Source organism: Lentibacillus halodurans, from assembly GCF_900112045.1.
Classification (GTDB): domain Bacteria; phylum Bacillota; class Bacilli; order Bacillales; family Amphibacillaceae; genus Lentibacillus; species Lentibacillus halodurans.
In genome coordinates, this window is the sequence record NZ_FOJW01000004.1 from 173,015 (window position 1) to 275,740 (window position 102,726).

At 42.9% G+C, this 102,726-nt stretch carries 93 protein-coding genes, 3 pseudogenes and 1 riboswitch (1 of these 97 running past the window's edge); of the genes and pseudogenes, 60 read left to right on the plus strand and 36 right to left on the minus strand.

Going from position 1 to position 102,726, the window contains the following annotated elements:
- The 3 genes in view from BM195_RS06540 to BM195_RS06550 are tightly spaced (each overlapping or abutting the next) and all read left to right on the plus strand, a layout consistent with a single transcriptional unit that may run on beyond the window.
- A protein-coding gene (locus BM195_RS06540; RefSeq protein ID WP_090235445.1) for a ribonucleoside-diphosphate reductase subunit alpha crosses the window boundary here: on the plus strand, positions 1-482 show its final stretch. Its footprint begins 1,729 nt before the window's first position; only the last 482 of its 2,211 coding nucleotides appear in the window; its start codon lies off the left edge, out of view; the stop codon is at positions 480-482.
- Positions 467-913, plus strand: a complete 447-nt coding sequence (locus BM195_RS06545) for a flavodoxin (RefSeq protein ID WP_090235446.1) — start codon at positions 467-469, stop codon at positions 911-913. Before BM195_RS06540 ends, BM195_RS06545 begins: the two co-directional genes overlap by 16 nt.
- Positions 894-1,937 carry a ribonucleotide-diphosphate reductase subunit beta gene (locus BM195_RS06550; RefSeq protein WP_090235448.1) on the plus strand — a complete coding sequence of 348 codons (1,044 nt, stop codon included), beginning with the start codon at positions 894-896 and terminating at the stop codon, positions 1,935-1,937. The genes BM195_RS06545 and BM195_RS06550 overlap by 20 nt, the downstream gene beginning before the upstream one ends.
- Positions 1,938-2,086: 149 nt before the next feature.
- Here BM195_RS06550 and BM195_RS06555 read toward each other — a convergent pair whose 3' ends face one another.
- The gene (locus BM195_RS06555) at positions 2,087-3,358 is read right to left on the minus strand and encodes a hypothetical protein (protein WP_090235449.1); all 1,272 of its coding nucleotides are present in this window, start codon (positions 3,356-3,358) and stop codon (positions 2,087-2,089) included.
- Positions 3,359-3,700: 342 nt separating this feature from the next.
- Here BM195_RS06555 and BM195_RS06560 point away from each other — a divergent pair, with 342 nt between their 5' ends.
- Both BM195_RS06560 and BM195_RS06565 read left to right on the plus strand, forming a co-directional pair.
- Positions 3,701-4,735, plus strand: coding sequence for a MerR family transcriptional regulator (locus BM195_RS06560; protein ID WP_090235451.1), 1,035 nt, complete (start codon positions 3,701-3,703; stop codon positions 4,733-4,735).
- A 13-nt stretch (positions 4,736-4,748) separates the two neighbouring features.
- Positions 4,749-5,234, plus strand: a complete 486-nt coding sequence (locus tag BM195_RS06565; protein ID WP_090235452.1) for a GNAT family N-acetyltransferase — start codon at positions 4,749-4,751, stop codon at positions 5,232-5,234.
- A gap of 260 nt (positions 5,235-5,494) precedes the next feature.
- On the opposite strand, the gene BM195_RS06570 is transcribed toward BM195_RS06565, so the two are convergent.
- Complete coding sequence (locus BM195_RS06570; RefSeq protein WP_090235453.1) at positions 5,495-6,385, minus strand: N-acetylmuramoyl-L-alanine amidase family protein; 891 nt, start codon at positions 6,383-6,385, stop codon at positions 5,495-5,497.
- A 162-nt stretch (positions 6,386-6,547) separates the two neighbouring features.
- On the opposite strand from BM195_RS06570, the gene BM195_RS06575 reads away from it, so the two are divergent.
- Together BM195_RS06575 and BM195_RS06585 are read left to right on the plus strand one after the other, a co-directional pair.
- A complete protein-coding gene (locus BM195_RS06575) occupies positions 6,548-6,979 on the plus strand; it encodes a VOC family protein (protein ID WP_090235454.1) in 432 nt (143 codons plus the stop codon).
- Positions 6,980-7,702: 723 nt separating this feature from the next.
- Positions 7,703-7,936, plus strand: coding sequence for a hypothetical protein (locus tag BM195_RS06585; RefSeq protein ID WP_139223979.1), 234 nt, complete (start codon positions 7,703-7,705; stop codon positions 7,934-7,936).
- A 244-nt stretch (positions 7,937-8,180) separates the two neighbouring features.
- Here BM195_RS06585 and BM195_RS06590 read toward each other — a convergent pair.
- A pseudogene (locus BM195_RS06590) lies at positions 8,181-9,183 on the minus strand (DUF3231 family protein).
- 188 nt (positions 9,184-9,371) lie between these two features.
- On the opposite strand from BM195_RS06590, the gene BM195_RS06595 reads away from it, so the two are divergent.
- Complete coding sequence (locus tag BM195_RS06595) at positions 9,372-9,842, plus strand: hypothetical protein (protein WP_090235459.1); 471 nt, start codon at positions 9,372-9,374, stop codon at positions 9,840-9,842.
- A 2-nt stretch (positions 9,843-9,844) separates the two neighbouring features.
- Here BM195_RS06595 and BM195_RS06600 read toward each other — a convergent pair whose 3' ends face one another.
- From BM195_RS06600 to BM195_RS19110, 4 genes and pseudogenes are all read right to left on the minus strand, one after another.
- Positions 9,845-10,180: a YqzG/YhdC family protein gene (locus BM195_RS06600; protein ID WP_090235460.1), complete on the minus strand. Its 336-nt coding sequence runs from the start codon at positions 10,178-10,180 to the stop codon at positions 9,845-9,847.
- Positions 10,181-10,804: 624 nt separating this feature from the next.
- A pseudogene (locus BM195_RS18500) lies at positions 10,805-11,395 on the minus strand (DUF3231 family protein).
- On the minus strand, positions 11,388-11,609 hold the full coding sequence (locus BM195_RS19105; RefSeq protein ID WP_090235468.1) for a DUF3231 family protein: 222 nt from the start codon (positions 11,607-11,609) through the stop codon (positions 11,388-11,390). The pseudogene BM195_RS18500 and the gene BM195_RS19105 overlap by 8 nt, the downstream one beginning before the upstream one ends.
- Positions 11,504-11,833, minus strand: a complete 330-nt coding sequence (locus BM195_RS19110) for a DUF3231 family protein (RefSeq protein ID WP_090235473.1) — start codon at positions 11,831-11,833, stop codon at positions 11,504-11,506. Before BM195_RS19110 ends, BM195_RS19105 begins: the two co-directional genes overlap by 106 nt.
- 208 nt (positions 11,834-12,041) lie before the next feature.
- Between BM195_RS19110 and BM195_RS06625 the strand changes: the two are divergent.
- Positions 12,042-12,623, plus strand: a pseudogene (locus tag BM195_RS06625) (IS3 family transposase); the annotation flags it as partial.
- Between the two features lie 779 nt (positions 12,624-13,402).
- Here BM195_RS06625 and BM195_RS06630 read toward each other — a convergent pair.
- The 7 genes from BM195_RS06630 to BM195_RS06660 form a co-directional block, all read right to left on the minus strand.
- A complete protein-coding gene (locus BM195_RS06630; RefSeq protein WP_090235479.1) occupies positions 13,403-14,653 on the minus strand; it encodes an ABC transporter permease in 1,251 nt (416 codons plus the stop codon).
- Complete coding sequence (locus tag BM195_RS06635) at positions 14,646-15,572, minus strand: ABC transporter ATP-binding protein (protein WP_090235485.1); 927 nt, start codon at positions 15,570-15,572, stop codon at positions 14,646-14,648. Before BM195_RS06635 ends, BM195_RS06630 begins: the two co-directional genes overlap by 8 nt.
- Positions 15,573-15,586: 14 nt before the next feature.
- On the minus strand, positions 15,587-16,492 hold the full coding sequence (locus tag BM195_RS06640; protein WP_090235487.1) for a M23 family metallopeptidase: 906 nt from the start codon (positions 16,490-16,492) through the stop codon (positions 15,587-15,589).
- The gene (locus BM195_RS06645; protein WP_139223980.1) at positions 16,489-16,812 is read right to left on the minus strand and encodes a hypothetical protein; all 324 of its coding nucleotides are present in this window, start codon (positions 16,810-16,812) and stop codon (positions 16,489-16,491) included. The genes BM195_RS06640 and BM195_RS06645 overlap by 4 nt, the downstream gene beginning before the upstream one ends.
- Positions 16,812-17,030 (minus strand): ATP-binding cassette domain-containing protein, encoded by a 219-nt coding sequence (locus BM195_RS19115; RefSeq protein ID WP_139223982.1) that lies wholly within the window; start codon positions 17,028-17,030, stop codon positions 16,812-16,814. Before BM195_RS19115 ends, BM195_RS06645 begins: the two co-directional genes overlap by 1 nt.
- On the minus strand, positions 17,003-17,281 hold the full coding sequence (locus BM195_RS18810; protein ID WP_090235493.1) for an ATP-binding cassette domain-containing protein: 279 nt from the start codon (positions 17,279-17,281) through the stop codon (positions 17,003-17,005). The genes BM195_RS19115 and BM195_RS18810 overlap by 28 nt, the downstream gene beginning before the upstream one ends.
- 496 nt (positions 17,282-17,777) lie before the next feature.
- The gene (locus BM195_RS06660; RefSeq protein WP_090235497.1) at positions 17,778-18,155 is read right to left on the minus strand and encodes a PH domain-containing protein; all 378 of its coding nucleotides are present in this window, start codon (positions 18,153-18,155) and stop codon (positions 17,778-17,780) included.
- Positions 18,156-18,279: 124 nt separating this feature from the next.
- On the opposite strand from BM195_RS06660, the gene BM195_RS06665 reads away from it, so the two are divergent.
- Complete coding sequence (locus BM195_RS06665; protein WP_090235500.1) at positions 18,280-18,873, plus strand: superoxide dismutase family protein; 594 nt, start codon at positions 18,280-18,282, stop codon at positions 18,871-18,873.
- 235 nt (positions 18,874-19,108) lie between these two features.
- Positions 19,109-20,302: an MFS transporter gene (locus BM195_RS06670; protein ID WP_090235502.1), complete on the plus strand. Its 1,194-nt coding sequence runs from the start codon at positions 19,109-19,111 to the stop codon at positions 20,300-20,302.
- A 77-nt stretch (positions 20,303-20,379) separates the two neighbouring features.
- On the opposite strand, the gene BM195_RS06675 is transcribed toward BM195_RS06670, so the two are convergent.
- The 3 genes from BM195_RS06675 to BM195_RS06680 are packed head-to-tail and all read right to left on the minus strand — an operon-like array spanning position 20,380 to position 23,206.
- Complete coding sequence (locus BM195_RS06675; RefSeq protein ID WP_090235504.1) at positions 20,380-22,221, minus strand: ABC transporter permease; 1,842 nt, start codon at positions 22,219-22,221, stop codon at positions 20,380-20,382.
- A 31-nt stretch (positions 22,222-22,252) separates the two neighbouring features.
- Positions 22,253-22,423 (minus strand): hypothetical protein, encoded by a 171-nt coding sequence (locus BM195_RS18270; protein WP_170848173.1) that lies wholly within the window; start codon positions 22,421-22,423, stop codon positions 22,253-22,255.
- A gap of 15 nt (positions 22,424-22,438) precedes the next feature.
- Entirely contained in the window at positions 22,439-23,206 is a 768-nt protein-coding gene (locus BM195_RS06680; protein ID WP_090235507.1) for an ABC transporter ATP-binding protein, read from the minus strand.
- A 235-nt stretch (positions 23,207-23,441) separates the two neighbouring features.
- Here BM195_RS06680 and BM195_RS06685 point away from each other — a divergent pair, with 235 nt between their 5' ends.
- The 3 genes from BM195_RS06685 to BM195_RS06695 all read left to right on the plus strand — a co-directional run bounded on the left by BM195_RS06685 (position 23,442) and on the right by BM195_RS06695 (position 27,381).
- Positions 23,442-23,666: a DUF1659 domain-containing protein gene (locus BM195_RS06685; protein WP_139223981.1), complete on the plus strand. Its 225-nt coding sequence runs from the start codon at positions 23,442-23,444 to the stop codon at positions 23,664-23,666.
- A 167-nt stretch (positions 23,667-23,833) separates the two neighbouring features.
- Entirely contained in the window at positions 23,834-23,968 is a 135-nt protein-coding gene (locus BM195_RS06690) for a YvrJ family protein (RefSeq protein WP_090235512.1), read from the plus strand.
- Between the two features lie 245 nt (positions 23,969-24,213).
- On the plus strand, positions 24,214-27,381 hold the full coding sequence (locus BM195_RS06695) for a DEAD/DEAH box helicase (RefSeq protein ID WP_090235515.1): 3,168 nt from the start codon (positions 24,214-24,216) through the stop codon (positions 27,379-27,381).
- Positions 27,382-27,650: 269 nt separating this feature from the next.
- Here the strand turns inward: BM195_RS06695 and BM195_RS06700 are convergent, their stop codons facing one another.
- Positions 27,651-28,943 (minus strand): hypothetical protein, encoded by a 1,293-nt coding sequence (locus BM195_RS06700; protein WP_244535686.1) that lies wholly within the window; start codon positions 28,941-28,943, stop codon positions 27,651-27,653.
- A 260-nt stretch (positions 28,944-29,203) separates the two neighbouring features.
- Between BM195_RS06700 and BM195_RS06705 the strand changes: the two genes are divergently transcribed.
- The 4 genes from BM195_RS06705 (at position 29,204) to BM195_RS06720 (ending at position 34,206) form a co-directional block, all read left to right on the plus strand.
- Entirely contained in the window at positions 29,204-30,244 is a 1,041-nt protein-coding gene (locus tag BM195_RS06705; RefSeq protein WP_090235520.1) for a TAXI family TRAP transporter solute-binding subunit, read from the plus strand.
- A gap of 95 nt (positions 30,245-30,339) precedes the next feature.
- Positions 30,340-30,780 carry a DUF1850 domain-containing protein gene (locus tag BM195_RS06710; RefSeq protein ID WP_170848174.1) on the plus strand — a complete coding sequence of 147 codons (441 nt, stop codon included), beginning with the start codon at positions 30,340-30,342 and terminating at the stop codon, positions 30,778-30,780.
- 35 nt (positions 30,781-30,815) lie between these two features.
- Positions 30,816-32,993: a TRAP transporter permease gene (locus BM195_RS06715; protein WP_170848175.1), complete on the plus strand. Its 2,178-nt coding sequence runs from the start codon at positions 30,816-30,818 to the stop codon at positions 32,991-32,993.
- A 163-nt stretch (positions 32,994-33,156) separates the two neighbouring features.
- Positions 33,157-34,206 carry an NAD(P)H-dependent flavin oxidoreductase gene (locus BM195_RS06720; protein WP_090235528.1) on the plus strand — a complete coding sequence of 350 codons (1,050 nt, stop codon included), beginning with the start codon at positions 33,157-33,159 and terminating at the stop codon, positions 34,204-34,206.
- 172 nt (positions 34,207-34,378) lie between these two features.
- On the opposite strand, the gene BM195_RS06725 is transcribed toward BM195_RS06720, so the two are convergent.
- Positions 34,379-35,998 (minus strand): long-chain fatty acid--CoA ligase, encoded by a 1,620-nt coding sequence (locus BM195_RS06725; RefSeq protein ID WP_090235531.1) that lies wholly within the window; start codon positions 35,996-35,998, stop codon positions 34,379-34,381.
- A 190-nt stretch (positions 35,999-36,188) separates the two neighbouring features.
- Here BM195_RS06725 and BM195_RS06730 point away from each other — a divergent pair, with 190 nt between their 5' ends.
- Genes BM195_RS06730 through BM195_RS06745 form a run of 5 tightly spaced genes read left to right on the plus strand, consistent with a single transcriptional unit; the run spans position 36,189 to position 39,945 of the window.
- Positions 36,189-37,532 carry an MATE family efflux transporter gene (locus BM195_RS06730; protein WP_090235533.1) on the plus strand — a complete coding sequence of 448 codons (1,344 nt, stop codon included), beginning with the start codon at positions 36,189-36,191 and terminating at the stop codon, positions 37,530-37,532.
- 12 nt (positions 37,533-37,544) lie between these two features.
- Positions 37,545-37,685 carry a hypothetical protein gene (locus BM195_RS18275; protein WP_170848176.1) on the plus strand — a complete coding sequence of 47 codons (141 nt, stop codon included), beginning with the start codon at positions 37,545-37,547 and terminating at the stop codon, positions 37,683-37,685.
- A gap of 24 nt (positions 37,686-37,709) precedes the next feature.
- On the plus strand, positions 37,710-38,333 hold the full coding sequence (locus BM195_RS06735; protein WP_090235536.1) for a lysozyme family protein: 624 nt from the start codon (positions 37,710-37,712) through the stop codon (positions 38,331-38,333).
- Positions 38,334-38,381: 48 nt separating this feature from the next.
- The gene (locus tag BM195_RS06740) at positions 38,382-38,759 is read left to right on the plus strand and encodes a RidA family protein (RefSeq protein ID WP_090235538.1); all 378 of its coding nucleotides are present in this window, start codon (positions 38,382-38,384) and stop codon (positions 38,757-38,759) included.
- A gap of 16 nt (positions 38,760-38,775) precedes the next feature.
- Positions 38,776-39,945, plus strand: coding sequence for an iron-containing alcohol dehydrogenase (locus BM195_RS06745; protein WP_090235732.1), 1,170 nt, complete (start codon positions 38,776-38,778; stop codon positions 39,943-39,945).
- A 222-nt stretch (positions 39,946-40,167) separates the two neighbouring features.
- Here the strand turns inward: BM195_RS06745 and BM195_RS06750 are convergent, their stop codons facing one another.
- Together BM195_RS06750 and BM195_RS06755 are read right to left on the minus strand one after the other, a co-directional pair.
- A complete protein-coding gene (locus BM195_RS06750) occupies positions 40,168-40,413 on the minus strand; it encodes a YuzB family protein (RefSeq protein ID WP_090235541.1) in 246 nt (81 codons plus the stop codon).
- A 264-nt stretch (positions 40,414-40,677) separates the two neighbouring features.
- Complete coding sequence (locus BM195_RS06755; protein ID WP_090235544.1) at positions 40,678-41,883, minus strand: MFS transporter; 1,206 nt, start codon at positions 41,881-41,883, stop codon at positions 40,678-40,680.
- 260 nt (positions 41,884-42,143) lie between these two features.
- Between BM195_RS06755 and BM195_RS06760 the strand changes: the two genes are divergently transcribed.
- From BM195_RS06760 to BM195_RS06815, 12 genes are all read left to right on the plus strand, one after another.
- Positions 42,144-43,043 carry a DUF1002 domain-containing protein gene (locus tag BM195_RS06760; RefSeq protein WP_090235547.1) on the plus strand — a complete coding sequence of 300 codons (900 nt, stop codon included), beginning with the start codon at positions 42,144-42,146 and terminating at the stop codon, positions 43,041-43,043.
- A 270-nt stretch (positions 43,044-43,313) separates the two neighbouring features.
- Positions 43,314-44,993 carry a peptide ABC transporter substrate-binding protein gene (locus BM195_RS06765; RefSeq protein ID WP_090235550.1) on the plus strand — a complete coding sequence of 560 codons (1,680 nt, stop codon included), beginning with the start codon at positions 43,314-43,316 and terminating at the stop codon, positions 44,991-44,993.
- Positions 44,994-45,341: 348 nt separating this feature from the next.
- The gene (locus BM195_RS06770) at positions 45,342-46,277 is read left to right on the plus strand and encodes an ABC transporter permease (protein WP_090235557.1); all 936 of its coding nucleotides are present in this window, start codon (positions 45,342-45,344) and stop codon (positions 46,275-46,277) included.
- Complete coding sequence (locus tag BM195_RS06775) at positions 46,277-47,197, plus strand: ABC transporter permease (RefSeq protein WP_090235562.1); 921 nt, start codon at positions 46,277-46,279, stop codon at positions 47,195-47,197. Before BM195_RS06770 ends, BM195_RS06775 begins: the two co-directional genes overlap by 1 nt.
- 18 nt (positions 47,198-47,215) lie before the next feature.
- Positions 47,216-48,244 (plus strand): ABC transporter ATP-binding protein, encoded by a 1,029-nt coding sequence (locus BM195_RS06780; RefSeq protein ID WP_090235566.1) that lies wholly within the window; start codon positions 47,216-47,218, stop codon positions 48,242-48,244.
- Entirely contained in the window at positions 48,237-49,253 is a 1,017-nt protein-coding gene (locus tag BM195_RS06785) for an ABC transporter ATP-binding protein (protein ID WP_090235569.1), read from the plus strand. Before BM195_RS06780 ends, BM195_RS06785 begins: the two co-directional genes overlap by 8 nt.
- 294 nt (positions 49,254-49,547) lie before the next feature.
- Positions 49,548-50,582: an ABC transporter ATP-binding protein gene (locus tag BM195_RS06790; protein ID WP_090235574.1), complete on the plus strand. Its 1,035-nt coding sequence runs from the start codon at positions 49,548-49,550 to the stop codon at positions 50,580-50,582.
- Positions 50,579-51,598: an ABC transporter ATP-binding protein gene (locus BM195_RS06795; protein ID WP_090235580.1), complete on the plus strand. Its 1,020-nt coding sequence runs from the start codon at positions 50,579-50,581 to the stop codon at positions 51,596-51,598. The genes BM195_RS06790 and BM195_RS06795 overlap by 4 nt, the downstream gene beginning before the upstream one ends.
- A gap of 18 nt (positions 51,599-51,616) precedes the next feature.
- Positions 51,617-53,359 carry an oligopeptide ABC transporter substrate-binding protein gene (opp4A, locus tag BM195_RS06800; RefSeq protein WP_244535687.1) on the plus strand — a complete coding sequence of 581 codons (1,743 nt, stop codon included), beginning with the start codon at positions 51,617-51,619 and terminating at the stop codon, positions 53,357-53,359.
- A 56-nt stretch (positions 53,360-53,415) separates the two neighbouring features.
- Positions 53,416-54,378, plus strand: coding sequence for an oligopeptide ABC transporter permease (opp4B, locus tag BM195_RS06805; RefSeq protein ID WP_090235582.1), 963 nt, complete (start codon positions 53,416-53,418; stop codon positions 54,376-54,378).
- A 12-nt stretch (positions 54,379-54,390) separates the two neighbouring features.
- A complete protein-coding gene (gene opp4C / locus BM195_RS06810) occupies positions 54,391-55,305 on the plus strand; it encodes an oligopeptide ABC transporter permease (RefSeq protein WP_090235585.1) in 915 nt (304 codons plus the stop codon).
- 379 nt (positions 55,306-55,684) lie between these two features.
- Positions 55,685-56,464 carry a 3D domain-containing protein gene (locus BM195_RS06815; protein ID WP_090235589.1) on the plus strand — a complete coding sequence of 260 codons (780 nt, stop codon included), beginning with the start codon at positions 55,685-55,687 and terminating at the stop codon, positions 56,462-56,464.
- Between the two features lie 47 nt (positions 56,465-56,511).
- Here BM195_RS06815 and BM195_RS18815 read toward each other — a convergent pair whose 3' ends face one another.
- A complete protein-coding gene (locus tag BM195_RS18815; protein WP_280141243.1) occupies positions 56,512-56,643 on the minus strand; it encodes a hypothetical protein in 132 nt (43 codons plus the stop codon).
- Between the two features lie 244 nt (positions 56,644-56,887).
- Here BM195_RS18815 and BM195_RS06820 point away from each other — a divergent pair, with 244 nt between their 5' ends.
- Positions 56,888-58,078, plus strand: a complete 1,191-nt coding sequence (locus BM195_RS06820; protein ID WP_090235592.1) for a glycine C-acetyltransferase — start codon at positions 56,888-56,890, stop codon at positions 58,076-58,078.
- Positions 58,079-58,218: 140 nt separating this feature from the next.
- Positions 58,219-59,151, plus strand: a complete 933-nt coding sequence (locus tag BM195_RS06825; protein ID WP_090235595.1) for an L-threonine 3-dehydrogenase — start codon at positions 58,219-58,221, stop codon at positions 59,149-59,151.
- 215 nt (positions 59,152-59,366) lie between these two features.
- Here the strand turns inward: BM195_RS06825 and BM195_RS06830 are convergent, their stop codons facing one another.
- The gene (locus BM195_RS06830) at positions 59,367-60,989 is read right to left on the minus strand and encodes an ABC-F family ATP-binding cassette domain-containing protein (RefSeq protein WP_090235599.1); all 1,623 of its coding nucleotides are present in this window, start codon (positions 60,987-60,989) and stop codon (positions 59,367-59,369) included.
- Between the two features lie 189 nt (positions 60,990-61,178).
- On the opposite strand from BM195_RS06830, the gene BM195_RS06835 reads away from it, so the two are divergent.
- Both BM195_RS06835 and BM195_RS06840 read left to right on the plus strand, forming a co-directional pair.
- Positions 61,179-61,793 carry a hypothetical protein gene (locus BM195_RS06835; RefSeq protein WP_090235603.1) on the plus strand — a complete coding sequence of 205 codons (615 nt, stop codon included), beginning with the start codon at positions 61,179-61,181 and terminating at the stop codon, positions 61,791-61,793.
- Positions 61,794-61,848: 55 nt separating this feature from the next.
- The gene (locus BM195_RS06840; RefSeq protein ID WP_090235606.1) at positions 61,849-62,832 is read left to right on the plus strand and encodes a helix-turn-helix transcriptional regulator; all 984 of its coding nucleotides are present in this window, start codon (positions 61,849-61,851) and stop codon (positions 62,830-62,832) included.
- 52 nt (positions 62,833-62,884) lie between these two features.
- Here BM195_RS06840 and BM195_RS06845 read toward each other — a convergent pair whose 3' ends face one another.
- The 4 genes from BM195_RS06845 to rarD form a co-directional block, all read right to left on the minus strand.
- Positions 62,885-63,508, minus strand: a complete 624-nt coding sequence (locus tag BM195_RS06845) for a YpmS family protein (RefSeq protein WP_090235609.1) — start codon at positions 63,506-63,508, stop codon at positions 62,885-62,887.
- Between the two features lie 12 nt (positions 63,509-63,520).
- Entirely contained in the window at positions 63,521-64,423 is a 903-nt protein-coding gene (locus tag BM195_RS06850) for an SGNH/GDSL hydrolase family protein (protein ID WP_090235612.1), read from the minus strand.
- A gap of 298 nt (positions 64,424-64,721) precedes the next feature.
- Positions 64,722-66,491: a PLP-dependent aspartate aminotransferase family protein gene (locus BM195_RS06855; protein ID WP_090235614.1), complete on the minus strand. Its 1,770-nt coding sequence runs from the start codon at positions 66,489-66,491 to the stop codon at positions 64,722-64,724.
- A gap of 264 nt (positions 66,492-66,755) precedes the next feature.
- Positions 66,756-66,874: riboswitch (SAM riboswitch) on the minus strand.
- Between the two features lie 64 nt (positions 66,875-66,938).
- The gene (gene rarD / locus BM195_RS06860) at positions 66,939-67,841 is read right to left on the minus strand and encodes an EamA family transporter RarD (protein ID WP_090235616.1); all 903 of its coding nucleotides are present in this window, start codon (positions 67,839-67,841) and stop codon (positions 66,939-66,941) included.
- A 389-nt stretch (positions 67,842-68,230) separates the two neighbouring features.
- On the opposite strand from rarD, the gene megL reads away from it, so the two are divergent.
- The 3 genes from megL to BM195_RS06880 all read left to right on the plus strand — a co-directional run bounded on the left by megL (position 68,231) and on the right by BM195_RS06880 (position 71,886).
- Positions 68,231-69,415, plus strand: a complete 1,185-nt coding sequence (gene megL / locus BM195_RS06870; protein ID WP_090235622.1) for a methionine gamma-lyase — start codon at positions 68,231-68,233, stop codon at positions 69,413-69,415.
- A gap of 440 nt (positions 69,416-69,855) precedes the next feature.
- On the plus strand, positions 69,856-71,298 hold the full coding sequence (gene cls, locus BM195_RS06875) for a cardiolipin synthase (protein ID WP_090235626.1): 1,443 nt from the start codon (positions 69,856-69,858) through the stop codon (positions 71,296-71,298).
- A 60-nt stretch (positions 71,299-71,358) separates the two neighbouring features.
- Positions 71,359-71,886 (plus strand): acyl-CoA thioesterase, encoded by a 528-nt coding sequence (locus BM195_RS06880; RefSeq protein ID WP_090235630.1) that lies wholly within the window; start codon positions 71,359-71,361, stop codon positions 71,884-71,886.
- Between the two features lie 368 nt (positions 71,887-72,254).
- Here the strand turns inward: BM195_RS06880 and BM195_RS06890 are convergent, their stop codons facing one another.
- Positions 72,255-72,587 (minus strand): winged helix-turn-helix transcriptional regulator, encoded by a 333-nt coding sequence (locus BM195_RS06890; RefSeq protein WP_090235639.1) that lies wholly within the window; start codon positions 72,585-72,587, stop codon positions 72,255-72,257.
- A gap of 179 nt (positions 72,588-72,766) precedes the next feature.
- Between BM195_RS06890 and BM195_RS06895 the strand changes: the two genes are divergently transcribed.
- A complete protein-coding gene (locus tag BM195_RS06895) occupies positions 72,767-74,017 on the plus strand; it encodes an aminopeptidase (RefSeq protein WP_090235643.1) in 1,251 nt (416 codons plus the stop codon).
- Between the two features lie 443 nt (positions 74,018-74,460).
- Here BM195_RS06895 and recQ read toward each other — a convergent pair whose 3' ends face one another.
- Both recQ and brnQ read right to left on the minus strand, forming a co-directional pair.
- The gene (gene recQ, locus BM195_RS06900) at positions 74,461-76,608 is read right to left on the minus strand and encodes a DNA helicase RecQ (protein ID WP_090235646.1); all 2,148 of its coding nucleotides are present in this window, start codon (positions 76,606-76,608) and stop codon (positions 74,461-74,463) included.
- Positions 76,609-76,785: 177 nt separating this feature from the next.
- Positions 76,786-78,081, minus strand: coding sequence for a branched-chain amino acid transport system II carrier protein (gene brnQ / locus BM195_RS06905; RefSeq protein WP_090235652.1), 1,296 nt, complete (start codon positions 78,079-78,081; stop codon positions 76,786-76,788).
- A gap of 547 nt (positions 78,082-78,628) precedes the next feature.
- Between brnQ and BM195_RS06910 the strand changes: the two genes are divergently transcribed.
- Positions 78,629-80,497 carry a cation:proton antiporter gene (locus BM195_RS06910; RefSeq protein ID WP_090235657.1) on the plus strand — a complete coding sequence of 623 codons (1,869 nt, stop codon included), beginning with the start codon at positions 78,629-78,631 and terminating at the stop codon, positions 80,495-80,497.
- 294 nt (positions 80,498-80,791) lie between these two features.
- Here BM195_RS06910 and BM195_RS06915 read toward each other — a convergent pair whose 3' ends face one another.
- Complete coding sequence (locus BM195_RS06915) at positions 80,792-80,971, minus strand: SE1832 family protein (RefSeq protein ID WP_090235659.1); 180 nt, start codon at positions 80,969-80,971, stop codon at positions 80,792-80,794.
- A gap of 93 nt (positions 80,972-81,064) precedes the next feature.
- On the opposite strand from BM195_RS06915, the gene BM195_RS06920 reads away from it, so the two are divergent.
- Positions 81,065-81,925 (plus strand): GNAT family N-acetyltransferase, encoded by an 861-nt coding sequence (locus BM195_RS06920; protein WP_170848177.1) that lies wholly within the window; start codon positions 81,065-81,067, stop codon positions 81,923-81,925.
- 47 nt (positions 81,926-81,972) lie between these two features.
- On the opposite strand, the gene BM195_RS06925 is transcribed toward BM195_RS06920, so the two are convergent.
- Positions 81,973-83,052, minus strand: a complete 1,080-nt coding sequence (locus tag BM195_RS06925) for an AI-2E family transporter (protein ID WP_342028019.1) — start codon at positions 83,050-83,052, stop codon at positions 81,973-81,975.
- A 185-nt stretch (positions 83,053-83,237) separates the two neighbouring features.
- On the opposite strand from BM195_RS06925, the gene BM195_RS06930 reads away from it, so the two are divergent.
- From BM195_RS06930 to BM195_RS06955, 6 genes are all read left to right on the plus strand, one after another.
- Positions 83,238-84,965, plus strand: a complete 1,728-nt coding sequence (locus tag BM195_RS06930; protein WP_090235665.1) for a phospho-sugar mutase — start codon at positions 83,238-83,240, stop codon at positions 84,963-84,965.
- A 358-nt stretch (positions 84,966-85,323) separates the two neighbouring features.
- Positions 85,324-86,100 carry a TerC family protein gene (locus tag BM195_RS06935; RefSeq protein WP_425283897.1) on the plus strand — a complete coding sequence of 259 codons (777 nt, stop codon included), beginning with the start codon at positions 85,324-85,326 and terminating at the stop codon, positions 86,098-86,100.
- 50 nt (positions 86,101-86,150) lie between these two features.
- The gene (locus BM195_RS06940; protein ID WP_090235667.1) at positions 86,151-86,510 is read left to right on the plus strand and encodes a DUF488 domain-containing protein; all 360 of its coding nucleotides are present in this window, start codon (positions 86,151-86,153) and stop codon (positions 86,508-86,510) included.
- Positions 86,511-86,879: 369 nt separating this feature from the next.
- A complete protein-coding gene (locus tag BM195_RS06945) occupies positions 86,880-87,320 on the plus strand; it encodes an OsmC family protein (RefSeq protein ID WP_090235669.1) in 441 nt (146 codons plus the stop codon).
- 282 nt (positions 87,321-87,602) lie between these two features.
- Positions 87,603-88,841 (plus strand): MFS transporter, encoded by a 1,239-nt coding sequence (locus BM195_RS06950; RefSeq protein WP_244535688.1) that lies wholly within the window; start codon positions 87,603-87,605, stop codon positions 88,839-88,841.
- Positions 88,842-89,227: 386 nt separating this feature from the next.
- Positions 89,228-89,731 carry a hypothetical protein gene (locus BM195_RS06955; RefSeq protein WP_090235671.1) on the plus strand — a complete coding sequence of 168 codons (504 nt, stop codon included), beginning with the start codon at positions 89,228-89,230 and terminating at the stop codon, positions 89,729-89,731.
- 276 nt (positions 89,732-90,007) lie between these two features.
- Here BM195_RS06955 and BM195_RS06960 read toward each other — a convergent pair whose 3' ends face one another.
- The gene (locus BM195_RS06960) at positions 90,008-90,571 is read right to left on the minus strand and encodes a winged helix-turn-helix domain-containing protein (protein WP_090235674.1); all 564 of its coding nucleotides are present in this window, start codon (positions 90,569-90,571) and stop codon (positions 90,008-90,010) included.
- 260 nt (positions 90,572-90,831) lie between these two features.
- Between BM195_RS06960 and BM195_RS06965 the strand changes: the two genes are divergently transcribed.
- The gene (locus tag BM195_RS06965; RefSeq protein WP_090235678.1) at positions 90,832-92,226 is read left to right on the plus strand and encodes an L-cystine transporter; all 1,395 of its coding nucleotides are present in this window, start codon (positions 90,832-90,834) and stop codon (positions 92,224-92,226) included.
- A 155-nt stretch (positions 92,227-92,381) separates the two neighbouring features.
- On the opposite strand, the gene BM195_RS06970 is transcribed toward BM195_RS06965, so the two are convergent.
- Positions 92,382-94,184 (minus strand): DNA ligase D, encoded by a 1,803-nt coding sequence (locus BM195_RS06970; RefSeq protein ID WP_090235684.1) that lies wholly within the window; start codon positions 94,182-94,184, stop codon positions 92,382-92,384.
- A gap of 102 nt (positions 94,185-94,286) precedes the next feature.
- Here BM195_RS06970 and ku point away from each other — a divergent pair, with 102 nt between their 5' ends.
- The 3 genes from ku to BM195_RS06985 all read left to right on the plus strand — a co-directional run bounded on the left by ku (position 94,287) and on the right by BM195_RS06985 (position 97,566).
- Positions 94,287-95,138 carry a non-homologous end joining protein Ku gene (gene ku / locus BM195_RS06975; RefSeq protein WP_090235687.1) on the plus strand — a complete coding sequence of 284 codons (852 nt, stop codon included), beginning with the start codon at positions 94,287-94,289 and terminating at the stop codon, positions 95,136-95,138.
- Positions 95,139-95,327: 189 nt separating this feature from the next.
- Positions 95,328-96,347 carry an acyltransferase family protein gene (locus tag BM195_RS06980; protein ID WP_090235690.1) on the plus strand — a complete coding sequence of 340 codons (1,020 nt, stop codon included), beginning with the start codon at positions 95,328-95,330 and terminating at the stop codon, positions 96,345-96,347.
- A 352-nt stretch (positions 96,348-96,699) separates the two neighbouring features.
- Positions 96,700-97,566 (plus strand): sugar nucleotide-binding protein, encoded by an 867-nt coding sequence (locus BM195_RS06985; RefSeq protein WP_244535689.1) that lies wholly within the window; start codon positions 96,700-96,702, stop codon positions 97,564-97,566.
- 183 nt (positions 97,567-97,749) lie between these two features.
- Here the strand turns inward: BM195_RS06985 and BM195_RS06990 are convergent, their stop codons facing one another.
- The gene (locus tag BM195_RS06990; RefSeq protein ID WP_090235693.1) at positions 97,750-99,099 is read right to left on the minus strand and encodes a YjiH family protein; all 1,350 of its coding nucleotides are present in this window, start codon (positions 99,097-99,099) and stop codon (positions 97,750-97,752) included.
- A gap of 187 nt (positions 99,100-99,286) precedes the next feature.
- Here BM195_RS06990 and BM195_RS06995 point away from each other — a divergent pair, with 187 nt between their 5' ends.
- The 5 genes from BM195_RS06995 (at position 99,287) to BM195_RS07010 (ending at position 102,386) form a co-directional block, all read left to right on the plus strand.
- A complete protein-coding gene (locus tag BM195_RS06995) occupies positions 99,287-100,915 on the plus strand; it encodes an ABC1 kinase family protein (RefSeq protein ID WP_425283898.1) in 1,629 nt (542 codons plus the stop codon).
- A 15-nt stretch (positions 100,916-100,930) separates the two neighbouring features.
- Entirely contained in the window at positions 100,931-101,245 is a 315-nt protein-coding gene (locus BM195_RS07000) for a phasin family protein (RefSeq protein WP_090235699.1), read from the plus strand.
- A 136-nt stretch (positions 101,246-101,381) separates the two neighbouring features.
- Positions 101,382-101,525: a hypothetical protein gene (locus BM195_RS18280; RefSeq protein ID WP_170848178.1), complete on the plus strand. Its 144-nt coding sequence runs from the start codon at positions 101,382-101,384 to the stop codon at positions 101,523-101,525.
- A 162-nt stretch (positions 101,526-101,687) separates the two neighbouring features.
- A complete protein-coding gene (locus BM195_RS07005) occupies positions 101,688-101,984 on the plus strand; it encodes a DUF5327 family protein (RefSeq protein ID WP_090235702.1) in 297 nt (98 codons plus the stop codon).
- A 30-nt stretch (positions 101,985-102,014) separates the two neighbouring features.
- Complete coding sequence (locus tag BM195_RS07010; protein WP_090235707.1) at positions 102,015-102,386, plus strand: DUF423 domain-containing protein; 372 nt, start codon at positions 102,015-102,017, stop codon at positions 102,384-102,386.
- Between the two features lie 2 nt (positions 102,387-102,388).
- Here the strand turns inward: BM195_RS07010 and BM195_RS07015 are convergent, their stop codons facing one another.
- The gene (locus BM195_RS07015) at positions 102,389-102,640 is read right to left on the minus strand and encodes a hypothetical protein (protein ID WP_090235709.1); all 252 of its coding nucleotides are present in this window, start codon (positions 102,638-102,640) and stop codon (positions 102,389-102,391) included.
- Positions 102,641-102,726 lie beyond the last annotated feature (86 nt).

The following is a 102,726-nucleotide window of genomic DNA, read 5'->3' on the forward strand; positions in this document are numbered from 1 at the left end:
GGCAGTCAGGCCATTATTTTACGAACAAAGGTTATTCAGGTGAAAAATGGAACGAATTAAAGCGGGATGTAGCAGCAAATGGCATTCGCAACGGTTATCTGATGGCCGTGGCACCTAATTCGTCGACATCGATGATTGCGGGTTCATCTGCCAGTATCGACCCGGTGTTCCAGCCGTTTTACTTTGAGGAAAAGAAGGATTTCAAAATTGCTGTAACTGCACCAGAACTGGATCATAACACATATGATATATACCGCAGATCGGCGTATATTCTGGATCAGCGCTGGTCGGTCAGACAGAATGCAGCGCGGCAAAAGCATATTGATCAGAGTATTTCTTTCAATTTTTACGTGCCGAATACGATCAAAGCATCGGTTCTGCTTGATTTGCATCTGCAGGCGTGGAAGGAAGGATTGAAAACGACGTATTATGTCCGATCAACGTCCAATGATGTCGAAGAATGTGAGTGGTGTCAAAGTTGAGAAGTCTTATCGCCTATTTATCATACAGTGGCAATACAAAGGAAACGGCGGAAATGATTGCCGATTACCTTGAAGCCGACCGGATGACAGCCGATCTGCACCGGATAGGTATTGACCCGCCGATTGATGCATCTGCATACGATTTGATTTTCCTCGGCACATTCACCTGGGAGATGGGCGCGACCCCTGATGAGGTGAAAGATTTCGTGCTGGAAATCGGCTATAAACCGAACAATGTAGCTTTATTTGGCACAGGTGATACGCAATTCGGTGGTGATGATCTGTTTTGCCTGGCGGTGGATAAGCTGGCAGCATTTTATGAAAGCAGGTGGCCCGGCTTGAAAATTGAGCAGTCACCGCGCGGCTCACAGGAACTTATCGTGGAAAAATGGCTGGAAGGAGTGCTTCATCATGTCAAAAGTCTTGCTTGAGAGAGCCAAAACATTGCAACCTATGAATCCGAACAAATCAACAGCCTTGTTTGGCGGGAAGTCAAGCGGCATTCTGAATTGGAACGATATCGCTTATCCGCACTGGTATAAAATGTACAAGCGGCTGATCGGAAATTATTGGCAGGCGGATGAAATCAATATGTCTGATGATTTGCGTCAGTTTGCTTCGCTCACCGATGAGGAGCGTGATGCCTATCTGAAAATCATCGGCCTGCTGTCAACGCTGGATGCCCCGCAGACACGGACGGCGCTCCTTTTGTCGCTGTATGCAACTGACCCGTCTGTTCAGTCGATTATGGCAGTCATCGCCCAGCAGGAGGCTGTCCATAATGAAAGCTATTCCTATGTTTTGTCGTCGGTTGTGTCACTGGATGAACAGAACGAAGCCTTTCAGCTCGGGCGCACAGATCCTGTTTTGCTCAAACGGAACGAAACACTTATGCAGCAATACAATGCATTTGTTGAGGAGCCATCCATTGAAAATATTTTAAAGACAATGGTATACACTGCACTTTTGGAAGGAATGTTTTTCTACTCCGGATTCGCGTTCTTTTATCATTTGGCACGGCAAAACAAAATGGTCGGTACATCAACCATGATCAGTTACATTAACCGGGATGAGCTTGAGCATGGACGCTTCATAGCGGAATTATTCCGGGCGGCACTCGAAGAGAACCCGGATCTGAATACGGCGGCGTTTGCGGATTGGGTTTACAGCAGGTTCAGCGAGTCGGTTGAGCTCGAAATCGAATGGTCCACATACGTGCTCGCCGATATCGATGGCATTGATCTTGACGAAATGACAGGATACATCAAGTATCGAGCCAACAAAATGCTGCGGATGATGGGTCTGAGCGAGATTTATCCAGACCATACGGAAAACCCGATGAAATGGATCCGGGCATATGCCGATAACTTTGACGGCACGAAGACAGACTTTTTTGAGCAAAAGTCCCGGCAGTATACGAAAACAAGTGATCTGAACGGGTTCGATGATTTATGAGGGGATGTTGGCAGCGGCGTTCACAATTAAGCCTTCCAACATCGGTATCTTGGGCAGAAATCCCGATACTCACGATGATTTTCCCGAAGTTCACAAATTCAACAGCTGAAGCGTTCCAAAAATAGCCGGTGTACCTAAAAACCCACCGGCTATTTTAAATCATTCAGCACGACAACCTCGCCTGTCACTGCATTTACACCATAGGCACAGTCAATCTTGCCGCACATAATATAGCGGCCACGGCTGTCGTCATAGATATAAACCGGATCAACCTCAAGGTGCTCACCTAATTTATCAAATGCTTCTTCCAGTGACAGAAGCGGCTCATCAGCTTTTGCAAAATGTTTAAATCTCTCAAACAGCACGTCCTGATCAAAATAGTTCACAGCAGTTAGTGTGTCCCGCTCAATGAGCAGCTTTATTTTAATATCGAGCACATTTCGAGCGTCTTGAATAGGCTTGATCTCTGCCACAATATAATCGTCCTTCAGATAAAATCCGGTGAGCCTTCGCTTGCCGGTATCATTCGGATAAACCAGGCGCATAAAGCGCAATACTTCACGCTCACATACTGCAACCTCATTATCAGTCAACGGCTTCGTATCCGGATGCGAGGCATTGGCCAGTACGGTCTCAAGCGTCACTTCAGGCGACAAGTCAATATCTTTCCGCTCAAATTCGCCTTCAAGCGGCTCGTCCCACCGCAAAACTTCATCCCTCCCGACAAACGAACTCCGATCAACACCAAATGTAAACGGGATCGTCCGCCCGGCATCATTTGTCAAAAACACTTCCTCAATCCCATAAACCGGCACCCATTTTTCTTTGTCCTCATCTGGGAGTTCCAGCAACTGGCATTGCGCGCTTGCTATGGGTTCATACTTGTCTGGTATCAGCGCAAACGGCTCCCATTCGATCTGCTCTTCATCCGGAAAATCCCCGTCAATATAAAACACCGTCAGTACGCTGTCCTCATTGAATTCGGCCCTAATAATGCCACCTGGTGACACGGGAATATTGTCAACCGCCGCTTCGAATTGCAGTAATTGCTCATCGTCCCGTGCAATCAAAAACTGCCTGCCAAACGTCAGCCCGGTCATCTCCTCAATCCACTCAATGACACCTTCCTTCGCTTCTGATGTCGGATACATACTGCTGTCCGCACTGTTGACACTCCCAACGAAAATAATCCGGCGTACTGCTTTCGTATAAAAATTCACATCGACGGCAACTGTCCCCGCAGGATTTAAGTCATCACCTGAAGTCTCTGCATCATCCGGGAACCACTCCATATTTAAAATATACGCTGTTTCATTAAAATGATTTTTTTCCCGGTAAAAGTGATACCGATTTAGGTAATGGTTGTTTAATCCTAAAGATGCACGTGTATCCTCGATTACTTCCTGCAGTTGTTCATTCATCATAAAACCTCGCTTTTTCAAATCTGTAATCAGTATAACACCTTCTTTCCAGTACAGCCGAATGCCAACATTTTATATAAAGTAAAAGCGCTATAGTTCGGGTTAAAATCGCTGTAGTTTGCAACGGGCCGCTATAGATTAAGCAGTATTCGCTGTAGTTTGCCCGAAGTTCGCTATCGTTCAGGCCGAAATCGCTATAGATTACTGGAAATTCGCTATAGTTAACCCAACCGGCTGCTCGACGTTCCCGCAGAAATTTACTACTGCAATGAAATTTTAAAAAACCACTTTACATTCACTTAACGTCAACGTGTATAGTATATATGAAAGGAGATAAAACACATGCACATCAATCAAGCCGCCAAACAGTTAAACACCACACCGCGGACTATCCGCTTTTATGAAGAAAAAGAATTGGTCAGTCCGCAAAAAGACGCAAAAAATGATTATCGCACATTCACGGATCATGACCTGCTCCGCCTCAGCACCATTCTTGCACTGCGTGAAATTGGCATGCAAATTGACACGATCAAAGGGGTTTTGGACAACCCGGATATGAGCATGAATGATTATTTGAACGTCCAGCGCTCAGCCCTGTTCGAAAAATGGATTGAAATGAAGGATATGATCCATACGATTGATCAGATGATTGAAAAAACAACCGAAGATGACAGTCCAACTGATACGATTGTCGCCTTGGCCAAGCATCTGAAAAATATGAAAAACCTTCGCAAAAGCTGGGAGGACAAGTGGCATTTTGATGATCAGGCAGCCGGTTATGATCAAAACATCAAAATGGCCGGTTACAGGTTCAATGTCCATCAAGATTACGACAAAGCGTTGTCCAAAGCCGCCGAAACAACCAATTTGCAGCCGAATGATGTTTGCGTGGATATTGGTGTCGGGACAGGCAATCTTGGGGCAAAATTTTTTGATAAAGGTGCCAGGATCATTGGTATTGATCAGTCCGAGGAAATGCTTAAAGTGTGTGCCGAAAAATATCCGGCCATTGAAACACGGAAAGGGCATTTTCTCGCACTGCCATTATTGGATAACCAGGCTGACGCCATCGTATCAAGCTATGCTTTGCACCACATTCCGGATGATGAAAAATTGCTCGCACTGGACGAAATGAACCGTGTTTTGAAAACGAATGGACAGGTTTGCGTTGTCGATCTAATGTTTAATGACACGCAGCATCGTACCGACATAATGAGGTATTTTGGGGAGAATGGCAACTTGGAAGCAATCGACGCCATAGAAGATGAATTTTATGCTGACCGATCCAAATTGACAGAATGGCTCGCGACAAACGGCTATCATGTTGAAACATACCAATTTAATACTACTTTGAGTATGATTTATGCCAGGAGATAGGGGGAAATGCAGTATGACTTTAACAAGGAACGATAACATCACGTTGCAATGCTATCATCCGAGATTTCATTCACAGCTGGAAAACTATTATTTAAAAGGGGATCATCACTACTATACCGCGCATCCCATTGATGCCATAAAAGATCGCGGTCATGACCGTCATCCAATCGTTTTGGTAAAAAATCAAACGGTTATTGGTTTTTTTGTGCTGCATGGCTGGAACGGTGTGAGGAAATACACCGGGAATAGACAAGCTATGTTGCTGAGGGCGTATTCGATTGACAGCCGACAACAGGGAAAGGGTTACGCAAAACAATCACTGCAATTGCTCACACCTTTCTTTAAAAATCATTTTCCTGAAAAAAAAGAAATAATCCTCGCTGTCAATCTCAAAAATACAGCAGCACAACACGTTTATAAAAAAGCTGGATTCGTTGATAAAGGAAAGCGTGTAATGGGAAAAAAAGGAGAGCAGCTGATTTTGCATAGAGGGCTTTAAGGTTTAAAGAACGATAGCTTTTTCTCAATTGCTGAGGAGCTTTAGATAACCTCCTGCATATTTTTGTCAGGTTCAGAGAATGTGACAACATGCAGGCCAGTAAGCGACATCGCACTAGTCGAAAAAATGCACAAAAAAAGCGTTCCACAAATACTAGTACTACAACAACATCAAGAAAAAGTTGAATTGTTTACCGACCAAAATCCGAATGACCTGAACAACTAAAAAAGCTGCCCTTCAAAAAAGGCAGCTTGCTCACATTAATCATTAAAATATGCCGCAATCCCTTCTGTAATCCCTTGCGCAACATGATCCTGGTGCTCTGCCGTTTCGATGATGGACATATCATATGGATTTGTGATGAATCCGAGCTCCACCAATACAGATGCATCACGGTTTTCACGCAGTACATGATATTCTTTTTGCATGAGGCCACGGCTGTTCAATGCCATATGCTGTTCGAGACCAGATTGAATGTCATCCGCAAGTGCCCGGTCATCATATGCGTCATAAAAAGTGCTGAAACCATTCACTCCGTCAAGCGGGAATGCATTATAGTGCAGGCTGATAAAAGCATCTGTCTCATTGGCCTTACTAATTTGGACACGATCCTCAAGTGAGATAAATGTGTCATCTGAACGTGTCTGGATAACATTCGCGCCAGCCTCACGCAATTGTTGGGCAACTCTGTCGGATGCGTTTATCGTAAGTTTTTTTTCAAGAACACCGCCAATCCCAATAGCGCCGGGATCCTTTCCGCCATGCCCAGGGTCAAGGACAATGTTCAAGCCGCTGAGTGCAGTTGAATGATCACTGGCCGTATCGGTTTCCACCAAGCTCTCATCACTGGAAACTTTACTGCGGACTGCTATGTCATGTTCGACTGGAAATAGATATTGCGATGCCACCCATACAGCCTGTCCGTCAAAGTAGGTTTGTACCCATCCATATTTTTCCTGAAACACAACAACGTGATCACCATTTCCAAGATAACCAACAACATCCGCACTCTGCGACGGAGCGGATCTGACATTCAGCACATCGGTCCCAACTTCATATGTTTGTTGGTCCTCAGCTTGAACGAATGGAATAAACATTAAAAAAAACAGTAAAAAGCCAGCTGCAGCAATCAGTAAACGTATTCTCCCCATATGGAACTCTCCTTTCACTTGTAGTAATTCATATTTTCCATTTTAAACAGAGGTTAAACACAGCTATGCAAAAATCATTCAAAAGTTTTAGAAAAATAAAAGGATTTTGGAAGGTTTTCGAGAAATCTTCATTTAAATCATAATGGAGAGGAAGATATTACCGTGAATCGAATTAATCTCATAACGCTGGGTGTACAGGATATTCATTTATCGCTTACATTTTACAGAGATGGGCTGGGATTTCAAACATCGGTCAAAGAAGATAATCCGGAAATTGTGTTCTTTCAGAATGATGGAACAAAACTGGCATTATATCCGCTGGAAGAACTGGCCAAAGATGCAAATGAGCAGGAACCGCAAGCAAGACGTGGATTTTCGGGAATTACCCTTGCCTACAACGCCAAATCGGCTGAAGAAGTTGATGGCGTTATGGAAACAGCCGCAAAAGCAGGTGGGACAATCGTAAAGGAATCTAAGCGTGTTTTCTGGGGAGGCTACAGCGGATATTTTGCAGACCCGGATGGGTACATGTGGGAAGTCGCTTATGGTGAAGACTGGACATTTGATGAAAATGACATGCTGATTATCGAGTGAGTGTGAACAAGTATGGATTCGAACGGTTTTCTTTATACTGCCGATATGACGAACAGGCTCGCAGCAGAAACGCCTAGGATAAGTGGGATACCAGATTAATAGACGAAGGGACACTGCGTAAACTTTTCAGTCATATGATTTGTATGAGGGATGTATACCGGGATGGCCTAAGTACTGGCGTCATCCAATTTCCCGGCAATCTTTCTGCTGGGAGTGCGACCTCATGAAAGAACTGAACAGAAGCAGGGATGATCTTGCGCATCAATTAACGACAACAACTGTGAAGGACATCAAAATGGGTAGTGAAAATTTATCGTTTATGAGGTATTAGCTGCTGCTATTCAACATGAAAGTATTTATCAAGGCCAATATTTTGTAGCACTAAAGCAAGCTAAAATGAAGCTGCCTGAAATATGGATTCGTTCGGGGTGAAATAAGCAGAATGGCAGTCCATAAATACCAAAGCAACCGAAAGACCGGGGCTGGCTCACAGAATGACTTTTTTCGTACCGGAACGTATCATTCTGCCGTTTTTAAATGGCTGTTTAAGAGTAATCTTCTTTGCTCAGGAATTGGTCATAATGTCCGTTGCATAGAATAAAGTGATGGAGAAAGGAGTTGAAAGCGACCTTATTATAGTTGGCAACATCATTCATAGCCGGCTGGTACTGTTTCTGGAAAAATATATTGATCCGGTTTGACCGGGATGAGGAGGAAACGCTGATGCGTCATTTGATGAAGGATTTGTTTCAGAAATGGGAAATTGTTCATTCAACGCAGGATATTAGTGACTATTATAAAGCAAAGGCCAGACTGAGCGATAACAATATAGTCTTTAAAATAAGTACCATGACATCTAATACAGAAAAGAACAGAAAAAATGGCTCCATTACGACCTATCATATTAAGGTGAAGGAGGAGGATGTCCGCAGAAGCAATGATGCGATTCATCAATGAAACAATTTAACTGGAGCAGCAGTGGCATTTTCGCAGGTTAGTACTGGCAAACCAATTCACCTATGGCTTGAGACAGGAAGTGATTCATGGGTGAAATGGCTGACTTTTGTTGGGGGGACTTATTTTGTTGATACCAATTGGTTCTGTCGTTTTGCATGTATTCATCATCATTTTTTATGGATTTGCTCCGTAACAGTTTGGACATCGGCAAACGTTTCTGACGCTAAGTCAGGCTGCGCAGGGGTTATCTGTCCTTTGCGATATTTTTTCGGTCAGGGGTAAGTGGCGGCTGTTTAAACCATTTATGTTTAGTCATAAGATTAAACCATTCCTTGTTTATCATTAAGTTTTTCAGTATGATTTTTTCATAGGCTGTTACAAGATCTGTCCGCAAAGCAGATGTAAGTCCTGCACCGTGATATGCCTGTGCAGTTTAAAATAGAAACCCAATGTAATACAGCATTAATTTATCTGAACAGGGTGCTTCCTGGTAGGTTGTTACCTCAGTCTCCCAGGACATTGGAACAGGCAGGTGATCACCATGTAAAATACTACCAAGTGATTGAATCTGCTGATCAGAAGTTGTTGTGTTTTTTCAAAAATTTCCTGATCTCTTTTGATTGCGCCACCTGACTAAAGCCGATAGACAATGTTTTGGCCATGATCTTTTTCTTGATATTAAAGGAGAGATCAATGATTTCCACTGCACTTAACGGGCGTTTTTTCCCGAAAAACTTGCTGAGAAATTGCTGGTCGGACACAAATTCAAGGCTTCCTTCCGGGTAAAAGTACGGATCTCGTTGAAAGTGTCCTTTTTCGAGTAATAAATCAGTTGTTTTTTGATATATGGCTTTCCCTTCGTTATCGCATTTATCGTAAAACGCCCGCAAATCTTCTCGGGTTGTAGTGGTTAGCGCGCCAATGTGTCCTAATAGACCGTGTGTAGTACAATGTGCAAATAATGTAAACAAAATATGTCTGAAAATAATCGTTTGGCGCCATTGATCAGATCGGAATCAGTAAAGCCTATTGGTATCGGGAACCCTTCATTTTGGATAAAAGTTTGGAGTTAACATTTTTGTTCCTCGAATGTTTGAATCGCTTCTTCAAACAACGCTTTTATCTTGTCATCTTCTATGATGGATAACATATATTTGTTGACGATATTCATGGCTGTTCCATTCATATACTCGCCCCATAAGGTCCCGATTTTCAGCAGAAGTCAGTTTCAGATTACTTTTGTCCATGTGATCACCTCTGTTAAAGTTTTCCCCTAACTGGCCAGTTTTATGAAAGAGCTGTTCTAGTAAATTGATGATAAAGATTTGAAAAGTTCCGTAAGCCATTGCCACAGAAGGTTACACAAGGATAAACCCGATTGAACCGCTGAATAACGACCATCCCCGGTCGAAGCATAGGAAGGAAGTGATCCATTTTGGACCGAAAAAAAGGAATTACCGCACTTGTCGGTTTAGTCCTGTTAGCAGTTACTGTCATGCTGGTCGTTGATCCGGAAAATACGGCATCACAAAATAAAGATATCACCGAACACGATAATACATTTACGGGTGAGAGTGAGCACTGGACTGTGGAATTTCATGTTGATGGTAAGGAAATTTTATATAAAGAAGATGGTGTATGGAAGCGTGACCGCGAAGCACAGTCAGAATTCAGGCTGACGTATAAAGGACCGTTGGAGGAGCTTGCCGCTGCGAAAGAAATGAGCTATGAATATAAAACACCAAACAGCGGCACTAAAGCCGAGATGAACTTTCATGACGTGCCGCCGAAGGATAAAGTATTTATTAATCACGGCCATAAACTGGTACGGGAGGATGAGATAATTGAGGTCAGGGTTCAATGGGGCGGTCATACAGAAGAATTTACACTGCAGTCTGCGGAATAATGTCAGCCGGATGTTTCCTCGAAAGAAATATCGATGACTTCCTCTGTTTCGCTGTCAAACTCAATATTTATAAATACGCCGAATTCCCTGCTGTCCTCCCGCAGCCATAACTTGAATTTTTCCACAGCTGTCGTATCCTTCTCTTCGCGCCCCTGGTGCAGGTAATCCACAATGTCCGCATTAGGATACCTAGATTGCGTTTCCTTCATGGCGAGCCGTCCCCATTTGGCATAGGATGGAATGTCATTGTCTGCTTCAGCAATTGGTGTAACATAACCCGATGTGAAGACGCTGGTCACAAGTAATACGACACTTATCGTGATGATTAATTTTTGCATCAGAACATCTCCTTGACCTTGGACGCAGCATATTTACTTAATATGTTTTGCCTCCCAAGACTGATCTTTAAATGCTACTCTGCCGGAATTACCATGGTATAAGCGAATCTGCCATCAGTAAGTCTTCAGTTAAAATCCCCTAGTAAACGCCCTGCTACTTACTGGTCAGTTCATCATGCCCAATCGTCCCTGTTGGCCCTTCCATCCAGCTGGCAATCAGTAAATTGCCGTCATCCTTTGTATATTTTATAAGGCGAGGGACATGGCAGTAAGGTCAAGCCTGAACGTGGCGGATACACTTGTTCCGTAATAGGCGAAACCGGGTAAATTCATGGCAGTTACATGAAATGCCATTCTTTTATCTGAAGAGGGCTGGATGGTGGAGCGGTTGCCGGATCATCCTAGAGCATTGTAGCAGATAGGAACCGGTCGTTCATCATCTAAAAACAGACGTGAGTTTTGGAATATGGGATTCCGAGATTTTTAGGTTATCTGAAGGAAAGGACGAATATTGGGATTCTCAGCCATTTGCAAAAAATATTTCTTGGTGTAAATGGCCAGGCTGTCCTGCATATAAGCTATGCAACTGAGAAAGTTCTGCGGCTCGTTTATCCTGTCAGCACTTTATTTTTTCGTTTTATGATTAATCAATTTATCCCGATTCGCAGCACTTGGCTGCTCCTCAAGCCATTTATGCTTAATCATAATTTCAGCACCTTTATCTCCATATTTCCCGAGTTCTGCTGTCAGCCGGGTGAACTGGGGTATTAAGTCGTGCCGCAAGACATTGGGGATAGCCCCGCCATAAGTTGCAATGCCTCCTGTACTTAATGCGCGTGTATGAAACATCATCAGCTTATCTGAGAATGGAGGAGTGGTTGACTTGGTCACTTCCGCGTCCCAGGTTTGAGGTGTTTATAAATCGTCTTCTTTCAATATACTCCTGAACACGTCGACATGTTTATCCGCAATTTTTTTACCATCCTGCAGGTAATTTCGTACTTCCTTGTATTGTGCGACCTGGGCATATCCTGTAAACAATACTTTAGAAAAAATGTTGGTCAGCTGGCCCAGAAACAGAACCGTAACTTCCATTCCACTTAGAGGCCGCCGTTTGGTGAAATAGCCATGCATATAGCCTTGTTCTTCAATAAATTGGACCTTTTCCAGAGTCGAGATATAGGGTGACCTTGTATAAACCCCTTTCTTAAGCATGGTTGTGGTCAGTTTCTCGGTAAGCCGGGATTGAGGAATCCAAACATTTCTGGTAAAAGTTAAGCGTATCTTTTTGTGCCATAAGCGGCAGGGCAAAACTATACGCGACTAACCCGAGTCTGGCCATGTTTTGCAGGTAAATGAGAGCGAACGTATCCGAAAACAAACGAGGGGCATCAAGATCAACATCATTTTCGGTGAACCCTTCAGGAATCGGATGTGTGCTTCACGCTGAAATATTTCCGAGACTTCGTTTATATGTTTTTGGGACAGGTCGAGTGCGTATTTTAAAATGGGGATGACATCTTTATCCTGCGCATTTGCCAAAAAATGTTTGATTACACAAATCGCCATACTGTCGTTCATGTATGATGTCCATAGGTTGGCGAGCTCTGCTGAGGTCAGCCGCGGATTTGGCTGAGACTTATTTTTCATCATATTTACTCTCGTTTATGTATATTGACGCTAAAGAGTAGAACGTTTGTAGTATGTCATTGTTTGGATGATGATATGCATATGGATAGGTTACACTTAATTAGACAGATACACTAAGGTCATATAAACTTGATTCAAATAAAACGGAGGAGAATCAACAAATGGCCAAACGAGAGAGAAGAACATTCTCAAAAGAGTTTAAGGAACAAATCAAGGTCTTGTCTCAAAATACACTGTTGCTCAATTCAAGCCGACGAAAACCACGTGTAACGAATCGGCCGTAGGGAATACATTAAATCGAGCCTTTGATCAAGACCAGGAACTCAAGGTGATTGTGAGTGATTTAACCTACGTACGAGTGCAACAGAAATGGCATTATATCTGTGTGTTAGTAGATTTATATAATCGAGAAATCGTTGGCTACAGTGCTGGCCCTCATAAGAGTGCAAAGTTGGTTCAACGTGCCTTCGCAACGGTTAAATACAACTTAAATTACCTTGAATAATTCCATACAGATCGGGGTAGTGAGTTTAAGAACAAGCTTATAGACCAAGCATTAGAGACGTTTGATATCGAGAGATCATTGAGCGAAAAAGGAACACCGTATGACAATGCCGTAGCTGAAGCAACGTTTAAAACAATTAAAACAGAATTCGTTCATGGCAAAGTTTTTTCTTGCCAACAAGAACTTGATTTTGAACTTTTCGATTATGTGAATTGGTTCAACAATATTCAAATACATGGATCACTAGACTATCTAACACCGAATGAATACAAGTTAGTGCACCTTTAAAAATTTGTTCAGTTTAGTGTTGACACACCAATACACGTTTGTTCATAGTTGGCTCTCCTCTATTTTTGTAGGCAGCGGCTGTATATTTTGTACTGCAACAGGAATTCCCATGCCTTATTTGAAATCGTTTTCAAAAAATCTCTCAATCTGATCGAAAGGGGGAAAAGATAAATGCGAAAAACATTGGCTACCTTTGTTTTGCTGGCAATTATAATCATTGTGTTTTTTGTTATCCTTGAGTATACGTGAAATAATTCTGATGTTACCGATAAAGGTGTTGGAAAAAAGGCAGCAGTGCAAGACTACACACTATCGTTCCACCCGTATGGGAAGTGAATGAGCTTTCCGCTGATGACGAACGAAATACTGGAACAGCTATTGTAAAAGATGTCAGAACTAAGGTGAGTGAAGATTTTAATTTTCCGCATGTAATCGCTATGATAACTTGTTTGATAATAGACAGACGATCAATGATTATGATTACCACGGAGAGAATCAACAGAAGAGCGTGAAAATCTGCAGAAGAAAGAAAGAATCAACAGAAGAGAGCGAAAATCAACAGAAGAGCATGAGAATTAGCAGGTCAGCTGAGTCGTCAGCACATGCGGAGCCAACCCAAAATAAAGTGAAACGTCATTCAGCGGAGCTATTATGACGCACAGTGTACTGGCGAATTTAGTCTGCCGAGCAGTATTCTTTCTGGAGTAGTGGTCTTGATGCCCGTTATATGCAGGAAAAAGGGAGCAGCCATAGAATGCTGCTCCACCTTCCATGCTCCATCATGCTCTGATCCATTTCCAAATCTCAGCCGGTGTGGCATTTTTCCCGTACATGAGGATGCCGGTCTTGAATATTTTTCCGGCAAGCTTCATCAAAATCCAGATGCTTACAACCAGAATGCCCAGTGAAATGATGATTTCAGTCCATGGCCATTCCTCCATCACTGTCAGCCGCAACAGCAATACACCCGGTGTTGTAAATGGTATATAGGTGCCGATCTGCGCGATCACTCCGCTTGGCTCGTTGAAGACCGGACTGAAAAATATAAACGGTAAAAACGGCAGCATCATGACCATGCCCTGGAAGTTTCCGGCTGATGACATATCTGCCATCGTTGCGCCGACACCAACAAACAGTGCGGCAAACAGGAAGTACCCAAGGATGGCGATGACAACCAGCAGAATAGATTCAGGTACAAACAAGTATTCTAAAATCGGTTCATCCAATTTCCAGACGGCAATGGGTATGGCAAAAGCAAGAAATACACCAGCCTGAATCATGCCAAGTCCAAAATACCCGATAATTTTCCCCTGCATCAATTCGCCGGGTGTTACTGATGATAAGATGATTTCGGCAATTTTATCCTTTTTTTCATTAGAAGCACTCTGGAAAATATACATCCCGGAAACGACGATGGACAGCAGGACAATACCGGCAAAAGCCGCGGGAATTAGTCGTTGGACTGGATCTTCGCCGAATAATCCACCGCTTTCAGAGGTTTCCGCTGATTCATCAGCCGCAGCCAATTCCTCAGATGTGGTTTCCTCGAACTGAATGGTCATGGAAACAGCTGCAAGTTCTTCATCCGATAATCCAAGCTGCTGCATTTGCAACGTTTTTACGGGATTGGACAATGTCTGCACTTGATTCATGAAGCCAGGCCCGACTTCCTCACTTGTGTATACCGGAATGACTCCATCATTCAAGGCACGTTTATCCAGGAATATATAAGCGGTATTATCACTGGATTCCAGCTCATTTTCCACATTTTCTTCACTCACGTCTGTCGTCTGCATTTCCCAGTCCAACTCAGACGCTTCCACGGTATCTTCTAGACTGTCAAAAATCCCGAGCTGATCCTGGACAAAAACCTGTGTTGTTCCACCGCCATTGTCAGAATCACCAAAAAGACTTCCGAAAAAAATGAATCCTAAAAACAGAACAGGCGTTAAAAACAGTCCGATTAAAAACGATTTATTTTTCATATTGCTTTTGATTTCCCATTTGGCAACTTTTAAGGCATTACGCATAGGCGGCACCTTCTTTCTGTGCTAAATTTTGATCCGTTGCGATATCGATAAAAATTTCGTGCAATGATATGCGGTCAATCGATAATTCCTGAACAGACAGGCTCTCTGGCAAATGTTTCAACCAGCTGACTGGATGCACATCTCTGGCCAAATAAAGGACAGATGTATCCTCATCTTGCTTGATCCGTTCAACATCCGGCAGATTTTCAAGCACATGCGGATCATTTTTACCACGTATCGTGCATTTAAAATTGGCATATTTCTCTTTGACATCATCCATATCACCATAAATAACGCGTTTGCCGTTGTGCATCATGAACAGCCGATCACACATTTCCTCCACCAGGTTCATCTGATGCGAGGATAACAGAATGGCTGTGCCGTTTTCTGCCAGGCTGCGTATTTCCGTTTTGAACAATTCCTGACTGACCGGGTCCAGGCCGGAAAAAGGCTCATCCAGAATCAGCAGTTCCGGTTCATGAATGATGGATGAAATGAACTGCACTTTTTGACCCATCCCTTTGGACAGCTCCTCAACTGAGCTGTTTTCCTGTCCTTCAAGGTCAAATTTTTTCAAATAACTGAGTGCACGCTCTCTGGCTTTTTTCAGCGGATAATCCTTGAGCTCGGCTAAGTAAAGCAGGATATCCATTACTTTCACGTTTTTATACAACCCGCGTTCTTCCGGCAAATAGCCGATTTTATGGCGTGGTATCTCGTTGTGTCCCCGGAAGGCGATTGATCCCTTGTCTGGGTACATGATCCCCATAATGTTGCGTATCGTCGTTGATTTCCCCGCACCATTCGGGCCCAGTATCGCCATAATTTCACCTTTCCGGACGTCAAATGAAATATCACGAATGGCTTGCTTATCTTTAAATGACTTTTCTAATGTTTCGACTGTAAGCATCGTTTCCATATGTGTTCACCTCTCTAATTGGAACGAATCAAATCATTCCGTGTTAAAAACGCTTCATCAAATTCAATTGGTATACCAACACCATCTTTTTCTGCATGGATGTGCAGATGTGGCTCTGATGTGTTGCCGGAATTCCCGACAGCACCAATCTGTTTCCCTTCCTGAATCGCGTCGCCTTCATCAGCAGTGACACTGTCTTGCTGCATATGTGCGATGTAGACAACTGCTTCTGTCCCTTCACAGTTGAGTCCGACATAGTTTCCGAATGCGTGATCAGCGTCCATCTCAGGTGGTGTCAAGTCCGGCAGCCCATCCTGCATTTCCACGACTTCCCCTGAGCACGGTGCGTAAAGGGTGTCCCCGTGAATCGCATATTGATCAAGGTCTTTCGGGTACAGCCCATTCGCCCGAAAGCCAAACGAATTTAAAGCAAGGATGTCAATGGCATATTGCTGCGGCTCATAGGCGTTATGATAATTGAGCTGTGTGGAACTGCCACCATGTCCGACATAATAGGTGCCGTTCTGTAAAGGAAAAGCAAGATCCACTGCGTCATCATTCGTTGTATAGCCGCTGAAAACATTGAGATTGTACATTCCGAAGATCATGAACAAGACAATATAGAAGCCCCGTGAAATCTTTTGACGAGTATTCATTGGTGTTCGAAACGGCAGGTCTTTTGTCTTTTTCCAGGAAAAATAGATGGCTGGAATTAGTAATACGGGCCATAGGTATTTGAAATAATACCCCGTCCAGTCCCATCTGCCGGAAAGAAACATCCAAATGATAAATGTGATGGTAAATAATAGCATGATCATCCAGTCAAGCTTGTTTTTTGATTTAGCCCTCCACAGTTCAAAGATAAAAAGGGCGGGTAAAACAAACTGGACGACCATCACCTGAAGAATAAGTACAATCAAACAACCTCCCCTTCCATGATGGCTGCTTCAGCAGGTATGACAGAATTTCTTTCAGATCCAAAACCGCTTGGTGGGCGATGGAACAAATGGCTTTCACTGAAAAAAGCTTCTGTCTCATTAAGGTGATCAGATATGGTGGACTGGTATGCCCTTGCTATTTCGCCCGGTACCGCATCTTCAGGAAGGTCGGATGACATCCAATATTTCCGGTACCGCTGCAGCAGCTTCTCTTTTTCAAATGTCCCGATTTGTTTCCCGTTATGTAATACGCATAAGTAGTCGGCAAGTTTCATAATATCTGCAACTTGATGGCTTGTCATTACAATCGTGCGATCACCCTGATACCCTGATTCATCCAATCAGTTAAAAGATCCATGAGCACTCGCATGGATGGGACATCCATGAATGAGGTCGGTTTGTTCAGAATCAGAAGCGGCGCATTTCGCAGTATGGTCAAGGCCAGACTGATCTTTTGCTGCATACCGTTTGATAGTTTACCATACTTCTCGTTTAAGGGAAGATAGAACTTGCTGGTGATTTCCGCAAATTGTGCGCCGTCCCAGTCCGTACATCGGAACGATTTATTTTTCGCAGATCCTCACCCGCATATGAATTATACCCGATTGATGATTGGGGCCCAATAGGCAACCTTGTTTTTCCAAGATTCGTCGTATGAATTAGCTGGCGTATCAAAAATGTCGATGATCCGTTGTCCAGGGCCGCCAAATGCATCATCAGTTTTAACAGCGTACTTTTCCCCGAACCATTCGTACCGATAAGTGCTGTTATCGTCGCCGGTCAACATGATGACGGGCGGGAGAACGCACATATTTACGTTTGTTTTATTAATCTGAAAATCTTGTGGTTTGAATCAGGCGGCATGAAAAACGAATACAAGGGCCGGTGCGACATAACGATTGTCGAGAAACTCATTAAACGACATACCCATAGCTAAACTAAAGATTAAAATTGATATTGGAATATTTCATATGAATGCTTTCATTTCAAAGGTTGCCAGCCGGGGAGATAACCCGGCTGTACAAGGCTGGTGGGCTGCCTTTCTTGTAGTAGTTGCACCGCCGAATACGGGTTTGGTCAATATCATCGTCATTTGTTGCGGCACAAACGTAAAGACCGTGAGCTGTGTCCGCTTAAATACAAAAAGCTGACCTTTCGATTCATTTTGGGAGATCAGCTTTGTTCGTGTATCAGCGAATTATCGAAATTTATCGGCTTAAAAGATTCATCTCAATTGTTTAATATGACACTTGCCTTTTCAATAATTCTATCTCGAAACATAATCAGCCAGCACACGCTGTACTTTATAAATATTCAATTGCTTGTTGAATGTCTTCTGTATGGGTTCTACACTTCCGGATATCCAAATTTTCAACTCAGCTTCTAAATCAAATGTGCCTGCAGTCTCAACGGAAAAATGGGTGATGCCTTTATACGGAATCGAATGATATGATATCTTTTTTCCAGTAACGCCCTGCTTATCGACGAAAATCAGCCGTCTGTTTGTAAATACCATCAAATCACGGATAAGCTTGTAGGCATGTTCCACATTTTCAGATGGTGATAATAGTTCACTGAGTTCTTTTTCCACTTCTTGTGCACTGGCTTCTGACGCATTCCCCATCATGCCATCAAAAATACCCACGTCATCACTCTCCAATAATTATTTTCTTTATGGTATCAAACGCGTCAATGAATGTATAAGTTTTCCAATACTGCACAGACTAAAACAAGAAAATATATCCATCAATCGAAAGGAGAATGCCCGAATGAGAAAGTGGATACTATTCTCCGGGCTGGTATTGTCCATGTTATTGAGTGCCTGTACAGATACAGAAGATGACATGGAAGAAACCCGGGACCATGGTTCCGAGAGTGGTATCGAAACCATGAGCAATTTGAGTGAAGACACGGACAAACTGGAGATAACGATGTATAATAAGGATAAGGAAAAGGTCGGTACAGCTACGTTCAGATCGGTTTACACCGGCTTGAATGTTACACTGGATGCCTCTAATCTTCCGCCTGGTACACACGGGTTCCATATTCATGAAAATGGAATCTGTGAGGCGCCGGACTTTGAATCAGCAGGCAGTCATTATAATTCGACCGATGCAAAACATGGTTTTGATCATTCGGAAGGTCCGCATGCTGGGGACTTACCCAATATTGAAGTTGACCAGGACGGAAACGTTGTTGCCGATGTAACAGCTGACATGGTGACACTGAAGAAGGGTCAAGAAAACTCATTGCTGAAACAAGGCGGAACAGCACTGGTGATTCATTCAGAAGCGGATGACTATAAATCACAGCCGTCAGGGGATGCTGGTAATCGGATTGCATGTGGCGTTATCAGTGAATAGATTGGTTGGGGCTGCAAAAGACCCGGGTGACTGCCCGGGCTTTACGTTTTGCTGAAAAATGCCATTCTTAAGGCATTTTTTGTTACCTTCGTTTCAACCTTCATTGAAGCACCAGTCCAAAATTCCTCACTTGTTCCCATTCCATATTCTGCTTAACTCATGTATACTATATTTCGAGAGTCTAAGTAACGTTTAGTATCATACTTCTTTGTTGGAAAAAGGGGGCAGAAATACAATGACGACCGGACTGCAAACACAAACACTACCTGCCCGCGATAAAATCTGGACAAAGGATTTTATATTTATCTGCATGGCTAATTTCTTTATTTTTCTTGGCTTTCAAATGACACTGCCGACATTGCCGCTGTTCGTGGAAAAGCTCGGCGGGAGTGATCAGCAAATTGGCCTCATCGTTGGCATATTTACATTTTCAGCGTTGCTGTTTAGACCGTATGCGGGACATGCCCTGGAATCTAAAGGTCGCGCCTTTGTTTATATGACTGGTTTGGCGATTTTTGTGCTGTCAGTCGGTTCATACGCATTCGTTTCTGCTATCGCTTTACTATTTATGATGCGAGTAGTACAGGGAATTGGCTGGGGCTTATCAACAACAGCTACAGGTACAATCGCAACAGATCTCATTCCGCCCAAACGCCGTGGTGAGGGGATGGGCTACTTTGGTCTGTCCGGAAATCTGGCACTCGCATTCGGCCCTTCACTGGGGCTGACACTGGCTGGACGTATTTCATTTGCATCCTTGTTCCTGATATGTGCCGTACTGGGGCTGACAGCTTTTATCTTGTCTTCACGCATTCGCTATAAAAAAGTGGAGAAACTGGAACATCAATCAACGACTGTTAAATTTGATATATTTGAAAAAAACGCTATACAGCCGTCTATTTTATTGTTTTTTGTCACCGTCACGTTCGGGGGGATCGCTTCTTTCCTGCCGCTTTACGCCGAAGAAAGCAACATAGCCGGTATTGAGTTTTACTTTCTTGTTTATGCTGTGTTTCTGATGATTTCCCGGACGTTTTCCGGCAAAATTTATGACCGGAAAGGACATCTGTATGTTTTTCCGCCGGGCACTGCCCTGATTTTTTGTGCCATGCTGCTGCTATCATGGCTGCCAAGTACGGTAGTTATGCTGATTGCAGCTGCACTATACGGACTCGGTTTCGGCTCTGTCCAGCCGGCGCTTCAGGCCTGGGCCGTTAACAATGCACCCGAAAATCGGAAAGGGATGGCCAATGCCACATTTTTCTCCTGCTTCGATATGGGAGTTGGCATCGGAGCCATGTCATTCGGGGCGATTGCTTCAATGATGGGCTATCACATGATTTATTTGACAGCGGCAGGATCGGTGTTGTTTTCCATTATTCTGTATCTTTATTTATATGTGAAAGCAAGAGCCCAAGCAGCTGGTTGATGCTGCTTGGGCATGACATTGGGGTGGTTCTGGTACGGATATCCGGATTCTTTCATAATAAGGATAACGAAGGATTGCTAAGCCTCTTTCGGCAATACAATCCGTTTATACATCTTTACTGTAATCCAAAAATACAGACCATAGATAACAAGGAAAATGCTGATTGGCATCCATATTTTTGTATACGGTTCGATGATAATGAACGAAAACATTTGCATCCCGATCAGGACATGGACAAGACCGACGAGTGCTGGAAACAGGAACAGCAGAAATAATTCTCGATAAATGGATTTAACGAGCAGCGATTTTCGGACGCCGATTTTGCGAAGCATGCTGTAGCGATGGGTGTCGGTCGTTGCTGTTGACAGCAGTTTGAACATTAGGACACTTGCCATCATCATAAGAAATGCAACACCAAGGAAGATTCCCATGAAAATGGTGCCGCTGGATATGGCCTTGAACCCAACGTAATTACCGTATTTACCCGGAATGGTCTCAGCACCCTCTCCACGATAGTTTTCCGCCAATTCCTGCTGATTCTCACTGATTGTTTCAAACTGTGAAAGATGCGCCGTAAAGTTATCAACCTGCAACAATTCAACGGATGTCTCGTCTGCGGATATGTCATGATAGTTTCCTTTGTCAACAACATAAATACTTTTTCCGCCAAACATCGACGAGCTGGCATTCATCTCCATGGATAATGCGGTGGACCAGGCATCAGGCAACTCTTCAAATTTGTATTTCGCTTCAGGGAGTGATTCTGAAATGCGTGTCCCCTCCGGAATCTCCATCGATGTTGGATCCACTTGTTTAATCATCGGTGGATTTTCCAGCAAGTCTTCCTTTAGAAAATAAACCCCCTGATCATTCACTTTATAATGGTAGGTGTTTTGTTCCGTGATATTCATGTTCGCAAGTGCGGTTTCGTCCTCTTCCGTTGGTTGGTGAATAGCTGCGTCATTGGCATAAAAGGCTGATGCCTGAAGTTCAACATTATGGTAAAATGAAATACCGGCTGTCATCGCCCCAAGTCCCATTGCAATCAACATGGCAACTGTTCCAAGCACTTTCGTCAGATTCAGCATTCGGAATCGCAGCTGGCCAAGTGTGAACGAATTAAGTCCTTTTTCATTCAGGGAGCGATTGCCTTTCAATTTTTTCACGAACCAAGGCAGGAATGATATAAACATTAAATAGGTTCCAGGTACAATGGTGATCGCTGCTAATATCAGCCCATAGTGTTCCAGCTGCCCCATGTTGATCATGGCGTAATACCCGACACCTATTAAAATGACCGCCAATACCACACCGATGAAAGTCTTTTTTCCTTTCACTTTGACATGATCCTGCTTTTGCTCAGCGTGGAGCAGGTTCAGGACACTTTTGCGGGCTATTTTCCCTGCATTTACGATCGATGTCAGGAAGAATAACACAACATAAAAAATAATTGTTGTGATCATGGAAGGTGGATATAGTGCTTCAAATCCTTCACCTGAGAAGTCCAGCTGCCACATGAACAGTTCGGCAATTCCTTTTGCTAGTCCGACGCCGACAGTTAAACCGATCATCAAAGATACAATACCTATAAAAAAGGTCTCGAAGAACATGAGCTGGGTAACTTTATGTTTTTTGGCCCCGAGCGTCATGTACATGCCCATCTCTTTTTGCCGAAGTGTGAGTATAAAGGATGTGGCATAAAAAATATAAAATACAGTGATTGCGCCCAGTATGAATGTGCCAACGTGGAATACGAACACGATAGCACTGATCATTGAGTTGGACTCGATAAAGGCCTGGTTTTGGGCAAGTGTTTCAAACATATAAAAAATGGCAATTGAAATGGTCAGCCCGAACAACAGCACCAAATAGTCTTTAAACATCTTCCGCATGCTGGATAGTGATAATTTCAGTAACATGTCATGGTCTCTCCCTTTATAAAATCCCTTCTTAATTGCTGATTGCCAAATATGGTATATACGTCACCATGTAAATAACAAACAGAATAACTGGCATTTTCCAAGCCATATTTTGATAACCCTTTTTTACTAGCTCAACAATAAATAATGCAACGGAACTGAACAAAGCAACCATTGATATGATAAAAAGTACTTGTTCCAATTGAAAACCTCCTTTCTATTCCACCTCATCCGGTGATGTGAACTCTGACAGTGCGTCTAGTATGGTCTGGTGAAATTCATTCCGGCTCCCTTTGCGGAAAATCTCCTTATACAATTCACCGTCCTGAATGAACAGGATTCGGTCGCAATAACTTGCACTAAGCGGGTCATGGGTGACAAGCATAATCGAAACATGATGGTTTTTATGAAGATGGACCATAGCTTCCATTAAGCTTTTGGCACTTTTGGAATCAAGCGCACCAGTTGGTTCATCGGCCAGAATAATGGCGGGTTCGTGAACAAGTGCACGTGCTGCGGCTGCCCGTTGTTTTTGTCCGCCGGATATGGTCGCCGGATATTTTTCCAGAATGTTTGTAATGCCCAGTTTTGCTGCCACCTCCTGTACAGAAGGTTTGATTTTTCGTGATGGAACACCCTGCAGTGACAGCGGCAATGCAATATTTTCATAGACTGTCAAGTTTTCAAGCAGATTAAAGTCTTGAAAAATAAACCCGAGCTGTTCTGATCTGAAGTCTGCCAACTGTCCTTGTTTCATGTGCGTAATGTCGGTACCGGCGATTTGGATTGCTCCGCCTGTTGGTTTATCCAGTGTCGACACGACATTTAAAAGTGTTGTCTTGCCGGCACCGGATGGCCCCATCACGCCTACAAACTCACCCTCCTGAATATTAAAAGAGACACCGTTCAGCGCACGATACTGGTTCTCATTCCGTTTGCCGAAAACTTTTTGCACGTCCTTTACATTTACAACTGTTGTACCCATGTTTATATCCTCCTGTTTTAAATCTATTGCCAGTTTATCCGTATTGAAGGGGACTTACCATGCATTTTCCTTTCAGTAATCTTACAATTTTGAAAGGCTGGATTCCGGTCAGGCTCTTTTATATTACAATCGTATTCTGTACTTGAAAGGTGGCACTTTTTTAAGAAATTTTTTATTTGTAATGCCACCTTTTGCTTTTTTCATTCGATTGTAGGAGTGAAAGGAGGTGATCGGCATGGCTGACGAACAACAAGTAAGCTCGCTTTTTAACGCTGATTTTGAACGACGGGGGCAATATGATGACAGGGGAGACATTTATGAATCGAAAAGCTTCAACAATATAAAACCGGATGCAGCTGCAGATCAGCTATATGTCATCGCAACGGTTATCGCGGGACTGCAGGAACGGCCGCTTCATACGAACGAACCACATGATGGCTCGGAAATCTTGCAGGTATAGAATTGGTGGAATCTATTAGGAAGGCGGAAAATTGATAAGAAAGAGTGCACTGATTTTATAGGAAGCCGATTAGGTTCTTAATACATGCATGAACTCAAACGCGAGCAAGAAGCACTTAATGGTGAGATCACGTATCAGCAAAATCCAAACCAAAGGAGGTCATATCAGTGGAAGATTGGGTATCTTTTGTGACGGAGGTTGGCTTTCCGATCATGGTGACATTTTACTTGCTGCACAGGATCGAAGGTAAACTGAACGATCTGATTGAATCCATCCACGCACTCCCGGATAAAATGAAATAATACTTTCAATGGAAAACTTCGGCTGTTACCGGAGTTTTCCGTTTTAAAGCGTTGTGATCAACATACGATAAAGGAAGAAGTATCATTAAACATTTATTGGCAGGGTAAACTGCCAAATAATTGCCGAAACCATGTTTACAATCCATACGGTTCTCCCATCCTATTAATAGGCTTCAGTTTAAATGTTCGTCTCATCATAGTAAAATAATAGATAAAGAGATGGCAGAAAGTAGGGTAAATGCGTTTTGAAAAACATTCATGATATCGAGATACAAAAAATGTTTTCAGCCGCCGTCTACCAGCGCGGCTTACAATATTATAACCATAACCTCGTCAGCAACCTGGTATACGACCGTAATTTTAAAATCTGGTCTGCTGTTGTACATGGATCTGATGAATATTTCGTGGAGATTAATACAGCTGAAATGGAGAACGGCTCGTTTGACGTGTCCTGCAATTGCCCGGCATTTGACACTTTCGGACCGTGTAAACACATTGCGGCGGTTCTGATCGAAATCAGCAACAGCCAAATGAATAACCCGCTCAAAAAGTCAAAGGATTACTCGACGACCGACTGGCTGATGAACTCGATTGCATCATTAGCCACATACCAGCCTGCATCCGAAATCTCACTAAAAAAAGTACCGCTTCATGTGGAATATCATTGCAGGTGGAATGATGAATACAATCTGCTTCTGGAGTTGAAAGTCGGTGAAAATCGCCCCCTCGTCGTCAAGAAACTACAGGACTTCCTGGAGAATGTTTTTCTGGGCAATGAGCATTACTTTACGAAAACATTTACATTTAATCCGGAGATTCATTATTTTCATGAGCAGGATATCCAAATTTTTAAGTTGCTGTATGACATATTGAACAATGAAAAGGTATATACTGACAGGGAAATCTACCAGTTTATGAGTTCACCTGAACGCTCAGTTGTTATTCCGCCGTTAATGGCGAAACAGCTGATCCATATGCTTTCTGAGCGTGACTTTACTGTTAAAACTGAACTGGGGAATTTTCAGGATATAACAATTGTCGAGGGAGACCTCCCGTTTCATTTTGATTTGTCCAAAACTGAAAACGGTGAGTTGTCGCTCTTGATGGGCGATATACGTGCCACCACGTATTTTGAACACTATGATCTGCTATTTTCACAGGGGACATTCTATTATCCTGCTCCTGAGCAGATACCGGTTATTGCCCAGGTCATGACCGCCGGAAGACAAAGTGAACGGCTGCCGATTACGAGTGAACAGGCAGATGATTTCATTTCCCAGGTCATTCCTTCATTGGAAAAAATCGGTGACGTCAATATGGCGGAAAATGTGGCCGACGAAATCATTCAACTGCCGCTTCAGGCCAAATTGTACCTTGAATTGCAGGATGATTGGATTATTGGCAAGCTCAGCTATCACTACGGGAATCATGAAATCGATCCATTTAACGGCCGTGAACAGGATCAGAATGACGTCATCGTCATCCGTGATGTGGAAAAGGAACAGCAGATCATGCACCTGATTGAGCATGCCAACTTTCATTACAATGGGAAAGCATTATATATTGAAAACAATGAGGACACATTATATGACTTTCTATTCAAGGTGCTGCCAGTGTTGGATAAATATCTTGAGCTGTACATGACAGCGGACATCCGCAAATTCTTCGTTGATAGTCAGCCTTTACCGAATACAAGTGTACAGCTGGAATCATCGTCCAATTTGCTGGACATTGGTTTCAATATTGATGGTATTGATGATGCAGAAGTCAAACAAGTCCTGGATGCTGTTATGGAAAAAAAGCGTTACTATCGTATGGAGGATGGTGCATTCCTGTCTTTGGAAGGAGAGGAGTTCGCTTCGATGAAACAGCTTTTTAATGAGCTGGATGTCGAGCGGGCTGATTTGCAGGATGGGAATATGCAAATACCTCTTTACCGTGGTGCACAGCTGGATGAATTAATAGACACGAACAAGCAATACGATTCGGCCTTCCGAAAGCTGCTATATCAATTGAAGTCACCGGAGGAACAGGTATATCCCCTTCCGGAAAATCTGCAGGCAACACTCAGAAATTATCAGCTGACAGGGTATCAATGGTTCAAGTCACTGAGCCATTACCACCTTGGCGGAATTCTCGCAGATGACATGGGGCTTGGCAAAACGGTACAGAGTATTGCCTATCTTCTTTCCGATCCTGGTGATACGCCGCATTTGATTGTCGCACCATCATCGGTTTTATATAATTGGAAAAATGAATTCGAAAAATTTGCCCCTGATTTACAAGTGGCTGTGTTAACGGGATCCCCGGCAGAACGGAAAAACATGATCGGATCATATGAGAATAAGGATGTTTGGATCACGTCCTATGCAACATTGCGTCAGGACATCGAACTGTATGAGGAGAAGGAATTCCGGACACTGATCCTCGATGAGGCACAGTACATTAAAAACTATGCAACGAAAACATCACAGGCAATACGGCAGTTGAAAGCAAGCAGGCGCTTTGCTTTAAGCGGTACCCCGATTGAAAACTCGATTGATGAACTTTGGTCCATTTTTCAGGTAATTTTACCGGGGCTGATGCCGAATCAGCGCAAGTTTAAACAGCTGTCCCATGATAAGATTGCATCGATGACCAAACCGTTTATTTTACGGCGGGTCAAGCAAGATGTCCTGAAAGAACTGCCCGAAAAAATCGAATCCGTACACGTATCGGAACTGACCAAAGACCAAAAAGATTTATATGTCGGGTATTGGCGCCAGCTGCAGCAGGAAGCGGCACAGTCCATGAAAGAGGGCGGTTTTCAGCAGAATCGAATGAAGATTTTGGCCGGATTAACACGCCTGCGTCAGATTTGCTGCCATCCGTCGGTGTTTGTGGAAAATTACGAAGGCGAATCAGGCAAATTGAATCAGCTGATGGACACCGTGAAAAACGCGGTGACCAATGGCAAACGGATGCTGATCTTCTCGCAGTTTACCAGCATGCATGAAATCATTATGGAAAAGCTGCAGGATGAAAGTATTGACTATTTCTACCTGCATGGCCAGACTGAATCTGAAGAACGTGTACAAATGAGTGAACGGTTTAATAACGGGGAAAAAAGTGTCTTTCTTGTTTCCTTAAAAGCAGGCGGCACCGGCTTGAATTTGACCGGGGCAGATACTGTCATTCTGTATGATTTATGGTGGAACCCAGCAGTTGAGGATCAGGCAACAGGGCGTGCGCACCGGTTTGGGCAGAAAAAAGTCGTTCAAGTGATTCGCCTGATAACGGAAGGTACCATTGAGGAAAAAATATACGAACTGCAGCAGAAAAAACGTGAGCTGATCGATCAGGTCATCCAGCCAGGTGAGACGATGCTGTCGAGCCTGAGTGAGGAAGATGTCCGAGAGCTCCTTAATATATAGCAGCGGGATGTGTTTTACAGAATTGCAAGTAAGTTATATACTGGAATAAACAGAACTGAAAGGGATGGTTAAAACGATTTATTTTTTCAAAGGGATTACAAAGTTTTTTGTATCCAATTTTGCTGTTATTTTAGCAATCGTGCTGCTTCCAGTATTCCTGATAACCGACTCTGTTTCGATTTTCGATGATATTATGAATTACTTATTCAACAATAACAGATCATGAAAGCACAAAGACCGGATATCTAAAAATCCGGTCTTTGTACTGCCTACTGATTCAGCTTAAATAGTTTTCGCGGACGTCCCTTTACATATGGTTTTTCTTCCCCGATCGCTTTTATCACATTTCCCGAGATCAGTTTTTTAATGGTACGTTCAGCACTGCGCTTTGTGACCCCGTAATATTTTGCGATATCATTGGATGAAAATGGTTCATTGTTTCGCACTTCAATGAAACCGATAAAATTATAGGATAATTCGTTATTTAATTTTGCTTCATGAATCAGTGAACGGTATAATGCGGATGGATTAAACTCCTTTTTTATACCGAGCGGACCGATCATGTCACGGCGCTCATTTACGATGAAACATGTGCCATCGTCTCTCCTGCCACATGCATGCAGTGCGAGTTTTGCATTATCCTCGGCCTGTTTGGCTGTCAGTCCAAGTCCGAAGCCGATATCAACAGGTGTTTCCAGTTGATTTTCCATATCCTTTAACAGCGGAAAATCCCGAAAATGGTTGGTGATGTGATCCAGCATGCTGCGTGTTCCAAACAAAACAAACTGGTTATGGCTGTCGGATAAGAGGGATGCATGCGTTTTCCGGGAATAATTCAATAAAATCTGGTGCAGTTTCAGCCACAGTTCTTCGTTATAGGGATCACTTTTTTCTGATTGGATGGTTTCAAAGTTTTTAATACGGACATAGCCGGAAACAATTTGAGCGCTTTGTGACTGATTAATGGTAGCGATCGATTTGGCTTTTTCAATCGCATGTGTGAGATTCAGTTTTGGTATCTGCATACGGCTTACTGGTACACCCCGCATCTTCAGGATTTGTTCGATTTCGTGAATGGAAGTCAGGACGTAATCAACTTTTTCCCTCCTCCAGAGCGTTTCGTGATAGGTGGCGATTTGCTCGATATTAACGGTATGATCGTTTCCATAACTGTATGTATAAATGTCGTCATCACTGATACCCATTTCATGGAGAACCTCTTCCACATACCTGCTGTCGAAAACATCAATTGAGAGGCGGTCTATTGACTGATTGTGATCGTTTTTCACGTGATAGAAAGAACTCAAGATCATGTATGCATCAAAATCCACCTGGACAGAAGGCAGTCTTTTCTTATCGATTTTTTCTTTTGCATATAAATAGGACAGTGGACCTGTAAATAGATAAATATCACACATTACCGCTTTTTCAACTAATTCCGCTGTTTCTCTTGCTTCCGTATAGGTAAAGGAAAATATTTCGATATCTTCCTGCTCTATAACGCAGCTGTAAAGCCGATTCATGATATCTTCCTGGCCAAATACTGCAATTTTGACTTTCACGTTTACTCCTCCCTGTCCTGAGGTTATGTTAAATGTCATAATCGACTTAACGACATAATTCGTTAATAGTTATAGTACGGAATTTTCATAATATTGTCAAGAAGGAAATTGAGGAATCGTGTAATATTTGAAAATAAGGTTATAATCCTGCCTTTGTACCTTATAAAATAGTATTATCTTAATCTTATAAAACTTGACATACCGGCTGAAAACGGTTTAAATTAAATATAGCTTTTAATAAAGTAAAGGGGGAAAATTACATGAAGACTCTGAAACTTACTGGGTTATTGCTTATCATCATGCTGTTTGCGCTTGCTGGATGCGGCAGTGCACAGGACGATGATGGAGATGCCGATGAAGGCGGCAGTGATAGCGGCGGAGGAGATGAAGCATCAGGAGAAGAGGTTCGTGTAACCATTGGAACGGGTGGTACAAGTGGTACATATTACCCGTTGGGCGTGGCAATGGCACAACAAATTTTCGCTGATGCGGAAGGTGTATCACAGGCGCGTGCCGTATCAACAGGGGCCTCTGTTACAAATGCACAGGAAATGGCTTCCGGTGACTATCAATTGGCCCTCATTCAGAATGATATTGCCTATTATGCCGTCAATGGTGAAACACTTGCAGATTTTGAGGAAAGCACAGTGGATAACATGGCTGGTATGACGTCACTGTATCCTGAAGACATTCAGATTGTCACGACGGCAGACAGTGATATTAATTCACTTGAAGATCTGGAAGGCAAGAACGTAGCTGTCGGTGACCAGGGGAGTGGTGCTGAAGCGAATGCAAAACAGATTTTGGAAGCAGGCGGGATCACGTATGATGATTTGACTGCGGAGTTTATGGGCTTTGGTGACGCTTCTCAGGGGCTGCAAAACGGTACGATTGACGCAGCATTTATTACCGCAGGTGCTCCTACAAGCGCGATTCAGGAATTGGGCGCAAGCAAAGATGTCAAAGTACTGTCCATTTCCGAAGAGGTCATCAATAATCTGACTTCCGAATACTCATATTATACAGAACGCACGATCCCAGCTGAAACTTATGCTGATTACGGTCAGGAAGGGGATATTCAGACAGTAGCTGTCATGGCTATTCTTGTCGTGGATTCGGAGCTTCCGGAAGATGCTGTATATAACATGACAAAAGCAATGTTTGAAAACCGTGAAGAACTAGAATCTGCACATGACCGTGGTGCAGATATCACGCTTGAAACAGCAACAGAAGGTATGTCAATTGATCTTCATCCGGGTGCAGCCAAATACTATGAAGAGGAAGGTATTTCTGTCGAGTAATGATAGAATCCCCTAATAGATGGCATAGCCTGTCTAAGTGCAGGCTTGCCTTACTCTTCGTGATTTTGATAACGGTAATCGGCATTTATTTGCTCATGTCAAATGTTTACGTCATTTACGCAACAGCGGATAATGGCGATATATTGATAGCAGAGCGGGTAAATGCCGATACAACTTTTTCATCACGTTATCTCCACTCAGTTGCCAAATGTCCGGTCATCGAGAAATATGAAGTGAACAATAACGATAAGATGGTACTGATGGAAAGCTGGAATTGCAGCTTTGGCGCCGGAATTGAAACAGAGCCGCCGCCTGGTGCTGCAGACCACATGGAGGATGGCTTTTACGTGATTGATGACATTGACAAACCGCTTCAGGAAATCCTTTTCCACCCTGTCCGTATCGCAGAGCAAACCTTAACGATAGATGGCAAATCGTGGGATATATCACGTGAACCTTTTGTCGGCAGAACATTTACACTGGTCATTAAACAGGAAAAATGGCCGGCCTATTTATGGAAAAAGCTTTTTGAATAACTTTCATCATGGTAAACAGGAAGGGGGGAGGCTTTATGGCCAATTCAAATTTAGATACAGAAGTAAGTCAGGAAGAAATGAATAAGCAATTGGACGAGCTGGAAGGCAGTGATCGGACGTTATTTGGCTGGATGGCGATCATCGTATTAATTGTGGCTGTCAGTTTTTCGCTGTTTCATTTGTATACGGCCGGCATTGATATGCTGCCGCGTATGCAGCAGAATGCGGTGCATCTGGCGTTTGCATTAACCCTCATATTTTTGATCTTCCCATATAAAAAGAACCTCGGACAAAAGCGAATTCCCTGGTATGATATGGTGTTGGCAATTCTTGGAGCATCAATCGGCATTTATATTTTAGTCATTTCCGAGGAACTGGTCGGCAAGGTTGGTAATCCTAATACGATGGACACCATCATGTCCTTCATTGCACTTCTTCTGGTTCTGGAAGCAACGAGACGTGTCGTGGGCAAACCACTTGTCATCCTGGCGACGGTTTTCATGCTGTATGCGTGGCTGGGTGACATGTATTTGCCGGAATTCCTTGGTTCAAAAGCCATTTTGCCGGACGTACTGAACCACTTTGGCTTTACATGGAAAGAAATAGCCGAATTTATGTACTTGTCCAATGAGGGGATTTTTGGTACACCGATTACGGTTTCTGCGCAATATGTGTTTATTTTTATTTTATTTGGTGCGTTTTTGGAAGTGACCGGTGCCGGGAAGATGTTTATTGATCTTGCCATGTCTTTGGTTGGTTCATTTAAAGGCGGGCCAGCTAAGGCTGCGGTTGTTTCTTCAGGTATGATGGGGTCCATCTCGGGAAGTTCTGTGGCGAATGCTGTGACAACCGGGACGTTCACCATTCCATTGATGAAAAAAACCGGATTCAGGCCAAAAGTTGCTGGCGGAATTGAGGTTGCAGCTTCGTCCAGCGGTCAGCTGCTCCCGCCTGTTATGGGTGCTGCCGCATTTATCATGGCCGATTTTACGGGTATTCCGTATCTGGATATCGTCAAATCAGCTGCCATTCCGGCATTGCTCAGTTATACAGCGATATTATTCATGGTTCATCTCGAAGCTAGTAAATACAATTTACTGGGGATACCGAGAAAGGATCTTGTCTCCCCGTTAAAGATTTTTGCGGGCAGAGGTTATTTGCTGCTGCCGATTATCGCCATCATTGTTTTGCTTGTCATGCGGCTGACACCGATCCTTGCTTCATTCATGGCGATTGTCGGGGCGATTACGATCGCATTATTTTCCTATCGCATGCAAAAAAACTTTGGTGCCGGTTTTCTCGTTTCATTGTTGTTCACAGGAGCGGCATATGCGGCGCACTTATTGTTTGGCTTGAATCAATATGTCACATTCGTTTCAATTGGAAGCTTGCTGTTTGCGCTGATCTGGTATGCAATGGGCAAAAAAGTGAAAGGTGAAAAACAGGTCAAGTTCGGCTTCATTGAATTTTTAACTGCACTGGAACTCGGTGCCAAAAATGCGTTGAGTGTTGTGGCGGCTTGTGCCAGTGCCGGAATTCTGACGGGTGTTGTAACGATGACAGGATTGGGTCCTATTTTATCCGGACTGATTCTTGATTTGGCAAATAACCAGATATTCCTGGTGCTGCTGTTCACGATGGTTGCCTGTATCATTATGGGACTCGGGTTGCCGACAACTGCAACCTATATCGTGCTGGCTGCTGTGATGGCACCGGCGTTGATTCAGCTGGACATTCCGGTGTTGGCGGCACATTTATTCGTATTTTATTATGGCATTTTGGCTGATGATACACCACCAATTAACCTGCCTGCATATGCAACGTCAGGAATTGCCAAATCAGATCCGGTGAAAACCGGTGTGCAGGGATTCAAATTTGATATGGGTGCTTTGCTCCTGCCGTATGCGTTTGTTCTCAATCCGATTTTGATTTTGCAGGATGAAACGGCTACATGGCTGCAAATCATGCTAAGTGTAGCGACAGCCTTTATTGGCATTATTGCCTGGTCAACGTTTATCCAGAGTTATCTGTTTACCAAATTTGGCTGGATTGAACGGATTCTGGCTGTAGCAGCAGCTGTTGTCCTGCTTAATCATTCGCTAATGACAGATTTGATCGGAGTCGGTTTATTTGCAGCGATTATTGTCTATCAATGGTGGAAAAGGAACAGAGAAGATGATTCGCGTGCAGGAACCGCAGAGGGAAACGTATAAGTATTAGAGGGATATTTTGCAGTGCATGGCTGCAGAATATCCCTTTTTATTTGGAACGGCCCATTTGTAAAGGCTTTTGCCGCCTGAATCTCGTCGTGACCTGGGTAAAGCGTTCTAATATATGGTATGCTTGATGTAAAATGTATGGGGGAGGCATGTGATCGTGAATGTATTGATGAATAAGCTTGGCGTAGATATACCGATTATTCAGGCCGGGATGGCAGGGGGGATTACAACGCCGGAAATGGTGGCAGCCGTTTCGGAGTCAGGTGCACTTGGTACAATTGGTGCGGGTTATATGAGTGATGCTGTGTTAAAAAAGGATATACATGAAATCAAGCAGCTGACCGACAAACCATTTGCCGTCAACCTGTTTGCTATGAATTTGGAGGCTTTTTCTGATTGTATTGGGCCGATGCAGCAAATGCTTGATCAGTTTCGGGATGAATTGGGAATGGAACATGGGGAACGCTCGGTTAAAGTCCATGATTATTTACAGGAAAAAATAAATGTCATTCTCGAGGAAAATATCTCGATTGTCAGTACGGCGTTTGGTGTGCTTTCATCTGTTTTAATTGAACGGCTGAAAAAGAATGATGTCACACTTATTGGTATGGCTACGAATCTTGAAGAGGCGAAACAGTTGGAAGACGCCGGGTACGATGCTGTTATCGCTCAAGGTATTGAAGCAGGTGGTCATCGCGGGACATTTAATGTGGAAAAGTTCCCGAATGGTTGTGATACAGGTCTGCACGTATTGGCGCAGGAATTGCTTGCTCATGTTGGCTTGCCGGTGATAGCAGCAGGTGGCATTCATAACAAGTCTCAGATGGATGCGTTGCTGGCATTGGGTGTATCAGCAGTTCAGCTTGGTACCCGATTTTTGATGGCGGAGGAAGCCGGAACAAATGCCGCTTACCGCCGCGCACTCATAAAAGCCAGCACTCAGGATACGGTCATCACAAAAGCATTTTCCGGCCGACCGGCACGCGCAATCCGCAACCGGTTTGTGGAAGAGGTGGAGGCAAGCGGCATTGCACCATTGCCATTTCCTGTCCAAAACCAAATGACCAAAGATATCCGCTTCGCCGGGAAGGAATATGCTATGCCTAATATGCAGTCACTGTGGGCAGGCCAGGGTGTCGGTTCGATTGAAGAGGAAGAAAGCGCTGCGGCGATTGTGCGGTCACTTATGGGGGAAGATCAAGTTTGACGAGGGGATGAGTCACCCCGATAAACCCAAATCGCCGATAAATTGATGAGAATCGCCGATAAAAATTCAAAAACCGCTGATAACAATCCTCGCCGCAACACCACTTCAGGACGGACTGACCCAATCAAAAAGAAATCAGTCAAGAAACCGATTTCTTCCTGTGAGATAATTGTCAATCTTGTATATGATAATGCGCTTTCACCTGTTCGCGCAGCTGTCGTTTTAAAAATTTACCGACAGATGTTTTTGGGATATCTTTAAAGAACAGTACATCATCAGGCAGCCACCATTTGGCAAATTGCGGCCGAATGAATGACAGCAGATCGTCTTTATCGATTTTATCGGCATATCCTTCGTGCAGTACAACACACGCAACCGGACGTTCCTGCCACTCAGCATCGGGTATCGCCACAACACTTGCTTCAAAAACGGCATCATGTGCCATGATAGCGTTTTCAATTTCAACCGAGGAAATCCATTCACCGCCGCTTTTGATTAAATCTTTAGTACGGTCAACGATTCGAATGTTGCCTTCCTCATCAACTGTCACCACGTCACCGGTATGAAACCAGCTATCATGGAATGCCTGCTCTGTCCGCTCATCTTCGTAGTATTCACTGGCAATCCACGGACCGCGCAGGAGAAGCTCACCCATTTCCACGCCGTTCCAGGCAACTTCTCCTGTATCCCCCATTACCTTCATTTCAAGCCCGGGTACAAGTGCACCTTGTTTAGCACGCTCATGCAATTGTTCATCTTTACCCAAATTCTGCTGATAACTTTTCAGCCTTGAATATGTGACAAGCGGGGTTGTTTCAGTTGCCCCGTAAGCATGGGCGAACGGGATACCCAATTTGTGTTCAAATGCCTGAATCAATCCTTTTGGTGCAGCAGAACCGCCGCATAGAACCGCACGAAGACTTGACGTATCATAGTCGCCTTGCTCGAGTTCACGCAGCAGTCCAAGCCAGATTGTCGGAACCCCTGCAGTAATGGTTACTTTAAATTTTTCGATGAATTCCGCCAACCGCTTCGGTGTAAAACGTGGTCCGGGCATAACTTGTGTGGAGCCAAACCAGGTACAGGCAAATGGTGTTCCCCAGGCATTGACATGGAATTGCGGTACGACAGGCATTGAAACATCTGATTCAGATATAGCAGCTGTGTCGGCAAGTCCCAGTGCATAACTGTGCAGAACAATTCCGCGATGTGAATAGACAACGCCTTTAGGATTGCCGGTCGTTGCGGATGTGTAGCACATGCCGGCGGGGTCATTTTCATCAATATTTTTTTCAAAAGGGTGTTCAGGGTCCCCGGTTTGAAGCAGTTTTTCGTATGAATAGAGCGGGTTCAGATTTGACGCGGGGAGTTCGTCTTTGTCGGACATGACGACAAATGCTTCAACCGTCTGCAGTTTGTCCCGCACTTTTTCAATCAGTGGTAAAATATCTTCGTCAACAAACAGGATTTTATCTTCGGCGTGGTTAATGATGTAGATGATATGTTCAGGTGCTAATCGGATATTGATTGTGTGCAGTACAGCCCCCATCCCCGGTGCGGCAAAATAAATTTCAAGATGCCTGTGATGATTCCAGGCTAGTGTGCCAACCCGGTCACCCTTCTGCACCCCAAGCTGGCCAAGTGCGTTCATCAGCCGTCGTGTACGCTCGCCGATAGCAGCGTACGTCAGATGGTGCAGCTTGTCGTGTGTTTGCGAGATTACCTCCTTTTTGGCAAAAAATTTTTCCGCATGTTCAAGCATCGAGCCAATGGTAAGCGGTGTTTGCATCATACGAATCATCTCCTTTATTCAATTGAAAAGCTTGATTCTATCATACCATATTATTTAGATTATTAGAAAAATTATAGAAATGAGTGCTGAAACGGAAGAATAAAACAATCCATGCTACAATAATAGGGAGACTACAGGAAAAATTCCCGCAGCGTTTTTATCCGATTATTGACGGAAAGGCGAAAGATAAATGAAAAAACAGCATGATTTTACACAAGGAAATATTCTTAAGCATTTAATCATATTTTCCGGGCCATTGATGCTGACGAATCTGCTGCAGACATCATACCAGTTTGCAGATAGTCTTTGGGTCGGCAATTTACTCGGGGCAAATGCACTTGGGGCTGTAGCGATTTCAAGTACAATCATTTTTACGATTCTTTCCTTTGTGCTTGGATTGAATAATGCTGCCCTGACAATTTTATCCCAACAAAAAGGAAAAGATCATGAAGCGGGATTAAAGCGGTATTTGAATGCTTTTGTCGTGATTTTAACCGTCATTGCCCTGGTATTGAGTGTGATCGGTTACACACTGTCAGAGCAGCTGCTGAGACTGCTGGGCACACCGGAAAACATGCTGAGTGAAGCAGAAATGTACTTACAAATCAATTTTCTCGGTATTCTGTTTCTGTTCGGCTATAACTTTATCGCAACCGTTCTGCGAGCACTTGGGGACAGCAGGACACCGCTCCGATTTGTAATGATTGCGGTACTCTTGAACATAATCCTGAATCCGCTGTTCATTGCTGGTTTGGATCTCGGCATTAACGGAGCTGCGTTTGCAACGATTGTGGCACAGGGCAGCGCATTTCTGTATGGGATCATTTATGTGCTTTCCAAAAAACTCGCTCCATTCAGTATCCCTGCACCACCTTCAAGGCAAGAGATCGGTCTGATACTGAACCTTGGAATTCCGTCCGGTTTACAGATGGCAGTCATTTCCGCAGGCTCTGCAGCGATTATGAGTGTCATCACCGTCTTTGGCAGTGATGTTGTCGCCGGTTATGGGGCAGCCCAGCGTCTGGACAGTATTTTAATGCTGCCGGCCCATGCATTGGGAACATCCGTTAATAGCATGGCCGGGCAAAATATTGGGAACCGGGATTGGCCGCGGGTGAAACAAATCGCCAAATACGGCGTGCTTTATAACTTTTCGATTATGCTGCTGGTTGGGGTTGCTGTCGTATTACTTGCGGAGCATGGTATCCAGCTTTTTATTGAAGATGAGGAAGCAGTGGCTTTCGGGACAAAATATTTGCAGATTATTGCGCTGTTCTATCCATTTCTGGGGATTAATTTTATTTTGAACGGAATCGTCCGGGCGGCAGGAGCCATGTATCAAGTGCTGGTCCTGAATATTGTCTCCTTCTGGGTGCTGCGTTTCCCGTTGACCTATCTCTTTTCCGGCTGGTTTGGCGATACTGGAGTAGCACTTGGCATGGGCACAAGCTTTCTGCTCAGCAGTTTCGCAGCATTTATGTATTACCGGTTTGGAAAATGGCGTGAAAAAGAGCTGTTTGCTAAGGATCGATAGGAGTAGGAATCTATGAAACTAGTTTTTTGCCTGCTGTTTGCCGGCATGATAACGGAAGCGTCCGTACTGGTTGTAAGGGGAGATAGAACTGTCATGGGACGCCATCGTGCGATGGAGCCTGGATTGAGCGCAGCCACTTCAAAATTCGCGTGAACAAATAAAAGATAGAGGGATACGATGAAGCGAAAAATGAAACAAGCCATCAAGCAAACAGTCATGATAGCAGCCGTTTTATGTGGTGTGCTGATTGTCATTTCTGCTGTATCGCTAATGGGGCATGATAAAGGAACTAGTCAGTGGCAATCGATTGTCAGTGACCAGGTGCTGGATTATCAGCCGCTCGTGGAAAAATATGCAGCACAATATGGTGTTACGGAACATGTGGATGTGCTGCTGGCGATGATGATGCAGGAATCAGGCGGACGGGGGAATGACCCTATGCAATCGTCCGAAAGCTATTGCGGGTCTCGCGGCTGCATTGATGATCCCGAACATTCCATTGAACAGGGCGTACATTACTTTTCCGGAGCACTGGAGGAAGCTGACGGCGATGTCAAATTGGCGATACAATCATACAATTTCGGCAAAGGTTTTATTGATTACATTCAAACGAATTCGGGAACATATACCCAAGAGGCGGCCATCAATTTTTCACAAGAAATGTATGCTGCATCTGACGATCAATCGAAATATCGATGCCCACGCGAGGAAGCTAAAGAAATTGATGCATGCTACGGCGATATCTACTATGTCCGCGATGTCATGTCATATACGGAAGCCGTAGCTAGTATCATGCAGTGATAAAATGATATCCTTAATGTGAAGCCAAAAAATGGGAGGGGAATCGTGATGAGAAACGAAATCTATACGGAAAAGGCACCGGCTGCAATCGGACCGTACTCACAGGCGATTCAGGCAGGTGATTTTATCTATGTATCAGGACAAATCGGGCTTAGTCCGGAAACGGGAAATGTTGCTGAAGGGATTGAAGAACAGACAAAACAAGTGATGAGAAATTTAAAGTCAATATTGAAGCAAGCCGAAACAGATTTTTCACAGGTGGTAAAATTCACCATTTACCTAGCGTCGATGGATGATTTTACTACCGTTAACGATATCTATGGCAGTTATTTGACAAAGCCATATCCGGCAAGGGCTACGGTTGAAGTCAGCAAATTGCCGAAAGACGTTTTAATTGAAATGGACGCGGTTGTGTATACCAAATAAAGGAGGAGGCGTGATGATGGAAAATTTCACATACTACAATCCAGTCAAACTGATCTTTGGGAGAGGACAGCTGGATAAACTGCCCGAAGAAGTGTCCCAATACGGGAAGAAGGTGCTGCTCGTTTACGGCGGTGGCAGTATTAAACGGAATGGCATTTATGATCATGTCATGGAAAAGCTTCATGAAATCAACGCGGAGGTGCATGAACTTCCTGGTGTTGAACCGAACCCGCGCGTTTCGACAGTCCGAAAAGGGATTGATATTTGCAAACGTGAAGGTGTTGAATGTTTGCTTGCTGTTGGCGGCGGCAGCACGATTGATGCAACGAAAGCAATTGCTGCAGGTGCGACGACAGAAACCGACATCTGGGATATTGTGACAAAGAAAGAACAAGCAACAGATGTACTTCCATTCGGAACGGTATTAACGATTTCAGCGACCGGATCGGAAATGAATAGCGGTTCGGTGATCACGAATTGGGAAACACATGAAAAACATGGCTGGGGATCACCATACACATATCCGAAATTTTCAATATTGGATCCAGCACATACATTTTCGCTCCCGCGTGAACAAACGGTCTATGGTATGGTCGACATGATGTCACATGTTCTGGAACATTACTTTCACCAGACAAAGAATACACCTGTACAGGATCGCTTTTGCGAATCGATTTTACGTACGGTTATCGAAACAGCGCCGAAATTGCTTGATGATCCAGAGAACTATGAATACCGTGAAACGATTATGCTGAGCGGCACATTGGCATTGAATGATATGCTGAATATGGGCTATCGCGGTGACTGGGCTACTCATAACTTGGAACATGCTGTCTCGGCTGTCCATGATATTCCGCATGGCGGCGGACTTGCGATTATTTTCCCGAACTGGATGAAGCACGTGCTGGATGAAAATAATGCAGACCGATTCAAACAACTGGCCGAGCGTGTCTTTGATATTGATACAGCTGGCAAAAGTGATTATGATGCTGCGCTGGAAGGAATTGAAAAACTGCGTGATTTCTGGACTTCCATTGGTGCACCTGCCACACTTGGTGACTATCATATTGATGGCGGCACCATTGAGGAGATGGCTGATAAAACTGTGATTGCCCGTCCTGAGTATGGAAACTTCAAGAAATTGTCGAGACAGGATTCGGTTGACATTTTAAAGGCCAGCCTTTAATAACCAAGTTCCGACAAAATATTTCCCGGGCAATAATGAACGGTGAAATTGTCGGAAAGCAATTTTATTTTAAAAGGTTAGATGCGTAAAAGTTGTTGTTTTGCATGAAGCGTGCAGAGGGAAGTAATCTGTTCTGACGAAAAGATTTGGGACGGAGTGAAAGGAAAGTAAGCATCTGGACCCGAAATCAAAGATAACAGACCATAAAAGAAGAACTGGCGATTATTGATAAACGGCCAGTTCTTCTTTTATGGCTTCACGTATTTGATCTAAACATTCGTCAGGCGTGTTGCCAAAAACGCGGCGGTTGTTAACAAGGGCATATGGTTTCACCCTGCACAGGCCACAAAATGACAAGCATTCATTCATTAGCACGGCTACCTCAGGAAATTCATGTTCAATAATTCCTTCTATATCTAAAGAAGTGATCGCATTTCCGTCACAGACCTCAACAATGACTACGCCCATAGCTATCACAATCTTTCTAAGTTAGTATCATGCATTCCTATTTTGTAACATATTCAAGATAACATATCAAATCGGCTGGTGTGTAAAAAATGGTTGGGCGGCAGAAACATCTGCGCGAGAGCAACAACTTCAGCGGGAACAGTGTAACATCGAAGAACAGGATAAAAATTGGCAGAACATCCGACACTCTATCCCGAGCCCAGAGGCAGTATTCAGCAGCAGCCATAAAAAACAGCAGCCGGGATACAGCTGCTGTTTGCTTATTCAGGATGATAACGGGTGGGTCTGCTTCCGCCTTTTTCCGGCATATTCATGTTTATACCATGCAGCCAGCATGATAACACCGCTTATAATTAGCAAAGAGCTGGTAACGAAAAATACGGCGGAAAAGCCAAATAATCCTGCAAGCATGCCACCTAATGCCGGTCCGATAATGTTTCCCAAAAACCGTAAACTTGTATTGTAACCGAGCACTTCTCCCTGCATCGATAATGGTGCTTCCTGCCTGATGTAGGCGATTCGTACGGGGATAATCCCTCCAATTGAAATACCGAGTAAGAATCGCAAAATCACCAGCTGCCAAATATTCGTGACAAATGCCCCCGGAAAGTAAACAATACCTGCCATGAATAATAGGAAAATCAATATTTTAATGTATCCGATCCGGTCTCCCAATCGTCCCCAGCGTCTTGTCATCAGCAAGTTCCCCAGGCCTGCAGCTGAAAATGCCATCCCGGAAAAGAATGCAATACTGGCAGGGCCATGAATCTCAGCAACATATAATGACAGGATAGGCTGTATGCTGAAGTGGGCGATCTGTACGAGTGTGGAAATCAGCATGACAACGAGCAGCACAGGATTACCGGCAATGTGCAAAAGGACTTCCTTGCTCGTATAGGATTGTTGTCCTTCTGCGCTTTCAGTACTTTTGATCAAAATTTCGCGAACACCAAACAACACAATAAATCCGGACAGGAAAATGGTAATCGAAATCCATTTAAAAGTGGACGCATAACCGAATGAATCAGCCAAGGCTCCACCGAGCAATGGCCCCATTAATGACCCCGTGATACTGCCGGTCTGCAGCGTTCCTAACACTCGACCGGCAATTTCTTTTGGTGTTTGTGTCGAGATCAGTGCCTGCGACATCGGAATAAAACCGGTGAAGATTCCCATAAATAAACGCAGTAAAAAAAGCTCCCAGACTGAATCGGCGAATCCCATCAAAAAGACTGATAACCCCAACCCCATGGAAGACAGGATCAATATGTTTTTTCGTCCATATTTATCACCAATGCGGCCCCAGACAGGTGAGAAAATGAATGCCGTGACAAACGTAATGGCAAAAATCCATCCTGACCAATTTTGCACATACGAACCAGAAAAGTTTCCGAATTCTTCTATATATAATGAAATAAATGGAAGCACCATCGTAATACTTCCGGCAATAAAGAAATTCGCAAACCACATGATGACTAAATTCCGTTTGACATTCGGATTTTCCTCAGAAATGATAGGTCCCTTCCTTCTAAATTATTTCGCCACACTAAATATAATGGAACACGAAATAAATTTAAAGTTTAATGCTCACCACATTTTTTGGAATGGATGGATATCGTAACATAGAAAAAAATCTATTCAAAGAAAGCATAAAACGGTATAATGAATCTTAATATAAGTAAATGATGCAGATTGGACAAGCAAATTTTCTGTAAAGGAGTTTAATCAATATGAAACGTTATCTAAAACCAACTGTCACTTTTTTGATCATGGCAGTCATGGTCTTTAGCTTTACCGCCCCGGTACACGCAGCAAATGATGGCATTAACGAAAAAATGGGTGTTCCGATTGTTGTATATGGTGATACCTTATCCGATTCCCAGAAAGAAGAGGTCAGGGAACTGCTTGAGGTAACTGATCCAGAAGCTGTAGAAGAATACGCTGTAACTGGTGAGGATATTGCAAACTATATTGATGGTGATCCGAACTCGAGAATGTTTTCATCTGCCAAAATCACCCGTGAAGAAGAGGGCACCGGATTAACGATTAACATTGTCACGCCCGATAATATTACGCAGGTAACCAACGAAATGTATGCCAATGCGCTCTTGACCGCCGGTGTGGAAAATGCAACCGTTGATGTGGTATCGCCGGTCCAAGTCAGTGGTCATTCCGCGCTTACCGGTATTTATAAAGCTTATGATGCTGAAGGAGAAGAGCTTGATAAAGAGCGAATGGAACTGGCAAATGATGAACTTGATGTGGCAACAGATCTGGCAGATAAAGAAGGGTTAAATCAGGAAAAAGTCAGTGAACTGCTGACAGAAATTAAGCAGGCAATAGCGGATCAAAATCCTGCTACCAAGGAAGAAATCGAACAGATCGTCGAAGAACAACTGAATAATCTGGATATATCACTGAGTGAAGAAGACCGGCAAATGCTCACCGATTTATTTAATAGAATGCGTGATCTGGATATAAATTTTGATAATGTTAAAAATCAGCTTGATGAGATCGCTTCCAAAGTTCAGGATTTGATAAATGATGAGGGATTCTGGAACCGCGTTGAGGCATTTTTCAGTAACTTGGCCAGAATGATCGGGAATTTCTTTGAGGGGATATTTAATTGACTGGTGTTTTTTGCAAAAACAATCCTTCAAAGTTAAATGGTTGTAAAAAAATTTTTATATAATTAACAATAGACTTAATAGCTAAATCTCTTTTATATCAAGCGTTTACAAATAATTTGAAACACGAAATATTTAAATTGTGAAATAAATTATTTAAAAAACATGATGAAATTTCTTAAAATCAATAGTATAATAAACCCACAGATAATTCAAAAACAGTTAGAATTGTCTGTTAAAAGAAAGATAGGTAAAAAAGGGGAGGTCAAACGAATGAATTGGAAGAAGTGGTCATTACTTCTTGCACTCGTATTTGCTATGGGAATATTCCTTGCCGCATGCGGCGGAGATGACAGCAGCGGTGAAGGAGAAGACGCGAGTGACGATACAGGACAATCAAATGAAGGGGAAGACAGTGGCGAGCCCGCACTGGCTGAGGATCAGTCTTTGACGGTAAATATTAAAACCGAGCCGCCTTCATTGCATCCGGGCAAAGCGACTGATACGACTTCAAATGCAGTACTTACCCAAGTTTTTGAGGGGCTGACAAGGGTTGATCAGGATGGTGAGCCACAGCCAGCTATGGCGAGTGATATCGAAGTTTCAGATGACGGACTGACTTATACATTCACAATCCGTGACGGTGTTGAATGGTCAAACGGGGATCCGATAACAGCACAGGATTTTGCAGATTCATGGAAATGGGTACTGAACCCTGACAGTCCTGACACGGATTATGCCTACCAGATGTATCCAATCAAAGGTGCTGAAGCTGCTAAAACTGGTGAAGGATCTTTGGATGACGTAGGGATCACAGTAGAAGATGAGAAAACGTTGGTTGTTGAACTGGAGAACCCAACGCCGTATTTCCTTGAATTGACAGCATTCTATACGTATTTTCCGTTTAACCAGGATGTGGCCGAAAGCAATGACGAGTGGGCTGCAGACGCTGGAGAGGATTATGTGACAAATGGTCCGTTCTTATTAGAAGAATGGGCACATAAAGATCAAGTCGTTCTGAAGAAAAACCCTGACTACTGGGATGCCGAAAACGTACATTTAGAAACAATTACCATGGAAATGGTTGATGACGAAAATACTGCAAAAAATATGTATGACCAAGGTGAACTGGACTGGATTGGAGACCCAACTGATTCGGTTCCATTGGCAGCCATTCCACAAATGAAACAGGATGGAACCTTGAACATATCGCCAATGGCGGGAACGTACTATTATTCATTTAATACAGAGGAAGAACCGTTTACGAACGCGAATATCCGTAAAGCATTCGCACTGTCGCTAAACCGTGAAGCCATTGTACAAAACATTACAAAAGGTGAACAACGGCCAGGAATGGCACTTGTTCCATCCGCTATTTGGGAAGAAAATGAAGAAGGCTACTTTGAAGACGGCGATACTGAAAAAGCCAAAGAATATCTTGAAACGGGTCTGGAAGAGATGGGACTCGACGAATTGCCAACAATTCAACTTTCCTATAACACTGATGAAGGACACGCTGCAATCGCACAGGCTGCTCAGGATATGTGGAAAGAGAACCTTGGTGTCGATGTTGAACTGAACAATGAAGAATGGAACGTCTATCTTGATTCCATGAGTGAAGGCAACTATCAGGTTGGCCGTATGGGTTGGTTAGGAGACTTCCTGGATCCGATCAACTTCCTGGAAATCTTTGAAACGGTTGGTGGAAATAACTACACAAACTGGGAAGACGAAGAGTATGCCAGCCTGCTTGAACAATCCAGAAGTGAAGAGGATGAAGCTGCACGTAAAGAACTACTGCGTGAAGCTGAGCAAATCTTCATGGATGCCATGCCGATTGCGCCAGTTTACTTCTATTCAAACGTATATGCCCATAAAGATTATGTGAAGAATGTAACAGTCGGTAATTTGGGTACTATCCAATACAAATGGGGCTACATTGAAGAGCATTAAAATTAATAAACCGCATATAAGGTATATAGATTGCTATATACCTTATTGCGGGATTTAAATTCATCAGGAATAATATAGAGCGGCTTACACATCACGAATTTAAACGCCTTTGTATATCTTTGAACTTAAAAGCTTACGGTGATCAACCGTTCACTATTTCTTTCAAACTATCATTAGTTTGATGGAGATAGTGAACTGTTAAGGGGTGATTAAATTCACCCCTCTTTTTACTGTGAGAAAACATAATACTTTTAAGATTTAGAGAATCAAGATAATTCCATGCAAAAAATGGACAAGCCCCGAATAAACGTTTTATATCAAATGAAGGAAAGGTGGAGGTGTTTAGGTTTGGCAAAGTATTTGTTAAAACGGATAGGGTTTATTATTGTATCGTTATTCTTTATCGTTACCATTACGTTTCTATTAATGCAAGCTGCACCAGGCGGACCATTCACATCTGAACGACAGCTGCCGCCTGAAATTGAACAACAATTAAATGAACAATACGGATTAGATGACCCGTTGCATGTCCAATATGTTGATTATTTAACAGACATCTCAACATGGGACTTTGGTCCATCATTTAAATATCCTGCACAATCAGTTAATGACATTATCAATCGAAGTTTCCCTTACTCGCTTGTATTAGGTGCAGAAGCTATTTTTATTGCACTATCGATTGGGGTATTGCTGGGTGTGTTTGCGGCATTGAAACACAATAAATTTGGCGATTATACGGCAATGGTGATAGCTGTTCTTGGTATATCGGTACCAAACTTCATTATGGCCGCGGTTCTGCAATATGTATTTGCCATGCAGATGGATGCACTGCCGGTGGCTCGATTTGATTCATTTGCACACACCATACTTCCGGCGGTCGCGCTCGCAACTACACCGCTTGCGTTCATCGCCCGTTTAATGCGCTCCAGCATGCTGGAAGTACTAGGCTCAGATTATATCAAAACTGCTAAATCCAAAGGACTAAGTGATCGCGTTGTAACGTACAAACATGCATTGCGGAATGCGATCATGCCGGTTGTATCCTACCTGGGGCCATTAGTAGTAGCTATTTTAACCGGAAGTTTTGTGATTGAAAAAATCTTTGCAATACCAGGGTTAGGGAATGAATTTGTTCAAAGCATAACAAACCGTGATTATACCGTTATTATGGGTACAACCGTATTCTTCAGTGTACTTTTGTTAATTTCTATTTTGATCGTCGACTTGATTTACGGATTAATTGACCCTCGGATAAAGGTTGCCAGCAAAGGGGGCAGTAAATAATGGCACAGTTAAATTTAAAAAAGTCTGATTTTGAACCAATTGAATATAATGAAGCGGAAGCAGAGAAAATTGCCAGAGAAAGCACTTCCTTTTGGAAAGATGCATGGCGCCGTTTCAAAAAAAATAAATTAGCACTGTTTGGTGTTGCCGTCATCGTCTTTCTTGGAATCATGTCGTTTATTGGCGGTCCCATATCCGGTTATAACTATTTTTCCAACGATCTGATTAATGCGAATCAGCCCCCGTCTGCTGATCATTGGTTTGGCACAGACCAGCTGGGAAGAGATGTTTTCGCAAGAACATGGTATGGCGCGAAAATTTCCTTATTTATCGGTCTGGCTGCCGCGTTTCTTGACCTGATTATTGGCGTCATTTGGGGTGCTACTGCCGGGTTCTTCGGCGGGAAAGTTGATGAATATATGATGCGTATTGCTGATATTTTATATGGCGTACCATATTTGTTGGTCGTTATCTTGTTAATGGTTGTCATGCCACAAGGATTATGGACAATGATTCTGGCCATGACCATCACAGGCTGGATCAATATGGCCAGGATTGTACGGGGGCAGGTTATGCAGCTTCGGACTGAGGAATATGTTATGGCGGCCCAATCACTTGGTGCAGGGAAAGGCAGGCTGTTATTCAAGCATCTGATCCCGAATACGATGGGGCCAATACTCGTTACATTAACATTAACCATTCCTAACGCAATCTTTACGGAAGCGTTCTTAAGTTATTTAGGACTGGGCGTACCAGCTCCGCTAGCTAGTTGGGGTACGATGTCTGACGCAGCACTGCCATACCTGCAATACCAGCCTTATCAGTTGTTCTTCCCATCATTCTTCATCGTTCTAACGATGCTTGCCTTTAACGTTATTGGTGATGGAATGCGGGATGCACTGGATCCGAAAGAACGCTAATAATGGGAGGATATAAACATGAAAAAAGTATTGGAAGTCAATAATCTTTCCGTTTCGTTTGATACGTTTGGCGGCGATGTGAAAGCCGTACGTGGTGTAAATTTTGAACTAAGCGAAAAAGAAACACTGGCCATTGTCGGTGAATCAGGGTCGGGAAAAAGTGTTACAGCTCAATCACTGATGCGCTTAATTGAGACGCCGCCAGGAAAATTCGAGGACGGATCGATTAAATTCGATGGTGAAGATATTATTCAGAAATCGGATAAACAGATGGAGAATATACGTGGTAAAGATATTAGTATGATTTTCCAGGATCCGATGACATCATTAAACCCTACGATGACAGTAGGAAAGCAGATTGCTGAAAGCTTGATTAAGCACCAGAATATGTCAAAAAAAGAAGCGCACAATCGTGGGATTGAATTGTTGAAACTTGTTGGCATTCCGAATCCCGAGACGAGAATTAATCAATACCCGCACCAATACTCGGGCGGAATGCGCCAGCGTGCCATGATCGCGATTGCACTTGCTTGTAATCCAAAGATTCTGATTGCGGATGAACCCACAACAGCATTGGATGTAACGATTCAGGCACAAATACTTGATTTAATGCGCGGTTTAAAAGAACAGACCGGTACCGCCATTATTCTGATTACGCACGATTTGGGTGTCGTGGCGAATGCTGCTGACCGTGTAGCTGTCATGTATGGCGGGAAAGTCGTTGAGACGGGTTCTGCAGATGAAATCTTTTATAATGCACGCCATCCGTACACATGGGGGCTGCTTGGGTCCATGCCGAAACTCGAGAACAGTGATGAAGAGCTGCATGCCATTCCTGGCTCGCCGCCAGATTTATTGGATCCGCCAAAAGGTTGTCCTTTTGCAGCACGCTGTCCATACGCCATGAAAGTTTGCGAAAACCATATGCCGGACTATACGGAATTATCCGATACACAAAAAACGGCTTGCTGGCTACTGGATGAACGTGCACCAAAAGTAGAACCACCCGAATCTGCAATTGTAGGAGGTTCGAAAGCAAATGATTGATCAAAGGGAAAAATTACTAGAGATCAAAGATTTGAAGAAACATTTTCCAATGGCCGGTAAAACTGTACTCAAAGCGGTGGATGGTATCACATTTGATATCTATAAAGGTGAAACATTCGGGCTTGTCGGAGAATCCGGCTGCGGCAAATCGACTGCAGGACGGACTATCATGCGACTCTATGAAGCTACTGAAGGGGAAGTAGACTATCAGGGTGAAAATGTCCATGGGAAGAAGTCAGCCAAAGAATTAAAAAAATTCAATCGCAGTATGCAAATGATATTCCAAGATCCGTATGCTTCGTTGAATCCTAGAATGACTGTAAAAGATATTATTGCTGAAGGAATTGACATTCATGGTTTAGCAAAATCGAAACAAGAACGGTTAAATCTTGTTAACCAATTGCTGGAAACGGTTGGTCTTAATCAGGAACACGGTAACCGTTATCCTCATGAATTCAGTGGTGGTCAGAGGCAGCGGATTGGAATCGCCCGAGCGTTGGCGGTGAATCCGGAATTTATTGTTGCTGATGAGGCCATTTCTGCCTTGGACGTTTCCATTCAGGCGCAGGTAGTTAACCTGATGAGAGAGTTACAGGAAGAACGTGGATTGACATACCTGTTTATTGCGCACGACCTTTCCATGGTAAAGCATATCAGTGACAGGGTCGGGGTTATGTATTTGGGTAATATGGCAGAAGTGGCTACAAGTGATGATTTGTATCATGAGCCATTACATCCTTATACACAGGCACTGTTGAGTGCAATCCCGATTTCTGATCCGGAAGTGGAACGCTCCAGGGAACGGATTATTATTGAAGGTGATGTTCCCAGCCCGATCAATCCACCTAGTGGGTGCCGGTTCCGGACAAGATGCCCGCTGGCAATGGATGTGTGTGCCAAAGTAGAACCTGAGTGGCAGGAATATACGAAAGATCATTGGGTTGCCTGTCATTTATACAATGATAAATATAATGAGGAGCATAAGGCAAGACAAGCAGTGAAGAATTAAAATAAAGTCACCCGTTTATTGACAATAGGATGATGATGTTAGGAAAAAGGACTCGTTTGAGGTATATATCCCGCGAGTCCTTTTTGTTATTTATATTTTAGTAACGCATGAATATCGACAATTTAAATATAATTTAAAAAAATAGAAGAAAGGAATAGAGGGACTTGTTAAATATCTGAAAATAATATATAATTTAACAAAATCCAAGCGTATTTCAGGTTTATTACATACGACATATAAACTTATTTTTTTAAATTTTCGGTATTATAAAATGATATTTGAGGGGGAATCATTTTGCCGCAAGAACAGCATGATCAAAACGTACTCGACATAAACAATTTACATACAGGATTTTTAATAGATGGTGAGTTACATCATGCAGTCGTCGATGTGAATTTAAGTGTAAAGCCAAAGGAAGTAGTCTGTGTTGTTGGTGAATCAGGTTGTGGCAAGAGTGTCATGTCTTTATCCATTATGAATTTATTGCCTAAGATTAACTCTAAAATATCAAAAGGGGAAATTATATTTAATGGTGAAGATTTAACCCAAAAAACAGATGAAGAGATGAATAAAGTTCGTGGCAAGGATATATCCATGATTTTCCAGGAGCCAATGACAGCATTAAACCCCGTCTTTACAGTGGGATCCCAACTCCAGGAAGTTTTGTTTAACCACACTGATATGTCAAAACAAGAAGCACGTGAAAGAGGGATTGATCTATTAAAACAAGTTGGCATACCGAGACCGGAAAAGATCATTGATGAATACCCACATCAATTATCCGGTGGTATGCGGCAACGAATCATGATAGCGATCTCTATAGCCTTGAATCCTAAACTGCTCATTGCAGATGAGCCAACCACAGCCTTAGATGTTACAGTTCAAGCACAAATATTGGAATTAATGAAGGCCATTCAGGAGAAAGAAGATATGGCCATCATGCTTATCACGCACGATTTAGGCGTAGTAGCTGAAATGGCTGATAAAGTTATCGTAATGTATGCGGGAAAAATAGTTGAAACAGCAAATGTAGTCGATTTATTTACCGAACCCAAACACCCATATACAAAATCCATGATTAGCAGTATTCCAAGGATGGATGAACAGAAAAACAAATTGAATACCATTGATGGGATTGTTCCATCGTTAAAAAATATGCCCCATGTTGGCTGCCGTTTTGCCGATCGTTGTCCAAAGGCATTTGATGATTGTACAAAGATCACCCCACAGCTGGCAAAGGTTTCCGATGACCATGAAGCAAGGTGCCTCCTTTATGATGCATGTTATCCAGACACAAGCTCAATAGAAAAGGAGGAAGTCAATCAATGAGTCAGCATACTGTAACAGTAAACCTGGAAAGAGAAAGACAGAATAAAGAAACCTTATTGGAGATCAAAAATTTAAAGAAATACTACCCTGTTACTGCCGGATTTTTTAAACGAAAAATCGGTGATATCAAGGCTGTAGATGATATATCGTTAACCCTGAAAAAAGGGGAAACATTCGGATTAGTTGGAGAATCCGGCTGCGGAAAATCAACAGCTGGAAGAACCATTTTACGTTTAACAGATGCGACCGAGGGACAGATCATTTTTGATGGCAGAGATATAACCAATCTATCCGGAGAAAAGCTGCGTGACATACGCAAAAATTTTCAAATGGTGTTTCAGGATCCATATGCATCACTCAATTCAAAAATGATGGTTGGACATATCATTGATGAACCAATCCGAAACTACACAAAGCAATCACATAAACAGCTGGAGGCAGAGGTGAAGGAACTGTTAAACCGAGTTGGCCTGCGTGAAGAGGATTATTATAAATATCCGCATGAGTTTTCAGGCGGGCAAAGGCAGCGAATTGGGATTGCCCGTGCATTGGCTTTAAATCCGAAATTAATCGTTGCAGATGAGCCTGTCAGTGCACTTGATGTGTCCATACAATCACAAGTACTCAATTTATTGCAGGAATTGCAGGATGAATTTGATCTGACTTATTTGTTTATTGCACACGATTTAAGTGTCGTGAAACATATGAGTGATCGCATTGGTGTCATGTATCTCGGCCGTATGGTAGAGGTAAGTGATAAAGAGGATATTTATAAAGAGCCATTGCATCCTTATACACAAGCATTAACGTCTGCTATACCTGATCCAAATCCGCTGAATAAAAAAGAAAGAATTATTTTGGAAGGGGATGTTCCGAGTCCACAAAATCCGCCTTCCGGATGTGTTTTTCATACAAGGTGTCCGATGGCGATGCCTAAGTGTAAAGAAGTTGTGCCACAATTGAAGGAGGTGAGGCCGAATCGCCAGGTCGCTTGTCTTTTATATGATGAGAAATAACTTAAAGGGGGAAGAAGTGTGAATAAGAAATTCTGGTTTTTATTATTGCTACTGATGTCATTGTTTTTCGTATTGGCAGCATGCTCTGATAGTGCATCAGATGCTGAAGGTGAAGAAGATGGGGCAGGTGAAACAGAGGGAACGGATGATTCAGGCGGTGATGGAGAAGGAGATAGTATCAACGAGAACGGAACGATTACGTATGCCATTGACCAGGCACCTGAAGGGCTGTTTATTGATGGATTTGCAGGCAGTGCGATCGATTCACAAGTTAACGATTTCATTCATGAGGACATGGTGACAACCAATGAAAACCTTGAATATATACCACATCTGGCTGAATGGGAAACAGAAGATAATCAGGAATATACATTCACCCTTGAAGAAGGTGTCAAGTGGCACAACGGAGAAGAACTGACCATGGAAGACTGGCAGTTTGCTATTGAAGTTTTGGCTCATCCTGACTATGAAGGCCCGCGTTACAACTATGTACAGGACATTGAAGGAGCTGAGGAATATCGGGCAGGCGAGGCGGATTCTGTCTCCGGCTTTGAAATCGTCGATGATTATACAGCAGTCATTACATTTAATGAACCAAAAGTCAATAACCTGGAAAACTTATGGACGACGCCAATGCCAAAAGCAGAGCTAGAGGATGTTCCGGTTGCCGATATGATGGAAGCACCGGAAGTACGTGAGAATCCTGTAGGTCTTGGCCCGTTCAAAGTCAAAGAAGTTGTTCAAGGGGAGTATATAACACTTGAACGATTTGATGATTACTGGCAGGGAACCCCAAAACTGGCTGAAGTCACTATCCGTGTCATTGATCCTTCGTTAGTGCAAGGCGCGCTGCAAAATGAAGAAATTGATATTATGGAAGTTAATCCAGAAGATGTAGAAGATCTGGAACAGTTGGATAACGTTCGTGTTGAAGAACAGGAAGGCTTGGGCTATTCCTACGTTGGTTTCCGATTTGGCAGCTATGATTATGACAATCGGACAGCAGTCGATGACTATGATAAGTATGACAGCAAAGAGCTTCGTAAGGCCATGTTCTATGCCATTGACCGCGAAGCACTAGTTGATACGTATCTCGCCGGCAAGGCGACAATCGTCAATACGCCAGTCCCGTCGGTACATTGGATTGCTGCGGATGAGTCCGAGTTAATTCAATATGATTATGATCCTGAAAAAGCGGAAGAACTGTTAGAAGAAGCGGGATATGTTGATGTCAATGATGATGGCTATCGTGAGGACCCGAATGGTGATGAATTTGTGGTGACCTTCAGTCACTATGCCGGTTCAGCTGCATTTGAAGGACGCTCACAAGCTCTGATGCAAGCCTGGGAGGATGTCGGTCTGAAAACAGAACTCGCAACAGGACAATTAATCGAATTTAACACATACAACGAAATGAAAGAGAATGATGATGAAAATATTGAAGTATTCTTCGGCGCATGGAGTGTTGGTACAGACCCTGATCCGTCAGGCTTATGGCACAGCGAAGCTGAATGGAACTATGGACGCTGGTTAAATGAGGAGTCAGATGAACTGCTTGACGAAGGCCTGAGTGAAGCATCCTTTGATCAGGACCACCGGGCGGAAGTTTACGTTGAATGGCAAAAACTATTCAACGAAGAACTCCCAGCACTCCCACTTTGGGAAAATCTTGACTTGTACGGTATCAACAACAAACTGGAAGGTGTAACGATTGATGCTGTCGGTGTGCGTGATCACCATGAATGGTATGTAACTGAATAATCAATCATGTTGCAAGGAAACCCGTATAATCTGACTGAGGATAAGGAGAAATGAAGATGTTAGCCTACACAATACGCAGACTTCTATCAATGATTCCTTTGCTTATCCTTATCTCCGTCGTTGTATTTTCCCTGGCAAAGCTAATGCCAGGGGACCCCTTCACGGGGGAAATTGATCCAAATAATACCAACACAGAATATATTGAGGAGATGAGAGAGGAGCTTGGGTATAATGATCCGATACTGGTTCAGTACCAAAGATGGGTTACCAATGTGCTGCAAGGAGATTTCGGGAAATCAACAACGTATAAAAAACCGGTAACAGAGGTTATTGCCGAACGCTTGCCCAACACAATCTTTTTAGCCATTTCGGCACTTATTATTACATATATCTTAGCTTTTACGATGGGAATGTACTCCGGGAGAAGACCGTATACGCTGGGTGATAATTTTATTGCGACCTTTAATTATACAGGGATTGCTATACCGCAGTATATTGTCGCGATTGTTGCGATTTACTTTTTTGCCTTTCAGCTCGGATGGTTTCCATCTGGTGGTTCAATCACTCCAGGATTGGAGCAGGGATCCATGGCGTTTTGGACTGACCGAATTTACCATGTTATTTTACCAGCAATAACACTTGGATTATTTTCAACTGCTTCCTACACACAATTTTTACGGAATGATATTGTACAAAATAGTAAACAAGACTATGTGCGAAGTGCTAGAGCAAGAGGGACAAAGGAATCTGTTATTTACAACAAGCATATTCTAAGAAACTCTGTTATACCTCTTGTAACATTCTTTGGATTTGACCTGGCAACACTAATTGGAGGGGCTATTATTACCGAAACAATATTTACTTATCCGGGAATTGGCATGCTATTTATCGACTCGGTAACGACAAGAGATTACCCTGTTGTCATGACTTTAACATTAGTATTTTCATTCTTAACGTTAGCGGGTAATTTAATAGCTGATCTATTGTATGGTGTTGTGGATCCAAGAATACGTTATTAAGGGGGGTTGTAAATGGAACCAGCAACGAAGACATCTTCGGCAAATGCGCCCAGGAAACCAAAATTTGACTCAACATGGACGATAGCACGCAAGAAATTTATGAAGCGAAAATTAGCAATGGTCAGTCTTGGATTTCTTATTTTTATTATTACCGTATCATTTTTAGCACCATATATTACGGATACTGACGTAACAAGAATTAATATGTCCGAAATTAATAAAGAACCGTCCAGTGAACATTGGTTTGGCACAGATCGAAATGGACGGGATGTATTTGTAAGAACCCTTTATGGCGGGAGAGTTTCTTTAACAATTGGACTATTATCCATGGTCTCGGTAACATTAATCGGTTCGATAATTGGATCTATAGCAGGCTATTATGGTGGCTGGGTTGACAACCTTCTTATGCGGTTTACGGACTTTATACTAACACTTCCATTTTATGTTTTTGTTATTGTATTAAATGCTATCCTGATTGGGTTTGACAGGGTGGCCGGTATGTGGAGTTTAATTATTGTTTTCAGCTTACTTGGATGGGGCGGTGTTGCAAGGATCGTTCGGAGTAAGATTCTTGCAGAAAAGGAAAATGAATATGTTTTAGCCGCATCATCTATTGGGAGCAGACCATCAAAAGTCATTATGAAGCATTTGTTTCCGAATGTGATGACAACCGTTATTGTACAAGCTACCCTGTTACTTGCAACCTATATTGTAGCAGAGGCAGGGCTTAGTTTTATTGGAGTTGGCGTACCACCTGATACACCGAGTTGGGGCAACATGTTAATGGAAGCCAGACAAACGGATGTTTTGCAGGATAAACCATGGATATGGGTGCCGCCTGCTGTATGTATAACATTAACTATACTATCCATTAACTTTGTCGGGGAAGGGCTAAAAGATGCACTGGATCCGAAAACAACGAAATAGAACGATCATCCCTAATTGATTTCGAGGGTACCGTATGAGATCTTAATTTGCTTAAGATCTCATCTTTTTTATACTGTTCTCTAAAAAGTTTGTTGCTTTAGGAATAAGTCGGCAAAACGTTTTAGAAGCACTGAGCGGTATAGGGGTCGGTACATTTATTGCGTAATTTTGACTTAACCTATCAATAAAAAGAGAAGTTCGTTATTAACCTATTACATAAACAGTCATATCCGGGACTTTCGAATTAAATCTATAAAACTTGTAATATTTCTATGGTAGTTTGGCAATCCTTGTAACAGACTCTTAATTGTCTTGTAACTGCACTGCCTCTACCCTTATGGTATGATGAGCAATGCAGAATTTAAAGGAGGGACTACCTATGAAGAAAATGGTAGCTTCAATTGCTACTGGTGTCATAATTGCTGGCGCTTCAGTGACCACTGCTTCTGCAGCAGAATATACAGTTGAAAAAGGAGACAGTCTCTGGGAGATTGCGCAAGAAAATAACACAACTGTAGACGAATTAGTTGACATAAATGAACTTGAAAATACGATTATTCAACCGGATCAAACACTTAATCTTCATGACACATATCAGGTTCAGAAAGGTGATACATTAATCGGTATCAGCGAGGAGTATGATGTGTCAGTCGATGATCTGAAAAAGTGGAATGACCTGGATTCGGATCTCATCGTAATTGGACAAGAACTTGAAATAAAAGGTGTTAATGTTGAACAGCAGGACGAGCCTGTTACAGCAACCGTATCGGAAAGTTCATCCGGTGAATCAAATGAGACGGAACAGACATCAAATAACACCAATGATGCCAATCAGGAACAATCATCCCAGGATAATCCTGATGGCAAAACAATAACTGTAACGGCAACAGCATACACGGCTGACTGCAATGGATGCTCAGGCATCACGTCTACTGGTGTTGATCTGAATGACAATCCGAATGCAAAAGTCATTGCAGTAGATCCAAATGTTATCCCATTAGGCTCAGAGGTGTATGTTGAAGGCTATGGTTATGCAACTGCAGCAGATGTCGGTGGAGCTATTAACGGTAACAAGATTGACATCCACGTCCCAACAAAAGATGAAGCAAATGATTGGGGCGTCCGTACGGTTGACGTAACAATCGTTAATGAATCATAAGTCAGCAATATGAAAGAGGGAGCATCCTAAATGAATGCTTCCTCTTTTTAATTTAATATAACAGCATTACGATCCTCTTTATCCACAATATCTTCTGTATCTTCGTATGTTTGCGTGTAACCAACAATACTGAAAGTGACAATCAAAACAAAAAATAATGCCATCAATACTTGTTTCATCGTTTGTTTCCTCTCTTTCATGAGCTATATTAAGTATAATAAAATAGAACGGGATAAACCATCGATTTTCATTACAAAATGACAGGTAAATCTTACAAAAATGAAATATTTATGGAAGAACTGGGCTCTTGGTTTGTATGCAAATACCAAAAAATCATGTCTTGTGTTAAACTCGATAGTGGAATATGTTAGTTTAATGAATGAGAGATGATTAAAGCGCTTACATAATAAGGAGGAAATAGGAATGACAAGTAAGGCATTGCAATCTTTTCTGGAAGAGAATATTACCGATTTAAAAGAACGCGGGCTTTACAATGAGATTGATCCCGTACAGGGTGCAAACGGTCCGATTATTAACATTGATGGAAAAGAGCTGGTTAATCTTTCGTCGAATAATTATTTGGGACTTGCAACCGACGACCGTCTGAAGGAAGTTGCCAAAGACGCGGTTGATTCACACGGTGTTGGTGCGGGTGCTGTCCGTACCATCAACGGAACGCTGGATCTGCATCTTGAGCTTGAGAAAAAACTGGCGGCATTCAAAGGGACAGAAGCGGTCATCTCTTATCAGTCTGGTTTCAACTGCAATATGGCTGCCATTTCAGCCGTGATGGATAAAAACGATGCCATTCTTTCTGATGAATTGAACCATGCATCAATTATTGATGGCTGTCGTTTGTCCAAGGCAAAGATTATTCGCTTCAGTCACTCAGATATGGACGACTTGCGGGCAAAAGCAAAAGAAGCGGTCGAATCCGGGCAGTACAATAAAGTGATGGTGATTACCGATGGCGTCTTTTCCATGGATGGAGATGTTGCCAAACTGCCGGAGATTGTGGAAGTTGCTGAGGAATTTGATTTGATCACCTATGTTGACGATGCCCACGGTTCAGGTGTATTGGGTAAAGGAGCCGGTACGGTTAAACATTTCGGGCTTCAGGATAAAGTTGATTTTCAAATGGGCACTCTATCCAAAGCGATCGGTGTAATCGGGGGATATGTTGCTGGAAAAGGAGAACTCATCGACTGGCTGAAAGTTCGCTCCCGTCCGTTCCTTTTTTCAACAGCTGTTTCACCAGCTGATGCAGTGGCAAGCACAAAAGCGGTTGACCTTTTAATGGAATCGACCGATTTAAATGAAAAACTGTGGGAGAACAGCCAATATTTGAAAGATGGCCTCAAAAAGCTCGGCTTCGATATCGGCGACAGCGAAACGCCAATTACACCGTGTATTCTGGGTGACGAAAAAGATACTCAAGACTTTAGCAAACGTCTTTATGAAGAAGGCGTTTATGCAAAATCAATTGTTTTCCCAACCGTACCGAGAGGAACAGGACGCGTACGCAATATGCCGACAGCAGCCCATACAAAGGAAATGCTTGATAATGCGCTTTTTGCATATGAAAAAATCGGTAAGGAATTAGGACTTATTTAGGTTGAGATCAGATAGAGCTTTATTTCACAATTTGTCCAAATCAGATATAGGTAAAAATCATGAATGAATCGGTTAGCCAGCCGCTTCAATCACTTCATGACATGACATCATTACGGAAGGACTAGCTGGAGGAAAAGAACATGAAAAAAATTCTGGTTACAGGTGCTATGGGTCAAATCGGCTCGGAGCTTGTCAGTACATTACGGGAACATTACGGAACATCCAATGTCATTGGCTCCGATCTTTGGCAAAAAGATGAGGAGGAAGGTCCGTTTGAAATTGTTGATGTAACGGACGAAAAAGCGATATATGACGCGGCTAAGAAACATAACGTGGATACGATCATGCATTTAGCTGCTTTGTTGTCAGCCAAAGCAGAAGCTGTCCCGCAAATAGCATGGGATTTGAACATGGGCGGCCTGATGAATGCTCTTGAAGTAGCCAGGGAACTTGAATTGCAATTTTTTACGCCGAGCTCCATCGGCGCATTTGGACCGGCAACGCCAAAAAAGAATACACCACAGGAAACGGTTATGCGTCCGACGACGATGTATGGTGTCAACAAAGTGGCCGGTGAATTACTGTGCGATTACTATTTTTACCGCTATGGGGTGGATACACGAGGTGTCCGCTATCCCGGCCTGATTTCGTATGTGACACCACCAGGCGGGGGAACGACTGATTATGCTGTGGAGATTTATTATGAAGCAGTTAAGTCGAAAAAGTATACCTCTTATATTGCTGCGGAAACATACATGGACATGATGTACATGCCGGATGCATTGAATTCAATCATCAAGCTGTTGGAGGCTGATCCTGATAAATTGGTACACCGCAATGCCTATAATATTTCAGCTATATCAGCAGCACCAGAGGACTTTGCAAAGGCGATAAGGAAACATATTCCGGAATTTGAGCTGACTTATAATGTTGATCCTGTCCGACAGAAAATTGCCGAAAGCTGGCCGGATAATTTGGATTCATCCGCAGCAGAACAAGAGTGGGGATTCAAGGCGGAATATGATATTGATAGGATGACAGCCGAAATGTTGCCAAAACTTCGGACGAAATAGGATGTAAAAAACGTTCCCTGTATTAGGTCAGGGAACGTTTTTTTACTGAATTTCGGATGTTAAATAGAACGGTGGATCATTAGATCGAGCGGTGCTTCAACTCTAGCGAGGATAGCCCCAACTTGAGCGAGAACAGCTTCAACTCGAGCGACAGCACTGTTCAGATATGCGAGTTACATACAAATTCCAAAGGGCCATTCTACAGGCAGGTCAAATTAGCCCGCATACATGGCCTCAACCTTCTCCTGCAGGGCCTTATCCGCAATATATTCGTCATAGCTCATTTCTTTATCAACAATACCATTCGGTGTGATCTCAATCAGCCGGTTGGCAATCGTTTGAATAAACTCATGATCATGTGATGTAAACAGAATAGATCCTTTAAACTTCTTAAGCCCGTTGTTCAGCGATGTGATGGACTCTAAATCCAGATGGTTCGTCGGTTCATCAAGAATCAGCACATTGGCACCTGACAGCATCATTTTTGACAGCATGCAGCGGACACGCTCACCACCGGACAGGACACTTGCTTGTTTCAAGGCCTGATCACCCGAGAACAGCATCCGCCCAAGGAACCCGCGCAAGAATGTCTCGGTTTCATCTTCCGGGGAATATTGCCGGAGCCAGTCGACCAGCGGTAGATCATTTTCCTCGAAATAGGCTGAATTGTCCCGTGGAAAATACGATTGTGAAGTTGTTACACCCCACTTGTACGTACCGGCATCTGGTTCCATGTTGCCCATCAAAATCTCAAACAAGGTTGTTTTAGCTAAATCGTCTTTACCAACGAACGCTACCTTATCATCCTTGTTTACGGTGAAGCTGACATTATCAAGCACTTTCTTTCCATTAATCGTTTTGGTCAGACCTTCAACAAACAGCAGATCATTGCCGATTTCCCGATCAGGTGTAAAGTTAATATACGGGTATTTTCTCGATGATGGCTTGATATCATCCAGTGTAATGCTGTCGAGCAATTTTTTTCGTGATGTTGCCTGACGCGATTTTGAAGCGTTGGCACTGAATCGCTCGATAAACGATTTCAGTTCCTTAATTTTTTCTTCCTTTTTCTTATTTTCTTCCTGAGCCATTTTTTTAGCCAGCTGGCTGGATTCATACCAGAAATCGTAGTTGCCGACGTAGATTTCAATTTTCCCGTAGTCAACATCTGCAATGTGTGTGCATACCTTATTTAAAAAGTGGCGGTCATGAGAAACAACGATCACTGTGTTTTCAAAGTTGATCAGAAATTCTTCCAGCCACTGAATGGCGTGAATGTCCAAACCATTTGTCGGTTCGTCCAGAAGTAAAATATCCGGATTTCCAAAGAGTGCTTGTGCAAGCAATACTTTAACTTTCTGGTCTTCGGGCAATTCCGCCATTTTTGCTGAATGAAGGGACGTATCAATACCAAGTCCTTTTAACAGAACGGCTGCGTCGGACTCTGCTTCCCAGCCGTTCATTTCAGCAAATTCACCCTCAAGTTCAGCAGCGCGGATGCCGTCTTCTTCGGAAAAATCTGGCTTCATGTATATCGCATCTTTTTCCTGCTTGACTTCATATAACCGTTCATGGCCCATCAGGACAGTTTCCAGCACATCATATTCTTCAAAGGCAAAGTGCTCCTGCTTTAACACAGCCATACGCTCGCCCGAAGATAACGAAACATTACCGGATTGCGGTTCCACTTCACCTGAAAGGATTTTCAAAAACGTGGATTTGCCGGCACCATTCGCCCCAATGACACCGTAACAGTTGCCAGGTGTAAATTTTAGATTCACATCCTCGAACAATTTATGATCCCCATATCGCAGACTTACATTATTAACCGTTATCATCCGTCAACGTCCTCCAATAATCATAATCACCGTTAGCTTAAGGGATTTGAGACATTTCGTCAATGTTTACGGCTCCTGAAAATGTTGAAAAAGAGCTATATTTTTTGATGAACTTATGCAATAATGAATAAAGCCAAATATTTTCACAGTAAACAATCTGAAAAGGCATCATGTTGGAGGGGAAGGTTCATGAAAGGGAAAACCGTTTATTTTCTCTTCACGGATACGGGTACATATCTGACCCGGGTGATTAATTTTGTGACAAAACAGCCGTTAAATCATGTTTCTATTGCATTTGATCCCGCACTGCAGGAAGTCTACAGTTTTGGGAGAAAAAGACCGCGGAATCCGTTTATTGGCGGGTTTGTCAAAGAGGATATTTACAGTGATTTTTTCAGGAATTCAGATTGTGCGATATACGCATTCGAGCTTACGGAAGAAGAATGCAGCAATGTAAAAAAACGGATTGCGGAAATCGAACTGCGTAAGCACAATTATAAATATAATTTTTTAGGTTTGCTTGGCGTGCTCATAAGAATTGAGCTGAACAGGGAAAATGCTTTATTTTGTTCACAGTTCGTTGCGACAGTACTAAGCGATGTCAAAGCAATCCGTTTCCACAAGCCAAACTGTTTTATAACCCCGGCAGATATCCGCAACCATGAAGGGATGCAATTGATCTATCAGGGGACGCTGGAAGATTACCAGTGTGCCATGTCCCGCAAGTTCGAGCAAATGGGAATGAAGAAACAATCCTTGTTCTTTTCAATATCCAAAAAAGTAAAACAACTTGTCATCAAATGAGAAGAAACTGTATAGTTAGAGGCAGAGGTTCTTGTTACATAAGGGGGAAACGTAAATGGAACGGGGCAGCAATTACCGCCTGCTGCAATTGCGGGAAATCTTATTTAATGAAACGGATGAGTATCATGATCTGGGCGTCGATCAATTGATTGAAAAACTACGGGCAGTAACTGGTGATGCTACATTTGATAAGCGGACAATCAAGCGGGATCTGGAGACGCTTGATGAGATGGACTTTGAAATTGTCCGGAATCAGGGGCGATACGGAAAAATCAAATATAGCCATCAGAGTCGGCTATTTGAAACCTACCAGTTAAGGCTGATTATCGATGCGATTTTATCGGCGCGTTTCATTACAAAAAATGAAAAGGAAAAGCTGATTAAAAAGGTGAAACATATGACAAGCGGTCATATTGCCAAGACACTGCCGGAACCCATTTTGTTCAGTCAATCAGCCAATATAGACTACGAACTGGTTAAACTGAATATTGATGCGGTGCACCGGGCTATTTCGGAGGGAAAAGTCCTTACGTACCAGTACGGGAAATTCAATGTCAAAAAGGAATTTGTGCGACACCGGGATGGCAGCTACTACTATGTGGAACCATACGCACTGATCTGGCAAAATGATTACTACTATTTGATCGGTGTTTTTCAGGATACGAATGAAATACGGCATTACCGGCTTGACCGCATCCGCAATATCAGTGTCAGCAGCGAGTCATTTAAAAAGCGGGCGTTCAATTTGCAGGAATATGTGGATCAGAGTTTTCATATGTTTGCCGGTGAGGAAATGCGGGTGAAAATCCGCTTTCACAATAGTTTGGTCAATGTTGTGCTGGACAGGTTCGGACAGGAGGCGGATATCAGGGAGCTGGATGATGACCACTTTGTGCTGTCAACGAAAGCTAAGCTATCGGACGGGCTTGTTAACTGGATCCTGACATGGGGCAACCGTTCCAAAGTGCTGTCACCGGACCATTTGGCAGAACGGATCAAAAAGCAAATCCGGCAAATGATGGAAGTGTATGAGGATTAGACTCGTGTAACTTCCGAAACATAAAAGGAATCGGTACTAGGTCGATTTCCATCTAATCCGTCATCTCAATCCCCAGCGATTCGTACGGTACTTCGATATTGAATGCCAGGTTATTGGCTTCGAGATCTATATGTGCCACACTAACACGGAAGTTACTTCTGATGTTCATATCGGTAACTGCTACATAAATTTCCTCATTTGCCGGATCTACCGTGACCCATTCCGGCATTGGCAAGTACTTTTTCAAATATGCCATAATTTTTTTGTTCGGGAGTGCGAGCTGCCCGATAGAAATCGATTTTTGCTCCAGAATCACATCGCCATTTTCCTGTACAAGCGGTTCTAAATGGACAGACACCGGCACAGTTGATGAAAAAACGGGAAGTTCCCCAACCAGTTCGACATCCTCATCCAGTGAAACACTGTACTGATGGCTGCTTCCCTTTAAAAGGTTATCAATATAGGCATTTACCAATTCATTTAAATTCTGTTTGGTGGTACGGACCGTAAATTCCGAGCTGCGCTGTGTATTTTCCACTGATGGCTCAGGCGGTGCTGTTTCCTGTACAGGCCAGAAAACGAATACCGTAATGGTTAGAAGGACAAGCGCATTTACGCCTGCCAGCCAGAAAAACAGCTGCTTCCACTTATTTTTTTGTTTTTGATGTTTCGGCACAGCGCCTACCTCCTATTGATCTGTTAAAAATTCCAGCACCCGTCTGGTAAATTGCTGATATCCCTGATGATTCGGATGGAAATTATCGTCTGCGAATAAATCTTTATCCGTATCTTCAAACAAATCAGCAACGGGTATAAATGTCGTATCATGATACTGTTCCGTTACATTTCGGCTCGTTTCATTCCAGCTATTCACGATCATTTCAAGTTCTTCAATGTCCCCGAAATAGTTTACAAAAGGATTGTAAATACCGATTAGATAAATATCCGTATTTGGATTCAAAACATTTATTTTATCAAAAATCTGATGCAGACGGTCTTCATAAGCCCGCTTAGCCGTTGTGAAATCTTCTATTTGCAAGCTGGTGAAATTTTCTTTGACTACTTGCATAATATCATTTGCACCAATCGTGATCAGGACGATATTAGATTGTTCAATGGATTGTTCTATTTCTTGTTTATTTAGCCGTTCGAGAAGCTGGTCAGAACGATTACCGCGTTTACCGTATTGATCAAATGATACTAATTGAATACTTTCATTAATGGTTTTATCAAGTATGCCAACATAACCGCCATCCACTACATTATCCCCGACACCTTGTGTTAGCGAATCACCAATTGCCGTAATGTGTGTATCCCGACTCATGAAAAAGTTCACTGTACGGCTTACTGCTTGCTGGAATAATTCCTGCAATTGGCTGACGGATTCTTCTGTGGCTTCTTCAGTTGAAACATCTTCATCATCCGCTGTATCCGTTTTATTGGAAGAGGTTTCCGTATTTTTGGTTTGGTCCTGTTGAGTCACTTGATTGTTCGATTCTTGGCTCGGTGTTTCCTGCTGCTGGACAATCAGAAAGAAAGTGATGCCTGCAAGCAGTATCCCCAAAATGATGAGCATGTATCGTCTGTTCATGATTTTCACACCTGTGGTCAATTTTTTCTGGGAGTAGAGAAACTTTCGATACCGAAATCAGCTATTTGCCGATTTTCACCAGCTTGGCCTCTATCCTCAGGAAAGTGAGGCAGTATAAGATGTAACACGTTCCATCGTAAATATGCAGCGAATGGTTTTGCAAGTATTAGCTTTTCCTGTACATTCTCATTATATCATGATTGTGCTTGACTAATCCCCGATATTCATCATGTAAAAACTTAAAAATTCGCCTCCCTGGAGACGAATTTTTAAAAATTGGTATTTTTTATTTCAGTTTTTATCCTTGCGGTATTTGTACGGTCTCTTGCCGGGCGGAGTTCCCACGGATGCGAACGGCTTCCTGGTACGCATATTTACCAGTAATAACGGTAATCCCTGCTTCCTGTGCGTTTTCAAGCATCTGATCTGCTGCAACAGGGCTTTGTGCCCAAAAAATTTTGCCTTCCTTATTGTTTAGTTGCTCGATGGTTTTTGGTGGAAGTGCTTGCTCATTAGTCAAAATGGCATCTACGGTGACTGGCACATCATTTAACTGGTCAAACGATTGATGATTTAAAACGACTTCTTCAGATGCGGCGATTGGAACGATTTGAAAGCCCAGCTGCTGCAGTTGTTTAACATGGTCGTAAAAGGATTGGTCCGAGTTATCCAGTCCGAATACAGCAATGACTTTTTGACGAATTTCTCCATTGGTACGGTCAAAAGGAGAAGCGAGCAGCCAATGAATGGCATCTTCTTCTGTTGACTGAATGGTTGGGGCTTCACCGGTTGCTTTGGCAATCGCCTGATCCAGATCAGCTAGCGTATCTTTGGTAGATTCAAGCCCGATTGAAAGACGGACCAATTCTTCTGTCACACCACTCTTTTCCAGATCTTCTGCACTCAATTGCTGATGGGTTGTCGAAGCCGGATGAATAATGAGTGACTTTGCATCCCCAACATTGGCGACATGTGACCATAGCGTAATGTTGTCGATTAATTGTCTGCCTGCTTCACTACCACCTTTAATGCCAAACGTAATGATGGATCCATAGCCGTTTTGTAAATATTTGTTGGCTAACGGATGAGAAGGATGTTCTGTCAATCCCGGATAGTTGACCCACTCGACTGCAGGATGTTTATCCAGATAATCCGCGACCACTGCAGCATTTTGGCTGTGCCGTTCGATTCTCAAATGCAGTGTTTCAAGTCCCTGAAGCAATAAAAACGCATTTTGCGGACTCAAGCAGGCGCCGATGTCTCTCAGGAGCTGGACACGGAATTTTGTGGCAAAAGCTGCAGGACCAACGTCAATATAGCGCAGTCCACCGTAGCTTTCATCCGGTTCGGTGAATCCCTGGAATTTCCCATTGCCCCAATTGAATCGTCCGCCGTCAACGACAACCCCGGCAATGGCTGTTCCATGGCCGCCGATCCATTTGGTGGCTGAATGTACCACGATGTCAGCACCCCATGTCAGTGGCTTGGTGACATATGGTGTTGCGAACGTATTATCTATGATTAGCGGGATGTCATGATCATGTGCAATTCGGGCAACGGTTTCGACATCAAAAACGTTCAAGCTTGGATTGGTGATAATTTCACCGAAAATCGCTTTCGTCCTTTCGGTGATGGCGTTTTGAATGCTTTCGGGATCTGTTCCATCAACGAATGTCACATCAATTCCGTACTTTGGCAATGTATTGGCAAATAAATTGTACGTTCCCCCGTACAGATTGCTGTCAGCGACAATCTCATCGCCGCTGCCGGCAATATTTAAAATGGATAGTGTGATGGCTGCCATGCCTGATGAGGTTGCGACGGCTGCAACACCGTCTTCCAGTAAGGCAATCCGAGTCTCAAAAGCATCAATGGTTGGGTTCATGATACGGCTGTAGATATTGCCCGGTTCCGCCAATCCAAAAAGATTTTGGGCATGTTCAGTGTTCTCAAATACATAGGAAGTTGTCTGATAGATCGGAACCGCACGTGAACCTGTCGTCGGGTCCGGTTTCTGTCCCCCGTGAAGCAGTTGTGTTTCCTGGCTCGGCAAATGAAAATCGGTCATAAAAATTCCTCCTTATGGTTTTGAAAAATATTCTATCTTGCTTTGTGAGAATGAGCCTAATGCCGCTATCGGAAAGCATAGCCCGTGGATGGAATAAGGGTCGAAGTTACAATCGGCTATCTACCTAATTCCGCACACAATCCGGCATCTGACCTCGGAAAAAAAGAAGAATCCCCTCGAGTTTTCCTGTGTTCTGGAGGAAGAGGAGAGAAAATGAAAAACCCCCTTCATAAGAGAAGAGGGTTTTCTATGTAACCGATCCTCCTCTTATCTTCCAGATCTCTCTTGACCTGTAGGATTTAGCACCTTTCAAGACTTTTCAGTTTGCCTTGATGGTTGCCGGGCTTCACAGGGCCTATTCCCTCCACCGCTCTTGATAAGAGATTTAATTTTACTTAATTTAATGAATATTATATACATGATTTGGCATATTCGTCAAGCGCTTTTTTAATTTTTTTTACGGCGTTGTGCCGGCCTGGGTTGCGCGGATGCCATGTAAATAATGAGTGCTGTCCAGATTAGAACAAATGACATCAGGTGTGCACTGGAGAACGTTTCTTCATAGACGAACACACCGAGAATCAGCATGATGGTCGGTGCGATGTATTGTAAAAAGCCTACCATCGATAATGGAATCTGCTTGGCACCGCTGGCAAACAGAAGAAGCGGGACAGCAGTGGCGACTCCAGCTCCAATTAATAATAGCCCGGTACCGGACAGCATGACATCTGCCGCTATGGAACTGTCAGAAACAGCGAGCAGATAAATCAATGCGATCGGCGTTACAATCATAGTTTCGATGGTCAGCCCGAATATGGAACTGATATCGACTGTTTTTTTCAGCAACCCATAAATGCCAAAAGTGAATGCCAGCAATAATGATACCCATGGAAACACACCATAGCTGATGGTGAGATTGATGACACCAATTCCAGCCAGAATAAATGATAATAGCTGTCGCCTTGTCAGTGTTTCTTTTAACACTATCATTCCCAGCAAAATACTGACAAGTGGATTAATGTAATAGCCAAGGCTTGACTGGATGACATAATCATTGTTGACTGCCCAGATGAAGGTGAGCCAGTTTAGGCTGATGGCGATAGACGCAAGCGTAATACCGATAAACTTTTTCTTGTCTCTTATAATGGCTTTGCATTCCTGGATGAAAGCCTTCCATTTCTGGATGGCCAGTACGATTACGATCATAAGGACGAAAGACCACAGAATACGGTGGGCGAGTATTTCACCAGGAGGCGTATCATCAAGCAGCTTCCAATAAATCGGCAAAAAGCCCCATAATAAATAAGCACTTGCGGCATACAAAATTCCTGATTTGGTTTCTTGATTCATTCTGAAAGCCCCCTTTTTATATGGTTGTAGTAAATCCGATATTTTCCGAAACGTGTGAGTTGCTGTGTATTTAATGGGTTTTGGTCAGCAAATCGAGCGAGCACACCCCGAAGAGAACGAGCCCCGTATTTAAATCCACCCACGCTCGGCCCACATCGCACGATCAGCGGCTGAATCGCGCAGCTCCCACCAAAAAAGCACGATATCAACCCTAATTCAAAACAAATACCCACCTTCATTGATGTAAATATCCTAATTTTAGAATCAATTTTATAAAAAAGCAATCAGCCTGAATCATCATTTTATAGAAAACGCTTTCAAAAAGCGGTCAAATACAATAAGATAGTAGTATAAAAGTTTAAGAGAATCATTTGAAGGGGGCTTTTGTAATGATGAAGTATCATAAGCAGTCTGAAACGTCGGTTATTCATGATGGCTATGACTCTGATGATATGCTGGGAAGTCTTGCTCTACCACTGTTTCAGACATCTACCTTTACATTTGAAACCGCAGAGCAGGGAGAGCGCCGGTTTGCCGGTGAGGAAAATGGCTATATGTATTCGAGGCTGGGTAATCCAACCGTCACAGTACTGGAGGAAAAAATGGCTGCCTTGGAAAAAGGGGAGCGCGGACTGGCTTTTGCATCCGGAATGGCGGCGGTTTCAGCGATACTGGTGGCCTTGACCAAAGCAAATGATCATATATTATGTTCTTCAGGCTTATATGGCTGTACATTCGGTTTACTAAATATGATGAAAGAAAAATACAATATTACACATGACTTTTCGGTGATGGGAACAAAAGATGAACTGCGCGCATTAATCAGGCCAGAAACTGCCTGTATTTACGTTGAAACACCAATCAACCCGACGATGAAGCTGATTGATCTGGAAATGGTTGCTGAAGTAGCGCACGAACGTGACATCCCTATCGTGGTCGATAACACATTTGCATCCCCGCATTTGCAGCGTCCGCTTGAGATTGGCTGTGATGTGGTCATTCACAGTGCGACAAAATACATCGGCGGGCATGGGGATGTCATTGCCGGAGTTGCTGTCGGGAATAAGGAATTTTTGGATAACGTGCAAATGACAACACAAAAAGATATGGGCGGCGTTATGTCCCCGTTTGATGCGTGGCTTTTGATCAGAGGACTGAAAACCTTACCGATTCGGGTTGACCGCCACTGTCATAATGCGGAAAAAATTCATTGGAAATTGCGCAGCCATCCCAAAGTAGCCCGTGTTTTTTATCCGGATGATTCACGTCATCCTGATTATCATATCCGGCAAAAGCAAATGAAACGCGGCGGTGGAATCATTTCTTTTGAAATCAATGGAACAAAACCAGATGCCCAGCAAATGCTGAATAACCTGAACTTTATTAAAATCGCTGTCAGCCTCGGTGATGCTGAAACACTCATTCAGCACCCGGCAACCATGACACATGCGGTCGTTCCGGAAGTATCCAGGCAGGAAATGGGAATCAGTGATCAGCTTATCCGATTATCAGTAGGGCTTGAAGCATGGGATGATATCTGGGCGGATCTTGAACAGGCGCTGGACCAGCTGTAATCCTGTATGGTGTTCGCATCTTATCATCTATAGAACCGCTCAAAGCAGCAAGCGTTTCGTTCTGTTCACCAATGTCACGGTTGTTTATCCTATGGCTCATGTATACTGACTGCAGTATCATCGTCATACGTTTTGATCGCTTTTATAACGCTGTCTGAAATGTCATCACGTGAAGTCCAGCGGGAATGAACATTTACCAAGACAAAACCCAATAGACACGTCTGTACACATCGTTTCTCGATACAGGCGTGTTTTATTCTCTGATATAACGGGCATTGCTTTCATATGCTATAAACGCTATGATTTGTTTGCATGTTTACCTGTATTAAGTCCAAAATATCAGGAGGTTTTCAAGATCCCTTTATGCATAGACTAACGTATATGGAAAAATTATGCTATATTAATCGTAGCGGCATTTGGAGTAAAGAGAGGTTTTGTTCGTGGGATTTACATCGATATTTTTAGGTATCATTATTGTTTTGAATATTGCACTGGCATTAACCATTATCTTTCTGGAGCGGAAAGATGCATCTGCAACATGGGCCTGGCTGATGGTCTTGCTTTTTATACCGATTGCCGGATTCATATTATATTTGGTTTTTGGAAGACGGATCAGCGGTGAACGCATTTTCACCTGGGATGCGAAATCCAAATTAGGGGTTAAATTTGCAGTACAGGAACAATTGCGCGCCCTTGAACATGATAACTTTCAATATAAAAATAAGGATTTGGCAGAATACAAGGATCTCTACTATTTGCACCTGAGTAACGATGATGCGATTTTGACGCAGGATAACAGTGTGGACATTTTCACAGATGGCAAGGAAAAGTTTGATGCACTCTTACAGGATATGGAGAAGGCGACAGATCATATTCACTTGTTATATTATATTCTGCGTCATGACCAGCTCGGTAAACGAACTGCGGATGTTTTAATGAGAAAGGCGAAACAGGGTGTCGAAGTCCGAATTTTATATGACGATATGGGGTCAAGAAAAATCAGTAAAAAATTTCTCCACCGAATGCGAAAAGCCGGTGTTGAAATTGAAGCATTTTTTCCGTCCAAGATCCCGAAAGTCAATTTTAAAATCAATTACCGCAATCACCGTAAATTGGCAATTATTGACAGCAAAATAGGCTATATCGGTGGCTTTAATATTGGTGACGAATATCTTGGCTATAATAAAAAATTCGGTTACTGGCGTGATACCCATTTACGTATTTGCGGCAATGCGGTGGCCAATATGCAAACCCGGTTTATTTTGGACTGGAATCAGGCATCACGGCACGATATTGTGTATGATGAGCGTTATTACGCTTATGAAAAAAGCGGTGATGTCGGGGTGCAAATTGTATCCAGCGGACCGGATTCTGACTGGGAGCAAATCAAAAACGGCTATATTAAAATGATTATGTCTGCTAAAAAATATGTGTACATCCAGACGCCATATTTTATTCCGGACGATAGTCTCCAGGATATATTGCGGATCGCTGCTCTGTCGGGAATTGATGTCAAAATCATGATCCCGAATAAGCCGGACCACCCATTTGTCTATTGGGCAACGCTGTCGTATATTGGTGACTTACTGAATGCCGGGGCAGAAGTCTATATTTATCAAAAAGGATTTCTGCATGCGAAAACAATTACTGTCGATGGAAAAATTTCCTCTGTTGGGACAGCCAACATTGATGTACGCAGTTTTCGCCTGAATTTTGAAGTGAATGCATTTCTGTATGACCAGGGATTGTCGGAAAGATTAGTGGATGCTTTTTGTAAAGATATCAAAGACTCAACACAGATGACTAAAAAATTATATCGTAAACGTTCATTGGGTGTAAGGTTTAAAGAGTCGATTTCAAGATTGCTCTCTCCTATACTCTAGTAGTAAAGCAGGCAATAATGAGGAAAATAATAGCAAAAATTGTGAAACGGAGGAACTGATATGGATAAGAAACCTTGCAGAGATTCATTAGCTGTTAAAACATCGCATGTACTGCCCCCGGATACGAATAACCATGGGACACTCTTCGGAGGCAAGCTAATGGCACATATTGATGATGTCGCTGCGATTGCAGCTGTCAGACACTCGAGAAAACCGGTTGTAACGGCTTCAACGGATTCGGTTGATTTTCTTGCACCGGTCAAAGAAGGTGATTCCGTCTGCGTTGAGGCATTTGTAACATGGACACACCATACATCAATGGAAGTATTTATCAAGGCAGTAACGGAGAATTTGCTGACTGGCGGCCGTAAAGTGTGTTCGACTGCCTTTTTGACATTTGTCGCTGTCGATGACAATGGGAAGCCGACCCCTGTTCCCCAGGTTTATCCTGTTTCAGCTCAGGAAAAGCAATTGCATGAATCGGCTCCCGAACGTGCAGAGCAGCGAAAAAAACGCCGGGAACACTCCAAAGAAGTAGCCACAACGTTTGGTACCGATTATCCGTGGAACCATAAACGTCAGGGGTGAATGTATTCTGCCTGAACCAGGGCAGAACCTGTTGCATTTCACCCGGGAAAAAGTTTGTAATATAAGTGAAATCTCATTCAGTGGGTTGCTATCGCCCCGCTTACAAAAAGGAACAAGCTTGGAGTCAGGTGTAATGATCACAATGACGCAGTATTGACAAAATGGCTTCACAGACACGAATGTATTATGAAAACTCACGTGGGGGGATAGTACCTGCCATTTCACTGGATAGGATTTATGCAGCGAATGCTGAAGACCCGGCAAACTGGCTAAAGGGTTCTGAAGAGAAAAAACATAGGAAAAGAGCCCTTAAACAGGCTCAGTTTCGTTGGTTCAAATCCAGTTAAAGGTTTCTCCCGGAGGTTCAGTTATCTGGCATTTGTTTTTTCTGTATTTTCAAATGGCATCCATTCATTTGCCCAATTTTGAATTTCTTGAATAACCGGCTTCAGGGCTTTTCCTTTCTTTGACAAGGAATACTCAATGCGTACTGGAAATTCGGAGTATATATTGCGTTCAACAATGCCTTCTTTCTCTAGCATTTTCAGTCGATCAGAGAGCAATCGTCCACTTATTGGCAAATCTGATTCCATTTCGGAAAAACGTTTGGCGCCGTCAAGCAGCTCAAACAATATCAAACCAACCCAGCGTTTGCTGATAATTTCCATTGCACCTTCAAAACGCGGACATAACTCAGTCATCAAGATCACCTCTCTCTGATAAATGGTCATATGATTACGAAAAGTAACTTGATACAATCTTAACACACAGCGGCTTTTGGGTAAAATCCAATTGTGCTAGCGATTATGTTATATGATTTGGTGATTTTTTTCATTTATGAAATAATAGCAGGTACAATCAACTATTTGGAGGTAACCGTATGGCAGATCAAAAAACGAAGGAAAAATACGCTGAACTGGCGTTGCGGACAGGTGTCAATCTGCAAAACAATCAGGCGCTCATGATCAATGCGCCAATTGAAGGAGCGGATTTTACCAGAATCGTTGCCCGGAAAGCATATGAAATGGGAGCAAAGGACGTACATATCAATTGGACAGATGATGAATTGACCTTATTGAAATATGAAAATGCGCCAGATGACGTTATTGGAACGTATCCGGAATGGAAAGTTAAGCTTCATGATATGTATGCGGAAGACGGAGCTGCTGTCCTGTCAATCCGGTCAACAAATCCGGATTTGTTAAAGGATATTGATTCATCCCGGGTCGCGATGGCGAATAAAGCAGCAGCACAAGCGATGAAAAATTTCCGCCAATATACGATGAATGACCGGATCACCTGGTCGATCATATCAATTCCGACCGGTGACTGGGCACAGAAAATTTTCCCGGATAAATCAAGAGAGGACGCGGTTGAACGCCTGTGGGATGCCATTGTCAACATCGTTCGTGTTGATCAGGAGGCCCCGATGGCAGCATGGGAAGAACACAACAAAACATTGGAAACAGCCCGTGAAATTTTAAATCGGAAGAAGTATAAAAAACTTGTGTTTAAAGCACCGGGTACCGATCTCGAAATTGAGCTTCCGGACGGTCATATCTGGAAAGGCGGTTCAGCGGTTTCAGAACAAGGCACAACATTCAATCCGAATATACCGACAGAGGAGGTTTTCTCCTTACCGCATAAATATGGTGTGAACGGAACTGTTTCCAGTACAAAGCCGCTCAATTATGGCGGTAGTTTGATTGATCAATTCAGCCTGATATTTAAAGATGGCAATGTGGTTGATTATCAAGCTGAGCAGGGTGAAGAGACACTGAAACATCTGCTGAACACAGATGAAGGCGCACGCCATCTGGGTGAGGTCGCACTTGTTCCGCATGAATCACCGGTATCCCAGTCAGGGCTGATTTTCTACAATACACTTTATGACGAAAATGCATCCTGCCACATCGCCTTGGGTAAAGCATACCCAACCAATCTTGAAGGCGGGGCGAATATGGATGATGAAACACTTGACCAGCATGGGGTCAATGATAGTTTGACTCATGTCGATTTTATGATCGGATCGGAAAAGCTGGACATTGACGGCGTCCTGGAAGATGGCACAACAGAACCTGTATTCCGCAAAGGCACATGGGCATTGAATGTGAAAGGGAATGATGGCTGAGCTGAAACATTCGACACCTGCCCCGAAGAAACAAAATCCATTTTGAAAGACTGACCAGTATTGCCTTTATAATGGCAAACGTTATTTACATGAGTGGGTATTTTTCAGTATTAAACATAACAAGAGGCTGGGACAAAAGAACGTCTATAAAACAAAAATTCGAATTAACAAAGCAAGGTATACCCGGCTGCGGAAATCTACTTGGTGCTCGTCGTGTTGAATGAGATTTCGGAGAAGCAGTACTCCTCGCAGCTCGCTGTACTCGGTGGATGTTTCGCTCGTCGCTTTCGAGGGCGGCTGGTGAGCCTCCGCGTGCATTCGCAATGCGGGGTCTCACTTATGCCTTTTCTCGCTGGAGTCTACGTATATTTCCTCCGCTAAAACGGAGTATTGGTCGTCTTTTAAGTCCCTTACTTTAGTTATGTCCCAGCCTATATTTCAAATCACATCAACCCATTCTTCACCAAAACAGCTTTAATCGTCGTATAATCATAGCCATCCGGCAGTGATGCTTTCAACGGTTTGAGCTTGGGTTCATCTAATTTATCCCGTGCAGCTAAAATAGTTGCCTCTTCATCCTGGTTAAAAAATATTTTCCATGCAATCGGGTATCCATCTTTAAATGCTTTGAAAAGATGATCCTCAATGGTTTGCGGTGTCAGCTCACGCATGAGTGCAATATCTTTAATCGACTTTCCGGACTGAAACATCGTATAACTGACGACGTGGCTTGGACGTTCATCGGCTTGTTTTTCATTTTTAGGAGCAGCCGTGCCACCAGCTATTTTAACCGGTCTGGCAGCATCTGGATTGTTAGTGCGCCATTCCCGCACAACTGCAAGAAAAGCCTCACCGTATTGTTCGTATTTCTTTTCGCCAACACCTTTTATAGCCAGCATGTCTTCTTCCGTCTCCGGAAAATAACGGCTGAATTCTTTTAACGTCGCATCTGAAAACAGAACATATGGAGGCACGCCTTGTTCATCCGCTTTCTTTTTCCGCAGTTCCCGCAATGAAGCAAATAAACTTTCCTGGTAATCTGTTGTTTCATTGGCAGGAATCGGCGACGTGTACATCCAGACAGTCTGCTTGCCTTTCAGCACCTCGACTGAGTTTTGGTTTAGCTTTAGTGTTGGGAACTTACCATCTTGTGTTGCCAGCAGTTGTTCAGCAATTAAAAATTGAATGCGTTCGGTGATTTCCTTTTCCGTATAAGCAGATAGGATGCCATAGGTGGAAATAGTGTGCAGCCGAAAGTTACGTAATCGATTATCCTTCGATCCTTTCAGCACTTTTGCGGTCATGCTAACGCCAAATCGTTCGCCCATTCGTTTGACACAGGACAGAATCATTTGCGCCTCTTCGGTTATGTCAACACGTTCCTGCAGATGCTGGCAGTTGCTGCAGCGTCCGCATATCTCCTGACTATTATACGGGTCATTAAAATAGTCAAGAATATAGGACGTCAGGCAGCCATGGGTATGGCAATAGTTGATCATGGCCTGCAGTTTCCGGTATTCGTGTTGTTTTGCCTCATCATTCATCAGTGATTGTTCAATTAGAAATTTTTGCAGCTGGACATCCTGCGGGGAAAACAGCAGGATGCAATCACTATGCTCACCGTCACGGCCAGCTCTGCCTGCTTCCTGATAATACGCCTCAATCGTCATCGGCATGGCATAATGAATAATAAACCGTACATTGCTTTTATCGATACCCATGCCAAATGCGTTCGTGGCAATCATAACGGTCTTCTCGTCATGGATGAATGACGCCTGGGCCTGTTTGCGTTCATCTTCAGTAAGTCCGGCATGGTATTTAGCAACAGGGAGACCACGTTTTGTTAGTTGTTCATACAGTGTATCAGCCTGTTTCCTCGTTGCTGTATAAATAATGCCTGATTCATCTTTATGTTCGCTCATAAACGAGCGGATGTAGGTAGATTTATCTTTTCCTTTTACTACATGAAATGATAAGTTTTCCCGTTCAAAGCCCGTCTTAACAATATAGTCATTTTCGATATGTAACAGTGATTGGATATCGGTCATGACTTCAGTGGTGGCTGTTGCTGTAAGAGCAACGATGACCGGGATATCCGGGAGCTCTCTCAGATTGGGGATGATGGAGCGGTAGCTTGGCCTGAAGTCATGACCCCACTGGGAAATACAGTGTGCTTCATCAAACGCCACCAGCGCAATTTGAATCCGCTTCATGACTGAAACGAATAAAGATGACTCAAAACGCTCCGGTGCGACATAAACAAATTTATAGCTGCCCGCTTCAATCTCTTCAAGGCGTGATTGTTGTTCACCCGCTGTCAATGCACTGTTTATGTATGTGGCTGGGATTCCCAACGCCTGCAGTGAATCCACCTGATCTTTCATGAGTGAAATGAGCGGTGAAATGATGATGGCAGTTCCGTTCAGTGCCATGCCCGGAATTTGATAGCATAATGACTTTCCCCCGCCCGTTGGCATTACTGCCAGTGTGTTATGCTTATCCTTAATGTTGTCAATTGTTTGTTTTTGACCGGCCCGGAATGTATCATATCCAAAATAGGTTTGCAGGATGTGTTCAGCTTGTTCTATCATAGTTCCGATTCCCCTTTAATCTTTCATTATCTTAACATAACATTTGCGGTACCAACCAGAAGAAAAACTTGGCTGAAGCTCATTTTCAAGAGTCCAAACTTAGAGATATATTGGTGAAATCGGTAACTTCCCTACCGTTTCTCATCCTATAAAAAAAGAGCCGAGAATCTCAGCTCTTTAACGGGAATAAGATGCTGCCGGCCGTCCTTTTAGAAAATAACCTGCGAGGCCGCCAACAATTGCCGGGACAAGCCATCCCAGTCCAATTGAGAAAAAGGGTAAATGTTCCATGACGGATGTGACGGCTGGCATGTCAATCCCGAACTCCGCCAGTCCATCATACAGGGCAACAGCAGCCGTCATCAGGATAGCACCCCGATAGACCAGTCGCGACCCACCAAACACTCTGTGCAGAAAGGTCAGTATAATCAGCACAATCGCAATTGGGTAAATGAAAGTTAACACTGGAACAGATACACTGACAATTGTATTTAATCCCTGGTTGGCGATCAGGTAACTGGCAATCGTAACCAGGGCAATGATCCAATGATATGATATCCCGGTAATTTTATGGAAAAACTGCCCACATGCAACGACCAGTCCGACAGATGTGGTGAAGCATGCGAGCGCTATAATGACACCCAGTATGACCGCACCGGAACTTCCAAATATCGCATCGGCCGCAGCTGACAGAATCCCCCCGCCATTGGAAAAACTGCCCACATCAGCCATCTTTGTACCAATCCAGCCTATGGAAGTATAAACTGCTGTAAGACCGATTCCCGTAACCAATCCTGCCTTCAGTGTTGATTTCACAAGCTTTTGGTGCGTTGAAACACCGCGATCTTTAAATGCGTTGATAACAATAATACCAAAGGCGAGTGAGGCAATCGCATCCATGGTCAAATAACCTTCAACAAACCCAGTAAAAAATGGCGCTGTCATGTAGTTTCCCCCAGGTTCCTCCGTTGCACCGTCCAACAGCAGGAAACCACCGATGCAAAGTATGACAATGGCCATCAGCAAAACGGGTGTTAAAAACTGACCGATTCGATCGACAATTTTGGACGGGTTCAGGCTGACGAAATAGACCAGCACGAAAAAGATGGTTGTAAATAGGAATAACAGCAAAGCAGCCGCACTGGTAAACGGTTCGATCGCCATCTCAAACGCTACGGCAGCAGCACGTGGAATACCAAAAAACGGACCGATCGCCAGATATACTAATGACGTAAAAATCAGGCCGAACAGAGGATGCACTTGATCAGCCAGCTCTCTGGCGTCGTTTTTGACAAAGGATACGGCGGCAATAGCAAGTATTGGCAGCCCGACGCCCGTCATAACGAATCCCGCGATGGCTGCCCAATAGGACGAACCGGATTCGATTCCCAGCGCCGGCGGGTAGATCAGATTGCCCGCACCAAAAAATAATGCGAACAACATAAATCCGATGGTGACGATATCTTTTTTCATAGGTTTCGTTCCTTTCAATTCCGTTATAAATTACGCAAAACATCAAAAAGTCAGAAAAATAATTTTAAAATGTTTAAAAATACCGCAAAACAAAAATAGTCTAACAAGGCGGGTGAAGACTTGTCAATGCAGTTATACAGGACAATGATGGCGTTTTTTTAACGATTTGTAAAAAGGTTAAATTTTTTTCAAAACTAAATTGTTTACATTCACTTTCCCCCCATTTAAAATGACTTTATCTCACTTTAACAGGCAGTAATATCTTTGCATTCAAAGGGAAAGAGAATTGGTGAGTAGCTGCAAGGCTTAGCTGAACATGTTCAAAAAGCAATTCTTTTTCGTTCGTGTTTTACTTCCGTGATATTCCCTTTCCTGTCACATGAGTCCTGTAATTCGGTGATGCGATTGAAACGAAATTAAGTTTTGCTTCGTTCGGTATAACGCTGCCTGAGATTTTCTTGTTCTGTGTGCCGAAAACGCAGTGATGGAAATTTCACTTGATAATATGGGCTCTTTTGGAAAATATAAGATTTAAGGGGGGACAGATATGGTTCCATCTCTTTTGTTTGAAGTGATGTTAATCGGTCTTTTAGGAATAGGTTCCCAGTGGGTGGCCTGGCGTTACAGGATGCCGGCTATTGTTATTATGTCCATTACAGGGTTGCTGGCAGGTCCAATACTGGGGCTTATGAATCCTGAGGAAGACTTTGGTGATTTATATACTCCTATTATATCCGTTGCAGTTGCAATCATTCTTTTTGAGGGCAGTCTGAATTTAAGTTTTAAGGAAATTCGCGGTCTTGGACGTCCAGTTTTTCGGATTTCCACGATAGGGGCATTTCTAGCTTGGATTTTGGGATCGGTGGCAGCTCATTACATTGCAGGTCTGAACTGGGCCGCCGCGTTTGTTATCGGGGGATTGTTCATCGTAACAGGACCCACTGTTATTTTGCCGCTGCTTCGTCAATCAAAATTAAAGCCACGACCTGCAAAAGTCCTCAAGTGGGAAGGGATTATTGTTGATCCGATTGGTGCACTGCTTGCGGTTTTTGCTTTTGAAATCATCACGTTTTTGACGGCAAATAATCCGGACGGTTCGGCGCTGCTCATATTCTTTGCGGCTTCCGTTTTTGCTGCTATTTTGGGGTGGGCATGCGGCCGTGGTATCGGCTTTATGTTCGAGACTGGTTATCTTCCAGAATATCTGAAATCGCCTGCCGTGTTTATTGTAGTCATTGCCTGCTTTACGCTTGCAGATGAGGTTGTACATGAAACGGGCCTGCTTGCTGTAACTGCAATGGGTATGACCCTTGCCAATATGGGAATCAGCTCCGTTGAAGATATGCGCCATTTTAAGGAAAACATTTCGATGCTGTTAATTTCTGCCATATTTATTATGCTGACGGCTTCCCTGCAGGTGGATACACTGCTGCAAGTATTTGACCCGAATATAATGGGGTATGTATTGTTAATGATGTTTGTTGTTCGTCCCTTGTCTATTTTCCTGTCCACAATTGGAACGGACTTGTCGTTTAACGAAAAGGCACTTTTGGGGTGGATTGCGCCAAGAGGAATTGTTGCATTAACCGTTTCCAGCTATTTTGCTTCGATACTGAGTTCAGCAGGCTATGCGGATGCGACGCTGATTACGACCATTACATTTGCCTTAGTGTTTACAACCGTTGTCGCCCATGGATTTTCGATTGGCTGGCTTGCTAAAAAACTGCATCTTTCCAAGGAAGGCAGACCCGGCACGTTGATTGTCGGCAGCAACAATTTTACGGTCAACCTCGCTAGGTCACTGCAAAAGGCGAGAGCGCCGGTCATTATCGTTGATTCGTCCTGGGAACGATTGCGTAAAGCCCGTGAAGCAGGTATTCCATTTTACCATGGGCAAATGCTGTCAGAGCAAACGGAATATCAGCTAGATACGATTCCCTACGAGTACTTGATCGCTGCCACTGAGTTTAATTCATATAATGCACTTGTGTGTACCACATTCATGCCTGAGTATGGCAGGACAAATGTATTCAAAGTGAGCCCGTACCGTCATGACCTTAATGGAATGGGTGATATTGTCAATAAGGTTGGTGGAAGGATTTTATTCAGGCAGGATTTGTCCCTGGATGAGTTAAATCAGAAGACGAGAGAACATTATGTATTCAGGCAGACCGCCATTACCAATCAATACACTTATAAACAGTACTTAAATGAGAAAGATGAAAATACGGTACTGCTCTATATCATGAAACCATCAGGCAGGATGAGGTATTACTCGGAAGAATTGCGGGTAACCCCGGAACCAGGAGATACTGTTGTTAGTCTGACACCGCCGGTCAAAGAAAAAGAGAAAATTATGAAACGTCTTGAGAACCAGCGCAGTAATAATGGCAATAATGGAAATGGAAAAAAATAAGTAATTGGGTGAGGACTGTCCGGATCAAGGGCAGTCTTCTTTTTAACAGCAGAGAATAATTAATGATGATTGACTTTATACAAAAAACATCGGTATTTGCTCAAACAAGGTGAATGCCGAGTTTATCAATGAGTGAGTTTCTTGCCGGATTCTGTGGCCGGTATTGGAAATATTGACAGAAGAGTGGAGGTATCTGCAGAAGAGCTGGAATATCGACAGAAGAGTGGAAATATCTGTATGAGATCTAATATCATACAAAAACCAGGGTACCTATGATGGCAACCCTGGCTTTAATTATTTCAGCTCATCCAATTTTTTGTTTAGTTCAGCCAGGCGTTCTTCGATTTCAATGAGCTTTTTTTCCCCTGCTGAAGTATTGACACCAAATGAAGTCGCCTTCTCCACATCACCCTGAATTCGCACATAATCCGATTTCAGCTCTGCCATTTCCGCTTCAATTTGCTCTTTTGTCATGAATATCACTCCCATCCAATAGTTTAGCTGAAGTGACCTTTACAAAACAAGGAAATGCGTTATGATGATGTAAAGAAAAGGGGAGCTTTTGATATGTACATGCGATTTGAAACGTCCATTCATGATTATCAACAACTGGTTGAACCCATGCTGCTGAAAAAAGAAGCATGCAATAATTTAATGCTCGGAATTCTTAATCGCCTGCAACATGATGATTTTGAAAAAGAAAAAGGCTATTACCTGGGTGTTGCTGAAGTATATGACACGGCTGTTTATGCGTTTATGCAGACTCCGCCAAATAATTGGATTCTTGCTGACGTTGATACGATAGACGCTGATACATTACAACAGGTGGCACGTTTCATTTACAAAAGCGGAGTTGATATATCGGGGGTAATCGGACCGCCTGACAAAGCGAAAGTGTTCATCAATGAGCTGGCGTCTTTAGGTGATATGGAAACAATCGTACATATGGAACAGTTCATTTATCAGCTGAACCGGGTGAATCCAATACCTGTGACAGCAGGTTATTTAACCGAAGCTGCCCGTAATGACCATCAGCTGGTGAAAAATTGGCTGATCCAATTTGGTATGGAAGCCAATGAACAAATATCAGCAGAACATGCAGACTTGTTGGCCCAATCATTTGTTGACAAACGCTCAATCTACCTGTGGAAAGTTGATAACAAACCTGTTTCAATGGTTAACCAGTCAAGGAGAACAAAAAACGGGACAACCATTAACGCTGTTTTTACACCAGATGAATATAAACGGAATGGCTACGCAACGGCTGCTGTTGCACGGCTGAGCGAAAAGCTGCTTCAGGACGGGAACAAATTTTGCAGTTTATACACGGATGCAGCAAACCCTTCCTCAAACAGCATCTATAAAAAAATCGGTTATGACAAGGTAGGGTCGTCGATTGTATATAAATTGCGTCCAAAAAAACAGTGAAGGATAAGACCATCACTGCTTATTCTTTATTTACAAGATTGACATGGTCAGATCAAGGCATCTTCTTCATCTTTCTGAGCATCCTGATAGGTTTCGTAAAAATGGCTGATAATCGTTTTGACGACAGCGTAGATCGGAATGGCAAACAGCATGCCAAGAAGCCCTGCAATGCTGCCGGCAGCCAGGACAATCGTGATGACCGTTAATGGGTGCAGATGCAACGCTTTGCCCATTACATTTGGTGATACCAGGTTGCCTTCAATCTGCTGGGCAACAATCATAACGATGGCGACCCATACCGGCATCAGCGGATCCTGAAAGAATCCCACTATAATAGCTGGTGTGACGGCAATATAAGGACCAATAAACGGAATCACACAAATAATCATGCCGAATATAGCCAGTGTCATGGCATAGTTTAAGCTGATAATCGTATAACCAATGTATAACAGAAAACCGATACAAAGAGCGACAATCAGCTGCCCCTGAATATAGGATGTTAAGGTATCATCGATTTTATAAAGCAGCGAACGGATATTGTCTGCTTTCTTTTTTTCAAAAAACTGTGTAATAAACGGAACAAATTTTTCCCCGTCTTTTAACAAGAAAAACAGGAAAAATGGAATCAGTACGATGGCAAACAAGGTGCTGATAAATTCACCTATAAACCCGAAAATAAAGGACATAGCAGATTCGATATAGGTTTGCAGGTTTGATGTAAGCTGATTAATGGTCTCATTTATCTCAGACGGAATCAAATTTTGATTGGATTCCCAGTAAGCAATAATGTCCTGTACAGCTGAAACCATATTTGGTATGTTGTTAACCAGGTTTGTAAATTGGTTTTCCAGAATTGGCACAATATATCTGGAAATGAGAAACAAGGCTATTAATAAAATTAAAAACACACCCATTATGGCCAGTATCCGATGTAGTTTTAGTTTTTCCAGCAAATGCATCAGCGGTCTTGTTAAATAAAAAAGCACGCCGGCACCAATTACAGGAAAAGCCACGGCACCTACATATTTAAAGATTGGATCAAAAATAAAATCGGCAGCCGATACCAGTAAAATTAACAGGAATACAAGAATAAGGACGATCAATGTTTGGAACCAGCGTTTTTGCATCAATGTGATCACATCTTTCCTAGTTAAGGTCGCTATTATCTATTTTACCTGTTTCGGTGTTTAATAGAAAGTGTATTTTTATTTTTCACTTAATGACCATCACATAAACATAGAAACATAGAATACGGGAAAAAAGTATGATAGAATTCCATCAAAAGATGGTTATGCAGAAGGGTGAGGTCGTAATGAGTGATTGGGAAACAGTTTATGAAAAATGGCGTTCCTATGAAAGTCTTAATCCGGCGTTAAAACAGGAATTGGAAAATATGGAAGGTCATCAGGAAATGCTGGAGGATGCTTTTTATACGGAATTGACCTTTGGAACCGGGGGCATGCGTGGTGTGCTCGGCCCTGGGATTAACCGGATGAATATATATACGGTCAGGAAGGCGGTAAATGGTCTTGCTGAGTACTTAAAGATTCATTGTGTGAATGTTTATGACCGTGGTGTTGTTGTATCATATGATTCCAGGTATATGTCCAAAGAATTTGCAATTGAAACGGCAAAGGTGCTTGGTGCGCATGGTATTAAACCATATGTTTTTGATACATTGCACCCAACACCACTACTTTCGTTTGCCGTACGATATCTAGGAACAGTTGCCGGTGTTATGATAACAGCCAGTCACAATCCGCCGCAATACAATGGCTTTAAAGTATATAATGAAGATGGCGGACAAATAACTCCCGATGAAGCAAGTGAGATTATTGGCTATATCAACGGGACAGAGGATGAATTAACCGTACCGTATCTTACACAAGAGGAAATGGAAGAACAGGACTTGCTTACATGGGTCGGGCAGGAAATAGACAATGCTTATCTGGAGCAGCTGGAGGGAATTACGAAACTGGATCCTGAGGCGCAAAACGACGATAAAGATTTGCAGATTGTGTTTACGCCGCTCCATGGAACCGCACATGATTTAGTGTTGAAAGGTTTGAAACAGCTGAACTTTCATCAGGTAAATGTCGTGGCAGAACAGACCGTTGCAGATCCGGATTTTTCCACGGTAGAGTCACCAAATCCAGAAGAGCACCAGGCATTTACCAAGGCGATTAAACAGGGTGAACAGACAGATGCGGATATTCTAATTGGCACAGACCCTGATGCGGACCGCTTGGGAATTGCTGCTAAGGATCCATCCGGCAGTTACACGGTGCTGACCGGCAATCAGCTGGGAGCGTTAATGCTGGACTATATACTCTCGCACAGTGACCCCGCTTTACTGGGGAACGCCCGGATGTTAAAAACCATCGTTACGTCCGAATTGGGAAGGAAAATTGCTGATAACTATGGCGTGAAAACGATTAATACATTAACAGGTTTCAAATATATCGGCGAAAAGATCCGGAAATTTGATGCAACCGGAGAAACGTTTATTTTTGGTTATGAGGAAAGCTATGGATATTTGATCAGCGACTTCACCCGTGATAAGGATGCTGTCCAGTCAGCAGTATTAGCCAGTGAAATGGCCGATTATTGGAAAAAACAAGGAAAGACACTTTTTGATGCATTGCAACAGCTTTATAAAACACATGGCTATTACCTGGAAGATATGATGTCACTGACGTTAAAAGGAAAAGAGGGTTCGGAAATGATAGCCTCGATTATGGAAACTATCCGGAAAGAGCCCTTAATGGAGATTGGTGGATTACAGGTGCAGTATGTTGAGGATTATCTCTTGAGTGAGCGGAAGGTGATCGAGACTGGCCGGACAGAACCGATTGAGCTGCCAAAGGAAAATGTGGTGAAGTATATGCTGGATTACGAAAGCTGGGTATGCTTGCGCCCGTCAGGTACAGAGCCGAAAATCAAATGTTATTTTGGTGTGTGTGAAGCCAATGAGGAAGCAGGCATAAGCCGTTTAGCGGATTTAAAAGCACACATGGAAAAAATTATACATCATGTGTAACTGCTGCGCAGATTTTCCCGAGAGGATATTGTAGGTGTCAAACAACGTATGGCCAGAATATAAATGGTTGACATTTTACGACATGAACGGTTTAATAAGTATAATGACTATTATGTTCCACTTGAACACATTTTGGAACAGGGAAGTTTACGGTCGATTTTACAGGACAAAATATACGTTTCATTCCTGAAGGGGAGTAGCTGCACAATTCAAGTCGTCATTTCGAGATGGATAATCTCCGGCTTAATTGGCAACAAATGTTGTTAGCGAGACCTTTACCACTTAAGGTAAGGGTCTTTTGTATGGTCTTTACCTGCTGGTGGGGCCATTTTTAATTGAAGGAGAGATGATTGTGGAAATACAATTATTGGTTGAATATTTATGGGTGTTGGTTATATTGATTGGTCTGGAAGGTCTGCTGGCTGCCGATAATGCATTGGTGCTTGCGATCATGGTAAAACACCTTCCGGAAAAACAGCGTAAAAGAGCATTGTTTTATGGATTGGCAGGGGCGTTCATACTACGGTTTGGTTCACTGTTTATTATTTCATTTTTGGTTGACGTGTGGCAGATACAAGCGCTTGGTGCACTATATCTGTTAGGCATATCGGGAAAAAATTTATATGACAAATTGTCAAACAAAGAAGAAGGCACAGAAGAGAAAGTGGAGCAGGAGAAAACTGGGAGCGGTTTCTGGATGACCGTTGTAAAAGTGGAGTTTGCTGATCTGGCATTTGCTGTTGATTCTATTTTGGCCGCAGTCGCACTGGCGGTTGCATTGCCACCGACTGATTTGCCGGCAATTGGCAGTCTTGATGGCGGTCAATTTGCTGTTGTATTTGCTGGGGGTATGATTGGTCTAATTATTATGCGGTTTGCAGCCAACATTTTTGTGGAATTATTGAATAAGCGGCCAGGTCTTGAGATCGCAGCATTCGCCATTGTCGGCTGGGTTGGTGTTAAGCTTTCATTAATTGTATTGGCACATGACGAGATTAGCTTGATTCCACATGCTTTCCCTCATTCAACGACATGGAAGCTCATATTCTATATCGTATTGGTGGCAATTGCAGTCATTGGCTGGTTTGCTTCTGGTAAGGTTGCTGAAAAAACGCCACAGCATGGGAATTCGTAAAAAGGTGGAAAACTGTTTAAGAATGTGCGTGATTTAAAGAAGGTGAAAAGATGGCTGTGAATATAAAGCGGATCTATGATCAAACGGAACAAAAAGACGGCATACGGGTTTTGGTTGATCGTGTTTGGCCAAGGGGCATTTCAAAGGACGATGCGCAACTGGATTATTGGCTTAAGGAACTTGGCCCTTCCACCGATTTGCGAAAATGGTTCGGGCATGATCCCGATAGATATGATGTGTTTAAACAAAAATATAAAGCGGAACTTGAAAAAGGCCAGCAGCAAGAAGCGCTGCAAAAATTAAAAGACTTGACTAGAAAACATAACAAACAGCTGACATTGTTGTTTTCAGCAAAAGATGAACAACACAATCAGGCCAGGGTGCTGAAGGAAATATTGGACACGCAGTAGACAAAATCCTGCTGCATTGGAAATTCAGCGGCAGGCGGGATTTTTTAGTAAAATGTGAGAATGGCGTTATGAATTTAGCGGTCTGCTTTAAATTTTTTCGATTTACTTGTGAACATCATCAAAAGGTTTGTGAACTTTAGCGGTCATATGCCATGACAGTGCCACCGTAATCCCAGGCTTATCTGGTGTCGCTGCTATTCTTTTCGGAAATCTGCATGTCTGGAAAGCGCTGAATGGATTGTCGGTATGATCAGTGTTATCCTTGGTACTGGAATGAATCGACTGTGAGCAATTGCAGGATTAGAACTTATAAATGGTATTTGCTTGCAGGGGATGTGAATGCAGAGATTTTCTACTTGAGGTGATTAAGTGGGACAACATCATTTTCATTTAAAAGCGGATTGGCCGGGCGGAAGAAACAGTACCGGGTCTATTGATGCAGGAAATTTACGGACAAAGATCTCGATACCACCTGAAATGGACGGTCCAGGCATTGGAACGAATCCGGATGAAATGCTGCTGGGTGCTGCCGCAACATGTTATTTGATAACATTGGCAGCCATGATTGAACGGACCGAGCTCCCGCTGAAGGAGATGGCACTCGAATCGGAAGGGGTTGTTGACGTCACAAATGGCGTCATCACCTATAAAAAAATCATCCATAAACCATATGTGGCATTGAAGAATGGTGCTGACGAAAAGGACTATCAGAAACTGCATAAACTTGTGGAAAAGGCCGAATCAAGCTGCATGATCTCCCGTGCTGTCAAAGGCAATGTGGAGATGGAATTGCAGGCAGATATTAGATGAGCTTGGGGAAAAGATTCTCCGAGCTTTTTTATGATGTTTAACAGGATAGCTTTATTGAAGCGTTTTAAGGTAAATACCCAATAATCGGTAATGGGAGGTCCTTTTCAATGCCACATGAGCATGTCCTATTCGTAAAAGTCCCGCTGATTAGAAATTCATTTAATGTTGCAATTTCTCCGGTATCATCATATAATCATATTAATAAATTAATACGTTTAAATAAATTAATTCGATTTTTACGATGAAATAGTTTCATATCACAAATGAGGAGAGATGCTTGAATTGCAACAGTCCCGGAAAGCATTCATGACGAAATGGAAAATGCCTTTGCTGCTTATATCAGGAATTGGTATTTCACGTCTTGGCGATTTTATTTACTTGGTGGCGATTAATGTCCTGATACTGCAGTTGACGAATTCACCGGTAGCTGTTGCAGGTCTTTGGATTATGGGACCACTCGCGTCTTTACTGACCAAATTTTGGTCTGGCACTTTGATTGACCGTCTTGATCAAAAGAAGATCATGATTTATACCATTATGATCAGAGCCTTTTTTATGGCAATCATTCCATTTGTTTCTTCCATTTCGATTATCTATGGATGCCTATTTCTCTTGTCGGTAGGAAAGGCTTTCTTTGATCCTGCCTCGGTCACATATATCACAAAACTGATCCCAAGAGAGGATCGAAAGGCCTATAATTCATATGCCAGTCTTGTCATGTCAAGTGCCTTTATTGTCGGGCCTTCCATTGGGGGCGCACTTCTCGTTATAAGTTCGGCAAATGTCACGATCTGGCTGACGACGGGATCATTTCTCATTTCGGCATTGATCATGTTATCCCTGCCCAATTATACATCCGAGCGGACTTCTGCATTTAAATGGGACACCTTTAAAAATGATTGGAAGGCTGTTTATCAATTTAGCCGAAGTTTCCCTTACATCATAAGGATTGTAATCTTGGTTTACGCCCTGATGGTCATTTCCATGGGTATGGACGCACAGGAAGTTGTATTTATCCAGGAGACGCTTGGTCTGTCTGAAAGTGACTATGGGCTGCTGATGAGTATTACGGGGGTTGGTTCGATAACAGGTGCCTTCATTTTATCTGTTCTTTCCAAAAAGCTTACGTTAAGGTTTTTGATTGGAATGGGGTTTCTTTTTATCGCCATTGGTTATCTTATCTATGGCTTTTCCTTTTCATTTTGGTCAGTTGCTGCAGGATTCGTCATGATCGGTTTCTTTAATTCATTTTCTAATTCCGGATTTATGACGTTCTTCCAAAATAACGTTCCAGGAAACATGATCGGGAGGATATATGGTATTTTGGGTACATTGCAAAGTGCGTTCCAGATTGTTTTTATTCTTTTAATCGGGTTTACGGGTGAAATCATCCCGCTCAGGTACACCATCATCAGCGCCTCACTTTTAACGTTTATCATTAGTCTTGTTCTGTTAGTGATGGTGATGAGCGCTTCAAGGAAAGCTTATTACATGGAAGCGTCTCGGCGTGTTAGTGGCTAGACGATGGATGTAACGTGGGATCAAAACAGGTTAATTGTCTGGTAGATCATAACAAGATGTCCTTGAAAAAGTAAGACGTTCTCTATTGAGGTGCAAATAATAGAACTCATTTCTGCTATTTTACTATCATTATAATTTTCGGTATCATTGTGTAGTATAATCAGGGAAGTTTTCTATTGGTTATTCAACGAAACGACGCAGGTAACAAGCAAATTTGAGTAAAAATAGCTTGATATTTATTTGAAAAACATGATAGGATAATTCAATCAGTGTGTAGCGATAGCGTGAAAATTCTTAACTTGGTGTATTTTACAGCTTTATCAAAGCATTTGTTTCACAACTACGTCTGCCATCTGAAATATTATTTATGGAGATGACAAACGAATATGCAAGGAGAAACAAGACTGCCTTTGAACGGAAAAGAGTTTGCTCTATTTTTAGCCATCATTTCAGTAATCTCAGTAAACATTATAGCGCCTCTGATCATGGGGTTTGAATTTGGATTTAAAAAAGAAATTTATTTTGATACATTACAAGTAATTCCGTATATATGGGTATGTGTCATTTTATTGGTGACGCTTGTTGCAAACCCGATAGTTGATAAATTGACAGCAAAGTTTGTTGAGCCTAAGGATGGATTTAATGCAAGAGTATTATTCAATATATTGTTTAGCGTAACCATCTTGTCGATTTTGCTGACGGTCATTGGATCTTGGATTGGCATGAAGGAAATTAGCTTGAAGCCGATTCAAACGTTCTTTTATGACTGGCCACGTAACTTTTTCATTGCATTTTGGGTTGAAACGTTGATTGCACAGCCAGCATCAAGATTTGCAATGAAAAAATTACATGCAAGTCAGGCGAATAAGGCAGAGGGTGTAAATCCGTAACACGTAGAATGGCCTGGACAACATAGAAAAAATTTTCTTGTATAGCCGACTGAGTTTAATAAAAACCAGTCGGCTTTTTATGCCGGAGAGTGATATATAGTTTAGCAGGTAAAATAGCAGATTGAGAATTTTGTTCTTTCTATTTGGCGTGTAAGTTGTTGTGCGATGCAACGCTGCCAAAGCTTTCATGTCCCGTGTGTCCACCGGCTACATTTGCGATGTCCTTCGTAACTCCCGTAAAAAATCACCTAAACATTCTACTAATCAGGGTTCACATTATTTTTCATTGGTCGGGAATCCAGTTATGTTAACGTGATACAATTTAGCGGTATCTGTCTTTTGCTCGTGCTCCTTCATAAATAAAGCCAGTTCGGTCAGTTTTTCTTTCACGATTTTAAAGTCATCTGCACTTAAACACACCGAAATAAAGTGCTGAATCAGCTCGTCTGTATTGAGGATATCCTTGTACTGATTGTTTAACAAGTTTTGTGTTCGCTTTAAGCTTTCAAGTGCGTTTTCTTTCAGTGCATTGCCTTTGAGCGGATTGTCATGTTTGTTAATGAGTGGTGAAACTTTCTCAAGTGAAATTTCTTTGGCAATCGGGCGGTAAAATTTTTGCACAATGCCATTGATTACTTCTGTGCGTTCGATTTCAGCGAGCCCGGCCTTTTCCAGGGCGGTCAGATGATATCGCATTTTAGAGGCGGGTAGATTAAGCTTGATGGACAGCATTTTTCCGGTTTGGGCACCTTGATCCAGTTCCCATAGAATTTTGACTCTAAGGGGATCGCTTAACACTTTCAGCTGTTCCAGGTCCTTCACATAATAAATGTCCTGCATGTGAATACATTTCCTTTCATATGATTCCTTTCCATATATTGTACCATTTGGGGAGATGGCCGCAAATAAAATAGTCAAAGCAGTAAAGCAAATCTTTTAGTTGACACATTTTTACGTGTCCCTGTATATTATTAAAGCAAACTAATTTTATCGGAATTATATTACTTTAATTTTTCCGGAAAATAAAAACGTTTAGCAGCGTGTGGCAACCTGATAACTGCTGCATAAACTAAACGAATATACAGAAGGGGGAGGGAATCGTGGATACATTCTATATTATATTGAATGTGGCCGTTCTTGTCGTTCTGATCGGTCTGTTAATCCGCATGCAGCAAAAGCATTATTCGTTCAGTAAGCGTGTGTTTACGGGGCTTGGGATTGGAATCGTGCTTGGGGCCATTCTTCAGGCCATATACGGTACTGGCTCAGAGGTCTTGGAACAAACGACTGCATGGTATGACATTGTGGGGAGCGGCTATATCCGGCTGTTGATGATGATTGTTATACCACTAGTCATGATATCCATCATCCAGTCGATTATTAATCTTGAGAAGTCGTCTGACCTTGGGAAGATGTCCGGCTGGATTATCGGAATCCTGGTATCGACTGCTATGGTAGCAGCGCTTGTTGGTATCAGCAGTGCAGCGGTATTTAATTTGGATGCAAGTGAAATTGAAGTTGGCCAGGAAGAGCAGGAGCGTGGTTCAGCGTTGGAAACACAGCTCGGAGACGTAGAGGATATGACGACGCCTGAACAGATTCTGAGTTTCATTCCATCAAATATTTTTCAGGATATGACACAGGATCGTCCGACGTCGGTCATTGCGATTGTTATCTTTTCGATGATCGTTGGGATTGCTGTTTTGGGTCTGCGTCGAAAAAAACCGGATGAGGCAGCGTTATTTACGAAAGGTGTTAATGCAATATTCGCAGTCGTGATGCGGATTGTGACATTAATTCTGCGTCTGACACCATTCGGCATCATGGCGTTGATGGCAACAACCGTTGCAAACACGGATATAGCAGGCATTGTTGAGCTTGGTAAATTTGTAATCGCATCCTATGCAGCTCTGATTGTTATGTTCATTATCCATCTTGTACTGGTTGGGGTATTTGGCTTGAACCCAATGACGTATTTGAAAAAAGTGTTGCCGGTATTAAGTTTTGCATTTACATCACGCTCAAGTGCCGGAACAATTCCGTTAAATATACATGCGCAAAAAAATTCGCTTGGTGTTGATCAGGGAATTGCCAATATGTCAGCGTCATTTGGTGCCACCATCGGACAAAACGGCTGTGCGGGAATTTACCCTGCGATGCTCGCCGTCATGATTGCACCTTCAGTTGGAATTAATCCATTTACACCAGAGTTCATCATTCAATTGGTTCTGATTATTGGTATCAGCTCGTTTGGTGTAGCAGGTGTCGGCGGCGGTGCAACATTTGCAGCATTGATCGTGCTCTCATCAATGGGGCTGCCTGTTGCTCTGGCCGGTCTTCTGATTTCGATTGAAGCGTTAATTGATATGGGTCGTACAGCATTGAACGTAAATGACGCGATGCTTTCAGGCACTCTGACAGCGCGGATCATGAAAAAGCTGAATCTGAAAACATATAATGATAAAACGGCAATTGAACAGGAAACAGCCGTTTAATGAAAACAGCCGCTCCAGATTTGGGGGCGGCTTTTTATAGTGAGGTTTTGAGCCGAGTTTAAGAAGGTGCAAAATTCCAACTCGAGCGAGAACGGCATTAAAACGTGCGAGGATTGAACTCCAGTAGGGTGATTTTGGGCTCTTGACGAAAATCCTTATTTTCGAATCATTGCCAAGACGGCATCCATCACTTGTTTTTCACCCGTTTCAAAATACCTGGCAAAAGGACATCCGTCTGTTTGGATACGCTTAACTACATTATTAATCGTAAACGCATTCGGAGTCAGCTCCCTGCCAACTTCATCCCAAAACAATGGCGCAGCAACGGTTGCATCCTCGCGCTTTCTTGGTGAATAGGGTGCAACCAGTGTTTTATCTTTCCCATGCTGTAAGTAATCGATATACAGGCGATCACCGCGCTTTTTTTTAAACCGTTCCGTCGTAAACAAATCTGGATATCCCTTTTCCAGCGTCCGGGCAATGGCTTGTGTGAACACACCTGTTTCCTCGTAGGTCATGCTTTCATCCGGTATGGGAATGTGTACCTGAAGCCCTTTTCCGCCGGATGTTTTGACAAACGACACAAGCTTAAGATCATCCAGTATTTGCTTAAGAAATCCCGCTGCCTTCACCGCAAGCGAAAATGCCTCTCTGTCAGGAGGATCCAGATCAAAAACAATTTCAGACGGGTTTTCACGGTCAACCGTCTGAAAGGGAATATGGTACTCCACCGTCCCGTGATTGGCAAACCAGATGAGAGAATTTAGATGATTGCAGACAAAATGCATTTCTCCATTCTGCTTGATCCCTTTGATAAAATCAGGCGCATAATCCGGCAAATGTTTCTGGAAAAATGACTCTCCATCAACACCGTCCGGACAGCGGATAATGGTGAGCAGTCGCTCGTTTAGGAAAGGGAGCATGTATGGCGCAATTGCTCTCATGTAAACGAGCAGATCCCCCTTTGTCAGCCCCGTTGACGGCCAAAACATTTTATCCGTATTCGAAGGTTCAACAATTTCTGGCAGCATTGCAAGATCCAATTTCAGTTTTTCCCATGTACAATCGTCAGCTGCCTGATCCGTAAGTAACCGGTTGAATTCAGGTTCACGCAGCTCAGCACCCAACAAATCAAGTGTATGTATTTCAGCACAAATGGCCGGTGGGAGATGGTACCCGTCTTCTTCTTTCGTCCCCTTCGATAGAAACAAATCTCTCAAAGCAGTAAACGCCTCTTCATCAAGCCCGTGCTTGCATTTGCCGACTTCTGTAACCTCACCATCCCGGTAAACACAGACAGTAAAATAATCATTCTTCGGGTCATAAAATGTCAGGAACCCTTTAATTGTCCGCCAGTTTTTGATTTTAAACCAGTCATGATGTTTTTTGCCGGGCTGATATATACTGCTGCTGCGTTTGGCAACCATTCCTTCTCCTTTATGATTAAAAATGTCCTGCCACAGTGCGTTCGGATCTTTTGAATAGCCAACATAATAAAGATGCTGCCCCAGTTTATCCCTGCCATCAAAAATATCAGCAAGCTTTGTTTTTCGTTGATCAAATGTTTGTTCAGCCATTGCAGTGCCCTCACTCATCAGCAAATCAAATGCCATGAAGCTTGCCGGTCGCGCTGCTGCCATCTCTTCAATGATCTCGTTTTTTTTCAAGCGCCCGCGTTTTTGAATCAAAGAAAAATTCGCCTGATAAGCATTATTCTGGACGACCAATTCCCCGTCTATTTTGAGGGGTAACTCATTCTCAACGAGCGATTGCTGTTCTGTACATGTCTCAATGATCTCCGGGAAATTTCCGCTCAAATCAGTATCATTTCCGCTGACTAACCGGACCGAATCTTTTTCCCAAAGCAATACACATCGGAATCCATCATATTTTACCTCGTACACCCAATCCTTGCTGTCAGGAAAATCACTGCTGGGAATCGGCTTCATTAATTTCATATCAAACACCTCTGTCCATAAAATGCCTCACATAAAACGAAATATGCCAAGGATAAATTAACAGGGCAAAAGCCAAACTATACGAAAAAGGAGGCTTTTCTCATGCATACAATGTGGAAAGGAACGATCAGCTTCGGACTTGTGAATATTCCGGTGAAAATGCATGCCGCAACGGAAAACAAAGATGTAAAATTGCGGAATCTCCATAAGGAATGTCAAACGCCGGTCAAATATCAGAAAGTATGTCCGAAATGTGATCGTGAAGTTGACAATGATGAGATCGTCAAAGCTTACGAATATGCCAAAAATAAATTTGTTGTGCTCGATGACGAGGAACTGGAAAATTTAAAGAAAGAACAGGCGGATAAAGCTGTGGAAATTATGGATTTTGTCAATTTGGACGAGATTGATCCGATTTATTTTGAGAAAAGTTATTATCTCTCACCAAATGAAGGCGGGGCAAAATCATATGGGCTTCTCCGCTCGGCACTAGAAGATACCGGAAAAATCGGTATAGCGAAAATGATGATCCGCTCAAAAGAACAGTTGGCAGTCATCCGGATTTATCAGAATACCCTTGTTGTGGAAACCATCCATTATCCCGATGAAGTGCGGGATGTCAAAGATGTTCCGAACGTTCCGGAAGAAAATAATACAGAGGAAAAAGAACTGGAAACAGCGAAAATGCTGATCGATCAGTTATCAGCTGAATTCGATCCGGAAAAGTATAAAGATGAATACCGGACAGCCTTAATGGAACTGATTGAGCAGAAGAAAAATGGTGATGAGGTGACGACGGCTGAGGAAAAGCCTAAGCCGGATAATGTTACCAACCTGATGGATGCCCTTCAGGAATCTCTTGATCGAGCACAAAAAGACAAAAAGCCGAAAACCAAACGGAAAACAGCTAATACGAATACGTCATCTAAGGAAAAGAAAAAAGTGGCCAAATGACCACACCATTCATGGTATGCAACGCTTTGACAATAACCAATAAAGTGGCAGAAACATATCATTTTTTTCACTCCATTTACGATTTAATAACAACCTGATGAAATTTTCGGTTACCTGTCGTATTTCCGTTTCAAAAGGGGTATAGTAGCAGTGAAATGAGTATGATTTAAACGTAAAGGGATGAAGAATGTGGAGAGGAATGCGTATTTTGATAATGCCAAATTAATATCGATTTTCCTTGTCGTGTTTGGCCATGTGATTCAGCCATTCGTAGATGAATCCGCTGGCGTCAATACACTTTATCTCTGGATTTATACGTTCCACATGCCAGCATTCATTCTGCTGGCAGGTTTTTTTGCAAAGGGATCAGGGAATATAAAATATATAGCGAAATTAGCTCATAAATTATTGGTGCCATACTTGATTTTCCAGGTTATTTATACAGGTTATTATTTTCTGATTGGCAAAGACGGCTGGCAGGCGGAGATGTTTTATCCGCACTGGTCGTTATGGTTTTTATTCAGTCTGTTTAGCTGGCACATTTTGCTGGTATTGTTCAAAAAGGTGCCGCCTGCAATGGGGCTGTCCATTTCAATTGGAATAGGACTGATTGTCGGTTACTTTGGTGAAATCGGTCATACGTTCAGTCTATCGCGTACATTTGTCTTTTTCCCATTCTTCCTGATGGGTTACTGGCTGACAAAAACACAGGTAATGTGGCTGAAGCGGATCCAGCTCCGGGCAGCGGCTGTTGTCGTAATGACTGCTGTCGCGGTGGCAATTTACTTTGCGCCTGACTTTAACACGGGTTGGCTCTTGGCATCTAAATCATACAGCAGTTTAGGATTGCCGGAATATGGCATTATAGCAAGGTTGCTTGTTTATGTAACATCTGCACTTATGGCGGCCAGCGTATTAGCCTGGATGCCCCAAAAACGCAGCCGGTTAACTGTTTTGGGAACAAGAACACTTTATGTTTATTTACTGCATGGATTTTTCGTCCAATTTTTCCGGGAGTCAGATTTATTTGTCATTAATAGTGCTATAGACCTACTTGGGCTTGCTGTCATGTCAGCGCTGATCGTGCTTGTTCTGTCGAGCAGGCCGGTTAAGGGCATCTGGCAGCCAGTTGTCGAAGGAAAAATGTCCATTTTAAAAAACAAATATCATCAACGTCATGGCCGGAAACGGGAAAACGCCAGTGCCTAAAGGAAGCAGGACGAGTTTCCCGCATATGAAAAGGAATAAAGGCTAAAACGCAGACGTCCTCGAATAAGGAAAGCACTTTTCCTCGTGCGATGCATCGCTGTCGCAGCTTTCCTTGGACTGTGCCTGTGATTAATCTGCATAAGAGCGAAGAAGTTGTTTCATACAGCTCTTTTGCGATGATACAGGACCAAACGTGCAAGGCAGCAAATTCAGGCAAATATCCTGCTGCAAGTCTTTGCACCCGTATCGTACAGGTCTGAACAATCGGAGTGTTTGCGTCTGTTACCCCAACCGACCTGATTTGTTTCACACGTCTTGTTTCGGGGACGTGGGACATACGGATGGTTGCAGCGTGATAAATGGCAAATTTTTTGCAGGGGAAGGTGAGACAATGAAGGTGTGTGTATTCGGAGCAAATGGATATGTAGGTGCATCGGTTTACCAATTGCTGAAAGAGACACCGGATGCAGATGTGGTTGGAACGTACCTGGAAAATCCGGCAGTGTTCAATGACTTGGATAAATTGGATATAAACCAGCCAGAGTCATTTTCGGCGTTTTATAAACAGACACAGCCGGATGTTGTGGTCTGGTCGGTCATGAACGGACCTTATGAAGATGAGCTGATTCATGAAGGGCTGACACATTTAATTACCCATATCACACCACAAACCAAACTGGTGTATGTTTCGTCGGATTTTGTTTTCACTGAAGGAAATGGGCCATATGATGAAGACGCTCCAATGTCCAAATTGCCTGAGGATCATAAGTTAAGCACATATGCGAATGCCAAAGTCAAGGCAGAATATTTCATTTCTAAGGAATTGTCTAATTATGTTATTTTGCGGGCAGGTCCGATCTATGGTAAAAATAAAATCGGTAAATTGGATGAACGAACCGATCAATTAAAATATCAGCTGCGTTCAGGGAGCACTGTAGCTTATCGGGATGATTTGATCAGGACATTTGTTCATATCGATGATCTGGCAAATGTCGTGACGGAATTTGTGCAAAATAATGTGACAGGTGTCTATCATGCGGGACCGGATAAACGTTACAGCTTCTATGAATTTATGCAGCAAATAGCTGAGCAGCTTGGGTATCATAAAGATTTGGTTGAAAAAGCTTCCGAGCATGAAGAAGCAGATGAAGAAATACCTAAAAATACGTCATTAAAAACTGAAAAAATAGCGAACGTTATGAAACAAACATTCCGTTAAGTCCGTATTATAGATAACCCCCTTATAGTACGACAAAAACACCCCTCGCCATTTTGTGATGGCTGGGGTGTTTTTATGGTATGACATGTTAAGAAAGTTTAGCACGCGCTGGGGACGAGGGTGGCGATGAGTTTTGCTAAAAATCGTCCGTTTCGCACCTGCACATCTGGCCGCTTGTGGTTCCTAAAATATAATATGCGCAATCAGCGTGATGATCGGCAATGTTATGATGGTCCGTATCAGAAATATAAAAAACAGATCCTTAAATGAAACTGGAACTTTGGAACCGAGCAGCAGTCCGCCGACTTCTGACATATAAATTAATTGGGTCACAGATAAGGCTCCAATAATAAATCTTGTTATTTCTGCCTCTATCGTTGCGCCAATGATAGCAGGAAGGAACATATCCGCAAAACCAATCAGCATTGTCTCAGATGCTGCCTGTGCATATGGCACTTGCATCAATTCTAAAAGCGGAATAAACGGAAGCCCAAGCCAGCTGAAGAGCGGTGTATATTCCGCAATCATCAGAGCAACCAAGCCGAATGCCATGACAATCGGCGCAACACCCATCCACATATCGAGGATATTCTGGCCGCCTTCTTTAAAAAATTTATAAACACTTGTCTCCTTCCCTGATCTGTCCAGCGCCTTCTTATAGCCAAATGTAAAACTGTTATAGCCCTCGGGAATCTCTTCTTTAATTCCGCTTGCTCCTTCCGTTACATATGTGTCAGGTTTTCGTGACAGTGGCGGAATCCGCGGCATAATGAGTGCTGCAATAAATCCTGCTAAAATGACCGTTAAATAAAATGGAACAAACATATGGCCAAGGCCGACTTCGCTGATGACAACGAGCGTGAACGTAATCGAAACCACAGAGAACGTCGTGCCAATCACAGCAGCCTCACGCTTCGTGTAATAGCCTTCCTCATATTGCTTGCTCGTCATCAGAACCCCAATCGTTCCGTCACCGATCCATGATGCAAGAGAATCAATTGATGAACGGCCTGGAAGCTTAAATAATGGCCGCATAATTTTTGTCATTAAGGTACCGAACAAGTCCAGCAAACCGTAATTCATTAATAATGGCAAAAACAATCCGGCGAATAAGAAGACGGCAAACAGGACATGCAATAAGTCCCCTAAAAGCAACTGACCGGTATCGGCACTGTGAATGGCTTCAGGCCCCAGCCGGAAAAATACCATCACGGCAAATACAGCTGCCACAACCCGGGTGACTGTCCAAAAAGTGCTTTTATAAAACAGCTCCTGAAAGAAAGGTGTTTTGGCAAAAGCATCTGAACCTTTTATTCTGGCTATAACCGTCAGAACAGCTGTCAGGACAATGATTATCATCATGATGGCTGAAAGTTGACCGGCTAATACTTCCTGGATCCAATCAGCTAAAACAGCAATCGGGATTGTCATGCCTTCCCCAGTGCTGACCGGTGTCATAAACAGGAATATCCCAATTACCGACGGGATAATAAATCTCAAATGATCGCTTATGTTATATGATTTCTTTTCCATCATTTCCCCCCTCACAAAATTCCCCTTTCCTTATTATATAATTATATAGGAAGTCATGTATGCTGACTAGATGAAATTTTAAAAGGCTTTCAATATATTTCAATCATATTAAAAAATACCTGTGAATATACCATAATGTACGGTGTATGTGTTTAAAACAGTCAAAAAACGGGAACAGGCTGGTGGGGTGTTGGGATTGGGCGGTTCTCTGAAATATAACAGTATTTATCGGTGCACCATGATCATATGGATGACCATTAAATTTATCGTACAAATTTACTTTTTTCACATTAGACATTCTATTTGGGATCATCGTACGAGAGAAAAATGGAACATATTAGTCGCCGGTCAGGCAAAAGAATATCGGACGAAAGCAGCTGAAATGGGCGGTGTCATGATTAAGGCAGGGCAATTTCTAAGTACGCGGACCGATTTTATGCCGGATGTTTTCATTAAAGAGCTGTCCAGGTTGGTTGATCAGGTACCACCCATGACATTCGATTATGCGACAAACCTGCTTGAAGAGGAGTGGGGGACTTCTGTACATACTTATCTAAGGACAATGGACAAGTCTTCGGTTGCTTCCGCTTCAATCGGTGAGGTTTACCGCGGGATATTAAAGGATGGTTCCCCTGTTGCGATTAAGGTACAGCGCTACCGTATTGAAGATATTTTTCATATGGATTTTATTGCCTTAAAAATTGTTTTTCGGATTATATCAATCTTTACATCATTCGGAAAAAAAGCAGATTTACATGGGCTGTACCAGGAACTGATCGATGTGATGGATAAGGAGCTTGACTTTGAGCAGGAACGTATTTATGGCAAATACTTTAAAAATCGCTACAAAGACAATCAGGCTGTTTATATTCCAGCATATTATGACAGGCTTTGCACCAAAAAAGTGCTTGTCATGGAATGGGTGGATGGTGCGAAAATCACTGATTTTGATTTTATACAGCAGCACAATATTGAACCCGGAGAACTTGCAAAGACACTGTTTGATTTTTATTTCGACCAGTTTTTGAATCAAGGCTACTTTCATGCAGATCCGCATGCAGGCAATATCCTGGTTCAGGAAGATGGAACCATCAGCATTATCGACTTTGGGATGGTCAGTGACATCCGGAAAAAAGACACACAATATTTCAGGCGGCTATTTCAGGGAATGATTATGGATGATTATGATACAGTCCTGCAGACATTGGATGAGATGAACTTTATCCTGCCGAATGCCAATAGGAAAAAATTGAAAGCCATGATTCAGGAAACCATTGATCTATATGAGAATGGTGCATTTCAGCAAATGGATGCCCAATTAATGGATCAGCTTAAAGAAGACATTCGGATTTTCGTAAAAGAGCAGCCAATCCAATTATCAGCAGACTATGCGTATCTTGGCAGAGCAATCTCCATCATTTTGGGGATACTCATCCACATTTATCCTGATATGGATCTTGAAAAATGGGTAAAACCTAAAGTGAAGCAGTGGTTTGGTGGTAAAAAGCTGACTGATTCGGTATATGCAGAACTGGCCAAAGAAGCAGCAAAACCTTTCCTGTCCTTTCCTCGGGCCATGTTAAGTTGGTTGGAGAACGGGGAAAAAGATAGGCAATGGGAGAAGGAACAACGGCAGATTAAACAGATGCATCAGTTTTATTTGCTCGTGGAAAGTGCCCTATTCATTATACTGCTTGTCAACATTGGAATTTTCGTTTATATACGTGACTTTTATACAGTTGGCGGAACTATAACGGGCTTGCTGCTGCTTAGCTTCCTGGTTGTTTTATTCAAGCATTACCGGTTCATTCAATAAAAAAGGAGTGTTATCATGAGTGATTTTTTAAAAAAGGGATTTCTTTTAGGGCTTGGTGCTGCTGTTACCGGAAAGGAAAAATTAGAAAAAAAGCTGCAGGAGATGGTTGAAAAAAATGAATTGACGCAGGAGCAGGCAAAAACAGTTATGCATAAATTTATGGATAAAGGTGAAATGAAAACAGACGAATGGCATACGAAACAATTTGAACAGACCCAGCAGATGGCAAAAGATCTTGGATTGGCGACCAAAGAAGATATCAACGAACTGCGTGCTCGTATATCAGAATTGGAAACACAGCTGTATGAGCAGGAGCGGCAAGAACATTGAAAGATTTTGCCGAAAGTTGTCGGTTATCAGTATATTTTGTAAATTGAAAATTCGGTATTGATTCTTCAGGAAAATATCAGTATAATTAAGTTGGAATTAAATAAGGATTTTGTCATTGTAGGGGGATTGCAGCATTATGGAGAGCTTTTTGCAAGTACAAGAAAGTGTGGAAGAGCAGCTTGGCAGGGAGCTTCAAGACAATGAGCTTGCCTTTCTGCAATGGGTTTATGAACGCTATACAGAGGAAGAAAAACGAAGAGTAAATGTAAGTCAATATTGATAAAATAATCAAAAAGTCTTGGGTGTGTTGCCAAGGCTTTTTGTATGGGCAGGAAACAGGACGTGTTATACTGGTTATGAAGTATTTTTCAAAGGCCTGATGCTGGGAAGTCGGATTTTAAGTGAAGCAGTGAAAGGCCTGTAAGCAAAAGGAGTGGTCAATATGGCAGTTGCAACCGATACGATTCTGCAAAAAATGAAGCGGGAACTAGCAGAGGCACAGCAAATGTCTGCTAGTGCAAGTGGTGTGGCTATGAAGAAACATATTGCCAATATCCAGCTTCTTTGTGAATTATTATTGGAAGAGCAATCTGCTTCTGGAACGGATTCCGAACATGATATGACAGGAGCAGAGATGAAAGCAATGATGGGTGAAAAAGCTGCTGAACGTACGTCGAAACCGTTACGCAGAACGCTCGACCATGATGAAGCAAACGGCGATTCCATATTTGATTTTTAATGAGTGGGATGAAGCGAGAGGAGCATCAATATGAAATTATTTCTGATTCTCGGGGCGGCTAATGGCTTTCTGGCAGTTGCCCTCGGAGCATTCGGGGCACACGGGCTTGAAGAAAGACTGTCAGAAAAAGCATTAGGGACTTGGGAGAAAGCAGTCAATTACCAAATGTTTCACACAGTGGCTCTGCTTGTTACCGGACTTCTGCTGGCGAAAATGCAAAGCGGAGGAATGATCTGGGCAGGCTGGCTGTTTTTGGTTGGGATAGTGCTGTTTTCCGGAAGCCTTTATATTTATTCCATCAGTGGCATTAAAACATTTGCCATGATTACGCCCTTTGGCGGTGTAGCCTTTTTAATCGGCTGGGTGCTGCTGGGATATGCTGTCATTAAATATGTACAGTAAAGCTACATCAGGAAAAAGAGAATAGTGGCCAAAACCATCAGCATTCCTGCTTTCACAAATTGTTTGATGCCATCAATAGGTTTATTTGTGTTGAGGTGAAGAAAACCTTCGCAAAACATGCTGAATGCGAGCAGGTACACACAAAGCAAAATAATGATCACATATCCCTGCACGATTGCGATCAGTCCAATAATGACAGCTAGTGCCAGGGCCAGCAATTCTATGCGTATGTATTTTTCATATGGACTTCGCACAACAATTGCCCCCTTTGCAGATAAAGTGAAACTTCATTCAGCGATGCGTCCTTCCTCGCTGAATGTTAGTTAAACAGAATCGGACC

Coding starts and splice junctions, on each gene's coding strand:
- BM195_RS06550 (WP_090235448.1), top strand. CDS start 894: ATGTCAAAAGTCTTGCTTGAGAGAGCCAAAACATTGCAACCTATGAAT.
- BM195_RS06555 (WP_090235449.1), bottom strand. CDS start 3,358: ATGAATGAACAACTGCAGGAAGTAATCGAGGATACACGTGCATCTTTA.
- BM195_RS06560 (WP_090235451.1), top strand. CDS start 3,701: ATGCACATCAATCAAGCCGCCAAACAGTTAAACACCACACCGCGGACT.
- BM195_RS06565 (WP_090235452.1), top strand. CDS start 4,749: ATGACTTTAACAAGGAACGATAACATCACGTTGCAATGCTATCATCCG.
- BM195_RS06570 (WP_090235453.1), bottom strand. CDS start 6,385: ATGGGGAGAATACGTTTACTGATTGCTGCAGCTGGCTTTTTACTGTTT.
- BM195_RS06585 (WP_139223979.1), top strand. CDS start 7,703: ATGCGTCATTTGATGAAGGATTTGTTTCAGAAATGGGAAATTGTTCAT.
- BM195_RS06600 (WP_090235460.1), bottom strand. CDS start 10,180: ATGCAAAAATTAATCATCACGATAAGTGTCGTATTACTTGTGACCAGC.
- BM195_RS19110 (WP_090235473.1), bottom strand. CDS start 11,833: ATGATGAAAAATAAGTCTCAGCCAAATCCGCGGCTGACCTCAGCAGAG.
- BM195_RS06630 (WP_090235479.1), bottom strand. CDS start 14,653: ATGCGTAATGCCTTAAAAGTTGCCAAATGGGAAATCAAAAGCAATATG.
- BM195_RS06635 (WP_090235485.1), bottom strand. CDS start 15,572: ATGGAAACGATGCTTACAGTCGAAACATTAGAAAAGTCATTTAAAGAT.
- BM195_RS06645 (WP_139223980.1), bottom strand. CDS start 16,812: ATGACAAGCCATCAAGTTGCAGATATTATGAAACTTGCCGACTACTTA.
- BM195_RS06665 (WP_090235500.1), top strand. CDS start 18,280: ATGAGAAAGTGGATACTATTCTCCGGGCTGGTATTGTCCATGTTATTG.
- BM195_RS06670 (WP_090235502.1), top strand. CDS start 19,109: ATGACGACCGGACTGCAAACACAAACACTACCTGCCCGCGATAAAATC.
- BM195_RS06675 (WP_090235504.1), bottom strand. CDS start 22,221: ATGTTACTGAAATTATCACTATCCAGCATGCGGAAGATGTTTAAAGAC.
- BM195_RS06680 (WP_090235507.1), bottom strand. CDS start 23,206: ATGGGTACAACAGTTGTAAATGTAAAGGACGTGCAAAAAGTTTTCGGC.
- BM195_RS06685 (WP_139223981.1), top strand. CDS start 23,442: ATGGCTGACGAACAACAAGTAAGCTCGCTTTTTAACGCTGATTTTGAA.
- BM195_RS06705 (WP_090235520.1), top strand. CDS start 29,204: ATGAAGACTCTGAAACTTACTGGGTTATTGCTTATCATCATGCTGTTT.
- BM195_RS06710 (WP_170848174.1), top strand. CDS start 30,340: ATGTCAAATGTTTACGTCATTTACGCAACAGCGGATAATGGCGATATA.
- BM195_RS06715 (WP_170848175.1), top strand. CDS start 30,816: ATGGCCAATTCAAATTTAGATACAGAAGTAAGTCAGGAAGAAATGAAT.
- BM195_RS06725 (WP_090235531.1), bottom strand. CDS start 35,998: ATGATGCAAACACCGCTTACCATTGGCTCGATGCTTGAACATGCGGAA.
- BM195_RS06730 (WP_090235533.1), top strand. CDS start 36,189: ATGAAAAAACAGCATGATTTTACACAAGGAAATATTCTTAAGCATTTA.
- BM195_RS18275 (WP_170848176.1), top strand. CDS start 37,545: ATGAAACTAGTTTTTTGCCTGCTGTTTGCCGGCATGATAACGGAAGCG.
- BM195_RS06735 (WP_090235536.1), top strand. CDS start 37,710: ATGAAGCGAAAAATGAAACAAGCCATCAAGCAAACAGTCATGATAGCA.
- BM195_RS06740 (WP_090235538.1), top strand. CDS start 38,382: ATGAGAAACGAAATCTATACGGAAAAGGCACCGGCTGCAATCGGACCG.
- BM195_RS06745 (WP_090235732.1), top strand. CDS start 38,776: ATGGAAAATTTCACATACTACAATCCAGTCAAACTGATCTTTGGGAGA.
- BM195_RS06750 (WP_090235541.1), bottom strand. CDS start 40,413: ATGGGCGTAGTCATTGTTGAGGTCTGTGACGGAAATGCGATCACTTCT.
- BM195_RS06755 (WP_090235544.1), bottom strand. CDS start 41,883: ATGTGGTTTGCGAATTTCTTTATTGCCGGAAGTATTACGATGGTGCTT.
- BM195_RS06760 (WP_090235547.1), top strand. CDS start 42,144: ATGAAACGTTATCTAAAACCAACTGTCACTTTTTTGATCATGGCAGTC.
- BM195_RS06765 (WP_090235550.1), top strand. CDS start 43,314: ATGAATTGGAAGAAGTGGTCATTACTTCTTGCACTCGTATTTGCTATG.
- BM195_RS06775 (WP_090235562.1), top strand. CDS start 46,277: ATGGCACAGTTAAATTTAAAAAAGTCTGATTTTGAACCAATTGAATAT.
- BM195_RS06780 (WP_090235566.1), top strand. CDS start 47,216: ATGAAAAAAGTATTGGAAGTCAATAATCTTTCCGTTTCGTTTGATACG.
- BM195_RS06785 (WP_090235569.1), top strand. CDS start 48,237: ATGATTGATCAAAGGGAAAAATTACTAGAGATCAAAGATTTGAAGAAA.
- BM195_RS06795 (WP_090235580.1), top strand. CDS start 50,579: ATGAGTCAGCATACTGTAACAGTAAACCTGGAAAGAGAAAGACAGAAT.
- opp4B (WP_090235582.1), top strand. CDS start 53,416: ATGTTAGCCTACACAATACGCAGACTTCTATCAATGATTCCTTTGCTT.
- opp4C (WP_090235585.1), top strand. CDS start 54,391: ATGGAACCAGCAACGAAGACATCTTCGGCAAATGCGCCCAGGAAACCA.
- BM195_RS06815 (WP_090235589.1), top strand. CDS start 55,685: ATGAAGAAAATGGTAGCTTCAATTGCTACTGGTGTCATAATTGCTGGC.
- BM195_RS18815 (WP_280141243.1), bottom strand. CDS start 56,643: ATGAAACAAGTATTGATGGCATTATTTTTTGTTTTGATTGTCACTTTC.
- BM195_RS06820 (WP_090235592.1), top strand. CDS start 56,888: ATGACAAGTAAGGCATTGCAATCTTTTCTGGAAGAGAATATTACCGAT.
- BM195_RS06825 (WP_090235595.1), top strand. CDS start 58,219: ATGAAAAAAATTCTGGTTACAGGTGCTATGGGTCAAATCGGCTCGGAG.
- BM195_RS06830 (WP_090235599.1), bottom strand. CDS start 60,989: ATGATAACGGTTAATAATGTAAGTCTGCGATATGGGGATCATAAATTG.
- BM195_RS06835 (WP_090235603.1), top strand. CDS start 61,179: ATGAAAGGGAAAACCGTTTATTTTCTCTTCACGGATACGGGTACATAT.
- BM195_RS06840 (WP_090235606.1), top strand. CDS start 61,849: ATGGAACGGGGCAGCAATTACCGCCTGCTGCAATTGCGGGAAATCTTA.
- BM195_RS06850 (WP_090235612.1), bottom strand. CDS start 64,423: ATGAACAGACGATACATGCTCATCATTTTGGGGATACTGCTTGCAGGC.
- BM195_RS06855 (WP_090235614.1), bottom strand. CDS start 66,491: ATGACCGATTTTCATTTGCCGAGCCAGGAAACACAACTGCTTCACGGG.
- rarD (WP_090235616.1), bottom strand. CDS start 67,841: ATGAATCAAGAAACCAAATCAGGAATTTTGTATGCCGCAAGTGCTTAT.
- megL (WP_090235622.1), top strand. CDS start 68,231: ATGATGAAGTATCATAAGCAGTCTGAAACGTCGGTTATTCATGATGGC.
- BM195_RS06880 (WP_090235630.1), top strand. CDS start 71,359: ATGGATAAGAAACCTTGCAGAGATTCATTAGCTGTTAAAACATCGCAT.
- BM195_RS06890 (WP_090235639.1), bottom strand. CDS start 72,587: ATGACTGAGTTATGTCCGCGTTTTGAAGGTGCAATGGAAATTATCAGC.
- BM195_RS06895 (WP_090235643.1), top strand. CDS start 72,767: ATGGCAGATCAAAAAACGAAGGAAAAATACGCTGAACTGGCGTTGCGG.
- recQ (WP_090235646.1), bottom strand. CDS start 76,608: ATGATAGAACAAGCTGAACACATCCTGCAAACCTATTTTGGATATGAT.
- brnQ (WP_090235652.1), bottom strand. CDS start 78,081: ATGAAAAAAGATATCGTCACCATCGGATTTATGTTGTTCGCATTATTT.
- BM195_RS06910 (WP_090235657.1), top strand. CDS start 78,629: ATGGTTCCATCTCTTTTGTTTGAAGTGATGTTAATCGGTCTTTTAGGA.
- BM195_RS06915 (WP_090235659.1), bottom strand. CDS start 80,971: ATGACAAAAGAGCAAATTGAAGCGGAAATGGCAGAGCTGAAATCGGAT.
- BM195_RS06920 (WP_170848177.1), top strand. CDS start 81,065: ATGTACATGCGATTTGAAACGTCCATTCATGATTATCAACAACTGGTT.
- BM195_RS06925 (WP_342028019.1), bottom strand. CDS start 83,052: ATGCAAAAACGCTGGTTCCAAACATTGATCGTCCTTATTCTTGTATTC.
- BM195_RS06930 (WP_090235665.1), top strand. CDS start 83,238: ATGAGTGATTGGGAAACAGTTTATGAAAAATGGCGTTCCTATGAAAGT.
- BM195_RS06940 (WP_090235667.1), top strand. CDS start 86,151: ATGGCTGTGAATATAAAGCGGATCTATGATCAAACGGAACAAAAAGAC.
- BM195_RS06955 (WP_090235671.1), top strand. CDS start 89,228: ATGCAAGGAGAAACAAGACTGCCTTTGAACGGAAAAGAGTTTGCTCTA.
- BM195_RS06960 (WP_090235674.1), bottom strand. CDS start 90,571: ATGCAGGACATTTATTATGTGAAGGACCTGGAACAGCTGAAAGTGTTA.
- BM195_RS06970 (WP_090235684.1), bottom strand. CDS start 94,184: ATGAAATTAATGAAGCCGATTCCCAGCAGTGATTTTCCTGACAGCAAG.
- ku (WP_090235687.1), top strand. CDS start 94,287: ATGCATACAATGTGGAAAGGAACGATCAGCTTCGGACTTGTGAATATT.
- BM195_RS06990 (WP_090235693.1), bottom strand. CDS start 99,099: ATGGAAAAGAAATCATATAACATAAGCGATCATTTGAGATTTATTATC.
- BM195_RS07000 (WP_090235699.1), top strand. CDS start 100,931: ATGAGTGATTTTTTAAAAAAGGGATTTCTTTTAGGGCTTGGTGCTGCT.
- BM195_RS18280 (WP_170848178.1), top strand. CDS start 101,382: ATGGAGAGCTTTTTGCAAGTACAAGAAAGTGTGGAAGAGCAGCTTGGC.
- BM195_RS07005 (WP_090235702.1), top strand. CDS start 101,688: ATGGCAGTTGCAACCGATACGATTCTGCAAAAAATGAAGCGGGAACTA.
- BM195_RS07010 (WP_090235707.1), top strand. CDS start 102,015: ATGAAATTATTTCTGATTCTCGGGGCGGCTAATGGCTTTCTGGCAGTT.